The 115343-nt window shown below is 40.6% G+C and carries 96 protein-coding genes, 4 pseudogenes and 1 riboswitch (1 of these 101 only partly in view); of the genes and pseudogenes, 55 read left to right on the forward strand and 45 right to left on the reverse strand.

From position 1 onward, the window contains the following. Positions 1-147 precede the first annotated feature (147 nt). Positions 148-335, forward strand: a riboswitch (cobalamin riboswitch). A 36-nt stretch (positions 336-371) separates the two neighbouring features. Continuing rightward, the gene (locus MTN97_RS00290; RefSeq protein ID WP_248473284.1) at positions 372-2198 is read left to right on the forward strand and encodes a TonB-dependent receptor domain-containing protein; all 1827 of its coding nucleotides are present in this window, start codon (positions 372-374) and stop codon (positions 2196-2198) included. A gap of 56 nt (positions 2199-2254) precedes the next feature. On the opposite strand, the gene msrA is transcribed toward MTN97_RS00290, so the two are convergent. The 3 genes from msrA to MTN97_RS00305 form a co-directional block, all read right to left on the reverse strand. Next, positions 2255-2791, reverse strand: coding sequence for a peptide-methionine (S)-S-oxide reductase MsrA (gene msrA / locus MTN97_RS00295; protein WP_248473287.1), 537 nt, complete (start codon positions 2789-2791; stop codon positions 2255-2257). A gap of 76 nt (positions 2792-2867) precedes the next feature. After that, on the reverse strand, positions 2868-5966 hold the full coding sequence (locus MTN97_RS00300; RefSeq protein ID WP_248473288.1) for an efflux RND transporter permease subunit: 3099 nt from the start codon (positions 5964-5966) through the stop codon (positions 2868-2870). Positions 5967-5969: 3 nt separating this feature from the next. Continuing rightward, positions 5970-7022 carry an efflux RND transporter periplasmic adaptor subunit gene (locus tag MTN97_RS00305; protein WP_069438550.1) on the reverse strand — a complete coding sequence of 351 codons (1053 nt, stop codon included), beginning with the start codon at positions 7020-7022 and terminating at the stop codon, positions 5970-5972. A gap of 248 nt (positions 7023-7270) precedes the next feature. On the opposite strand from MTN97_RS00305, the gene MTN97_RS00310 reads away from it, so the two are divergent. The 6 genes from MTN97_RS00310 to MTN97_RS00335 all read left to right on the forward strand — a co-directional run bounded on the left by MTN97_RS00310 (position 7271) and on the right by MTN97_RS00335 (position 12672). After that, positions 7271-7975 carry a DUF2982 domain-containing protein gene (locus MTN97_RS00310; protein ID WP_248473290.1) on the forward strand — a complete coding sequence of 235 codons (705 nt, stop codon included), beginning with the start codon at positions 7271-7273 and terminating at the stop codon, positions 7973-7975. A gap of 35 nt (positions 7976-8010) precedes the next feature. Next, complete coding sequence (locus MTN97_RS00315) at positions 8011-8343, forward strand: hypothetical protein (protein ID WP_069438552.1); 333 nt, start codon at positions 8011-8013, stop codon at positions 8341-8343. A 66-nt stretch (positions 8344-8409) separates the two neighbouring features. Then, positions 8410-10056, forward strand: a complete 1647-nt coding sequence (locus MTN97_RS00320) for a DUF1566 domain-containing protein (RefSeq protein WP_036979711.1) — start codon at positions 8410-8412, stop codon at positions 10054-10056. 10 nt (positions 10057-10066) lie between these two features. Next, positions 10067-10582, forward strand: a complete 516-nt coding sequence (locus MTN97_RS00325) for a DUF1566 domain-containing protein (RefSeq protein ID WP_016899354.1) — start codon at positions 10067-10069, stop codon at positions 10580-10582. Positions 10583-10735: 153 nt separating this feature from the next. Beyond that, a complete protein-coding gene (locus MTN97_RS00330; RefSeq protein ID WP_248473291.1) occupies positions 10736-11653 on the forward strand; it encodes an ExeA family protein in 918 nt (305 codons plus the stop codon). Positions 11654-11664: 11 nt separating this feature from the next. Further along, positions 11665-12672, forward strand: coding sequence for a general secretion pathway protein GspB (locus tag MTN97_RS00335; protein ID WP_248473293.1), 1008 nt, complete (start codon positions 11665-11667; stop codon positions 12670-12672). A gap of 7 nt (positions 12673-12679) precedes the next feature. On the opposite strand, the gene MTN97_RS00340 is transcribed toward MTN97_RS00335, so the two are convergent. Then, a complete protein-coding gene (locus MTN97_RS00340) occupies positions 12680-13876 on the reverse strand; it encodes an HD-GYP domain-containing protein (RefSeq protein ID WP_248473295.1) in 1197 nt (398 codons plus the stop codon). Between the two features lie 110 nt (positions 13877-13986). Continuing rightward, positions 13987-17790 carry a bifunctional proline dehydrogenase/L-glutamate gamma-semialdehyde dehydrogenase PutA gene (putA, locus tag MTN97_RS00345; RefSeq protein WP_248473297.1) on the reverse strand — a complete coding sequence of 1268 codons (3804 nt, stop codon included), beginning with the start codon at positions 17788-17790 and terminating at the stop codon, positions 13987-13989. Positions 17791-17959: 169 nt separating this feature from the next. Here putA and MTN97_RS00350 point away from each other — a divergent pair, with 169 nt between their 5' ends. Further along, positions 17960-18442 (forward strand): winged helix-turn-helix transcriptional regulator, encoded by a 483-nt coding sequence (locus tag MTN97_RS00350; protein WP_069440341.1) that lies wholly within the window; start codon positions 17960-17962, stop codon positions 18440-18442. A 92-nt stretch (positions 18443-18534) separates the two neighbouring features. Here the strand turns inward: MTN97_RS00350 and MTN97_RS00355 are convergent, their stop codons facing one another. After that, complete coding sequence (locus MTN97_RS00355) at positions 18535-19140, reverse strand: TIGR04211 family SH3 domain-containing protein (protein ID WP_036979699.1); 606 nt, start codon at positions 19138-19140, stop codon at positions 18535-18537. A 212-nt stretch (positions 19141-19352) separates the two neighbouring features. Here MTN97_RS00355 and MTN97_RS00360 point away from each other — a divergent pair, with 212 nt between their 5' ends. Continuing rightward, complete coding sequence (locus tag MTN97_RS00360) at positions 19353-20873, forward strand: CYTH and CHAD domain-containing protein (RefSeq protein WP_248473299.1); 1521 nt, start codon at positions 19353-19355, stop codon at positions 20871-20873. Positions 20874-21103: 230 nt separating this feature from the next. Here the strand turns inward: MTN97_RS00360 and MTN97_RS00365 are convergent, their stop codons facing one another. Continuing rightward, entirely contained in the window at positions 21104-22621 is a 1518-nt protein-coding gene (locus tag MTN97_RS00365; protein ID WP_248473301.1) for a S10 family peptidase, read from the reverse strand. Positions 22622-22972: 351 nt separating this feature from the next. Between MTN97_RS00365 and MTN97_RS00370 the strand changes: the two genes are divergently transcribed. The 3 genes from MTN97_RS00370 to mrcB all read left to right on the forward strand — a co-directional run bounded on the left by MTN97_RS00370 (position 22973) and on the right by mrcB (position 27022). Beyond that, positions 22973-23311: a P-II family nitrogen regulator gene (locus tag MTN97_RS00370; protein WP_010391070.1), complete on the forward strand. Its 339-nt coding sequence runs from the start codon at positions 22973-22975 to the stop codon at positions 23309-23311. Positions 23312-23320: 9 nt separating this feature from the next. Beyond that, positions 23321-24550 (forward strand): ammonium transporter, encoded by a 1230-nt coding sequence (locus MTN97_RS00375; RefSeq protein ID WP_016899363.1) that lies wholly within the window; start codon positions 23321-23323, stop codon positions 24548-24550. A 138-nt stretch (positions 24551-24688) separates the two neighbouring features. Beyond that, positions 24689-27022, forward strand: a complete 2334-nt coding sequence (gene mrcB, locus MTN97_RS00380) for a penicillin-binding protein 1B (protein ID WP_248473303.1) — start codon at positions 24689-24691, stop codon at positions 27020-27022. A 65-nt stretch (positions 27023-27087) separates the two neighbouring features. On the opposite strand, the gene hemL is transcribed toward mrcB, so the two are convergent. From hemL to MTN97_RS00400, 4 genes are all read right to left on the reverse strand, one after another. Beyond that, positions 27088-28368 carry a glutamate-1-semialdehyde 2,1-aminomutase gene (gene hemL / locus MTN97_RS00385; protein WP_013464335.1) on the reverse strand — a complete coding sequence of 427 codons (1281 nt, stop codon included), beginning with the start codon at positions 28366-28368 and terminating at the stop codon, positions 27088-27090. A 38-nt stretch (positions 28369-28406) separates the two neighbouring features. Further along, positions 28407-29423, reverse strand: coding sequence for an aspartate carbamoyltransferase (locus tag MTN97_RS00390; protein WP_036979688.1), 1017 nt, complete (start codon positions 29421-29423; stop codon positions 28407-28409). Positions 29424-29534: 111 nt separating this feature from the next. Next, the gene (locus MTN97_RS00395; protein WP_036979685.1) at positions 29535-29969 is read right to left on the reverse strand and encodes a CopD family protein; all 435 of its coding nucleotides are present in this window, start codon (positions 29967-29969) and stop codon (positions 29535-29537) included. Positions 29970-29985: 16 nt separating this feature from the next. Then, positions 29986-31668 (reverse strand): chloride channel protein, encoded by a 1683-nt coding sequence (locus tag MTN97_RS00400; protein WP_036979682.1) that lies wholly within the window; start codon positions 31666-31668, stop codon positions 29986-29988. Between the two features lie 238 nt (positions 31669-31906). On the opposite strand from MTN97_RS00400, the gene erpA reads away from it, so the two are divergent. Beyond that, positions 31907-32245, forward strand: coding sequence for an iron-sulfur cluster insertion protein ErpA (gene erpA, locus MTN97_RS00405; RefSeq protein WP_002958911.1), 339 nt, complete (start codon positions 31907-31909; stop codon positions 32243-32245). 57 nt (positions 32246-32302) lie between these two features. On the opposite strand, the gene MTN97_RS00410 is transcribed toward erpA, so the two are convergent. Then, positions 32303-32491 (reverse strand): hypothetical protein, encoded by a 189-nt coding sequence (locus MTN97_RS00410; RefSeq protein ID WP_036979680.1) that lies wholly within the window; start codon positions 32489-32491, stop codon positions 32303-32305. A 362-nt stretch (positions 32492-32853) separates the two neighbouring features. On the opposite strand from MTN97_RS00410, the gene MTN97_RS00415 reads away from it, so the two are divergent. Next, on the forward strand, positions 32854-33093 hold the full coding sequence (locus MTN97_RS00415; RefSeq protein ID WP_008111877.1) for a helix-turn-helix domain-containing protein: 240 nt from the start codon (positions 32854-32856) through the stop codon (positions 33091-33093). Between the two features lie 68 nt (positions 33094-33161). On the opposite strand, the gene MTN97_RS00420 is transcribed toward MTN97_RS00415, so the two are convergent. From MTN97_RS00420 to MTN97_RS00435, 4 genes are read right to left on the reverse strand one after another with little or no spacing between them, the layout of a single operon-like run. After that, complete coding sequence (locus MTN97_RS00420) at positions 33162-34541, reverse strand: AmpG family muropeptide MFS transporter (RefSeq protein ID WP_248473305.1); 1380 nt, start codon at positions 34539-34541, stop codon at positions 33162-33164. Positions 34542-34594: 53 nt separating this feature from the next. Next, positions 34595-35215, reverse strand: a complete 621-nt coding sequence (locus tag MTN97_RS00425; protein ID WP_008111880.1) for a peptidylprolyl isomerase — start codon at positions 35213-35215, stop codon at positions 34595-34597. 2 nt (positions 35216-35217) lie between these two features. Beyond that, positions 35218-35778, reverse strand: a complete 561-nt coding sequence (locus tag MTN97_RS00430; RefSeq protein ID WP_248473306.1) for a YajG family lipoprotein — start codon at positions 35776-35778, stop codon at positions 35218-35220. Beyond that, entirely contained in the window at positions 35779-36927 is a 1149-nt protein-coding gene (locus tag MTN97_RS00435; RefSeq protein WP_248473308.1) for a methyltransferase, read from the reverse strand. It abuts the gene before it with no gap. 43 nt (positions 36928-36970) lie between these two features. Between MTN97_RS00435 and MTN97_RS00440 the strand changes: the two genes are divergently transcribed. The 17 genes from MTN97_RS00440 (at position 36971) to cyoE (ending at position 53122) form a co-directional block, all read left to right on the forward strand. Beyond that, the gene (locus MTN97_RS00440; protein WP_248473310.1) at positions 36971-37564 is read left to right on the forward strand and encodes an alpha-ketoglutarate-dependent dioxygenase AlkB; all 594 of its coding nucleotides are present in this window, start codon (positions 36971-36973) and stop codon (positions 37562-37564) included. A 409-nt stretch (positions 37565-37973) separates the two neighbouring features. Beyond that, positions 37974-38285, forward strand: coding sequence for a BolA family transcriptional regulator (locus MTN97_RS00445; RefSeq protein ID WP_213607643.1), 312 nt, complete (start codon positions 37974-37976; stop codon positions 38283-38285). A gap of 108 nt (positions 38286-38393) precedes the next feature. Next, a complete protein-coding gene (gene fabV, locus MTN97_RS00450) occupies positions 38394-39587 on the forward strand; it encodes an enoyl-ACP reductase FabV (protein WP_248473312.1) in 1194 nt (397 codons plus the stop codon). Between the two features lie 355 nt (positions 39588-39942). Then, a complete protein-coding gene (locus MTN97_RS00455) occupies positions 39943-41286 on the forward strand; it encodes a Na(+)-translocating NADH-quinone reductase subunit A (protein ID WP_036983299.1) in 1344 nt (447 codons plus the stop codon). Between the two features lies 1 nt (position 41287). Further along, positions 41288-42502, forward strand: coding sequence for an NADH:ubiquinone reductase (Na(+)-transporting) subunit B (locus MTN97_RS00460; protein ID WP_096038264.1), 1215 nt, complete (start codon positions 41288-41290; stop codon positions 42500-42502). Next, the gene (locus MTN97_RS00465; RefSeq protein WP_024601889.1) at positions 42495-43244 is read left to right on the forward strand and encodes a Na(+)-translocating NADH-quinone reductase subunit C; all 750 of its coding nucleotides are present in this window, start codon (positions 42495-42497) and stop codon (positions 43242-43244) included. Before MTN97_RS00460 ends, MTN97_RS00465 begins: the two co-directional genes overlap by 8 nt. Next, complete coding sequence (locus MTN97_RS00470; protein WP_036979663.1) at positions 43244-43876, forward strand: NADH:ubiquinone reductase (Na(+)-transporting) subunit D; 633 nt, start codon at positions 43244-43246, stop codon at positions 43874-43876. The genes MTN97_RS00465 and MTN97_RS00470 overlap by 1 nt, the downstream gene beginning before the upstream one ends. Positions 43877-43886: 10 nt before the next feature. Next, a complete protein-coding gene (gene nqrE, locus MTN97_RS00475; RefSeq protein ID WP_036979660.1) occupies positions 43887-44495 on the forward strand; it encodes an NADH:ubiquinone reductase (Na(+)-transporting) subunit E in 609 nt (202 codons plus the stop codon). A 17-nt stretch (positions 44496-44512) separates the two neighbouring features. Then, positions 44513-45736: an NADH:ubiquinone reductase (Na(+)-transporting) subunit F gene (gene nqrF, locus MTN97_RS00480; RefSeq protein WP_036979658.1), complete on the forward strand. Its 1224-nt coding sequence runs from the start codon at positions 44513-44515 to the stop codon at positions 45734-45736. 140 nt (positions 45737-45876) lie between these two features. Further along, entirely contained in the window at positions 45877-46902 is a 1026-nt protein-coding gene (locus MTN97_RS00485) for an FAD:protein FMN transferase (RefSeq protein ID WP_248473313.1), read from the forward strand. A gap of 97 nt (positions 46903-46999) precedes the next feature. Continuing rightward, the gene (gene nqrM, locus MTN97_RS00490) at positions 47000-47212 is read left to right on the forward strand and encodes a (Na+)-NQR maturation NqrM (protein WP_010391098.1); all 213 of its coding nucleotides are present in this window, start codon (positions 47000-47002) and stop codon (positions 47210-47212) included. 326 nt (positions 47213-47538) lie between these two features. Then, a complete protein-coding gene (locus tag MTN97_RS00495) occupies positions 47539-47967 on the forward strand; it encodes a hypothetical protein (protein WP_248473315.1) in 429 nt (142 codons plus the stop codon). Between the two features lie 331 nt (positions 47968-48298). Further along, positions 48299-49252, forward strand: coding sequence for a ubiquinol oxidase subunit II (cyoA, locus tag MTN97_RS00500; protein ID WP_248473317.1), 954 nt, complete (start codon positions 48299-48301; stop codon positions 49250-49252). Between the two features lie 2 nt (positions 49253-49254). Then, entirely contained in the window at positions 49255-51243 is a 1989-nt protein-coding gene (gene cyoB / locus MTN97_RS00505) for a cytochrome o ubiquinol oxidase subunit I (protein WP_248473318.1), read from the forward strand. Next, positions 51240-51872 (forward strand): cytochrome o ubiquinol oxidase subunit III, encoded by a 633-nt coding sequence (gene cyoC / locus MTN97_RS00510; protein WP_248473320.1) that lies wholly within the window; start codon positions 51240-51242, stop codon positions 51870-51872. Before cyoB ends, cyoC begins: the two co-directional genes overlap by 4 nt. Further along, positions 51872-52228, forward strand: coding sequence for a cytochrome o ubiquinol oxidase subunit IV (cyoD, locus tag MTN97_RS00515; RefSeq protein ID WP_013464355.1), 357 nt, complete (start codon positions 51872-51874; stop codon positions 52226-52228). Before cyoC ends, cyoD begins: the two co-directional genes overlap by 1 nt. Before the next feature lie 9 nt (positions 52229-52237). Beyond that, positions 52238-53122, forward strand: a complete 885-nt coding sequence (gene cyoE / locus MTN97_RS00520) for a heme o synthase (RefSeq protein WP_036979644.1) — start codon at positions 52238-52240, stop codon at positions 53120-53122. A 95-nt stretch (positions 53123-53217) separates the two neighbouring features. Here cyoE and MTN97_RS00525 read toward each other — a convergent pair whose 3' ends face one another. The 4 genes from MTN97_RS00525 to MTN97_RS00540 all read right to left on the reverse strand — a co-directional run bounded on the left by MTN97_RS00525 (position 53218) and on the right by MTN97_RS00540 (position 59355). Beyond that, positions 53218-53895, reverse strand: a complete 678-nt coding sequence (locus MTN97_RS00525) for a hypothetical protein (RefSeq protein WP_214552340.1) — start codon at positions 53893-53895, stop codon at positions 53218-53220. A 135-nt stretch (positions 53896-54030) separates the two neighbouring features. Next, positions 54031-55998 (reverse strand): phytase, encoded by a 1968-nt coding sequence (locus MTN97_RS00530; protein ID WP_248473322.1) that lies wholly within the window; start codon positions 55996-55998, stop codon positions 54031-54033. Positions 55999-56009: 11 nt separating this feature from the next. Next, complete coding sequence (locus MTN97_RS00535) at positions 56010-56984, reverse strand: metallophosphoesterase (RefSeq protein WP_248473323.1); 975 nt, start codon at positions 56982-56984, stop codon at positions 56010-56012. A 64-nt stretch (positions 56985-57048) separates the two neighbouring features. Next, a complete protein-coding gene (locus MTN97_RS00540) occupies positions 57049-59355 on the reverse strand; it encodes a TonB-dependent siderophore receptor (RefSeq protein ID WP_248473325.1) in 2307 nt (768 codons plus the stop codon). A 285-nt stretch (positions 59356-59640) separates the two neighbouring features. Here MTN97_RS00540 and MTN97_RS00545 point away from each other — a divergent pair, with 285 nt between their 5' ends. Both MTN97_RS00545 and MTN97_RS00550 read left to right on the forward strand, forming a co-directional pair. Next, positions 59641-60549 (forward strand): GGDEF domain-containing protein, encoded by a 909-nt coding sequence (locus MTN97_RS00545; protein ID WP_248473327.1) that lies wholly within the window; start codon positions 59641-59643, stop codon positions 60547-60549. Next, a complete protein-coding gene (locus MTN97_RS00550) occupies positions 60533-61531 on the forward strand; it encodes an AraC family transcriptional regulator (RefSeq protein ID WP_248473329.1) in 999 nt (332 codons plus the stop codon). Before MTN97_RS00545 ends, MTN97_RS00550 begins: the two co-directional genes overlap by 17 nt. Here MTN97_RS00550 and MTN97_RS00555 read toward each other — a convergent pair whose 3' ends face one another. Next, positions 61532-62440 (reverse strand): histone deacetylase, encoded by a 909-nt coding sequence (locus tag MTN97_RS00555; protein WP_036979636.1) that lies wholly within the window; start codon positions 62438-62440, stop codon positions 61532-61534. It abuts the gene before it with no gap. Between the two features lie 57 nt (positions 62441-62497). Continuing rightward, the gene (locus MTN97_RS00560) at positions 62498-62860 is read right to left on the reverse strand and encodes a PilZ domain-containing protein (RefSeq protein ID WP_248473331.1); all 363 of its coding nucleotides are present in this window, start codon (positions 62858-62860) and stop codon (positions 62498-62500) included. Positions 62861-63164: 304 nt separating this feature from the next. On the opposite strand from MTN97_RS00560, the gene MTN97_RS00565 reads away from it, so the two are divergent. The 3 genes and pseudogenes from MTN97_RS00565 to MTN97_RS00575 all read left to right on the forward strand — a co-directional run bounded on the left by MTN97_RS00565 (position 63165) and on the right by MTN97_RS00575 (position 68106). Next, entirely contained in the window at positions 63165-65744 is a 2580-nt protein-coding gene (locus tag MTN97_RS00565; protein WP_248473333.1) for an exonuclease domain-containing protein, read from the forward strand. Then, a pseudogene (locus MTN97_RS00570) lies at positions 65740-65990 on the forward strand (IS3 family transposase); the annotation flags it as partial. The gene MTN97_RS00565 and the pseudogene MTN97_RS00570, both read left to right, overlap by 5 nt. 67 nt (positions 65991-66057) lie before the next feature. Continuing rightward, positions 66058-68106, forward strand: a complete 2049-nt coding sequence (locus MTN97_RS00575) for a UvrD-helicase domain-containing protein (protein ID WP_248473335.1) — start codon at positions 66058-66060, stop codon at positions 68104-68106. Positions 68107-68576: 470 nt separating this feature from the next. Here MTN97_RS00575 and ettA read toward each other — a convergent pair whose 3' ends face one another. Further along, positions 68577-70250: an energy-dependent translational throttle protein EttA gene (gene ettA, locus MTN97_RS00580; RefSeq protein ID WP_055252958.1), complete on the reverse strand. Its 1674-nt coding sequence runs from the start codon at positions 70248-70250 to the stop codon at positions 68577-68579. Between the two features lie 224 nt (positions 70251-70474). Here ettA and metA point away from each other — a divergent pair, with 224 nt between their 5' ends. From metA to MTN97_RS00600, 4 genes are all read left to right on the forward strand, one after another. Then, positions 70475-71422: a homoserine O-succinyltransferase gene (metA, locus tag MTN97_RS00585; protein WP_248473337.1), complete on the forward strand. Its 948-nt coding sequence runs from the start codon at positions 70475-70477 to the stop codon at positions 71420-71422. After that, a complete protein-coding gene (locus MTN97_RS00590; RefSeq protein WP_248473339.1) occupies positions 71412-72485 on the forward strand; it encodes a homocysteine S-methyltransferase family protein in 1074 nt (357 codons plus the stop codon). Before metA ends, MTN97_RS00590 begins: the two co-directional genes overlap by 11 nt. An 8-nt stretch (positions 72486-72493) precedes the next feature. Further along, positions 72494-75124: a methionine synthase gene (metH, locus tag MTN97_RS00595; protein ID WP_248473341.1), complete on the forward strand. Its 2631-nt coding sequence runs from the start codon at positions 72494-72496 to the stop codon at positions 75122-75124. 573 nt (positions 75125-75697) lie between these two features. After that, complete coding sequence (locus tag MTN97_RS00600) at positions 75698-76393, forward strand: aspartate/glutamate racemase family protein (protein ID WP_248473343.1); 696 nt, start codon at positions 75698-75700, stop codon at positions 76391-76393. Positions 76394-76467: 74 nt separating this feature from the next. On the opposite strand, the gene MTN97_RS00605 is transcribed toward MTN97_RS00600, so the two are convergent. Next, positions 76468-76665 (reverse strand): CsbD family protein, encoded by a 198-nt coding sequence (locus MTN97_RS00605; protein WP_010391132.1) that lies wholly within the window; start codon positions 76663-76665, stop codon positions 76468-76470. Between the two features lie 336 nt (positions 76666-77001). Beyond that, positions 77002-78519, reverse strand: a complete 1518-nt coding sequence (locus tag MTN97_RS00610; protein WP_248473345.1) for a DUF3360 family protein — start codon at positions 78517-78519, stop codon at positions 77002-77004. A 488-nt stretch (positions 78520-79007) separates the two neighbouring features. On the opposite strand from MTN97_RS00610, the gene MTN97_RS00615 reads away from it, so the two are divergent. The 4 genes and pseudogenes from MTN97_RS00615 (at position 79008) to MTN97_RS00630 (ending at position 82902) form a co-directional block, all read left to right on the forward strand. Then, entirely contained in the window at positions 79008-79232 is a 225-nt protein-coding gene (locus MTN97_RS00615) for a hypothetical protein (protein WP_248473347.1), read from the forward strand. Between the two features lie 92 nt (positions 79233-79324). Then, a complete protein-coding gene (gene hrpB, locus MTN97_RS00620) occupies positions 79325-81751 on the forward strand; it encodes an ATP-dependent helicase HrpB (protein ID WP_248473349.1) in 2427 nt (808 codons plus the stop codon). Between the two features lie 23 nt (positions 81752-81774). After that, positions 81775-82156 (forward strand): annotated as a pseudogene (locus MTN97_RS00625) (heme NO-binding domain-containing protein). After that, positions 82149-82902, forward strand: a pseudogene (locus MTN97_RS00630) (sensor histidine kinase). The pseudogenes MTN97_RS00625 and MTN97_RS00630 overlap by 8 nt, the downstream one beginning before the upstream one ends. A gap of 76 nt (positions 82903-82978) precedes the next feature. Here the strand turns inward: MTN97_RS00630 and MTN97_RS00635 are convergent. Then, positions 82979-83200 carry a hypothetical protein gene (locus MTN97_RS00635; protein ID WP_248473352.1) on the reverse strand — a complete coding sequence of 74 codons (222 nt, stop codon included), beginning with the start codon at positions 83198-83200 and terminating at the stop codon, positions 82979-82981. Between the two features lie 241 nt (positions 83201-83441). Between MTN97_RS00635 and MTN97_RS00640 the strand changes: the two are divergent. After that, positions 83442-83741, forward strand: a pseudogene (locus MTN97_RS00640) (DUF1499 domain-containing protein); the annotation flags it as partial. A gap of 120 nt (positions 83742-83861) precedes the next feature. Further along, complete coding sequence (locus MTN97_RS00645; protein ID WP_036983286.1) at positions 83862-84908, forward strand: NAD(P)-dependent alcohol dehydrogenase; 1047 nt, start codon at positions 83862-83864, stop codon at positions 84906-84908. Between the two features lie 54 nt (positions 84909-84962). Here the strand turns inward: MTN97_RS00645 and MTN97_RS00650 are convergent, their stop codons facing one another. Next, positions 84963-86168: an MFS transporter gene (locus tag MTN97_RS00650; RefSeq protein ID WP_036956818.1), complete on the reverse strand. Its 1206-nt coding sequence runs from the start codon at positions 86166-86168 to the stop codon at positions 84963-84965. A 339-nt stretch (positions 86169-86507) separates the two neighbouring features. On the opposite strand from MTN97_RS00650, the gene MTN97_RS00655 reads away from it, so the two are divergent. The 3 genes from MTN97_RS00655 to MTN97_RS00665 all read left to right on the forward strand — a co-directional run bounded on the left by MTN97_RS00655 (position 86508) and on the right by MTN97_RS00665 (position 89339). After that, positions 86508-86930 (forward strand): hypothetical protein, encoded by a 423-nt coding sequence (locus tag MTN97_RS00655; protein WP_028835426.1) that lies wholly within the window; start codon positions 86508-86510, stop codon positions 86928-86930. Then, a complete protein-coding gene (locus MTN97_RS00660; protein ID WP_013464415.1) occupies positions 86927-87124 on the forward strand; it encodes a helix-turn-helix transcriptional regulator in 198 nt (65 codons plus the stop codon). The genes MTN97_RS00655 and MTN97_RS00660 overlap by 4 nt, the downstream gene beginning before the upstream one ends. 88 nt (positions 87125-87212) lie before the next feature. Then, positions 87213-89339 (forward strand): TonB-dependent receptor plug domain-containing protein, encoded by a 2127-nt coding sequence (locus MTN97_RS00665; protein WP_248473353.1) that lies wholly within the window; start codon positions 87213-87215, stop codon positions 89337-89339. Between the two features lie 463 nt (positions 89340-89802). Here the strand turns inward: MTN97_RS00665 and MTN97_RS00670 are convergent, their stop codons facing one another. Continuing rightward, entirely contained in the window at positions 89803-90681 is an 879-nt protein-coding gene (locus MTN97_RS00670) for a LysR family transcriptional regulator (protein ID WP_248473355.1), read from the reverse strand. 108 nt (positions 90682-90789) lie between these two features. On the opposite strand from MTN97_RS00670, the gene MTN97_RS00675 reads away from it, so the two are divergent. After that, positions 90790-91770: a TDT family transporter gene (locus tag MTN97_RS00675; protein WP_248473357.1), complete on the forward strand. Its 981-nt coding sequence runs from the start codon at positions 90790-90792 to the stop codon at positions 91768-91770. A 3-nt stretch (positions 91771-91773) separates the two neighbouring features. On the opposite strand, the gene MTN97_RS00680 is transcribed toward MTN97_RS00675, so the two are convergent. After that, complete coding sequence (locus tag MTN97_RS00680) at positions 91774-91956, reverse strand: DUF2986 domain-containing protein (RefSeq protein WP_069440312.1); 183 nt, start codon at positions 91954-91956, stop codon at positions 91774-91776. 161 nt (positions 91957-92117) lie between these two features. Here MTN97_RS00680 and MTN97_RS00685 point away from each other — a divergent pair, with 161 nt between their 5' ends. After that, positions 92118-93605 carry a dipeptidase gene (locus MTN97_RS00685; RefSeq protein ID WP_248473358.1) on the forward strand — a complete coding sequence of 496 codons (1488 nt, stop codon included), beginning with the start codon at positions 92118-92120 and terminating at the stop codon, positions 93603-93605. Between the two features lie 70 nt (positions 93606-93675). Here the strand turns inward: MTN97_RS00685 and MTN97_RS00690 are convergent, their stop codons facing one another. The 4 genes from MTN97_RS00690 to MTN97_RS00705 form a co-directional block, all read right to left on the reverse strand. Next, positions 93676-94437, reverse strand: a complete 762-nt coding sequence (locus tag MTN97_RS00690; RefSeq protein ID WP_248473360.1) for an EAL domain-containing protein — start codon at positions 94435-94437, stop codon at positions 93676-93678. A gap of 256 nt (positions 94438-94693) precedes the next feature. Beyond that, positions 94694-95122 (reverse strand): OsmC family protein, encoded by a 429-nt coding sequence (locus MTN97_RS00695; protein ID WP_076921448.1) that lies wholly within the window; start codon positions 95120-95122, stop codon positions 94694-94696. 124 nt (positions 95123-95246) lie between these two features. Then, positions 95247-95381, reverse strand: coding sequence for a DUF2256 domain-containing protein (locus tag MTN97_RS00700; protein ID WP_076921450.1), 135 nt, complete (start codon positions 95379-95381; stop codon positions 95247-95249). A gap of 2 nt (positions 95382-95383) precedes the next feature. Beyond that, on the reverse strand, positions 95384-96892 hold the full coding sequence (locus tag MTN97_RS00705) for a cryptochrome/deoxyribodipyrimidine photo-lyase family protein (protein WP_248473362.1): 1509 nt from the start codon (positions 96890-96892) through the stop codon (positions 95384-95386). A gap of 102 nt (positions 96893-96994) precedes the next feature. Here MTN97_RS00705 and MTN97_RS00710 point away from each other — a divergent pair, with 102 nt between their 5' ends. After that, complete coding sequence (locus MTN97_RS00710; protein ID WP_248473364.1) at positions 96995-97603, forward strand: flavin reductase family protein; 609 nt, start codon at positions 96995-96997, stop codon at positions 97601-97603. An 18-nt stretch (positions 97604-97621) separates the two neighbouring features. Here the strand turns inward: MTN97_RS00710 and MTN97_RS00715 are convergent, their stop codons facing one another. The 8 genes from MTN97_RS00715 to MTN97_RS00750 all read right to left on the reverse strand — a co-directional run bounded on the left by MTN97_RS00715 (position 97622) and on the right by MTN97_RS00750 (position 105968). Then, positions 97622-98923, reverse strand: coding sequence for an MFS transporter (locus MTN97_RS00715; protein ID WP_248473366.1), 1302 nt, complete (start codon positions 98921-98923; stop codon positions 97622-97624). A 67-nt stretch (positions 98924-98990) separates the two neighbouring features. After that, a complete protein-coding gene (locus MTN97_RS00720) occupies positions 98991-101666 on the reverse strand; it encodes a PAS domain S-box protein (RefSeq protein WP_248473368.1) in 2676 nt (891 codons plus the stop codon). Next, positions 101645-102289: a hypothetical protein gene (locus tag MTN97_RS00725; RefSeq protein ID WP_248473370.1), complete on the reverse strand. Its 645-nt coding sequence runs from the start codon at positions 102287-102289 to the stop codon at positions 101645-101647. The genes MTN97_RS00720 and MTN97_RS00725 overlap by 22 nt, the downstream gene beginning before the upstream one ends. Further along, on the reverse strand, positions 102289-102711 hold the full coding sequence (locus tag MTN97_RS00730) for a hypothetical protein (RefSeq protein WP_248473371.1): 423 nt from the start codon (positions 102709-102711) through the stop codon (positions 102289-102291). Before MTN97_RS00730 ends, MTN97_RS00725 begins: the two co-directional genes overlap by 1 nt. A gap of 79 nt (positions 102712-102790) precedes the next feature. Further along, positions 102791-103372, reverse strand: a complete 582-nt coding sequence (locus MTN97_RS00735) for an ABC transporter substrate-binding protein (protein WP_248473373.1) — start codon at positions 103370-103372, stop codon at positions 102791-102793. 330 nt (positions 103373-103702) lie between these two features. Beyond that, positions 103703-104545, reverse strand: coding sequence for a glutathione-dependent disulfide-bond oxidoreductase (gene yghU / locus MTN97_RS00740; protein ID WP_248473375.1), 843 nt, complete (start codon positions 104543-104545; stop codon positions 103703-103705). Positions 104546-104563: 18 nt separating this feature from the next. Next, complete coding sequence (locus MTN97_RS00745) at positions 104564-105169, reverse strand: rhomboid family intramembrane serine protease (RefSeq protein ID WP_033103833.1); 606 nt, start codon at positions 105167-105169, stop codon at positions 104564-104566. Positions 105170-105284: 115 nt separating this feature from the next. Then, positions 105285-105968, reverse strand: coding sequence for a type 1 glutamine amidotransferase domain-containing protein (locus MTN97_RS00750; protein WP_248473377.1), 684 nt, complete (start codon positions 105966-105968; stop codon positions 105285-105287). 156 nt (positions 105969-106124) lie between these two features. Here MTN97_RS00750 and MTN97_RS00755 point away from each other — a divergent pair, with 156 nt between their 5' ends. After that, entirely contained in the window at positions 106125-107042 is a 918-nt protein-coding gene (locus tag MTN97_RS00755; RefSeq protein ID WP_033103835.1) for a LysR family transcriptional regulator, read from the forward strand. 6 nt (positions 107043-107048) lie between these two features. Here MTN97_RS00755 and MTN97_RS00760 read toward each other — a convergent pair whose 3' ends face one another. The 4 genes from MTN97_RS00760 to MTN97_RS00775 all read right to left on the reverse strand — a co-directional run bounded on the left by MTN97_RS00760 (position 107049) and on the right by MTN97_RS00775 (position 112335). After that, a complete protein-coding gene (locus MTN97_RS00760; RefSeq protein ID WP_033103836.1) occupies positions 107049-107783 on the reverse strand; it encodes a dienelactone hydrolase family protein in 735 nt (244 codons plus the stop codon). A gap of 71 nt (positions 107784-107854) precedes the next feature. Further along, a complete protein-coding gene (locus MTN97_RS00765) occupies positions 107855-109180 on the reverse strand; it encodes a glycerophosphodiester phosphodiesterase family protein (protein WP_248473379.1) in 1326 nt (441 codons plus the stop codon). Between the two features lie 68 nt (positions 109181-109248). Further along, on the reverse strand, positions 109249-110094 hold the full coding sequence (locus MTN97_RS00770; RefSeq protein WP_171034721.1) for a carboxylate/amino acid/amine transporter: 846 nt from the start codon (positions 110092-110094) through the stop codon (positions 109249-109251). Between the two features lie 105 nt (positions 110095-110199). Beyond that, a complete protein-coding gene (locus MTN97_RS00775) occupies positions 110200-112335 on the reverse strand; it encodes a M3 family metallopeptidase (RefSeq protein WP_036983266.1) in 2136 nt (711 codons plus the stop codon). A gap of 340 nt (positions 112336-112675) precedes the next feature. On the opposite strand from MTN97_RS00775, the gene MTN97_RS00780 reads away from it, so the two are divergent. Next, a complete protein-coding gene (locus MTN97_RS00780; RefSeq protein WP_013464439.1) occupies positions 112676-113548 on the forward strand; it encodes a mechanosensitive ion channel family protein in 873 nt (290 codons plus the stop codon). 349 nt (positions 113549-113897) lie between these two features. Continuing rightward, positions 113898-115343, forward strand: the 5' portion of a protein-coding gene (locus MTN97_RS00785; RefSeq protein WP_248473381.1) for a TonB-dependent receptor. Its footprint extends 843 nt past the window's final position; only the first 1446 of its 2289 coding nucleotides appear in the window; the start codon lies at positions 113898-113900; its stop codon lies beyond the right edge, outside the window.

Genomic DNA, 115343 nt, shown 5'->3' on the forward strand with positions numbered 1-115343 from the left:
ACCGAACACCGAACACCGAACACCGAACACCGAACACCGAACACCGAACACCGAACACCGAACACCGAACACCGAACACCGAACCCTGAATCCTTGGGTTTTTAGATGTTTAGACGTCCGTTGACTTTTTTTAGTAAACAGATAACAATAGCAGCCTATTTTCAAGGTGCTTGCTAAACACTTCAATGATGTGATTTTTTTAGTAGGATAATCGGGAAGTTGGTGCGTTTTCATTGATGAAGTCAATCCCAACACTGCCCCCGCAACGGTAAAGTTATGCTGTATTAAATTATGGTAACTGAGTCCGGAGACCGGCCTTGATTTAATCTTACTTACTAACATCTTTGCGGTGGGCAGAGATAGGGAACATCATGATAAATAAAACTGCATTGGGTGTGGCTATTTCGGCTGCGCTGTCTTTTTCTGCATCTGCAGAACAAACCATTGAAAGAATAACCGTTACTGCAAATAAATTTGAACAATCAATCAATAATGTACTTGCCAGTGTTAATGTTATTGAACGCATAGATATTGAGCAAGGTAATTACCGAGATTTACCCACACTTCTAAGTACTCAGGTAGGCTTTCAAATAAACTCAAATGGCGGCTTTGGTCAAAACGCTGGTGTGTCCTTGCGTGGTACAGGCTCTGGTGATACGTTAATTTTGATTGATGGTGTTCGTACCGGTTCTGCAACGCTTGGCCAAAAAGCATTGAGTAACGTGCCTTTAAATAGTATTGAACGCATTGAAATAATTAAAGGGTCACGTGCCGCTGTCTATGGCTCTGATGCACTTGCTGGTGTTATTAGCATTATTACGCGTGAGTCAGATAACCTTTCTGTTAGTGCAACATTTGGTTCAGACGCTTACCAAGATTATCAAATGGCAGGCTCTGTAAAGTCAGGCGATATGAGGAGTGCATTTAATGCAGGTTTTGAAAAAACAGATGGTTTTGATGTATTGCAAGGTGTAGCGCCAGATGAAGATGGTTATGAGAACAAAAACCTCGGTTTTAAAGTAAATTATAATGATGCACAGTACGGTGATTTTAAGTTATTAGGTCAATACAGCGAAGGCTTTGCTGATTACGATAGTCGCTTTAGTCCTGCCGATAGCACGATTGAACGCAATGACTTTGAAAATTATCAATTGTCTGCTGGTTGGAATAAAAACTATAAAAATCAGTCTCACGGTGTTGATATTGCACTTGTAACTGATGACTCAGATAACACTTATGTTAATTTTTCCACTGGTCTGCCAGTCACAAGTACGTTTATAACTCAGCGTACTCAAATTGATTACAATGGCCAATATCGTTTAGATGATACTTTAAATATTAGTGGCGGTATTAACTGGTATAAAGACGATGTGTCGCGCAGCTCTCAAGTATTTATTGAAGATAGTCGTGACGTGCTTGCAGTATTTGTAGGTGCCTATTACGATACAGATAAGGTACTTGCTAATCTAACTGTTCGCCAAGATGATGATGAACAGTTTGGTGATGAAACAACGTATACCGCGGCAGCGGGATATCATTTATCGAGTAATGCAACATTCCGTTTAAGCCAGAGCACAGGGTTTAAAGCGCCTACCTTTAACGATTTATATTACCCTGATTTTGGTAACCCTAATTTACAACCAGAAAAGTCCGTTAACCGTGAGCTTGGCTTAAATGTAGACTTTGATATTGCGCAAGTTGATGTCGCTATTTTTAGAAACGACATTGAGGATAAAATTGATTATGATGCAAACTTTGCATTAGCTAATATTGACGAGGCTCGCTTTGAAGGGGTTGAATTTAGTCTTTCTCAGCAGGTTTTTGGTTTTGATAGTCACCTTAATTTTGCATATTTAAGTGCGCAGAACAAAGAAACAGGCGCAGAGTTGCGTAATGTTGCTAAGCGTACATTTAATTGGGAGCTTAAAAAACAGTTTGGTGACTTTGATGCGCGTATCGATATGCAGTATCGCAGCGATCGTCAAGGTGCACAAACCCACTTAGGCTCTTACACACTATGGAATTTAGCGGGTAATTATCAAGTTAATCAAAATATTGAAGTATCGCTTCGCGTAGAAAACCTGTTCGATAAACAGTACAACGCCGTTGATTCACATCTAAGTTCTACAACAGCTCAAGCGTATTACTATAATACACCAGAACGTCGCTTGTTTGCTGGTATAAGCTATGAGTTTTAATTACTGAATTAGCACATATAATAAATGCCCGAATTTAAATCGGGCTTTTTAATGTGTTATTCCGTTAAAAACTCGCTAAATTCGGTTTCAAACTTGTGCAATTTTTGCGCAATTAAAATACTACAGTAGCCTTGTTCTGGGTTTTCATTGTAGTAGTCTTGGTGAAAACTTTCAGCAGGGTAAAAAGTGGTTGCTGGGCTCACCTCAGTTACTATAGGTTCGCTAACATGACTTTGCAGCTCTGCAATAACTGCCTGTGTTTGTACTTGTTGTTGCTCATTATGATAATACACAACGCTGCGGTATTGAGTGCCTATATCGTTACCTTGGCGATTTAGTTGTGTGGCATCGTGTAGGGTAAAAAACATCGCGAGTAAGGTTTCAAAGCCGATAACACTGGCATCAAATTCAACCTTAATTACCTCTGCATGGCCACTGTTGCCAGTGCAAATAGTTTTGTATGTTGGGTTATCGGTATGTCCACCAGTATAACCAGAGCAAACACTGAGTACACCTTTTACACGCCTAAATGCTGCATCAATACACCAAAAACAGCCGCCGCCGAGTGTTGCTACTTGTGTGGTCGAACTCATAAGTACTTCCTCAATTGTTAGGGATATGTGCACTGAATAAAGCGCCGTAACAGCTAGTTACGACGCTCTAAGTGACTTAGATCTCTTTAAGCGGTTTTTCAGCGGCTTGCTTATCAAGTTTTTGTTGTAAAAACTCAGGTGATTGTGTGTTTCGCGCTAGTGCGTAATAGGCCGCTGGCACTACAAACAGAGTAAGTATGGTGGCAACCGTTACGCCAGTAAATACCACCACACCAATTACCATTCTACTTTCCGAGCCAGGCCCTGAGGCGAGTACCAAAGGTACGGCACTCATAACCGTTGTTAGGGAAGTCATAATAATAGGGCGCAAACGCTGTGTAGCCGCTTGTAAAATAGCCTCACTAAATTCTACGCCTTTATCACGTAACTGGTTGATAAATTCAACAATCAGTATACCGTTTTTAGCACTTAACCCAATGAGCATAACAATGCCTATTTGGCTGTATATATTAAGTGTTAAGCCCATACTCCACAGGCCAAACATAGCGCCCATTAACCCAAGTGGAACGGTGAGCATAATAACAAGCGGATGCATAAAGCTTTCAAACTGAGCAGCGAGCACTAAAAAGGTCACGGTCAATGCCAGCACAAACACATAGGTCATGGCTGAGGCACCTTCATAAAACAATTGCGACTCACCTTTATAGTCAATGGCACCATCAATGTCGTTTTCCTCTGTGGCAACCTTGTTTAAAAAGTTTAGTGCTTGTTCTAGCGTGTAACCATCAGCGAGGTTGGCACTTAAAGTAATTGCACGCATTCGGTTATAGCGGTTTAAACGCGAGGCGGTGGCTTCTTCTTTTAAGCTAATAAGGCTATCAAGAGGAATAAGTTCTCCGCTACGTGATTTTAGGTATATATTTGAAATATCAGTCGGGTTGGCAAAGTCTTGTTTTGTGCCCTTTAAAATTACATCGTATTCTTCACCGCGGTCAATAAAGGTGGTTACACGGCGTTGGCCAAGCATGGTTTCAAGTGTACGACCCACATCAGAGACTGATACGCCTAAATCAGCGGCTTTATTTTTATCAATACTGACTAAAAACTGAGGGAAGGTTTCTTTATAATCATGATCAATACGCACTAATCCAGGGTTTTTCTCAGCGCGTTTAATAATTCTATCTCGCCAATCTGCAAGTTGGGCATAATCATTACCTTGCAAAACAAATTCAATAGGGCGAGATGAACCACCTCCGCCAATACCACGGCGCATAATAGCAAATGCACGGACATCGGTGACCTCTTGCATTTTGCCGCTTATTTCATCCATGACTTCCCATGTTGAGCGTTTGCGTTTATCCCAATCAGCCATGCCAACAATAGCCACGCCGCCACTGCCACCCCAACCAGGGACTCGTACAAGCACTCGACTTAGTTCGCCAGATTCAGAATAAGGCATTAAGCGCTCTTCAATTTTTGCCATATTGGCGGCATTATTCTCATAACTAGCGCCTTCAGGGCCATTCATAAGCACAAAGAAAGTGCCACGGTCTTCTTTTGGCGTGAGCTCTGAGGGTATTTGTAAAAATAATGAATAACTAACAAACCCAGCCAAAACTAAGCTCAGCATTAAGCCCCATTTACGGGTCATGTTTGACGCTAAAGCGTTACGGTATCCATTTTCTAATTTAGTAAAAAAACGGTCCATAACTTGGCTAAACTTACTTTCTTTTTCAGATGCTTTTAACACTTTTGAACACAGCGCCGGAGAGAGTGTTAATGCAGTAATGCTGGAGAAAAACACGGCAGCACTTACCGCCATAGCAAACTCTGTAAATAGTGCGCCAATTCGTCCTTCCATAAACACTAATGGTACAAACACGGATATAAGCACTAAGGTGGTGGCTATAATTGCAAAGCCCACCTCACGTGCGCCGCGATAAGCTGCCAATAAAGGCGGCTCCCCAAGTTCTATGCGGCGGTGAATGTTCTCTAGCATTACAATGGCATCATCGACCACTAAGCCTATTGCTAACACCAGTGCTAGTAGCGTTAATAAGTTAATTGAATAACCCATTGCTAATAAAAACATAAAACTACTGACTAGAGCGACCGGTACTGTGACCGCGGGAATAAGAGTGGCGCGAATGTTACCTAAAAATATAAAGATAATAAGCACGACTAACCCCATAGAAATTGCTAAAGTTTTATAAACCTCATTAATTGACTCTTTAATAAATACCGAAGAATCATAACTGTCTTCTATGGTGGTGCCTTCAGGTAAATTACGTTTTATTTTTTCCAGTTCACTGCGGGCGTTATCAACCACAGTTAGGGTATTGGCTTTGGCTTGTTTAACAATACCCATACCAATCATATTACGGCCATTACCTCGGAATAAACTTTCATCATCGGCGGCTTCTAGTTTTACGTCAGCCACTTCGCCTAGACGCACTAAATAACCATCTTCACCTCGTTTAATAACTAGGTTTTGAAAATCACGTTGGTTTTTATAGCTGCGGGCAGTGCGAACGGTAAAATCACGATCAACTGATTCAATTTCACCGGCCGGAAGTTCTACATTTTCACTACGCAGTGTTTGCTCAATATCACTGGAGGTAATACCACGGGCGGCCATCGCTTGGCGGTTAAGCCATACTTTCATGGCATACTTTCGCTCCCCCCCAATGCGCACATTCGATACGCCATCAACAACGGCTAATCGGTCTACAATAAAACGCTGTGCATAATCAGAAAGTTGCAATGAATCCATGGTTTCGCTGTTAAGTACAAACCACGCGATAGGGCTTTCGTCACTATTTGATTTTGATACTTCAGGAGGACGTACTTGTTCGGGTAGGCTATCAAGTGCACGCGCAACACGTTCACGCACATCGTTGGAGGCATCATCTATGTCGCGGCTAATATTAAACTCAATGGTAATGTTTGAGCGGCCATTACGACTCGATGAGTTAATACTTTTAATACCTTCAATACCCGAAATACGGTTTTCGATAACTTGGGTTATTTTTGTTTCAATAATTTCGGCAGATGCACCGGTATATTCAGTACTAATATTGACAATCGGTGTTTCAATATCTGGATACTCACGCAAAGGCAACATGCTAAAAGCAACTAAGCCAAAAGTGAGTAACAGTAAGTTAATAACAATCGCAAAAACGGGGCGTTTGACGCTAGTATCGGTAATTTTCACGTGTTACCCCTTAACGCTTACTTTACTACCAGAGCGGATTTTGATTATTCCCTCGGTAACAATCTGCTCGCCATTACTTAACCCTTTGTCTATCGCTACCCAGCCATTGTTTCTACTTGCAACATGTACTTCTTTACGATTTGCTATGCCATCTTCAATTTGAAAAACGTAATGTTTATCTTGCAGAGGAATAATGGCCTTTTCAGGGACCATCAGCGCTTGATTGCTGCTTAGCTCTAGTGCTGTTTTAAGTAGCATACCAGGGCGAAGTAAACCCGATTTATTAGCAAAACTTGCTGTTACTTCTACACTGCGAGTGATTGAGTCGATACGTGAGCTTATATGGGTTACTTTACCGCTGAAGGTTTGATCAGGGTAAGCATCGTTTTGAGTGCGAACAATCATTCCGTTTTTCAATTGAGCTAAATACTTTTCAGGCACTTTAAAATCAACTTTTATAATACTAATGTCATCGAGGGTTGTGATCACGGTACTGTTATTGACATAAGCACCCACCGATATTTCGCGCTTCCCCAGTAACCCAGAAAAAGGCGCGGTGATGGCCATTTCATTGAGTTTGGTTTTAGCACTTTCAAGTTGTGCTTCGCTGGCATCAACGCGAGCGAGTTGTTCTTCAAGCAATGACTTGGCCGTCGCTTGCGAGCGAGAAAGCTCGGTTAGTCTGGCTAATTGACGTTTTTCTTCTTGTAAATTAATGCTAAGTTCTTTTACTGCAAATTGTTCTTGTTGGTTTTGCAGTTGTACTAATTTTTGTCCTTTGCTGACCAAGTCGCCATCTTCAAAGTAAATGCTAGTGACATAATCGTTTTGGGCGCTTTTAATGTAGATAGCCTGATTAGCACGAGCACTGCCAATGGCTTCAATCATAATTGCGTTTTCTTGCGATCTTACCGTGTGGGCAGAGACTTGCGTTGTCATTGCCGAGTAATTGGCTTGCTCGCCCTGTGATGCAGGAAAATACAAATAAACGCTAAAAATTATTAGTAACGAAATAATAAATGGAAATAAGGCTTTACCTGATTGTTTAGAGTGCATTGTTTTCATACCTGAAAATAGATTATAAGTATTGTACGAAATCAGGACAAAAAAAGGCGGTTATGTATCTCATTAATTTGTGCGTTAAGCGTAAAAATAACTGATACTTAGTCATTGCGCATATTTAACAGTAATAATGGGAGTTAATTGATGAGCTTTAAAACATCATGCAAACGCTGTTTAACGCTGAGAAAGTTAGTATTGTGGGCTATTATTATGTTTATATTTTATATGGCGTTTTTTTCAGTATGGCTAATATAAATAAACAAATACTAAAATACCGAGCGCAAGGCGCTAAAAATGGAATTGAAATATTAGTGGTCGGCAGCATTGGCTTGATTATTATCATGCTGTTTAATTTATTACGCCCAGGCGAAATAAGTATTATCGAAACTTTTTTAGTAAGTTTATGTATTGCTGCAATTTTAATTGGCTTTTTTAAAACACAAGAACCTTTTTATAGTATTATTTTAACTGAGCAGCAATTAATATATCAGCATAAGTATGGACAATGGCATTTACACCCAGAGAATTTGCACCATTGTGGTATACCTAATGTTGATAATGGCATTGATTACCTTGAGCTTAATGCGATTGGTATTAAGTTAAATGATATAGATTCATTCTTGTCTGCTTTAGCTCCAAGAATTGCGGGTAAATTGTTGATAGAGCAGCGACACTTCTTTATGCAAGTTGTTCAAAAAAATTGCAAAAATGGGCATTGCCCATCAGAATGGTTAGTTGAAGATAATAAATATAGGTCAAAAAAAGGAATTGACTATAATGGGCTCATAGCGATGTTTGCTAATAGGGCTAAGCATCTTCAGCTTTTAACAGGGTATGACTTACTGTTACCAGCGAGTGTAATAGAAAGTGATATTTGGGAATTTAGCGCAAATTTAAATAAATGGAAGCGCGATCCCTCTCAGTTTATAAAGTCGCAGTGTGAATAATAATATAAGCACTCACTGCGGGATTAGGAATAACTATGAGCCAAAACAGATCTTTCATTAAAAGTGGTCGAAACACCATAATACATAAAGACAGAAAACTAGATTTAGTGATTGTTAATGGTGAGACTCACCCTAAAATTAAAGTAACAAGCAATGGTCTTGAGCCATTTAAAGAAGAACTGCCAAAAAACCGCCGAGATGCAAAAGAGCGTTACCTCGATGTTGTTTATATTACAAGTGCTGATGTATTTAGCGAAGAAAAACAATTGTTGTTTATTCAATCCTTAGATGGCCGCGAATATAAAGTAGATTACAGTAAAGTTGGCACTAAATTATTTGTTCGTATTCATCAAGATAGTTATTTATAATTTATAATGGCATTTTTTTTGCTTAATAGTTTTATTAGATAATTTTAAGACAAAAAGGTGCTGAGTATGAAAGCAATTTCGTTAATACCACTTATGTCATGTTTGCTTTTGGCTGCATGCGGAGGGGGAGGCGGTGCTGATAACAGTGATATAAAAACATCAGTATTTGCAGGTAACGATCTTCAAGTTGTAGAAAAATCAGAGTTTACTATTTCTGCAAAAGGCTCTCCTGCAGATGGTACATTTACTTGGCAGCGTGTAAGTGGCCCTATTATAGATGTGTTTCCGCTTGAAGGGGCTGAACAAACCATTACTGCACCAGATGTAAAGTCTGACAGTGAACTGGTATTAAGAGTTAGCTATCAAACCTCAGATGGCAGCTTAGTGAATGACGACTTGAGTGTTTTCATTGCCTCTAATAATCAGCTTCCTCTTGCTGTTGTTACTCAAGTTGCTCCTGCAAACTTGCCCTCAGTTTATAAGGATACTGTAACTCTTAGTGGTTTAACTTCCACAGACCCAGATGAAAATGGCGAAATTAGCAGTTATTTGTGGCAATTATTGTCAGGGCCGGATTTAACAATTGATAGCTATACCAATCCAACGCTTAGTTTTTCTCATCCATTATTAGAAAATAACACCAACTTAAAATGGCAGCTCACCGTAACAGATGATGAGGGCGGAGTATCTGCATCACAATTTGATATGACCCTTAATAAAACAGCTCAAGTGATTATTGCCGATGCAGGCGCTAATCAAACAGTAGAAGAGTTTGATAAGGTTATTTTAGATGCCACTGCAAGCGAAGCGGCAACTCAATCTTATCAATGTATGTGGCAACAACTTACCGGTAATGCAGAAACCCTGATTGAATCACAGTCATGTACTGCCAGCTTTTTTGCCTCTGATATTGATTTAAATGCAACGCTTAGCTTTGAAGTACAAGTTATGGACTTAAAAGGGCGCACCGACACAGATACCGTATTTATTGATGTAACACCCAAAGCGCTTGGGTTAATAAATGATACAGGGGTAGGAGAGTGTTATAACAATACTCAGCGAATTAACTGTAATAATGATGAATTTCCAGCTCAAGATGCTGATCTTGGGCGCGATAGTTTTGCCAATCGTTTAGGTAAAGTGGGTAAAGGGAATCTGGCTTTTGATTACACCAAGCTTAATGAGTTTGCCGATGAGCTTCTCGATGATGCGCAAAACTTTAGCTGTATTCGTGATAATACTACCGGCCTTGTTTGGGAAGTGAAAAGCCCTTATTCCGGTGTGTTACCAAATACCACTTTACGAGATGGACAAAACCGCTATATTTGGCAAGGGACTGTCAATAGTGGCGATGTAGCGGGTAGTGATAATACCACATGTCCGAGCAATACTGATTGTGGCTTACAAACCTATATTGATGAAGTTAATGCGCTTGATTTTTGTGGCGGCAGTAATTGGCGTTTACCTACTTATACTGAGTTGTTAGGCTTAATTGATTACGGTAAACAAGGGCAAAATGTATTGATAGATACTGCATTTTTTCCTAATACACCATCGACTAACAGTGTAGGGCATTTACGTTACTGGACCTCACAGACCGCGGTTGATGGTGCCAGTTTATCTCAGGCTTACACTATCGATATGATGGATGGCAATGATTTAGCCTATCCAAAAGATAATACCGCTTACGTGCGCTTAGTTAGAAATCGTTAAGGTGATTATTATGAAATTAATTAAAGTCTCTATGTTATTAGCCTTGGGATTATGCCAGTCACTTGCAGCGCAGCAGTGTTATGAAGAGGTAGCGACTAGCGATGATACCGACCGATTTGTGATTAATATTGATGGCACTGTGTCAGATACTAAAACAGGGCTAATGTGGCAGCGCTGTAACTATGGTCAAGTTTATAATAGCGAAACAACTAGCTGCGATGGTGATACTCAACCATTAAACTGGCAGGCCTCACTTAAAGGCGCACTGAATGACACCACGGCAAATTATAACGACTGGCAAGTGCCGAGTATTAAAGAGTTAGCTAGTATAGTAGATCACCGTTGTACCGATCCAAGTATTAATGCGGGTATTTTTTTAGCAACGCAGTCGCAAAATTATTGGTCTAATACCTCGGGTATTAGCAATATAAATTCGGCATGGGTTTATCAATTTTCCAGTGGTTTAAATAGCTTACATGCTAAAACAAGTAACGTATATTTACGCCTAGTACGCTATGAGAAGTAGTTAATTAATATATTAGCGAATCTAAAAATGCTCTTTTATTTACGGTTAGCCTTTTTATTTACACTATTTTAATAATAAAGCCTGGTTGTAGTTGTCACCTAGGCTATTTTTTTGCCATTATAGGCCGTGAATTAACGACCAAGGACTATAAAGGTGTATTTAAGCTATTTTGGTTTACAAGAAAAGCCATTCTCAATTTCGCCTAATCCCCACTACTTATTTTTAAGTGAACGCCACAAAGAAGCATTAGCACACCTTACCTATGGACTAGGTGAAGACGGTGGCTTTGTGCTGTTAACTGGTGAAGTGGGTACGGGTAAAACCACCATAACACGTAGTATGTTAGAGCGACTGCCTGAAAATACCCAAGTAGCCATGATCTATAATCCTGCCTTATCAGAACTTGAACTGTTAGCCAGTATTTGCGATGAATTACAAATAACTTACGACGCCAAAAATGCCACGCTGAAGAGTCTAACGGATGTGATTAAAAAGCACCTCGAGTTTAATAATAAAGCGGGGGGGCATACTATTTTAATTATTGATGAAGCACAGCTACTTGCCCCCGATGTGCTTGAACAACTTCGCTTATTAACCAATATCGAAACCGACCATAAAAAGTTATTACAAATAGTATTAGTAGGGCAGCCTGAGTTACAGGTACTTCTAAAGCGAAATGAGTTAAGACAGCTGGCACAGCGTATTACTGCTAGGTATCACTTGTTAGCGCTAACACCAGGGCAAACCATTGCTTATATTCAACATCGGCTACATATTGCAGGTTGTGACAAGAAAATATTTTCAATGGAAGCGATGCAAATGGTGCATCAGCTCACAGGCGGCGTGCCACGATTAATGAACCTGGTGTGTGAACGCGCATTAGTAGGGGCATTTTCCAAACAGCAAGAAATTGTTGGCAGTGATATTGTTAAGCAAGCGGCGAGTGAATCTTTACCTATCGACTTTATTGTTACAAATAATAAGGAGAGTAAAACAGGTTCTATTTGGCCTTATAGTGCTGCTGCGTTAATGCTTTTTGGTGCAGGAATTGGCCTGTCATTTATTCTTTAGTTAGGTGATTCATGTCTTATTTATTAGATGCGTTAAAGCAGTCAAAGCACGATACCATGAGCGCAGAGCAATATGACTTGCAAGCGCAACAATTAAAACAGCAACGCCAGTTGATGGCCTATCGTCGAATTAGTTTTTTACTCGCAGGAAGTTTATTGGCAACGGGTATATTGACCAGTGGCTTTTTTGTCGGTAAGTGGCTGCAACAAGAAAATGTAGCCGTAAAAAATGAGGTTGTTCAAAATGACCTTAGTCAAAAAGACTCAGCAGTAGTAGAAAAACCAACAAGCCCAGAGGAAGTAAAAAAAACGGTTGCTCAAGCAGTAACAACCCCTCAAACGCCCCTTGTTACAACTGCGCCTAACAATTCTGTGCCACTGGCAGGGCAATTGGTTTATGTACAAACCCCAACGGGTGTACAGCAAATGTTGCTTACGCCACAAGGGCAATATTTACCTATGAGCGTTAATCAAGCGTCTCAAGGGCAAACGCAAAATTTCTCGGCGCAGAGTAACGTTTCATCTAGTTTTCAATCACCGAGCAACCAACCGCAAAGTGTACCAACTCAATCAACGAAAAGAACACTCAGTGCCGATGAGTTGAGTAAATACAAAGTGTTAGGTAAACCACTTAATCAAAATGTGCCTGCCCAGCCAGAATCAACCGCTGAACTAGATACGGTTCCCGACACGCTGAAAAATGCGTTTGCGCAAGCCGTTAATGACACAGAAACAACAGCCGACTACGAAGTAACTCAAGGCTCTCGTCATTCATCACGAGTACAACCCGTTGAGCTACTTCCTGATGGCCTACAAAGTATGTTGCCAAGCATTAAATATCAGGCGCACATTTATTCTTCAGCGGCGGATAAACGCTGGATAAAGCTCAATGGCAGAGAGCTATATGAGGGGGAGTCTATTGGTGCGTTGAAGGTGTTAGAAATAGCGCCGGATCAGAGCGTACTTGATTTTGATGGCTATGAGTTTAGCTTAAAAGCCCTGCAAGATTGGCCACAATAGTGGCCAATTAACTAAAGATAGAGTGCTTATAAAAGCCCTCTAAATCTATATTATACTCTTTGGGTTTTATTGCTGACTCAAGCGTGTCTTGTGTTCTTTTGCTTGATAAGTCAATATCTTGAACTTCAGTGTAACGCCCATGTTTGGCATTAAAAAACGTTTTTACGACTGGTTTTAATGGTGTTGCAGGGTTACTTTGGGTCACCAGCCCCACTTTTTGGCTGGAAAGTTTTACCAGCGTGCCCACAGGGTGAATACCAATGCATTGAATAAACTTATTCAGCAGCACGCCATCAAAGCTATCTGGGCAACCTTGTTTTAATATTTTAAACGCCTTAATTGGCTCCATACCCGCTTTATAAACGCGTTCAGCGGTTAATGCATCATATACATCAACAATAGAGGCCATACGAACGTATTTGCTTATTTCATCGCCTTTCTTACCAAAGGGGTAGCCTTTACCATCTAAGCGCTCATGGTGCATACCTGCGATATCAACAGCAATCCCCGTTAATCCTGCGTCTTCTAGTATTTTTTTGCTAAAGCGCGCATGGTTTTGCATCACTTTAAATTCTTCGTCACTATAGCGACCTGGTTTGTTGAGAATCGCGTCAGGTATTTTTATTTTTCCCATATCATGCAATAGGGCACCTGTTGCAAGTTCTTCAATGATTGGTTTTTCAATATTGAGATGTTTTGCAAAAATACTCATTAAAATAGACACATTTATCGAGTGCTCTAATAAATAGGCATCTTTTTGGCGCATTTGCGTAATGCACGCCAGCGCATCTTGATTTCTAAAGACGGAGTCAATAAACCCGCTAGCCAGCTCCCTAAAAGGAGCAACATCAACAGTGCGGCCAGATTCTATATCGCCAAATGCTTTGGTTTGTAAGTTTTTTGCTTCATCGTAAAGCTTTTTAGCTTTATTCATTTCTTGCTCAGCGCTGTGGGTTATTAACCATGGATCGCGCTTTTTGATTTCGTGCTTAGTTGCAGGCGTTGGTTGTGTTTCAGGTTCTTCAGAGGTGAGCATTTTATCAGGATCGATTTCAACCTTTAAAATGCCAGATTTTATTAATTTATCAATTCCACTTTGAGTTTTAACCCAGCCTTGGTTTTTTATTCTAATATTGCCAGTTTGCTTAACAACTTTTTGTACAAACATACCAGGTTTTAGCTGTGTAGTCGGAATGGTTTTCAAAGTGAACTCTAATTAACAAATATGATTAGTGAAAGTAACAAATAAATTCACATTTAGAAATAAAAAAAGGCATCAAATTGATGCCTTTTTAATTAAATGATGACTATTATCTATTCATCATCTTCAACAAGCGTCATCAACGAGGTGTTACCGCCTGATGCCGTTGTATCGATACTGATTGTTTTTTCAGTAATAAGGCGCTTAATTAGCGTGTCGTAATACTCTGAGCTGATCACTGGCAGTATTGCGCCTTTACGTTGTGCAAGCTGTTGGCTGAAGTAGCCTAAGCGAGAAGAACGTGCAGCAACTACCGCACCCGCTAGGTGAGGGTGTGCCAATATAGCTTGTAACTGGTTTGGTTTAGCTACTTGGAAAACACCTTCAGCAACGCCGGTTGCAATAAACTTATCTCTAAAGGCAACCGCTTCGTCGTAAAATATTTCAGATGCAACAGTAATTACCGTATTACCAGCCGCTAGTGCGGTAATAATAGACAGTGCCCAAAAGTTAAATGAGGTGCTTTTATCTGCGTAACAAACCACACAACCACGAGCTTCAAGGTGAAGTGTATTCGACTCACCTGTTGGCCCTGGCAATGTTGTATATTTACGCATGTGCTTTTCTAAGCGGTTTAACTGAGCGCGAGCATCGGCAAGTGTTAACGCTAAATCGTCCGCGAGGTCGTCAATAATTTCAACAGTCGCTACTTTCGCTAATAACTGACGTACCGCAGAAACACGGTCATTCAGTGGCGTTGCACGCCAGATTTTTTCATCGCGCATAGAGTTAACCATTAGCTTTTCTACTTGCTCATTTGCGCCACTGTAGTGGTGTAAATCAAGCTCATCTGGCGTTAGGTTAGTCATTTGTACGTTATCTGGTGAAGCTTTTTCTTTTATTAGACGTTGTAGGTAGTTTGGTCCACCGGCTTTAGGGCCAGTACCAGAGAGTCCACGGCCACCAAACGGTTGCACGCCAACAATGGCACCAATCATATTACGGTTGATGTATACGTTACCTGCGCGCGACATTTTCGCTAAATGTTCACAACGTTCTTCAATGCGAGAGTGAATACCCATTGTTAAGCCGTAACCCGTGTTGTTGATTTGGTCGACAACATTATCAAGCTCACTCGATTTAAAGCGGATAACATGCACACAAGGGCCAAATACTTCACGTTTTAATACCGATAAGTCTTTAATTTCGTATAAACGTGGTGCAAAGAAAAATGCGCCATTTTCGCTGTTATCAGGAATTTTACACTCATAGTGAAGTGTTGCATTACCCTTTAGGTATTCAACATGGTCGTTGAGTGTTTTAAGCGCTTTTTCATCTATTACTGGGCCTACGTCTGTAGAGAGTAATGATGGGTCGCCAATATGCAACTCAGCAAGTGCGCCTTTAAGCATATCGATAATGCCATCAGCTACGTCTTCTTGGATAAAGAGTACGCGTAATGCTGAACAACGTTGACCCGCACTTTGGAAACCAGAACTGATAACATCATCAACAACTTGCTCAGGAAGCGCTGTTGAGTCAACAATCATACAGTTTTGGCCGCCAGTTTCTGCAATTAAAGGCACCTGAATATCGTTACGTGCCGCTAATGTTTGCGAGATAAGCGTGCCCGTTTCAGTTGAACCTGTAAACATAACAGCTTGAATACGCTCATCAGGAACAATGGTTTTACCCACTTCGCTACCGCGAGCAATGACAGGTTGTACAACGTGCTCAGGTAAACCAACTGATAGCATTAATTCAATAGCACGAAGTGCGATTAAGCTGGTTTGCTCTGCTGGTTTTGCAATAACCGTGTTACCGGTAACAATGGCCGCTGCAACTTGACCCAAGAAAATAGCGAGCGGGAAGTTCCATGGGCTAATACATAAAATAACACCACGGGCTTCAAAGCGCTCATCTTGCGCAAGCTCTTCAGCACGGGCTGCGTAGTAACGACAAAAATCAACGGCTTCACGTACTTCATCAATACCATCTTGTGCTACTTTACCTGCTTCTTTAATACAGATAGCTACAAGCTCATCGTGATGGCGCTCTAAAATATCAGCAACGCGACGTAATAAATTGGCGCGCTCTTTTACCGGTGTTTGTGACCATGATTCAAATGCGGTTTCAGCGTTGGCTAGCAACACTTTCATTTCATCGCTATTTTGTAATTTTATATGGCCAATAATTTCTTTATGGTTTGCAGGGTTTTTAACTGCCAACGCGCCTTCTGGTACTTGGCTTTCATCAATTAAGTGCTCTTCAAACCAAGTGTCTAAATTTTCTTTAAACGGGGTGATCACGTTAATATCAGTTAAGTCCATACCTTTTGAATTGGCACGTTCTTCACCGTATAAATCAATTGGCATTTTTATTTGCGTGTTGTATTTATTACGTAAACCTTGCAGTGTTTCAACAGGATCTGGTAATAACGCTTCAACCGGTTTTGTGGTATCCACAATGGCATTTACAAATGATGAGTTAGCGCCATTTTCTAGTAAACGACGTACAAGGTAAGCAAGTAGGTCTTCGTGTTGGCCTACCGGTGCGTATACACGGCACTGAATTTTTTCTTCATTAACGATTTGGTCAAATAAAGATTCACCCATACCGTGAAGACGTTGGAATTCAAAACCTTGGTTATCACCTTTGGCCACTTCTAAAATAGTCGCTGCAGTGTAGGCGTTGTGAGTTGCAAATTGCGGGTAAAGTACATCACGTGCTTCAAGCATTTTAATCGCACACGCTTTATATGATACATCCGTGGTTGCTTTACGCGTAAACACCGGGAAGTGATCTAAACCATCTTGTTGTGTGGTTTTGATTTCTGTATCCCAGTATGCGCCTTTTACTAAACGCACCATCATTTTGCGACCCACACGGGTTGCTAGGTCGGTTAGCCATTCAATAACAAAAATAGCGCGTTTTTGATAAGCCTGAACCGCTAAACCAAAACCTTGCCAATCGCCTAAATCGTTATCGCTAAATACTGCCTCAATAACATCAAGAGAAATATCTAAACGGTCAGCTTCTTCTGCATCAACAGTAAAGCCGATATCGTATTTTTTAGCAGCAAGGGCTAGCTCTTTTAGTTTTGGAACGATTTCTTCCATTACACGCTCTCTATGAGTAAACTCATATCGAGGATGAATAGCCGATAACTTTACAGAAATACCTGGGCTTTTTATTGGGCCACGGCCATTTGCGGCTTTACCTATAGCATGAATCGCATTCATGTAGCTTTCAAAGTAACGCTTGGCGTCTTTCATTGTGCGAGCACCTTCGCCTAGCATATCGTAAGAATATACATAGCCTTTTTGCTCTTTTTCAGCAGCACGCTCAATCGCTTCGTTAATGGTACGGCCCATTACGAACTGTTTGCCCATTATCTTCATAGCAAAGTTAACAGACTTACGTATAACTGGCTCGCCTAAACGACCAATGATTTTTTTGAGTATGCCAAACTGTTGCTCTTTAGTCTTATCGTTATAGTTAACCATTTTACCGGTTACTAATAATCCCCAAGACGAGGCATTAACGAATAAAGAGTCGCTACTACCTAAGTGAGAGCTCCAATCGCCGTTTGCTAATTTATCACGTATTAATGTTTCTTGAGTTGCTTTATCAGGAACACGAAGCAGCGCTTCGGCTAAACACATTAATACCACACCCTCTTCACTCGATAGTGAAAATTCATTTAATAGCGCATCAACACCGCTTTGACCGTCTTGGTCTTTACGAATGTTTAAAACTATTTGGCGAGCTCTTTCCCATGCACGGCTTCGTGCTTTAACACCGACTTCTGCAAGTGGTAAAATGTGATCAATAACCGCATTTTCATCTATACGGTAAAAGTCACGGATCTTTTGTCTGATCGGACAAGTCGTTGTTAAATCGCCATTGAATAACATAAGCAACCCTCAGGAGTGTTAAGACTTAGGGTAATTGTTAATTACCGCTAAATGTTGTTGGTGTAAAGCGTGCATTCTAATTAAAATCCAGCAGAATATGCTGGTTAATTTTGTCGTTTTACGATAATTTACAGGGCATATTATTAACTTATCCATATAAAATACTGATATGACTAATCCGAATAGATTACGCCTGCTTGATCGTATCGATATATCAATTTTAGACGTTTTGCAGCGCAATGGTAGAATTTCAAATGTTAACCTCGCAAAACAAGTGAATTTAAGTCCTAGTCCTTGTTTAGATAGAGTTAAACGTCTGGAGCAAGAAGGCTACATTGAGGGATATTTTGCAAAGTTAAGCGAAGAAAAGCTCAATCAAAGCTTAGTGGCGCATGTGCAGGTATCGTTAGTCACCTCAAATACAGCGGTATTTAAAGTGTTTCGCGAACACATTCTTAAAATTAAGCAGGTTGTTGAATGTGACATGGTAGCGGGTGGTTACGACTATTTATTAAAAATTCGCGTCTCTAATATGGATGAATACAGAGAAGTATTAGGTGATTTGGTCGATATTCCGGGAGTGGGTACACACCACACTTACATGGTAATAGAAAAAATAAAACAAGATTCTGGACTGCGTTTAGAGATGTAACCTTTGAGTACATTATTGCAGGTATAAAAAATTGCAGGCATAAAAAAAGCATCTTTTTGATGTTTTTTTTATGCCTGCAATATAGGTGGCGCTTACGCCCAACCTTCATAGCGTTTTCTGCGCGATAACACGATGGTTAAAATAATTCCTAAGAACAAGCCTAAAAATGCAATAGCACCGCCATAAGTGAGTAGCTGACGCTTTTCTTTAGCACTGGTTGCTTGCTTTAATTGTTGTTCTTGAGTAAGCGAGTCTTGTAATTGACTTATTTGTGCTAACAGCTGAGCATTTTGTTCGGTTAGCTGTGAGTTTTGTTCTTGTAGTTCAGGTAATTCTACTTGCGCTTGACGTAATTTATTTTGCATAGCGCTAATTTCGCTGTTAAGCGCTTGATATTGCTGCTTTAAACCAGCTGATTCGCTGATGAATTTAGCCTCTACCCAGCCTTCACGGTCTTTATCATCTTTAACTTTTATAAAACCGTTTTGTTCATCAGATAATAAAGTCAGTTGCGTACCTGCATCTATAGAACCGAGTAAGCGATAGTCTTTACTGGCGCCTGAACGCATAAAAGTATACAAGTTATCGATTATATAAGCTGTTTTAGCATTAGTAGGCGGCGTTGATTGAGCTTCCTCTGCTTGGCTCATAAACGGGGCGGCTGTTAAAAGCAGCCATAGTAAACAGTGTTTTAGCATTTATCTACCTTGTTAATCTAGCAGTGTCCGTTGTGAACGTGATTTTTATTTCGCATAAGTATATAGATAGTATGGATTTAATAGTTTAATAGCAAGATAGATATTGTAACCAAAGCATTTTGCTTGCGTGTTTATGACTAAAAAATTTGCAATATAGGTCTGCTTTGTTTATTTTGAGCACTTATTAATTTTAAGGGTAATCCGCAAGCCTAATGGATACTGAGATAGAACTGAAGTTTTTGGTATCAGATGACGTCATTCCACTGATCCCCTCGTTAATTACTCAATTTGCAAAAACAGTCACAAACAAGCCTTCTAAAAGTTTGCAAAATGCTTATTTTGATACGCCAAGCAGAGAGCTGAGAGCACTCGATATTGGTTTTAGAACGCGTTGTACAGACGAGCGCTGTGAGCAAACAATTAAGCTTGCAGGAGACGTGGTGGGGGGATTACATCAACGTCCAGAATATAACCTACCCATAGAAACAAATCGGCCTAATTTAATGGCGTTTGATTCATCAATTTGGCCACACGGCATGCAAATTGATGTTATATCACAAAACCTCTACCCTATATTTAGTACTAATTTTATCCGCCGTACGTGGTTAATTGAAACGCAAAATGGTGCCAAAATTGAAGTGGTATTAGATAAAGGTGAAGTGGCCGCTTCGGGTAAAGTGGAGATTATTAGCGAGCTTGAAATAGAGCTCGTCGAAGGTAGCCGAGACGAGCTATTTGCTTTAGCAGATAAATTAATAAGTCAAAACAGTGTGCGCTTGGGGCTTTATTCAAAAGCAGCAAGAGGCTACCGCCTAGCGGATAACACACCGTTACAACCGAGTAAATCTATCGGTTTTGTTAAACTTACTAAGCAAGCCACTCAAGAGCAAGCACTTATTGAAGCCATGGGCTTTGGTATTCGCTTTGTGCAAAAACATGAGCAATGCTATTTTGATAAGCCAAGTTTAAAAACATTAAAACGTGTGACTGACGGTATTAGTTTAATTCGTCATAACTTTTGGTTATTTGATGATATTGTCAGTAAAGACAGCACCGAGCATCTCAGAACGGAGCTAAAGTGGTTATTGAGTGAATTAGCATGGGTTGAAAATGCCATTCAGTTAAAAACTTACACTTCTAAGCGTCATGCTTTTTATAAAAAAATAAACAGTGCGCCCGCCTTAGCTCAAGTTATTAACGATTTAAAAGAGTTACAACCGAGTATTGATGATGTTTTTGCGCTTTTTCATAGTGCGCGCTACAACCGTTTATTGCTGAGCTTAACAACGTGGCTGATAAATAAGCAGTGGCGTAAAGACTGGAGCCAAGCAGAGCTTCAAAACGCTGAGCAGCCCGTTATTGATATTGCTCATCGTTTATTTGATAAAGATTGGAAAAATTTACACCGCTTATTGCCTAAAGAGCAAAGTTTATCGGGCAATGATTATTTAAATTTTCGTACTCAGTTAGAAAATAGCTTACTCAGTGGTAACTGTTTAGGTGCACTGTTTGATAAAGATGAACGATTAGAATTTAGGCTCCCTTGGCTCGATATTTCTCATGGCATGTATGAGCTAAGTACGCTTGATTATTTAAAACAGCTGTGTGGCGGACAAGAAGATGCTCAACTAGCAAAAATACAACTATGGTTGGAACAAAAGTCTGACTTTTTAGTCAGTGCCATGGAGCAAAGTCGACACGCTTCATTTGATACAGAACCGTATTGGCTTTGATGGCTAAGCACTTTTGCACGCTTAACTTGTTGCAAAAGTGCATTATTCTATCGCTTTTGTGTTTTGTTACAAATGTGTAAAATCAAGCTGAAATACTCACGACAAAGCAGTACACAGCAAAGCCAACCGTCATTCGCACCGGTAATTGCACGCATAGCTAGTGACCTCAGTTATATACAAAAAAAGTGACCTGAGTGGTCACTTTTTTAATTGTTATAAGCGCATAATCGTTAGTATTTAGCGGATTGACCGTCTTTAGGTATAGACTGTTTTATAAACTCGCGTAAATCGTTGTTAGAGCTTTCTAAATCTGCATGACGTAGGTACATCATATGACCACTACGGTAGCCTTTAAAGCTTAATCTATTTTGCATTTTGCCACTTGGATCTAGTTGCCACATTGTGTATTTAGCATCAAAGTAGTTTGTTGCGCCATCAAAATAGCCAGCTTGAACCATCACATTTAAATACGGATTTTGAGCCATAGCTAAACGCAAGTTTTCACCTGTATTGTTTCCGCTTCTATCCCATGGGTGAACGTTACCAAATAAGTTATATTTGATATCGGTTTTGTAATTAAGCTCTTCACGCAGGTAGTAGTTAATTGCAGGGGTAAAAGAGTGCAGCCACGATGTAAGCTCTGCCCAGTAATCCGGTGATTCACCGGCATCGCGTTTATCAATTCCTAAATAACGAGAATCCAGACGACCAACCATTTTTCCGCGTTCACGTAATAGTTCTTTCCAAAAAAATTGTGTCGGGATGTCTAAGTTATTTTGGCTAACAAATGTTTCAGATAGACCTGCATATTCGGCCATTTTTTTAATAATACGACGTTTTTCATCTGGGGCAATAAAACCGCCTTTTGCAAGCGCTGGAATAAGCTCATCAACAGTAAACTGTTCAACTTCTGGTAATAGCTCGTCTAAGTCTTTTGCTTGTAAATCGGCGTTTAGTGCTTTGTGATACCACGCTGTAGCTGCAAAGTAAGGTAGGCGATTAGCGGCTTTTACAGGACCATCGCGCTTAATGCCAATATCGGTAGGTGAAACGAGTACAACACCGTTAATGTACATCCACTGACTATTTTGTAGCTCATGCGCTAAGCCTGATACACGCGTTGTACCATAGCTTTCACCAATTAAAAATTTTGGAGAGCGCCAGCGTTCATTTCGAGATACAAAAGTATTAAGCCATTCTGCTAGGTATTTTATATCGGCATTCACACCAAAAAATAACTCTTTTTGTTTATCCTTTGGTAGAAGGTTACCATCTTTATCTTCAACGACACGCGAATAACCCGTGTTTACAGGGTTTACGTAAACGATGTCGGCTACGTCTAAAACCGAATAAGGGTTATCTTTAACACCGTAAGGCTGAATAGGGTAGCCTTCGTCGTCAATTTTTAAAACGCGTGGGCCGGTGTATGCTAAATGCATCCAAACTGACGCTGAGCCTGGGCCACCATTAAATGAAATAAGTAATGGGCGCTTTGTTCTATCATCGACCTTATCGCGCGTGTAGTAAGTGTATTGAAGGGTTGCGATGGCGTCTCCCTTGTCATCCCATACCGGTTGTGTGCCAGTTGCTACTGTGTAAGAAAATCGTTCATTATTTATTTTTGCTTTGTGCTGGGTAACCACTTTACTGTCAATATCAATACGACGTTGATTATCGGCAAACGAGGCGCTACTTAGGGTGAGCGCAATAGCGGCAATGGGTAAAAATAGACTTCGACTAAATTTCATAAGTGACCCTTTTTATTTTATGTACTGCAGTTATAGCGATATTTGAGTAAAAAACAAAAGTATTGAGACTAGCTGCCGATAATAATCGTTGAGTTAGCGAGTAACCACCTCTGTTAAGAATAAACTTTGTTTAATAGTTAGACTTTTTTTAAACGCCTTCTTTGTATTTCATTGATATCGCACCAATCCTGCATTTTGCATAAAAAAAGCGCACCTAAATGGTGCGCTTTTTTGTTTTATATATTATTTATTTTTTTAAGTTTATGTTTTTATTATTAATTTAAAAATGGCACAAAGGTTGGATTGTATAGAGGAAATACAATAACAAGCTAGCGTCCTAAGGGGGCCTTTGTGAAAATGATCAGTGCAATAATAAAGCCATTCAAACTAGATGATGTGCGTGAAGCACTCGCTGATTTAGGCATCGAAGGAATGACAGTGGTTGACGTTAAGGGATTTGGACGTCAAAGAGGGCATACTGAGTTATACCGTGGTGCTGAATATCAGGTTGACTTTATACCTAAAATTAAACTTGAAATTGCTACTCGTAGTGAAAATTGCCAACGCGTTGTAGAAACCATTACCAAAGTCGCTGGAACGGGCAAAATTGGTGACGGCAAAATTTTTGTTTACGACCTAGACCAAATCGTCCGTATTCGTACTGGCGAGCTTGATGATGATGCAATTTAAGGGGGCAACATGGAAAATACAATTATAGAGCTGAAGTTTTCGCTCGATACGTTTTACTTTTTAATGTCTGGCATCTTAGTCATGTGGATGGCAGCCGGTTTTGCAATGTTAGAAGCGGGTTTAGTGCGCTCTAAAAATACCACAGAAATTCTAACTAAAAATATCGCGCTTTATTCTATCGCGTGTACTATGTTTTTGTTGATAGGCTACAACATTATGTACGTAGATAATGTTGAAGGCGGCGTTATTCCTTCGTTTGGTGGGCTAATAGGTAGCCAAGCGGCAGATGCTAATCATTCACTAGAATCTGACTTTTTCTTCCAAGTAGTGTTTGTTGCAACGGCCATGTCTATTGTATCTGGCGCCGTAGCAGAGCGTATGAAGTTATGGGCTTTCTTAGTGTTTACAGTAGTACTTACAGGATTAATTTACCCAATTGAAGGTTACTGGACATGGGGTGGCGGCTTCTTATCTGAATTAGGCTTTGTTGATTTTGCAGGCTCTGCAATTGTCCATGCAACGGGTGCGGCTGCAGCGCTTGCGGGTGTAATACTACTGGGTGCACGTAAAGGTAAATATGGTAAAAATGGTGAAATTTACCCAATTCCAGGTTCAAACTTGCCACTTGCTACATTGGGTACGTTTATTTTATGGATGGGTTGGTTTGGCTTTAACGGCGGATCACAGTTATTAATTTCAGATAAAGAAAACGCAACAGCGGTAGGTCAAATATTACTTAATACCAATGCTGCTGCAGCTATGGGGGCAATTTCAGCCTTGTTCTTATGTAAACTTTTATGGGGCAAAGCCGATTTAACCATGGTACTTAATGGTGCACTTGCAGGCTTAGTGGTTATTACTGCAGACCCATTATCACCATCACCACTAATGGCGTGTTTATTTGGCTTACTAGGTGGCTCATTAGTGATACTTAGTATTGTCGCACTGGACAAAGCGAAGATAGATGATCCCGTGGGTGCTATTTCTGTTCATGGTGTGTGTGGCATCCTAGGTATCGTGCTAGTACCTGTTACTAATGCTGAGGCCAGCATTGTTAATCAGTTGATTGGCCTACTATGTATTATTGGTTTTGTGTTTATTGCTTCATTCATTGTATGGGCAATTCTCAAGCAAACTATGGGTATTCGTGTTACCGAAGAAGAAGAGTTAAACGGTATGGATCAACACGATTGTGGTATTGATGCTTATCCAGAGTTTGTATCAGTTAGAAGTAATTAATTAAAAGTATTGTGTGTTCAATCAAAGCCCTACTCTGTTAGGGCTTTTTTGATTTCAGGGGAGGTTAATTTTTCAGGTGCTAAGGTAATGTGATAAGCTCCTCGCGTTAAATTAACCTTCGGAATATATTACACTTAAATGGCTGAAAAAAAGAAAACATCGACCAGTAAACCCTCGACTAAGCGCGCTACTAAGTCTACGAAATCATCGGCGCGAAAAAGTGCGACCAAAAAAACTTCAAGCACCGCAAAACGGCCACTTTTTAAAACGTTGTTTTCTATTTTTTGGAAACTGAGTCTGGCGATTTTTATCGCCATTGCACTTTATTTTATTTACCTTGATGCAAAAATAACTCGCCAGTTTGAAGGCAATAAATGGCAACTTCCGGCACAAGTATATGCCCGCTCAATGACTTTTTTTCCAGGCCAGTTTTTATCAGAGCAAGAGGTTTTATGGGAGCTTAAGCGCTTAAACTACACGCCAGTTAATCGCTTAAGTCGCACTGGGCAGTATATTAAAACAGCCAATAGTATTAAGATTTTTCGCCGTGACTTTGAATTTTATGATGGTTTAGAGAGCGCTCATGTTATTGAATTGCGTTTCTCTGGAGAGAAGGTAGCCAGTATTAAAGATAAGTTTGGCCGTCGCTTAAACACTGCCAGATTAGAGCCTGTACAAATAGCCCGTATTGGTAATGACTCAAAACAAGACCGTGAATTTGTGCCATTAGATAAATTTCCTGACATGCTTAAAAATACCTTATTAGTAGTTGAAGACCGCGATTTTTATGATCATCACGGTGTATCGGTATTTTCAATTTTACGCGCTTTGTATACCAATATTCGCGCAGGGCGCACCGTACAAGGGGGGAGTACATTAACCCAGCAGCTGGCTAAAAATATTTACCTTACCCGTGAGCGTTCGTTAGTACGTAAAATTAATGAAGCCTTTATTGCGCTTATTCTTGATTACCGTTACTCAAAAGATCAGATTCTCGAAGCCTATTTAAACGAAGTGTACTTAGGTCAGTCATACAACCAAGGGGTACATGGAATGGGGCTGGCCGCCGAGTTTTACTTTGCCAAACCTGTTGATGAACTAGAGTACGACCAAATTGCCTTGCTGGTGGCTATGGTTAAAGGCCCATCTTATTACAATCCTAGACGTTACAAAGAACGTGCTATGGAGCGTCGTGACCTAGTGCTGCGTTTAATGGTCGATAACAAACTTATTTCTACTAAAGAGTATAGAGCCTCGTTAAAGCGCGCAATTGATATTGCACCAATGAAAGCCAGCTTGCAAAAGTCTTACCCAGGTTACTTAGAGTTGGTTAATCGCGAGCTGAAACAGCTGCTACCTGATCAAGAAGTGTTAGATGCAGGGGTGCGCGTATTTACCTACTTCGACTTGCAAAAACAAACCGCAATGGAAGAGTCGATTCAGGCCAGTTTACCTTATTTGGAAAGGCGCCCAAATACCAAAGAATTAGAAGCGGCAATGATCTCCGTTAATGTTGAAAAAGCCGGTGTATCAGCGTTAGTCTCTGGACGCGATGTGCGTTACTCAGGGTTTAACCGGGTGCTTGATACCAAGCGCAATATTGGCTCATTAGTTAAACCGGCAGTGTATTTAAGTGCACTGCAGCTTCCTCATTATAACTTAGCGACGTTACTTGATGACTCGCCTGTTCAAGTCACCAACGAAGAGGGAAAAGTATGGCAGCCAGAAAACTTTGATCATCAATACCGTGGTGCCATGCCTCTTTATAAAGCATTTAGCCACAGTATTAATATACCGGCAGTTAACTTAGGGCTTGATGTAGGCGTCGATAAAGTGGCTAACACGCTCAGGGGCTTAGGAGCTAAAGGCTATATTAATGAATACCCATCGCTGCTATTAGGGGCTATTGAAATGTCGAGCTTTGAAGTGGCACAGCTTTATACCACGATTGCAGCAGACGGTGAATACAGAGAGCTGACGTCTATTTCTGCGTTAACCGACTCTGTTGGTAAAGTACTTTATAAGCACAAAGTAATTAACGAGCAACGCTTTGATAAAGATGCCATGTACATGACCAAATATGCTATGAAGCGAGTAACTAAAGATGGCACCGCTAAGCGCTTAAACTTACATTTTCCGTCGATTCAGTTGGCAGGTAAAACAGGTACCAGTAATGAATTACGCGACAGCTGGTTTGCTGGATTTGATCAAAATACAGTGACGGTTGCATGGATAGGCCGTGACGATAATAAAAGCACCGGCTTAACCGGCAGTGTTGGCGCGCTTGAAACCTATATTCGTTATTTAAAACCGCTAAACCCCCAAGCAATTGCCGATACCCGTCCGCCTTCAATTAGGTGGGCATTTGTAAACGAGCAAACCGGTAAGCAAGCACCACCGGGCTGTGGCAAAGTGATTCAGCTACCGCTTAGAGCCAGTGAGTTTAAACCAAGACCCCAATGTATTCGTTAAATAGTAAAAACAAAAAAAGCCCGAAAGGGCTTTTTTTATGGGTAAGCGATCTTATGAGCTAAACGTTATAGCTTGGCAAAAGCGCGCTCTGCCGCTTCAATCGTTGCCTGAACTTCTTGCTCTGTGTGCGCAGCACAAACAAAACCCGCCTCAAACGCTGAAGGCGCTAAATAAACCCCTTCTTCAAGCATTAAGTGGAAGAACTTTTTAAAGCGCTCTAAATCACATTCAGTAGCTTGTTGGTAAGTAGTTACTTTTTCTGCATCGGTGAAGAAAAAGCCATACATACCGCCAGCGTAGTTAGTCGTTAAGGCAATACCTGCTTTTTTAGCTGCGGCTTCAAAGCCTTCACAAATCGCCTTACTAATGGCTTCTAACTTATCATGCACGCCAGGAGCGCTTAGTAGTTCAAGTGATTTTAAGCCTGCTGCCATCGCAATTGGGTTACCTGAAAGTGTACCCGCTTGATAAACAGGGCCTACAGGGGCTATGTAATCCATTATTTCTGTTTTACCACCAAATGCGCCAACTGGCATGCCACCACCAATTACTTTACCTAAACAGGTTAGGTCTGGCTTGATGTTGTAATACGCTTGAGCGCCACCAAGGGCGACACGAAAACCTGTCATTACTTCATCAAAAATAAGCACAGATTGGTACTGATCACATACTTCACGCAGACCTTCTAAAAAGCCGGGTACTGGTGGGATACAGTTCATGTTACCGGCAACTGGCTCAACAATAATACACGCGATTTCATCGGCGTACTTGGCAAAAATCGCTTTCACTTCTTCAATATTGTTAAACGAAACGGTGAGTGTGTGCTTAGCTAAATCTTCAGGAATGCCTGGAGAGTTAGGTACACCCATAGTTAATGCGCCAGAGCCGGCTTTTACTAGCAGTGAATCTGCATGGCCGTGGTAACACCCTTCAAATTTTAAGATTTTGTCACGACCAGTAAAGCCACGGGCTAAGCGAATTGCGCTCATTGTTGCTTCAGTACCTGAGCTTACCATACGTACTTTTTCGATAGATGGGACTAGCTCTTTTACTTTTTCAGCCATTAAAATTTCAGCTTCAGTAGGTGCACCGTAGCTTAAACCATTTTCTACCGCGTCATGCACTGCTTGTTTTATTTCAGGGTGATTGTGGCCCATAATCATTGGACCCCAAGAGCCTACATAATCGATGTAACGGTTGCCATCAGCATCAAATGTAAACGCGCCCTGTGCTTTAGTAATAAACAGCGGAGTACCACCTACACCATTAAATGCACGCACTGGTGAATTTACGCCACCAGGAATAGAGTCTTGAGCTCGTTTAAATAAGTCTTGGCTAATTGTCATGAAAAATCCTATTGTTTTATCACTTTAAAATTAAAAGCTTAGCTATCGCGTTTGCGGCTAAACCAAGGAACGTCTACTTCATACTGCTCGACTTTGTTTTCTACGCCGAGGGTTAAAGCAAACAGTGCCATACGAATAAGTACGCCATTTTGTACTTGGCGGAATATCGCTAGATTGTCGTTAGCATTTAAGTCGTTATCAAGTTCGTTTGCCTCTAAACGGCTATCGCGAGGAAGCGGGTGCATTAATACTGAATTAGGTTTGCAATGGCTATTGTAAATAGACTGGCTAATTCTAAATCCACCACGGTACTTGTTGGCTTCTTCTTGCGACGGAAAGCGCTCTTCTTGGATTCGTGTTTGATAAACGATATCGGCTGCTAAGTTACCTTCCATTTTATCTACCAGTTCAATTTTATGACCGGCATTTTCAACCGCAGATAAAATCGAGTCAGGCATTTGCAAGCCATTAGGGGCAACCATCGAAAACTTAATGTCTTTGTAATGACATAGTAGCTTTGATAGCGAGTGAACAGTACGGCCATATTTTAAATCGCCGACTAGCGCAATGTGCATACCATCGATATTTTGATCGAAGCGGTTAAGTTCACGCTCAATAGTTAATAAATCAAGCAATGCTTGGGTAGGGTGCTCATTGGGTCCGTCACCACCGTTTATTACTGGTACGCTGCAACCTGTTGCAAATTCAGCTACCGAGCCTGAGTCAGGATGGCGCATAGCAACCGCATCAGCATACGCTGAAATAACGCGTGCGGTATCATAAAGTGATTCGCCCTTAGCAAGCGCAGAGCTTTGCATGCCGGTGGTTTCACGAACCAGTCCACCGAGTAAGTTAAACGCAGTGCCAAAACTAACACGAGTACGAGTGCTGGGTTCAAAAAATAGATTTGCTAAAATAGCGCCTTCAAGCACGTTGGTCCGCTTTTGTTTTTTAGCATATGGCTCCATTTTTTTTGCCACAGCAAATATGCGTTCAATACAGTCTCGGTCGAGTTGATTAACAGAGAGTATATTTTCACCTTGGAAACTGAACATGGGGTTATTCCTAGTTATTCAAAAAGGCGCGATAATCCACAAAGGAGCACGCAATCGCGCGTATTATACAAACTTAGTATGCGACTTGGCAGCGTAATTTATAAGCCTTTGCTAAAAGTTTGGCTTAATAATCGCCAAAGCGACAATAACGAGTAGCGCTAAAACAGGTAGCTCGTTGAAAATGCGATAAAACCGATCGCTTTTAGTATTTCTATCGTGTTTAAAATCAGCTAACAATTTGAAACAGTAGCCATGATAAATATATAAAATAATCACCAGCACGAGTTTGTAATGCAGCCACATGCTGTAACGAAACCATTCTCGGCCATATTCAACAATAGTCAATACGCCAAATACTGCGGTAAGCACCGCAAAGGGTGTAACAAAATAAAGTAGCCGACGTTCCATTACTTTTAGCATTGAGTTACACGATTTTTCTTCACTCATAGCGTGATAAACAAAAAGTCGAGGTAGGTAAAAAATACCGGCAAACCAAGCAATCATAAAAAATACGTGCAAGGTTTTGTAAATTAATAATGCGCTCATATTGTTCTCATTATTGTTAAAGTAAACTGTTACGTATGGTTAAAATATGGTGGATTTGATCCCACCTTAGTAATCCCATAATTTGTTGATTATCTAGCAAGTTATATACATAAAGTGCACCACTGCGTTTATCATTCAAAATTTCAAATGCATCTGCAAGGGTGGCTTGGCTGCTAATACCTTGTAAGCTAATGTATTTTATATTGACCGCCTGATCAGACATTAAACTTAAGTCATATTCAGCTAGGCGATAACCATTTTCTTCATCAAATACAATTAATGGTGTTTGGCTGTCCATGGCATCTAGACTGTTTTTTATTTGCTCTTTATCGTCGGAGTAGAGCAGTTTAAAGTCTTCATCCATGTCATCCATCACTCCTACTTTTTGTAAGGCTTCAGTGGCGGGAGAGACATGATAGGGAAGCCCTTGAAAGTCTAATTGCTGTAAAAATATGGAGCGGTTACCAAATACCTGTAAAGCTGTAACGTAGGCGGTAGTAATGACGATCATCGCTGGCACAATAATTTCTGGTGACGAGGTCAGCTCCATTACGGTGGTCAGTGCCGCTAAGGGGGAGTGTAGTGTGGCCGCTAATAATCCTGCCATGCCCAGCACCCCGTAAGTGCCGGCTATATCGGTGCCGGGGCTAATAAATTGAGCAAAAAATGCCATTAAAGTACCGGTTAAAACGCCCAGCCCAATAACCGGACCTATCAACCCACCAGGAATACCTAAGCCAATAGCAAATAAGGTGGCTAATAACTTAGCAATTAAAATAGTGGTGAGTAGTTGCATGTTTTCTGGTGACTCAACCGCAATAGTTATCGCACTCATACCCGAGCCCATTGCTTGTGGAACTGCGTAAGCAATTAAACTGGCAATACACCCTGCAATTATTAAACGTGGAAACATACTAAGTGGTTTAAAGGTTTTAATAATCAGCATTAAGTTTTGATTAAAAGCATAAGCCACCGCGCCCAATCCCATGCCGCACAAAACTAAATAGGGGTAATGCCAACCACTTAAAGGCGCAATGCTTATTAGCGCAAGTTCTGAGCCTTCACCAAATACAAATTGAGTAGCTAATGCACCTGTAACGGCTGCGAGCATTATCGGCACAAAAATATGCACTTTGTATTCTCTGAGCACGACTTCCATTACAAAAATAACCGCAGCAAGAGGAGTATTGAACGACGCAGCAATGCCCGCAGCAACGCCACAACCACTGAGGGTACGCATAGCGTTGTGGGGTAAGTGTAGTTTATTTGCTAATATGCTTGCCCCTGCTGCTCCCATGTGAACTGAGGGGCCTTCGCGGCCAACAGAAAAACCGCTGATCAGTGCAAGCGCGCCGCCTACAAACTGGTTAACCGTATTATAAAGTGGCATTTGCCCGTAATGACGTTTTATTCTGTGTATTACAAAGGGGATACCCAAGCGGTAATGTTTAAAGCCGGTAAAAGCCGCAAATGTGGCTATCAGAAGTGCAGCAATCAAAGGCATTAATACCCGTTCTAGGGTAGGGAGAGTAGTAAAGTCGTCAGGGGTTTCTAAAAATAAACTTTGAAAAAATAAAATGGTTAGGCGAAACAGTATAATGAAAAATGCAGCAATTAGTCCGGCACTTACGCCCAATAAGCATAATTGTACGGATGTTTTTGGTTTTGCTAATCGACGTCTCAGTCGCTCAAGCCACATGCTTTATTTCCCCGTAGCATTTTTAGGCGTCAAGTTTATCAAAATAGTCTAGGGAAGTCCTTGAGATTTTTAACAACCGATTAATTTAAATTAAATTTATAGTATATTGATTCACTGAACAGATTAAACGCGCATTGTTTTAATTAAAGCTTATAAACGCGAGCTTACTATACTTGATTAAAACACTCAGGTATTAGATAATCTGGTGCATTAGTATAAAGGTATTGAGGGTTATAAAATGTCTGAAGAATTACCCATTAAGTTTAGCGACGCAGCCGCTGTGCGTGTTAAACAGTTAATCGACGAAGAAGAAAACCCAGATCTAAAACTGCGTGTTTATGTCACAGGCGGTGGTTGTTCAGGTTTTCAATACGGTTTTACTTTTGATGAAAAAGCGAATCCTGGCGATTTAGAAATTGTTAAAAACGGGGTTACCTTAGTCATTGACCCTATGAGTATCCAATATTTAGTTGATGGTGAAGTTGACTACACCGAGGGATTAGAAGGGGCACGCTTTTTTGTCTCTAATCCTAATGCGACCACTACATGTGGTTGTGGTGCTAGTTTTAGCGTATAAAAATATCGTTATCCAAAAAAACCGCTTAATCAGCGGTTTTTTTATGTGCTTAAAAAATCATAACTCAGTTGGGCTGTATTCTGTTATTTGCATCATTAACACAAAAAAGCCAAGCACAAACGCAGAGAAGACTAAAATATAGATAAAGCCTTTTTTACCCTGTTTGATTGGAATTGCATAATGGCGCAAAAAAAAGTACCAGCCCAAGCATAAAATAATAGGCAGTAAAAAAAGTAGTCTAAACATGATTTAGCCTTTTTAAGCAAATAATAAGTTAATAATAAACGGCTTATATTTAAATGAAACAAAAAAGTTATAAAATATTTAACCTTATTCAGACTTAGTAAATATTTGTTGTTAAACTTTAATCGCATAATTACTAATTAATCATTCAGATCAACGGTGAATGGTATATAATGTATCCAAGAGTGAAACGGGCAAGGTTTCATTTTTCACAATAATAAAGTGTTAATACATATTTGAGCGTTTTTTATTGGTTGAATTGTAAGCGTTTACACTGCGCTTTAGTGAGTGGTTGTAGTTTTACAGTGTTGGCGATTTTAAGCGCTTAGCTATATGTATATTTAAACAACGAGTAGGAGTTGTATATGATGGGTAAAACCGTATCTTCGGAAGAAAATGCAAAATTAACAAAGTGGCTTAAAACTAAACGCCATGAAAAAGGCTACACCATGCGCAGCTTAGCGCAAATCTTGGGTACGCCACATTCTTTTATTGGCAAAATTGAAAATCAGGAACGTCGTTTAGATGTAATTGAGTTTGTTCGCTACTGTAATGCATTAGAAGTCGACCCGTATGAAGCATTAAGCTTAATTAAAGCTGACTAACGCTTTCTTTTTGGTTCTAATCGTAAAGTTAAATTAGCGTCTACAGCCAATACTAGTGCAGGGATGCATTAGGTATTTTTATGATAATTTTGCTCTAGTGAATATAGTTTGTGCCTAATTAGAAATAAAAACACTAATGAGGGTAAAACCATAAGTGCAGTTAATACAAAGAACAATGACCAATTCCCCATTAGCCAATCATCAATAACCACACCGCTGTAACTCGATAATAACGTACGGCCTAAATTACCCAGAGATGCTAGTAGTGCGTAATGAGTAGCGCTAAACGCTCTGTCACACAGCATAGATATAAAAGCAACCATTGCCACTAAAGACCAAGCTTGGGTAAAGCCATCAACTACAATTGCCATTGCATATAAGTGCTCTTGTGGACCAGCTAAGGCTATCCAAGAAAACATTAAGTTAGATGCTGCCATGGCTACGCCACTAATAAATAAGCCTTTCACAATGCCATATTTATGATTAAAAATACTGCCCAAAAAGGCAAATAAAATGGTGATTAACCCCGTGCCGAGTTTTGAGTAATTTGCTATTTGCGTATTACTGAAGCCAACTTCTTTATAAAATACAATCGACATCCGCGCTAAAAATGCTTCACCAATCTTAAATAAGAAAATAAACGCCAGCAGCGCCAACGCGGTTTTAACGCCATTTTTAGCAAAAAAGGTTTTAAACGGATCAACCACGGTAACGCCTAGCCATGCGAGCGTTTTTGTTAGTGGTGTTTGTTTAGTTGCGGCGAGTTTTTCAAGATAAACACGTTCTAGTTCGGCATGTACGGCTTCGCGATTTGATTGTGGCTCTTTAGCCCAAAATACACAGCTAATTAATAACAGCATAATCGCGGATAAAAAATAATACACCTGTGGCCAGTCAATATTTGGCATATCAGCCATGTAAAAAGGCACAGCTCCTAATAAAGCATAGCCAGTCCACCAACCAGAGGTGGCCATTGCAGCTGCCGCAGTGGCTTTGTGAGATTCATTTTCACTAAGGGTGTCTATTCGAAAGGCGTCAATTGCAATATCTTGCGTTGCAGAGGCTATGGCGATTAACAAGCAAAGTGCGGCGGCAACCGCTAGGTTTGCTTTCAAATCAAGTCCTGCAAGTAGCAATGTGCCAAGCAAAATAAAGCTTTGGCAAAACAGGATCCAACTACGGCGCTGACCAAGCCAATTATATAAAAAGGGCAGTTTAGTGCGGTCTATTAAAGGTGACCATAAAAAGTTGATACTGTAGGCACCAAACACAATGCCAAATAGGCCAATCATGCTGCGGCTCAAGCCCTCATCTTTAAGCCATGCCGACATTACTGAGCCAATTAATACCCACGGAAAGCCACTGCTCATTCCAAATATAAAAACATTAATCAAACGTTTATCTTTAAAATAAGAAAAGTATTCGCTAATAGAAAGTGTGCTATTCATAGAGGCTCATTGGCTTATACAAAGAGCAGCTAAGGCTGCTCTTATTAAAAAAATTATAAAGGAACTTGCTCAAGCACCTTAATATTTAATATAACGACCGGTTTTTCGGGTACAAAGTTGTAGCCAATTTTGTCATTAAATCCGGTTTTTACAGCCATGATTTTATCGAGTGTTTCATAGCCTTCCATCACACTGCCAAACACGGCAAATCCCCAATCACGGCCAGGGTTTAAATGATCGTTATCATCCATATTAAAAAAAAACTGACGCGTTCCTGAGTGTGGTTCACGGTCTTGATAAGCCATCGCAATGCTATACATATCGTTTGTTAAGCCGTTACCGCTTTCATTAAAAATAGGGTCGTTTTCATGTAGGCCATCGTAATCTTTATCATAACCACCGCCTTGAATTACAAAGTCACGATCATTTTCTACATCGCGTTCTACACGATGAAACACGCTGCCTTGATAGCTTTTATCAGACACGTACGTCAAAAAGTTATTGACCGTAATAGGGGCTCTTGAGCGGTCTAGCTCAACCACAATGCTGCCCAACGATGTCACAATTTCTACTCGAGGGAAAATATTATCTTTTTGCACAAAGCGGCCTTCTTGTGCCGCTAAACTATTTACGCTAAAAAATAAGCTTACGCAGATTAAAAAAAGTTGCTTCATTATTAACCTTCTAAAAATGCAATTAATTCAGGGTCAGATACAATGCGGGTAATTAACTGCTCAGTCAACTTATTGAGCTGACCTTCAATTTTTGCTCTATCATGACCAAGTGGTCCAGATAAATTAGCATTACCGCTATAACGCTTACTGAAATTACTGGTAGGGCGAATCACCCGCACTTCAAATTCAATCTTGGCAGCACTGGTATGGCTCATTAGCTTTTCTGTAACTACCGCTTGCAGCGTGTGAATATCTAACTCAAAGCGCAATTGCGCTAAATTAGAAATGCTGGCGCCATTGCGACTAAGCGCACTGTCTAGTGCACTTTTAACTGACTCAGTAATACCCGTGCTGGCAATGGTTTTTGTTTTGCTCGATTCAATCAACTTTAAGGTTGCACTGTCACCACGTAAATCAATCACGCTGGTGTTTAAGCTGTTATTGATTGAGCTTATTTGTCCACTTTTATAGACGGGATTGAGAATAAGCTGATTAGGCTGATTGGCACATCCCGAAAAAACCACTAAAGTACAACAGCTCAATAATATCTTTATGAGTTTCATTTATAACGTCCCACTATTTTTAGTTGCGCTGAGTACCACAAACTTTTTATTAGAGCCTAATAAAGTACAGTTACCAAACATACGATTTAGTTTGCCATGATAATCTAAATGACGATTGCCAATAATACGCAACTCGCCACCTTCTTTTAATGTGTCTTTTGCTTGTTTAAACATTTGCCATGCTATGTGGTCGGTAACCGCTTGTGCTTGGTGAAATGGCGGATTACACAATACAATATCAGCACTTTTACGTTCAAAGTCAGTTAAACAATCATTCTCTATAAAAGTACATTGTTCAAACTTGTCTTCCATGTTGAGCTCAATGTTGAGTCGAGCTGATTCAACCGCCATATATGATTCATCAACAAAGCTAATATGAGCATTAGGACAGCGCGCTAATGTCATTAAACCAACCACGCCATTACCACAGCCTAAATCTATAATATTTTTGGCTTTATTTGTTTGTGGCAAATAATTAAAAAAGAAGCGCGCACCTATATCAAGTGAATCACGTGAAAACACATTGGCATGATTGCTTATTGTAAAATCAGTGCCTTCGAGTGGCCAGCTCACTGGGAAATCTGCGCCTTTATAACCGCCAGCGGCTTGGCTAATAATTAAGCGTGATTTTTTTACTGCGAGGCTTGTTTTCGTCTCACCAATAAAATCTTCAAATGCTTTTATAGTAGAGTTATGCACGTCTTTAGTTTTTGCTGCGCCAATAACCGGTGTATCGGGCGCCAGTACTTCGCTTAATTCAGATAACTGATATTGTAAAAAAGCCAATGTGCGTGGTACTTTTACCAACACTAGGTCTACTTGTTCGGGCAAAGCCGATAAACTATCAAGCTGGCTAAACGCAGTTGTTGCAATTTTGTTTTGCGCTAAGTTATGAGCCGCCGCCTGATGGCTAATATAAGAGTCGTTTACTGAACAAACAGTTAATTGTTGTTTGCTAAAATAACAGCTAAGTGCACCAAAGCTGTCGTTTAAGATCAGTAACGAGCGACAATCAGGGTAGTGTTCATTAACATAGTCAATGAGGTATTCGTCTGCTGAATCCCACGCTTGTAAGCTGCGGTTTTTTTGATCCAAAGGAAAGCGTTCAAGAGTAAAGGTGTTATCGCCGAGCGTAGCTTGCGTAGTCATAATAGTTTAATGATCGGTAATCAAATGATAGGTAAATTCTAACATGCAACCGCCAAACGCCAACCCCCAACTGTTACCAAATGGCTTTTCTTATCAAAGTAGGGTGCTTAGTGCGCAAAAAAGCCTCGGTTTATTTTATTATTTGCAGCAAAACTTAAATTGGCAACAACCAAATATCACGGTGTTTGGCAAAACGGGGCCAATACCAAGGTTGCAATGTTTTATCAGCGAAGAGAATCTTGAGTACGGCTATTCTGGGCATAAACTCGATTTAGAGCCTTGGCCAGACGTATTACTTGCTATGCGAACACGTTTAGAAAATTACCTACAGCAACCGTTTAATTCAATTTTGGTTAATTACTATCGAGATGGCCACGATAGTATGGGCTGGCATAGCGATGATGAGGCGCAACTAGGGTTGGAGCCTACCATAGCCTGTGTATCGCTTGGCGCAGAGCGATTATTTAAACTTAAACACAAAGTAAGTAACAGCATTACTAACATTAAATTACAAAGTGGTAGCTGTTTAATAATGAGCGGCCAAAGCCAACAAAATTACCAACATGCATTGCCCAAACAAACAACGCTTAAACACCCTCGAATAAGTTTAACGTTTCGCTATATCAGGGTCTGTTGATCTTTGCGGATTATAATTTGTTCAAACTAGGAGCGGTTTAATCGCGGCGCGAGGTTTGTAACCTAGTCGGCTCGATAACTGCTCCTGCGTTATTCTACTGGCTTACATCCATGTAAGAATAAGTAAAAGCCGAGCAAAGCTTACGCGTCCTGCTCACGCCCCTTACCTACATCCATGTAGGCAACAAAAGAGTAAATCGCCCCTAGGCAGAACCCGAAGGGCAGCGCCTATTTATGGGGAATAACCACACCACATAGGCTCTGCCCTGCCTAAATACTAAACAGGTTGCTGCAGATTTAATCTTGAAAGGTCAACAGACTCTAATAATAGTTTCAGTTAAATAGCATTAGCCATGGTATAGCCGCAGTTGTTATAGTAAGCACATAACTGAATTTTGAGGATGGTTTTTATGTCAATGCAACAACAAATACGTAACAAGCTAGCCGATGCGATTGCGTGCAAGCATTTAAATGTGATCAACGAAAGCCATATGCACAGTGCAGGCACTGAATCACACTTTAAAGTGATTGTAGTCAGTGAGGAATTTGCTGGTAAGCGATTATTGCAGCGTCATCGTGAAATTAATGAAATTTTAAAAGATGAGCTGGCAAATCATATTCATGCGCTTGCGATGCACACTTATACCCCTGAGGAATTTACAGAGCACGACGGCGAAGCGCCGCAGTCACCTAATTGCATGGGCGGCTCAAAAGTTGGATAACAGGTATAGTGAATTGGTTTGAGCAGTGAGTAACTGATCAGATCAGTTTTTTTTGTTTTAGCCTTTAAACTAGCGCTAATTTTTATTGTAAAAGATATAGGATGATCAATGGTCATTAAGCCTAAAATTCGCGGATTTATCTGCACCAATGCACACCCAGTAGGCTGTGCAGAGCATGTACAAGAACAAATTAATTATGTTAAGCAGCAAGGGGCGTTAAAAAATGCACCTAAAAATGTATTAGTTATTGGTGCGTCTACAGGTTATGGCCTAGCGTCTCGCATTACCGCTGCATTTGGTGGTGGCGCTAAAACATTAGGTGTGTTCTTTGAAAAAGAAGGCACTGAGCGTAAAACAGGCTCTGCGGGTTGGTATAATACGGCGGCGTTTCAAGCAGCCGCTGAAGCTGAAGGTTTATGGTCAAAAAATATTAATGGTGATGCGTTTTCTAACGAAATTAAACAAAAAGCAATCGACACCATTAAAGCTGAATTAGGTAAAGTTGACTGTATTATTTACAGCTTAGCGTCACCTCGTCGTACTGATCCAAATACCGGCGAAGTGTTTTCTTCAACGCTTAAGCCAATTGGTAATGCGGTAACCACTAAAAACTTGAATACGTCAAAGCGTGAAATTGATGAAGTAACTGTTGAAGCGGCAAACCAAGACGATATCGACAACACCATTAAAGTAATGGGTGGCGAAGATTGGGAAATGTGGATTGACGCACTTAAGGACGCTGATGTATTAGCAGATAACTTTAAAACCACGGCTTACACTTATATTGGTAAAGAACTAACGTGGCCAATTTACGGTCATGCAACAATTGGTAAAGCCAAAGAAGATTTAGACCGTGCCACTGCTGCTATTAAAGCTGCTACCCAAGATTTAAATGGTGAAGCCTACGTTTCATCGCTTAATGCGGTTGTTACTCAAGCAAGCTCTGCAATTCCAATCATGCCACTTTATATTTCTGCCTTATTTAAAGTGATGAAGGCTGATGGCACGTATGAAGGCACCATTGAGCAAATTCATGCGCTATTTAGTGAGAACTTATATGGTGATTCACCTCGCTTTGATGATGGCGGGCATTTATTCCAAAACTATAAAGAACTGGAAGATGATGTTCAATCTCGCGTTCAAGCCATTTGGGATAGTGTAGATACAAACTCAATTGATGAGTTAACCGATTATATTGGTTACCATAATGAATTTTTACGCTTGTTTGGTTTTGGTATTGACGCGGTTGATTATGAACAAGATGTAAATCCTGTTGCACCTATTGCTAATATGATTGACTAACTTGTCGCTGATAACGCATTTTTGAAAAAGTCGCCTTGTGCGGCTTTTTTGTTTTTTAGCTTTGATTTAAAAAAATATTTGCTAATTGTTGGCTAATATACCACTTTGGTCTAGCTTGTATTTTATTAATTGTTAATTACAAAACTAAATAAACGTTTCTCTCGTATAATTTTCATAAATACACTCGCATAGTCAGCCACAATAATGTTAAAATCAAAGTAATATGTGAGGAGTTTTACTGCGCTGCTTGTTTGGTATTTTTAGCGAGTCATTTTATATAGCTTGCAATAATACAAATAGCGGCGTGGTTAGTACGATTTTTCAGTTTCTTTCCGTTAATGTAGTGCAAGTGCGTATGATCAATATAAAAAAAGGTCTGGATTTACCCTTAGAGGGCGCACCTCAGCAAGTTATTCATGATGGTTCTGCCGTCAAACGTGTAGCTGTGCTAGGTGAAGAGTTTATCGGTATGCGTCCAACCATGCATGTTCGTGTGGATGACCAAGTCAAAAAAGGCCAGGTACTTTTTGAAGATAAAAAGAACCCAGGCGTATTATTTACTGCACCAGCTTCTGGTACAGTAAAAGAAATTAATCGCGGTGCTAAACGTGTTCTGCAATCTGTTGTTATTGAAGTAAACGGCAGTGAGCAAATCACCTTTGGTTCTTTCTCGGAAACTGAGCTTAACAGCTTAGATCGTGAAAAAGCTAAAGAAGTACTAGTCCAATCGGGTCAATGGGTAGCACTTCGTGCTCGTCCATTTAGTAAAGTAGCAGCGTTGGATGCAAATCCGAGCTCTATTTTTGTGACAGCTATCGATACCAATCCACTTGCTGCAGATCCTGCAGTAATTATTGCTGAAAATGCGAAAGCATTTGAAGCAGGTTTGGCTGTTGTGTCACGTTTAACCGATGGCAAAGTATTTGTTTGTAAGCAAGCAGGTAGTCAAGTTCCTAGTTCACCTATTGCTCAAGTAGAAGTACATGAGTTTGGTGGCGTGCATCCGGCTGGCCTTGTTGGCACTCATATCCATTACCTTGACCCAGTATCTGCTAGTAAGCAAGTTTGGCACATTGGTTACCAAGACGTTATTGCGTATGGTCACCTTTTCCTTACTGGTGAAATTTACACAGACCGTGTTGTTTCTCTCGCAGGTCCACGCGTTAAAAATCCTCGTTTAGTGAAAACACAATTAGGTGCTTCACTTGATGACTTAGTTGCAGGCGAATTAGAAGACGGTGATAACCGTGTTATTTCTGGTTCTGTACTTGCCGGTGCTACGTCGTCTGGTGTTCATGCATTCTTAGGTCGTTACCATGTTCAAGTATCTGTTTTACTTGAAGGTCGCGAAAAAGAATTTTTTGGCTGGATTGCACCAGGTAGTGATAAATTCTCTGTAACGCGTACATTCTTGTCTCACCTTACACCGAGTCGTTTATTTAAAATGACAACGTCTACGGGCGGTTCAAAACGTGCCATGGTTCCACTTGGAAGCTATGAGCGTGTTATGCCACTTGATATTTTGCCAACGCTTTTATTACGTGACTTATTGTCTCGTGATTTAGATAGTGCAATTTCATTAGGTGCGCTTGAATTAGATGAAGAAGATTTAGCGTTATGCACCTTCGTTTGTCCTGGCAAATACGAGTACGGCGCAGCCCTACGCGATTGCTTAACTACGATCGAGAAGGAAGGCTAAAATGGGCTTAAAAACTTTCTTAGAAGATATCGAACCGCATTTTGAACCAGGTGGTAAGCATGAGAAATGGTACGCGCTGTATGAAGCCGCTGCGACTATTTTTTACACGCCAGGTTACGTAAACAAAGGTTCAACTCACGTTCGTGATAACATTGACCTAAAACGCATGATGATTTTAGTGTGGATGGCGACGTTCCCTGCCATGTTCTTTGGTATGTTCAATATTGGTCATCAAGCTGCAATCGCGCTTGGTAATGGTTTTGAACTAGCTAACATTTGGCAAGTAGGTTTATTCCAGTTATTAGGCGGTGAGTTAACCGTGGATGCTGGTTGGGGCGCAAAAATGTTCTACGGAGCATGTTTTTTCCTTCCTATTTATGCAACAACCTTTATTGTCGGTGGTTTTTGGGAAGTATTGTTTGCTTCTGTGCGTAAGCATGAAGTAAATGAAGGTTTCTTCGTAACCTCAGTATTATTTGCATTAATCCTGCCTGCAACGATTCCTTTATGGCAAGTTGCGCTAGGTATTACTTTTGGTGTAGTTATCGCAAAAGAAATATTTGGTGGTACAGGTCGTAACTTCTTAAACCCTGCGCTTGCTGGTCGTGCGTTTTTATTCTTCGCATACCCTGCACAAATTTCAGGTGACACAGTATGGACTGCCGTAGATTCATTCTCTGGCGCGACTATGCTTGGTCAAGCGTTTGCTGGTACGTTAGGTGGTGACTTAGGTTACGCTAACATGCAAATGTGGTGGAATGCGTTCTACGGCTTCATTCAAGGTTCTATGGGCGAAACGTCTACACTAGCAGTGCTTATTGGTGGTTTATTCCTAATTTATGTACGTATCGCGTCTTGGCGTATCGTGCTAGGTGTATTCCTAGGTATGGTAGTAACCTCATCAATATTAAATACTATTGGTTCTGAAACCAATGCTATGTTTGCTATGCCTTGGTACTGGCATATGGTATTAGGTGGTTTTGCATTCGGTATGTTCTTTATGGCAACTGACCCTGTATCAGCTGCATTTACCGATAAAGGTAAATTAGCATACGGCGCGCTTATTGGCTTTATGGTAGTTATGATCCGTGTAGTAAACCCTGCATACCCAGAGGGCATCATGCTAGCAATCTTGTTTGCTAACTTGTTTGCACCTTTATTCGATCACTTTGTAGTGCAAGCTAATATCAAGCGGAGGTTGGCACGTAATGTCTAGTAATAACGAATCAATTGGCAAAACGCTAGCTGTTGTTGTCTCATTATGTTTAGTGTGTGCAGTTATTGTGTCGCTAACGTCTGTGCAACTTCGCCCTCTGCAAAAAGCAAATAAAGCAAAAGATATTCAAAGTAATATCTTAGCTGCTGCTGGTATTGGTAAAGTTGATAACGTTGCCGAAACGTTTGAAGCTAAAATCGAAACTCGCTTTGTTGATATGCAAAGTGGTGAGTTTGCTGAGCCGGTAGAAGATTTCGACTTTGAAAAAAGCAAATACGATGCTGATTTAAGTAAATCTTTAAAAGAGAATGGGATTAAGGACATCGCAGGTATTCAACGTATTACCAAACGTGCGCCTGTTTACATCTCTAAAAAAGACGATGGCTCTACTGATGCAATCATCCTTCCTATTCAGGGTTATGGTTTATGGGGTTTAATGTACGGTTTTATCTCGCTTGAAAGCGATGGCGAAACTATTAAAGACATTATTTTCTACAAACATAACGAAACACCTGGTTTAGGTGGTGAAATTCAAAACCCACAGTGGACTGCAACGTGGGAAGGTAAAGAGTTACCAATCCAAATCGTTAAAGGGACTGCAGCCGGTGATGAGCACAAGATCGACGGTCTTTCAGGTGCTACATTAACGTCTAATGGTGTTGACCATGCAGTTGACTTTTGGACTGGCGAAAATGGCTTTGGCCCTTTCCTTGCGAAAGTACGTAAAGGAGCATTGAACTAATGGCTGATACTAAAGAAATGAAGGCGGTCCTATTCGGTCCAGTTTTCGCTAACAACCCAATCGCATTACAAGTACTTGGTATTTGTTCTGCGCTAGCGGTAACGTCTAGCTTAAAAAATGCATTAATCATGTCAATCGCATTGACCTTGGTAACTGCATTCTCTAGCCTTTTTATCTCGACTATTCGTAACCATATCCCATCATCAGTACGTATCATCGTACAGATGACGATTATTGCATCATTAGTAATCGTGGTTGACCAAGTACTACAAGCTTTCTCTTACGCTACGGCAAAAGAGTTATCAGTATTCGTTGGTCTAATCATTACTAACTGTATTGTAATGGGTCGTGCTGAAGCGTACGCAATGAAGTCGCCACCACTTATGTCATTCTTAGATGGTATTGGTAATGGTTTAGGCTACTCAGTGGTATTACTTACTGTTGGTTTCATTCGTGAGCTATTTGGTAAGGGAACACTATTCGGTGTTGATATTATTCCATTAGTACAAAATGGTGGTTGGTACCAGCCTATGGGTCTATTGATCTTACCACCGAGTGCATTCTTCATTATTGGTTTATTCATTTGGGTACTTCGTACTTATAAGAAAGATCAAGTAGAAGCTAAAGCGTAAGGGGCGATAAGTGGAACATTATATTAGTTTATTTGTAAAAGCCGTTTTTATTGAAAACTTAGCGTTAGCTTTCTTCCTAGGTATGTGTACTTTCTTAGCCGTGTCTAAAAAAGTAACTACATCAATTGGTCTAGGGGTAGCGGTTATTGTTGTATTAGGTATTTCAGTACCGGTTAATAACTTGGTTTACCATGCGGTACTTGCACCGGGTGCATTAGAGTGGCTTGGTTACCCTGAAGCGGATCTTAGCTTTTTACGTTTCTTAACGTTCATTGGTGTTATTGCTGCACTGGTGCAAATTCTTGAAATGGCATTAGATAAGTTCTTCCCACCGCTGTACAACGCATTAGGTATTTTCCTACCACTAATCACAGTTAACTGTGCAATTTTTGGTGCGGTATCATTCATGGTTGAGCGTAACTATAACTTCGGCGAGTCTGTTGTTTATGGTATTGGCGCTGGTGTGGGTTGGGCGCTTGCAATTACATTACTTGCAGGTATCCGTGAGAAAATGAAGTATTCAGACGTACCAGATGGTTTACGTGGTCTAGGTATTACCTTTATCACTGTTGGCTTGATGGGTCTTGGCTTTATGTCATTCTCTGGTATTTCACTGTAATAATAGCGAGGTCAATCATGGATATTTTCTTAGGCGTTGGTGTTTTCATCGCTATCGTTGTAATACTAGTTTTAATCATCATTGGTGCTAAATCTAAGCTAGTTGCAAGCGGTGACATCATCATCGGTATTAATGGCGATCCAGACAAAGCCATTAAAACATCAGCGGGTAGTAAGCTTTTAGGTGCACTATCTGAATCAGGTATTTTCGTATCTTCTGCATGTGGTGGCGGTGGCTCTTGTGGTCAGTGTCGCGTTCACATTAAAGAAGGTGGCGGTGATATTCTGCCAACTGAACTTGACCACATCTCTAAAGGTGAGGCACGTGAAGGTTGTCGTTTAGCGTGTCAGGTTAATGTTAAAAATGACATGGAAATTGAACTTGAAGAGTCAATTTTCGGTGTTAAAAAATGGGATTGTGAAGTTATCTCTAACGATAACAAAGCAACGTTCATCAAAGAACTTAAGCTACAAATTCCAGATGGCGAGTCAGTGCCGTTCCGTGCGGGTGGTTACATCCAAATCGAAGCGCCAGCTCACCATGTTAAATACGCTGATTTCGATATTCCTGAAGAGTATCGTGGCGATTGGAACCATTTTGGTTTCTTCGACCTGGAGTCAAAAGTAGACGAAGAAACAATTCGTGCTTACTCAATGGCTAACTACCCAGAAGAAGAAGGCATTATTATGCTTAACGTGCGTATCGCTACGCCGCCGCCAAGAAACTTGAGCCTACCATGTGGTAAAATGTCTTCGTATATTTGGTCACTTAAAGAAGGCGATAAAGTAACTATTTCTGGTCCATTTGGTGAGTTCTTCGCTAAAGACACAGACGCTGAAATGGTATTCGTAGGTGGTGGTGCAGGTATGGCACCAATGCGTTCACATATCTTTGACCAACTTAAGCGTTTAAACTCTAAGCGTAAAATTAGTTTCTGGTATGGTGCGCGTTCTAAGCGTGAAATGTTCTATGTTGAAGATTTTGACGGCCTAGCTGAGCAAAACGAAAACTTCGTTTGGCACACAGCGCTTTCAGATCCGCAACCAGAAGATAACTGGGAAGGCTACACAGGCTTTATCCATAACGTGTTATTTGAGAACTATCTTAAAGATCACGAAGCGCCTGAAGATTGTGAGTTCTACATGTGTGGTCCTCCAATGATGAATGCGGCAGTTATCTCTATGCTTAAAGATTTAGGTGTAGAAGACGAAAACATCTTATTAGATGATTTCGGTGGCTAATACCCAAACTAAATAAATTTAGTTAAAATACCAGCCTCATAGCACTAAGTGTTATGAGGCTTTTTTATATCAACTGACTGAGTTTGGCTTTACCGCTGATTTTAGTTGATACTCTATTTAACCTTTATAAGTAGGCTATTATGAATCGATTAAGCACAGTTAAAGGCGTGGTAGCCTTATTTTTAATCATATCCACGTTACTTATTACCGGTTGTGGCAATTCACAACACAACGAAGAAGCTTACCTTGAAGGTAAAACGATGGGGACAACTTACCACATCAAGTTTTACGCTGATCAAGTGGACCCTCAAGCAGTACAAGCAGAAATAGATGCGGTTTTAGTTGATATTAACCAGTCTATGTCGACCTATATTGAGGATTCAGAAATAAACATCTTTAACCGTTTAGGTGCTAATCAAGTAATGCCAATTAGTGATGATTTTAGAGCGGTTATTGCAGAATCTATACGAATTGGTGATTCAACTAAAACACTCGATGTGACTATGGGACCGCTAATTGATTTATGGGGGTTTGGTCCTGATAAAAAACCAACAAAGCGCCCAACGGATGAAGCACTGGCAAATATGGTCAGTAACATTGGTATAGATAAGCTGGTCCTTAATGAGCAAGGGTTAGCTAAAACAGTTGCTGATTTAGAGTTGTCGTTTTCAGCTACAGCAAAAGGCTACGGTATTGATAAAGTGGCTGAGCTATTGCAAAGCAAAGGCATTACAGATTACATGGTTGAGATTGGCGGGGAGCTACGTATTGCTGGTACAAAACCAGACAATCAAGCATGGCGAATAGCAATCGAACAACCTGATGCAAATCCGGGCGAGCGCAAAGTACACCGCGTATTAACACCGGGTAATAATGGCATTGCCACCTCAGGCGACTATAGAATATTTTATACTATGGATGGCGAAACCTATACGCATCTCATTGATCCAATGTCAGGCATGCCGATTAAGCACGACTTAGTCTCTGTTACAGTTTTACACCCAAGCGCAATGACGGCGGACGGTTTAGCGACTGCTTTAACGGTAATGGGCATGGAAAAGGCACAACGTTATGCGCAGCAGCATGATTTACCTGTGTATCTAATTGCGAAATCGGCACAGGGGTTAGTCACCTATTCAAGCCCTGCGTTTAAGCCTTATTTATAGTCTTTAGGTTTATATCCTTATCATGAGGGTATATAATGCAATGAGCTCAGATATGATGTTTGGGCTCATTTTATTGCTGAACAATAGGGGCTAAGCAATGTCACTTTTTTTTCTAACCTTTGGCTTACTTATTTTAATTGTCGCTGCAATGGCGATAGGCATGATAGTACAAAGAAAATCGATGGCGAGTAGCTGCGGAGGCCTAGGCTCTGTAGGTATTGATAAAGCATGTGATTGCGATGATCCATGTGATAAACGCAAAAAGCGTCTAGCCAAAGAGCAAGTATGGAAAGAAAACCAAATTCTTTAAATAGATTTATTTCTGTTTAAACAAAAAACCTCTCGTAGCTCACTACGGGAGGTTTTTTATTTATATCGCCATAAATAAATCTTCAGGCAATAAAATAATCGTGTTTTTATCTTGAACAGAAAATTCTCTTTGTTATACTCATGCCCGAACTTTCAGTAAGTTTTGAAAGTTCTATTGATGCGGATCAAATCTAGCTTAGCAAAATAGTGCTAATGCGTTGAGACTGTATTTCATGTCACTGTATAAGGCTTTACGGCTGCAACTTGTTTTTGTTGCCACGGTGTATACCTAATTTTGTTATTAGTCATTTTAATAGGTTAATGTTTTTGAACTCATTTTCTTTGTTTCATACCAGCACTTTGCTTACCTTAGGTAAGTCAGTGTTGCATGAGCGCTTTAATAAAGCGAAAAGAGGCGTGAGTGTGGCTGTAACATTATTAGTTTTTAATGCCGTTATGTTGCTTAGTGGCGCTATCGAGGATGCCTTTAGGCTTGAAGCATTGGTCAGTGATGGCTTTTTTATAGAGCCATTATTACTGACAATTGCCGAATTTTTAGCTCATCCTATCTTATCGTGTCAGTTACTTATTGGCCTTTGTTGGCTATTGTTCCACATGTTTCCAGCGCGTCGTGCTGGAATAATCCTCCGTAAAGCAGCCTTTGCTTTTAGCGAGGCTAAAGTTCAGCAACCCGTGCAAGCTGCACATGGTTGTCGTGCTCCACCTAGCTTTACAGGTTGTCTGTTTACTCATTAATTTTTATGGGTATAGGTTACACCTGTGGTATCTAATTATTTATTCTTGCTGTAAATAACGATTACTTTCATTGTAGCTTAGTGTTTTTACACACTCTCAGCCAACCACACCTCACCCAAGTTAATTTTTTATTGCGTTATATTAATGTGTTTAAAAAAAGCTGGGTTGGTTCTGCTAGGTGTTTTTTATTAAGCCAGTGGTCAATACTTCATGCTTGCATTCGCTCTGCATTATTTGTAATTCAATCTTAATTAACTTGGGTTTTTATCAAATATCGTTGCTAAATATTTTTGGCAGCTAATAAAAACTCTTTAGGTTTTAGGATAGTCCCTTGTTAATTCGTAACCTTTTTAATATTGCTTTAGCTAGTATGGCGCTGATTTTATCAGGCTGTAATGGCGGGGTACTCGACCCAAAAGGGCAGATAGGTATTGATGAGAAAAATCTGATCATCATCGCCACTGTGCTTATGTTGTTAGTTGTGATCCCCGTTATTGTGATGACTTTATATTTTGCTTGGAAATACAGAGACACACAAAACCATGAAATTTACGCACCAAAATGGGCTCACTCTAATAAGATTGAGGCTGTTGTATGGGCGGTTCCTATTGTTATTGTTGTTATTTTAGGTGTGATCACCTGGCAGTCAACGCAAGAGCTTGACCCTTATAAACCGATAGAGGGTAAAGGTGAACACTTAACTGTTGAAGTGGTGTCACTTAATTGGAAGTGGCTATTTATTTATCCTGATCAAGGTATTGCTACGGTAAACGAATTGGTATTTCCTGCTAATGTTCCGGTTGAATACAAAATCACATCAGAAAGTACCATGAACTCGTTTTTCATTCCTCAACTAGGTAGCCAAATTTACTCAATGGCGGGCATGGAAACTAAGCTGCATTTAATTGCTAATGAGCCAGGCACGTTTAAAGGCTTTTCGGCTAATTACAGTGGTGCGGGTTTTACTGGTATGAAATTTAATGCCATCGCAACGCCAACAAAAGCTGACTTTAACCAGTGGGTTGAACAGGTTAAAACCAACGCTAATAGCCTTACTCATGCCAATTATGTTGAGCTTGCAAAAGCAAGTGAAAACAATCCCGTCGCTTACTATGGCAAGGTTGATGACGGTTTATTCCATACCATAGTGATGAAATACATGCAGGCGCATGGCGATATGAATAAAAAACATCATGTCATGGGTAAACATCAGCAGATGAGTAATGAGCATCAAGCAATGGGTAATCATTCAATGCCATCATCACACAGCCAAGGCGAGGAATAATCATGTCGTTTTTAGGTAAATTATCTATAGATGCAATTCCGTTTCATGAACCTATTATCATGGTTACCATGGCGGTGATTGCTGTTGTCGGGCTTATTATAGCTGGACTCATAACAAAATATAAAAAATGGGGGGTGCTTTGGCGTGACTGGATCACCTCGGTTGATCATAAACGCTTAGGCGTTATGTACATTTTATTAGCGCTAATCATGCTGTTTCGTGGTTTTTCTGATGCCATTATGATGCGTGCGCAGTTAGCGCTTGCTACCAGTGGGGCGCCAGGTTATCTGCCGCCAGAACATTACGACCAAATATTCACCGCCCATGGCGTTATTATGATCATCTTTATGGCAATGCCATTTATGATTGGTTTAATGAATATTGTTGTACCACTGCAAATTGGTGCTCGCGATGTGGCTTTTCCATTTTTAAATAATTTAAGTTTTTGGTTTACTGCCAGTGGCGCCATTTTAATAAATTTATCACTTATATTTGGTGAGTTTGCTAAAACAGGCTGGGTTGCTTACCCACCATTGTCGGAGTTGACCTTTAGCCCTGGGGTGGGGGTCGATTATTATATTTGGGCCTTGCAAATATCGGGGCTCGGTACGCTATTAACCGCTGTTAACTTCCTAGTGACAGTATTTAAAATGCGTGCCTCTGGTATGACACTGATGAAAATGCCAATTTTCACATGGGCATGTACGTGGGCAAATATCTTAATTGCGGCATCATTTCCAATTTTAACCGCAGTGCTTGCCATGCTAACGCTAGACCGTTATTTAGATTTCCACTTCTTCACTAATGAAGCAGGCGGTAACGCCATGATGTATATCAACCTGTTTTGGGCATGGGGTCACCCAGAGGTATACATTTTAGTATTACCAGCTTTTGGTATCTTCTCTGAAATAGTGTCGACCTTCACTGGTAAACGTTTATTTGGTTATAAATCGATGGTATATGCCAGCGGTGCCATTTCTATTCTTGGCTTTATTGTATGGTTACACCACTTCTTTACTATGGGTTCAAGCGCCAATGTAAATGCCTTTTTTGGAGTAATGACCATGGTCATAGCTGTGCCTACTGGGGTTAAGTTATTTAGTTGGTTGTTTACTATTTACCGTGGCCGTTTGCGCATTACAGTGCCCGTACTGTGGACGCTTGGTTTTATGGTTACCTTCAGTATTGGTGGTATGACGGGGGTATTACTAGCAATCCCTGGTGCCGATTATGTATTGCATAACAGCTTATTCTTAATCGCTCATTTTCATAACACCATTATTGGTGGCGCAGTATTTGGCTACTTAGCTGGCTTTGTTTTTTGGTTTCCAAAAGCAATGGGCTTTAAGCTCGATGAGCGTTGGGGTAAAGCATCATTTTGGTGTTGGTTAATCGGTTTCTTCGTAGCCTTTATGCCATTGTATGTACTCGGTTTTTTAGGTATGACACGTCGCTTAAATCACTCTAATAATCCTGATTGGAATATCTGGCTTTATATTGCTGCAGTGGGTGCCGTGATTATTATGTTCGGTATTATTTGCCAAGTTATTCAGCTTTATGTGAGCTTTAAAAACCGCGAAGCGCTTGATGATACCACCGGCGATCCTTGGAACGGTCACACCCTTGAATGGTCAACGTCATCACCGCCGCAGTACTATAACTTTGCTGAAATCCCGCATGTTGATGATATTGATACATGGACTGATATGAAAGAAAAAGGCCTAGCTTATCAAGGTAAATCTAGCTATAGCCCAATTCATATGCCAAAAAATACGGCATCGGGTGTGCTTATTGCAGCGAGTTTAACGGCGTTTTGTTTTGCCATGATCTGGCATATTTGGTGGCTAGCAGGGCTTGGTTTTATTGGTGCAATTGCGCTATTTATTAACCGCGCTTACACCAGCGATGTAGATTACTACGTGCAAAACGATGAAATATTACAAATTGAAGGCGCGCATATTGCCAGTAATACGAAGGAGGTAAGCGCATGAGTACGTTATCTGCAACTAAAGGCCATGTAAATTTAGAGCCTCATAGCGTAAGTCATACGCATGAGCATCACGATACCTCTGACGATACAATCTTTGGCTTTTGGCTTTATTTAATGACCGATTGCCTTTTATTTGCCTCATTTTTTGCAACCTACGCAGTGCTTTATATGAACACCGCAGGTGGTGTATCGGGCAAAGATATTTTTGAGCTTGATTTTGTTGCCGTAGAAACTGCGGCGCTACTTATTAGTAGTATCACTTTTGGTTTTGCCATGATTGCCGCTCAAGGGCAAAAAAAGACGCTGACGCTTGGTTGGCTCGCGGTTACTTTTTGTTTAGGCGCGGTGTTTATTGGCATGGAAATTTATGAGTTCCATCATTTAATTATTCATGGCAATGGCCCACAGCAAAGTGCTTTTTTAACATCGTTTTTCTCATTAGTGGGTTTGCATGGTTTACATGTAACTGCAGGCCTTATTTGGATGAGCATAATGATGATAGAAGTGATCAAGCGCGGTTTAGGTAAACAAACCGTCACGCGCTTAAGTTGCTTAAGCTTATTTTGGCACTTTTTAGATATTGTGTGGATTTGTGTATTTACCGTTGTTTATTTAATGGGAGCAATGTAATGAGCCATAGCGAAACGCATGCTTTAGCGCAAATGCAAAGCCAACATCATGATCAGTCGCATGGCAGTGTTAAAACCTATCTTATTGGTTTTGTCTTGTCAGTGATTTTAACGGCCATTCCATTTTGGATGGTGATGGAGGGCGATTTTTCAAAAGTCACCACGCTTTGGAGTATCGTTACTTTTGCAATCGTGCAAATTTGGGTGCATTTAAAATACTTTTTACACCTTAATTTCACCACTGATGAAGGCAAAGCGAATACCTTTACCTTCTTGTTTAGCGCGTTGATCATCGTCATGGTGGTTGGACTGTCTGTTTGGATCATTTATGAATCAAACGCAATGATGATGTATTAGAGGTTTCAGATGTTTCGCCGTTATTTAGCTGTTACTAAGCCAGGTATTATTATGGGGAATTTGATCAGCGTTGCCGGTGGTTTTTTACTTGCCGCCCGCGGTGATATAGACCCATGGTTAATGTTGGTTACCTTGGTTGGTTTATCGCTTGTTGTTGCATCGGGATGTGCCATAAACAATGTTATAGATAGAGACATTGATGTTGCTATGGCGCGTACTCGCTCACGTGTAACTGTAACGGGCGAAATGTCTGCAAAAGCCGCTTTAAGCCATGGCGTGTTATTAGGGCTAATTGGCTTTGGCTTATTAATCGGCTTTACCACTCAAGCAGCGGTATTTTTTGCCGCCTTTGGCTATGTGATTTATGTCGGCGTGTACAGCCTCTACATGAAACGCAACTCTGTTTACGGCACCTTTATTGGTAGTCTGTCGGGCGCAGTTCCTCCTGTTGTTGGCTATTGCGCCGTTACGGGTGTGTTCGATATGGGTGCATTAATACTGCTGGTGATGTTTAGTTTGTGGCAAATGCCGCACTCATATGCGATTGCTATTTTTCGCTTTAAAGATTACCAAGCCGCTAATATTCCAGTATTGCCCGTGGCGCAAGGTGTTAATAAAGCTAAGCGCCATATTGTGCTTTATATTGCGGTATATGCTTTAGTGGTGATGCTATTGCCAATTAGTGGTTATACCGGTGCTGCCTTTATGGCCGTTGCCTGTATTACGAGTTTTTGGTGGTTACTCATGGCACTTAGAGGATACCGCTACAACATAGATACTACCCGTTGGGCACGCCAAGTGTTTGCGTTTTCTATTATTAATATTACCGCTTTGAGTATTGCGATGGCGGTAGATTATCAAACAATTGCGCCACAATTAGTGGCGCTAAACTGATCTTATCTGATCAGTGAACCGAGTTAATTCCCAAAGTTAACCAAAGGCTCTGAGCATTGCGAGGAGCCTTTTTTCGTCCCTAAAACAAAGCTAAATTATTTACTTAAGCTTTCAGCATCATAAAACATGGGTTTCAATGTGCCACAATTTATAAACTTATAATTGAGCTCATCAGCAGAGGGCACTTCAGTTGAGGTGCGAAACTTTTGTAAACAGGCACCACTTAAATTAACAAACATTATATGATGATAGCTTGGTGGCTGAGTTATTTGGTGAATATAAATACGCTCGTTATTTTTTAGCGTAACCATATCGTACTGTTGCCATTTTGATGCTGGGCTTAAATCAGTTAACTCACGAGTAAATAACTGCTCGCTAAGCTCTATTAATTTATCACTGTAAACTAAGCTACCTCCTTGTCTAAAATCTCCAAGATACACATCTGCGGTAATCGCGACTTCTTCGCCTCGCATTAAGCGTTGAATATTAAACGGCTTTGATTTTACTGTAACTAACTCAGCATCGCGTACTAAATTTAAAAATGGAATATCAGATACATCTACCTTGTACATAACATGCACATCATAAGGAAGCTCAAAGCTTGGAATGTTAATCGCGTATACACTTGAACCTTTATTAACCAACACCATAGCATGCTCTGCTTCATACTTGGGGTTCAATGGCGGAAGTTCTGGTGGCTCTTCGGCATTAACAAGCGAGCTGGTACAAAATATAATGCTGATAAATAAATATACGAAGTAGGGTAGCCGCATAATAACCTCAATTAATTTATAGATATAAAGTGTAGTATACATTTATACATAATTATCTTCATTCATATTTTAGTAAAGCTTAAACGTGATACACACTAAAGCTTTAGTGTGTATCAGTACATTTTGGGTTAGCTATTATCTAATTGCTTTTTTCACTTCGCGCCAGTCAATAATTTTAAAGTTTTGTGGTTGTAGAGGCATGCGATTGTAGCCATCTTGTACTATAAGCATGCCTTCGGGGTAACCTGGCAAAGCCGTTGCTGTAACGGTTAAACCGTCAGTTTCACCTACGCCATCAATGCCTTTATCTAGGTTTGCAATTACATTAAACTTACCTGCAAAGCTTAGACTAGGCTCTTTGTCATCTGAGATTTTATAAAGCACATAGCTATTATCGCCTTGGCTTGATACTACTAAATAGCGAGCATCATTAGCATGATAAATTTCCATACCTTCAACATCTGCCACCAGTTGCTCATTAACACTTTGTAGCTTTATTGCTTTGTTACCAGCGGTAGGCTCTGCACCGATATACCAAATGCCTGCATCTTCTTCACCTGCAAATAGTTGGCCTAGATTATCATCAGCACTACAGCCTTCAGGTTGGCTTGGTAGAGTAAACTCTCTAACCAGTTCACCACTTAAATTACTTTGCTCACCGGTGAGTTTATACTGCTGAAATAAACCTGATTTATCATTAACAAACACGTAATAGCCAGACTCAGAGGAATACATACACATACCGTAAATCTCAGGTAGGTTAGTCGCTATTTCTGTTACATGGTTTACTTGGTTATCACTATCGACAGTAAATACGCTAATGCTATTAAGAGTACGGTTACTGGCTGTGATCCAAGTGTGAGTTTCGTTGTTTATACCTTGATGTTGACGCACATCAACATTATTTAAACGCCCTATATTTAGCGATTGTACTTTGTTGCCAGCAAGGTCATAAACCATCAAGCCGCGACGTTTATCAGTGCCTAAAATTAAGCTGTTTTTAGCGTCTTGCTCATTTATCCAAATAGCCGGATCATCTGCTGCATCACCAAATGCTGCAACCGGTGTTGTTTGTGCGCTGGCATGAAGGTGAGTCATCGCGACATTGTTTTGTGAAGTCGCTGTTTGCGCTGTGTAGTTAATGTTTGCTTGAATGTAAGCGCCTGTTTCATCATCAATTAAAACCAGCTGGGCTTGATTGTCATTAATAAAGCTCGCTGCAACAGACTCTATTGTGGGCTCACCTGCCAGTGACCATTGGCTTAGCTTGTCTGTTTGAGCTTGGTAAGCATAAACCACATTACCATCAGTGGCACTGAGCCATAATGTACCGTCTTGTGATACCGATAGGGCCCCAATTTCACTGTTTAATTCGCCGTAGGGTTGTACCAAAGCCACAGGCTGCTTATTGGCATCAGATTCTGCATCCGCGTTAATGGCCCACACACCTAACTTTGCCTCACCCACATACAGGGTTTTTGTGTCGTCATTTACTGCACAACCTGAAGCCTCTGTGACTGCAGAGAACTCACGTACTGCGATATTTTTAGCTTGGTTAGTGGCTAAATCATATATAACCGTTTCGCTGATCAGGCCGCGAACATCTGGCACAAACGCTGATACAGTCTCGGTATTGCTGTTTTTAAATAAACACACGGCATTAGGCTGAGCTTGAGGCGGACTAATACGAGTGAGTTCATTTAGCTGCCAAGTTTGGCCATTTTTTATAAGCTTAAAAATAACCACATTATCTTGGTTGTTATCTAGAGTTGCCAATAAAAATTGCTGCGCTGCTATTTTTTTCAGTGAAATTGACTCAAAGTTACCGGCGAGCAGCACACTGCTTTTTTCGTTATCGGCAAGTAATAAGCCTTGGCTTTCGCTCGCCATTAGCCATTGATTATTACCAAGTGCAGCAGCTTGTGAGCCTTGCATGTTTTGTTGTGGGCCGAATAATTTGGTTTCAATGTCTGTTTTTTCAATATATGGTTTTGTAACTGCTGCATTATTTTGGGTATCGTTATTACGTGTACAGCCGCTTATAGTAGTCAATAGAAGTGCACTGCCAAGCACAGCTGAAATTGTATTTAGTTTAAAGTTCATTATTTTATCCTTTACTTATCTAGGTGCTTTTCAGTGCTAAAACGTACTTCACCAAGGTGATTTATCGCGCTTACACTGAGAGTTTCGCCATTGATAGAGATACTTAAAAAGCCCGGTGTTGCTTCTGCGTAGCGGGTAAATTCACGTTGTTTTACAAACCGTGCTTCACTGCCACCACCAGAGACAAAGTGAGCCACCTTGCTATTTTTTGGTTGATTGTATTGCAAGTCGTGCTCGTGCCCTGCGATATAAGCGTGCACGTTATGGCGTTCTAAAATAGGTTCTAAAATGTCGCGAAGACCTTGGTTGCGGCCAAAGCGTTTACCACTTGAATAAAGCGGGTGATGGCCAACAACAATTTTCCATTTTGCGTTACTGCCAGCTAGTTGGGTTTCAAGCCATGCCAATTGTGTTTGATAGCTTTGACCTTGGGTTGAGCGGTATTTTTCACGGGTTTTATATTCAGGCTGAATCGGGTTGGTATCTAAAAAAACCATTAACACTTGCTCGTTGTTTTCAAGCGCAAATGTTTTACTGTAGTACCTTGCTGGTAATTGCCAGCGCTGACTTTTTGCTGTGTAGTCAATTTGTGCTTGAGCATTACCCAAGTAATCGTGATTACCTAACACAACATACCAATCTTCAAATGTGTGCGGGCCGTGGTATATATTCTCATAGGCTGATTGCCAAAGAGGATCGTTCACACTTGCCACACCATTTGGGTAAAAGTTATCGCCGGTCGAGACAACAAAATCTGCATCGGTTTGGTACATGGCAATTTCTAGCTGATGGGCCACTTCTTTTTGATAAAAGTGGCCGTTGTGTCCCCAATCACCAATAACCATAAAGTTAAGGCTATTAGGCAACGTAGTTAACTTGGCTATTTTTTGTTGCTGGTATAGCGCATCTTTATAAATAACAGGCTCTTTTGCACTAAGCGATGATGAGCACAGTAGCGCGGCCATTATGAAAGACAATTTAAACATGTTCTAACTCCAAAAAAGCACGCGATGGTTTGCCATTACGTGCTTAAAATGACAATACGTGTGATTAAAATGCGTAACGTAGCATTACTTGAATCACAGGACCTGCTTCTTCAGATTCAAGCTCGTACTCATCAAAGTCACGATTATTTTGATCATCAAGCGAGTCAAACTTGTTGAAAACTTCATCTTTACTGGCATCAAGTAGGTTTGAACCAACTAGGCGAAGTGTTACGTCTTCCCAGCGTTTTTCAACGAAAAGCTCTAAATCAGCACCGTAAGAGGTTGTCACTTCTTCACCGATAAAGCGTCCGTATGCATCACCTTGATTACGGTACGTTGCACCAAATGATGCACGAAGGGTTGGTAAATCTTGGATAAAGCCTACGTTATAAACATAATCTGATTGGTCGTTAAATTTGCGCTTGCCAAAACTGTCTTCAACTTCACTGTCGAGCCAAGAGTAATTTAAGAAGATTCCAGTATTAGGCATGTTCAAGGCGCTTAGAGGAGTTGATAAATCAAACTCAACACCTTGAACTGTGCCATCACCAGTATTTTGTGGTTGCAGTACAAATGTGCCTTCACCTTCAGAGCCTTCAACACCGGTACTGGCAATTTCAATCAGGTCGCTAACGTTACGGTAAAATACGTTTACACCAACAACACCACTTTTACCTAAACGGTATTCATAACCCAAATCGATACCCCAAGAAGATTCTGGCTTAAGGTTTGGGTTACCTAAAAAGTCATTATCAGCGAGCTCTTCTTCAAGTAGGGCGGGGGTCATGTAGTCAAAGTCAGGGCGACGTAAGCTGCGAGCAACAGAGGCGCTGACTCGTCCGTTATCACTGATGCTGTAACGAAAGTGAGCCGACGGTAAGAAAAAGTCATATTCATTTTTGGCTGTAACGCCTTCATTGGTATCGGTAATACTTGAGTCAGTTGACTCCCAGCGCACACCCATCTCCCATGAGAACACATCAGCTTTGTGTTTGATTAATGCAAATAAGTCAAAGCGGTCTTCTTCAAGCGTATTAACGCCTCCGTCTACTGCTTCAAATTCATTGTTAAATTGCGCTAACGACATTGGCGTCTGGCTAAATTGATCCCAGCCAGTACGTGTTTGCTCACTTTCATCTTCAGCGACAAAAATAGCTGTGTCGCGTTCTTTGCCTTGCACAAAAGCACCAAACTGAACTTCTTTCGAGTCACCTAGCAGTAAGCTGTGCTGCCATTGTAATGACCATTCTTTATCGTCAATATCAACGGTTTCTTCTGCTTCCTCAAAAACCATTGGGAGCTCAGATGTATCAAGCTCAACTTCTTGCTCGTAAACTGACTCTTCAAAGCTGGCATAGCCTACTTTAAATTTGCTGGTACCGCCTAATAACGGTAATTCATAACCTGAGTTAATGTTGTAGTTTGTTTGATCAATATAAGCGACGTTTGCGTTATCTGAGAGCAAGTTGCCCCCTTCAACAAGCAATCCTGAGGTTGTAGATGCATCATCATATTCAAAAGAACGCTCGTCTTCGGTGCGGTCGGTATCAACCCACATAGCACTAATATCAAACTTGCCGCCGTTATCAAATACCTTTTCAAAGCTGGCATTTAATGAGGTGTCATCGCCATCTCGGGTATCAGATTGATCTTCACGGTTATCAAAATCGTCTGTTGCGTAATTAGGGTTATTTTCAGGGCTATCGCCATAACGTCTGCTTGATTTTTGTTTTGGGTTATAACGACCTTGTAAATTGGCACCTACGAGTAAACGCCCACCTGCAAACTCAGTACCGTAAACGCCCGCAAAGCTTTCTTTTAGTTCGCCATCATCATAGCGTAAACCACCAGCGCGAATGTAACCGCCGTCTATGCTGTAGCCATCACGAAGTACAATGTTAAGTGTGCCTGCTATGGCATCGGCAGAGCGGTTGGCACTTGATGAACGAATTATTTCTACGCGCTCGATTAATTCTGCTGGAATACGGTCAACAAAAAATGAGCGATCAGCACCTGCGCCCGGAACTTCCTCACCATTAATAAGTACTTTTGTGTAAGCAGGGCTTAAGCCGCGCATACGTGCGCCGTCAGATTCCAGTACGTCAGATAAAAAAGTCACACTAGGAACACGCTTTAGTGCATCACCGGCGGTGAGTGGTTCAAAACGTTGAAAGTATTCTTGTGAGTATTCAAGCGTGGGCGCTAGTTCTTGCGAGCGGTTGCGATAACCAATCTCGCCGTATACCACAAGCTCTTCAGAAACCTTTACTTCAGGTTCTCTTGGCGATGTTTGTTCCTCTGCATTCACGCTAACACTAAATTGGCTCAGTGCTAATGCCGCTACAACAGCATTTAACTTAAATTGTTTCATTGATTTGCTCCGGTTGTCCTTGGTTTGGTGAGCAAACTAAAAAAAGTTAATGACGCTAATGTGACAGTTTTACCGTTAATTCCTGACAAAACGCCAACTTAGTACTTTTCAAACAGACATTTGAGCTGTTTAAACACGGCTTCAGCGCACTAAAAATGGTTATTACTAGGTTAAATACCTATAAATTTTAATCTCAATGTCATATCAATGAGCCAATATGACCCTGACAAACACAGCATGACTAAGCTAGCATGCAGACCAACATAGACTAAAGAAGCCACCCTAATGCGATATAACCCATTTACCAACCATGCAAAATTAACCAACACCATCATTTTATTGTTAGTTATTGCTGTAGCAATATGCGCTTACTTTGGCGAACTTAAGCAATGGCAAGAAATTGCGTGGCTCGATATTGTTGGTGAAGGCGGTATTGTGTTGATGACACTCAGCTGGATAGTTGCGTTACTTATTTCACGCCCGCCAGGCAAAGTAACTACCTTATTAGTGTTAGGTTTAGGTTTGTTTATGTTCTCAGCCACACTCGATTTACTCGATGAGTGGTTAAAGCAACCTTCACAATTATGGCTCACCTGGTTTGAGTCACTACCAGCGCCGCTTGGTATGTCGCTTACCAGCGCAGGGCTTTATTATTGGCATCAAGAGCAATTTGTTTTAAATCGTCAATTGCGTCGTCGTGAAGCGCATCTGCGAGAGCATGAAAAAGTCTGTCCGGTAACAGGGTTATACCGAGTTAACTACTTACATTCACTCATGCAGCAACAACAAACAGAGCAGCAAGGCGGCACTTTAGGTGTTATTGATATTCGTGATTTTGCAAAGTTTAATGCGCAGTTTGGTTTTAGTGAAGGTGATAGGTTACTAAGAGAAATTAGTGATTTACTAGTAATGAATTGCCGTTTGAATGATGTGCTTTGTCGCTATGCTGGCGATTGTTTTATTGTGCTTATGCCGAATACCAGCCAAAGCCAAGCCAAAGAATTACTAGCGCAAATGAAAGCGGCGCTTAACCATTGTGCTTTTAAAGTCGCAAAAAGCAAAGGCGCACAGTTTCAGCATATTTTAACCGCCACCATGGCAATGGATTTAGCGCAAGATCCAGTGCAGCAAACCAGTCAGTTACATCAACAATTACAAAAAGAAAAGGCCCTTGTAGGTGCAGCAGTATATTAGCCTAGATGATAAATACCTCAGCGCGGAGGGAATGATCACTGCGCTGGTGGAGCTTGCTCAAGGACGAGGGATCCCGCTGCATAAATTGCTGCGTGGTACGGGTATTTTTGAGCAAGATTTATATGATCTATCACAGCGCTTTAGTTTATTGCAGTTATTGGCTTTAATTAGCCAGTTTAAAGCCTTAATGAAGAGTAATGATAGTGGCTTTTTACTGGGTCATCAATTGGTTAATGACTTTAGCCCAGCAATGCAAAGTGTGCGTTTAGGCCCCACACTAGGTGCCTCTTTAAAGCAATTACATAAAATACAAGCGATGCTTGCCCCCTTATTTTTTACTCGTAAGCATATTTTCCAAAATGATTTCTATCTGTACTTGCAACCGAATGTAGGTATGGACGAGCCTTTAAAAAATTATTGTTTTGAAATATACAGCGCTGCGCTAATGAGCTTACTAAAAAGAGTGAGAGATCACTACCCGCACTGTTATTTTGATTTTACTTGTAAACGCCCGCGGCATATTCAAGAGTATGAGCAGCATTTAGGTTTACGGGTACGATTTGAACAACCCTATACCCGTTGGCATTTTGATAAACAACTGCTTAAGTGCCCAAACCGAGAGTCGAGTCCATTGCGCTGGCAGCAGTGCATAGCGCAAAGTGAGTTAAATAAGAATGTATCACAGTCTTTTGTTGAGGCTGTGTGCCAGCGCATTTACCGTGATAAAAACAACAGCCTTGCTAACAGTGCTGAGCACTTTGCTATGAGCCCTGCTACGTTTAAACGTAAGTTAAAACAACATGGTGTTAGCTATTCGCAATTACAAGATGAGCAAAATAAACTTAAAGCACTGCATTTACTGGGGGTGTGCCAGCAAGGCAATGAACAAGTCGCGATGCGATTAGCATTTTATGATATTCCTAATTTTCGCCGCGCTTTTAAGCGTTGGACCGGCATTACGCCGAGTCAGTTAAAAATATAATTAAAAACTAGCCGCTTGCTCAATAACAATGCCGTGGCGCTGTGCTAGTCGCTGATGATCTCTGTCATAACCACCGCCAATTACAGTGGCCACCGGGGTATTATTTGCAAGGCAGCGTTTAAGCACTATGTGGTCGCGCTTTTCTATTCCTTGCCAACTAATATCCAGTTTACCTAAGCCATCTTCTTGCCAAATATCAACGCCAGCATCGTATAAAACCAGATCTGGGTTAAGCTCGTGTAATAAAAATTGCAGGGTATCGTCAACAATACCTATGTATTCAGCGTCTTGCATATTATTGGCTAAACCAATATCTAAATCGCTAGGGGACTTTCTAAACGGGAAGTTTTTCTCACAGTGTATTGAACAGGTAAACGCATAAGGTTGATGAGCCAGCATGGCTGCCGTGCCATCACCTTGGTGAACATCTAAATCAAAAATCAGTACGTTGGTTACTTCACGGTTTTGAATTAACGTTTGTGCGGTAAAAGCTAAATCGTTCACCATGCAAAAACCCGAACCAAAATCACTATGGGCATGGTGAGTGCCGCCCGCTAAATGACACGCAAGCCCATTTTTAAGTGCTAAACGCGCGGTTTGCAGTGTCCCTAATGGTGCGGTAAATGTGCGGTTCATTAGTGCTTGTGACCAAGGTAGGCCTATACGGCGCATGGCTTTTTCATCTAGGCGGTTATGCCATAAATCGTGAATATAGTTTTCACAGTGCACTATTTCTAACTCTTCAACACGACCATGTGGTGGCTCTATGATATTGCTGCCAGCAAGCCCAAGGGTTTTAACATGCTGGTATAGCAGCGCAAATTTACTCATTACAAAGCGGTGTTTGGGATCAAAACTAAACGAGTAATTAGGATGATAAACTAAAGGTAGATTGGGATTTAAACTCATATCTGCGTCGTTTAATTATTTTTGGTTATGGTAATCAACTTCACGCAGTGCGTCTATTTATGTTTGGTAAATAAGCGTTTCAAGCTCACGGTGTAATAATGTTTCATCAGCAAGGTTTAGTTCAACCAAGCGCTTTAAATGCGTAATGCTGTTTATATCAATGTTATGACATTTAAGACCAATATGATTTTCTTCGATATGACGAATAACCACCGGCATTTTTATTTCAATATCGCTTTGTGGCAAGGTAAAACGTAATATTGCTTCGTCATTTTTGTTGCCTGTAAAGGCATCGCTTTTAGTAATAAGCGCACCATGTAAAGAAATATCCAAAAGGGTGCATGCATAATGGGAGGTAGCCGTTTCCAATTGCGCCGCTGTAGAGAACATAATACGAGAAAATTGCCGACGGTTTTGCATAATAATCTTATAAAGTTGTTATTTATAATAAGCATAGCTGGTAATGCTTAACACGCCAATTTGCTCAAAGCTAAAAATAGCTTGCATAAAAAAGCCCCGCATAAAATGAGGGCTACTGAATGAACTTGGAGCCACTGGTGTAATATCAGTGACTTTTGTTTTTAACTTCTATTATAAAACAATAAGTTACAATCCATCCTTACCATTTTCGCATAAAAATCGTTACAATTAGTCATTATTTTTCAGTTAGATAGTATAAAGTTTAGCTAAATGCCCTATAATTTTAAAAATAGGGGTAGCGAACATGACAAGATTTGTCTTCTTAGACACGGAAACAACAGGCTTAAATCCACATTTAGGTGGACACCGAATTATTGACCTAGCCTGCGTAGAATATAGGGATGGCAAAAGTACAGGTAATGTCTTTAATAACAAAATTAATCCTGAGGGAAAAAAATCTACCAAGGGAGCTTTTAATACTCACAAAATTTCTGATGAAGAATTAAAGGCCGCACCGACCTTTAAAGAGGTGTCTGAGGACTTCATAAATTTCATAACTGGCTCTCACCTCGTCATTTACAATGCTAAATTCGACACTCAGTTTTTAAATAGTGAGCTGAATCGCATCAATTATCCCAATTTGATTAATGAAATATGCTCTGAAGTTACATGTGCTATGGAGTTGGCGAAGCAAAAATTCAAATTAGATAAATTTATCAGCCAAGATAACGCGTGCAGGCGGTACGGTATTGATATCAGTCAACGTATAGTCCACGCTGCGTTGATTGATGCCAATTTGTGTGCAGAGTTGTTTTTCAAACTGGTGGATGACACCGCAATCCCACTAAAGCGGACCCCACAAACTAAAAAGCACAGAGAACCAAAATTACTGACTATACCAAGGGCGTATAAGTGTGCAGTTGATGAACAGTACATACAGCTTAACTTTTGTAAAAACAGTGAGTGTGAAAATTTTGGTGTTCCAGCAAAGAATCCCGCTAAGTACGAGAATGGCAAGCCCAAAAAAGGATTAAGGGGAGAATATAAGCTTACTACAAGAAAGCGCGGTGAGAACGAATATCTGTTGACCTGTAAGTTATGCGGAAAAAGCTCAGTCATGATCAACAACCAGAGTTTAGGAAAAGAAATCGAGCGACTGTCATCCGTTGGCAAATATGTTGAACCTTCTTGTAACAATACTGGCGATAAAAACACGCCTTTCGGTGAGCGAAAATACTATATCCCGCTATCAGCAGAAGAAAGGCGAGGAACGGCCATTGTTAAGGGACGATGTGAAAATGTCGGAAAAGGTGTATTTAGTTACCCAGAACTATACACAATGTCGGGCAAGACAAGGAAAAATGAGGTCGTCATTAAGGAAGTCAGAAAACCATTAAATGAAGGCGGTAAGCCCGTTTTTCAGCAAACAGAAGAACTGCGACTGGGTTCAAAGCGTGTTAAATGTGAAACGTGCAATTCTCGATTCTATATTAAACTTGATCCTCAGCAGCGCCATTATATGAGGGATAGAAATGAGGCGCTATTTCTCAATTTAATGAATAAAGGGATCATCAATCGTGAAGAAGATAAGTTAGATATTACTGCCAAAGCAATTTATCACAAGATTGATTTTTTCTATGAGCAAGCGTTAGCATTTGATGCATACCATTCGCAAAAAATGGATATGGCTGTAATAGGGAAAACATTGAATTTAAGTACAGATAGATTGCACCACTCTTCAAACTGGACTAATCACAATGAGCCGCGTCCTACACCGTTGATGGTCACCTCCACTGTAGATAATGATACAGGTTATGTTTTTGCGTCTACACTCAATTTCGACTTCGAAAGTGATTCAGAGAACATAAAGCGGGAACATAAAGACAAAAAAGAAAACGAAAAAGATAGCTATTACCGCAGATACGCACAGTACATTTTAAACGATATTGACGTAAAAGAGCTTGTTGAGGACACCAACGCCAATGTCCCTATGCAAATCCCCTCAAAAGGTCTTTTAGTTAACCAGACGTACAGCATGTTAAGTCACTTTGCATTGCTAAAAGAAATACTGACTTTTGCAACTCAGATTAACTTATATGCCGATAATGATTCTGGCTTCAAAACATCCATATGCGGTATTTTTAAGGACTGGCTTGAAAAAGGTAAGTTGAACGCCTTTCAAGTCTATACGGAACGATCTGGTAATAATCAGCTACTAGATAAATCGACTTCAGAACAAATTAAACAACGAGATATAGAGCTTCAGAAAGAATACCCTGAATTATCAGCAGATGAACGCTTGAAACTACTATGGAAGCAGCAATACAACAATCGTGTGACAATGGAAGGAAGTAAGTCGGAATGGATTGTCAGCCCGAATATGCGCTCTCGATTTAGCGGTTTTCATTCATTAGGTAATATTCAAGCTATCGATTCTAACTATGCCACCGAATTACTCGATTCAGCGTCATTACATGGTGTTGATAACTGGTTTCAAATACTACGCAGGCATATCAACTATTACGAGCGACCAGTAACCAGTGGGACTAACTCAAAACGATGGAATGTATATGCTGGATACAATCCTAAGTGGATGATGAAACTAATGGAAATCAAAAGGGTTTATCATAACTACTGCTCAACCAATGCCGATACAATAAAGAAAGATTTTAAAGGAAAGATAAATAAGCCGACACCAACTAGTCCTGCAATGCGATTAAGCCTTGCACGCAAAGTCTACAAGGCACATGATATCTTATCTTTTAGTTATGACTATGAAATGCTAAAAAACGCTGGTAAAGATGAGCGAAAAAGAGGTTTGCCTGACTATGTGAGAGCAGAGTTTAGAAAACTTAAGAATAAAAAGTTAAAGAACTCCTCGTGACTTGATTAGGCAGAATGGTTTAGTCCGAAGTATGAGTCGTAAAGGCAACTGCTAGGACAATGCTTGTGTGAAAGTTTCTTCCACTCAATGAAAGTTGAAGCCGTTCAGTATGAGCCAATTAGGACCGTGAAACCATGCGTCAGCACATATTTGAGTACATTGAAATCTTATTATAACAAGAAGGTAAGGCTTAATGCCTTGGGCAATTTAAGTCTAGTAAGATTTGAACCATTAAACGTAGCTTAAAGCAGTTTCCATTATTAATTGTTCAAATTATGTCACAATTAGCCTCGACTAATACAAGGAGTTGTAAATGAAACAAGAATTAGCCGTAGATTTTGAAACCTTTTCACAAAAAAGTGATACGCCTGTATTCCATAAAATAAAATTTGATGAAACCAGTATTTATCTAACCAAATCATTTTTCTATGAAAGCGGTATACCTAATACGGGCAAGAATCATTTTGGGAACTATAGACTTTTTTCTTGGGCAGATGCTAGAGCAAAAGCGTTTCTTGGTTTTGAACTAGGACAAGAAAGCCCAGCCTTGGGGATTGCAAGTGTAATAGGTAGTTTCACGCCATTGGAAGACGATTTAAGAGATGTTAAGTATGTTTCTGGTGAGGGTAAAGCATACTTTAAAAGTGCGCTCGCTGAGCTAGAAGGCAAGAATATTGAAGAAGAAAGCTCTGTAAAAGTTGACGCTGAAAACTTCATGAAAATGAAGGAAATAATACCAACGGGAGCGCAAGGTAAAGCTATTTATGGCGATGGCGACTACATTATAGATGGGCCAGCGGGGACTGGTAAATCAACTACTGTACTACAAAAAATCAAGTTACTAGAGGTTCAAGAAAAGATAAATCCTACAAGAATACAAGTGATTGTGAAAAACTCTAAAGTGGTGCCTCGATTCAAAGAGTTATTAGCTGCAATTGATATTTTCGATATTTCTATATTTCCAGTTGGTGATTTTATTGCAAGAAACTATTCAAATACACCAAGTGTGGGCGTTAATGAATTATCTTCTCTTAATAAATTAGCTGTTAACGCTTCCGACATTTTCAATTTCGTTTTTGATACGAAGGCTCTTTTTACTTTAGGTTATCAACTTAACCAAAACAATTGGGATCAACTGTGTAATGTTACGAAAAATGACACATCCTTTATTTCTGCTGCTAAGAGCTTTCTGGAAAAAGCCGAAGAAGTAAGAGAAAGTAAAAAAGTTAATTTGAAAAGTATTGCTGACAAGCAGGCTGAGCTTAAAAGAAATACAGATATTGAAAAAGAAAAACTTACCAGAGCCATAATTAAAAAAAACGAAAAGTCTTTGTTAAGAAGGTTGGGTAAAAGAATTGGTTTTAATGCAACAAGTAATGAATCCGTTTTGTCATTAGGTGATGAGGCTAATATTAGAGAGCAACTTAGTAAATATAAAAACAGGCATCAGGAAGCTATAGAAAAATTTAAGTTACGTTTCGATGAGCAGATTCATTTGGCAGAACAGTCTTTAGTCAATGAACTTGAGAGTATCAAAGAAGTATTCGTTAAAGCTGTTGTCAAAACCACAAGAGAGCGAAATGAAGCGGAAATATTAAGACGTTACTTTAATAAAAATCTTTTCCGAAATTATCCATTCCACACAATTATTGTTGATGAAGCTCAGGATGTTTCATCTGTTGATATTGAGTTAATAAGGCTTTGCACGCAAAACACTATTTTGGCTGGAGACGAGTCTCAAACTGAAAATCCTGATGGTATTGGTTTGTGGAGCAACCTTGCAATTGAAAATACTTTTACTAAAAACGACAACCTGAATATTTATCAACTTAGGCATAACTTCAGACAAACCTATGAGCTAGGGAATGTCAGTTATAATTATCGTCAACTTATACTTGGGCGAGGCATTGAAGACATAAAGTCAGATTATTTCGAGGATCAAATGGGCTTTAATAAGCCAAGCTTAAGACTTATATCAGCGGAAGAAGACTTTGTTCACTTGGTAAAGGCCCGAATTAATTACATTAAGGTGACGTTTTCCAGTTCGTTTCCTTTAGTTATTTTTTATGAGAACTCGTCGAGCCTTCAGCGATTCAAAACACTACTAAAAGGGGAAAAATTCACCATATGCAATGATGAAAACTTGGAGTATGCAAGCGATATTTTATTTGTAAATATCTGGGAAATCGCTGGGCGAGAGTTCCCAGTTGTTCTTGCCCCTCTGACTGAATCCACTAGCGCTAACACAATTTATATTATGTTGAGTCGAGCTAAATTTGATTTGACGTTTTTCACAGGTGCGGGAAAAACAATAGACCCATACATATTGCTGCTGTGCCAACATGGCTTAATTAGCAAATGAATTTAAAACAAATAAAACAAGACATTTTAGCCAAATTTGAAAAGTGCCGATTAGTCTTTTGGCAAGATGAATCAATAGTGTGATAGCAACTATAAATTGGAAATAGAAGTTGCTGGACAACATGTTTTTTAGAAAAGGACAGGGAGTTTTTTACTTCCTTTCAATTGTTAACTCATTACTTCATTGAGCCAAATAATACACTAGTATGAGCCAAAATATTGCATGTTTGATTAACAGAGATAATTTAGATACCACGATTTAAAGCTAAAAAGGCAACTAACAATCATAACATATTGATAAATATAGTCTAATTGTAATGGAAACAAAGTAGCCAAGTGATACGTTTATATATTTTTCAAATACTTAAGAGAACGAAAAAACAAAAAAGCCACCAGTTATAAACTGGTAGCTCCAAGTTCATTCAATAGCCCGTTGATTCAAGCGGGCTTTTAACTTATTAACGGTGGCTGTTAGCCAATTTTTTTGTACTTAATACGCTTAGGCTGTGCAGCTTCTGCGCCAAGGGTCTTTTTAAGCCACTCTTCGTACTCAGTGTAGTTACCATCAAAGAAGTTAATTTGTCCTTCGTCGCGGTAATCTAAAATGTGCGTTGCAATACGGTCAAGGAACCAACGGTCATGCGATATACACATTACACAGCCTGGGAACTCTAAAATAGCGTTCTCAAGGGCGCGAAGTGTTTCAACATCAAGGTCATTGGTTGGTTCATCCAGTAGTACTACGTTACCACCGGCTTTTAAAAGCTTAGCAAGGTGTAAACGGTTACGCTCACCACCAGATAAGTCTTTAACAAATTTTTGCTGATCGTTACCTTTAAAGTTAAAACGGCTAACGTAAGCACGGCTTGGGAACTCAAAGTTACCAATTTTTAGCACGTCTTGGCCGTCAGAAATCTCTTCAAATACAGTTTTGCTTTCGTCCATGTTGCCACGGAACTGATCAACGGTTGCAAGCTCTACAGTTTCACCTACGCTAATGCTGCCGCTATCTGGTTGTTCTTCGCCACTTAGCATTTTAAATAGGGTTGATTTACCCGCGCCATTGGCACCAATAATACCCACAATAGCGCCTTTAGGCATGCTAAAGCTTAAATCATCAATTAAAACACGGTCGCCAAAGCTTTTACGTAAGTTGTTTACTTCTAATACTTGGTCACCTAAACGTGGGCCAGGTGGAATAAACAATTCGTTGGTTTCGTTACGTTTTTGGTAATCAGACTGCTGTAGCTCGCTAAACTGTGCCATACGCGCTTTTGACTTAGCTTGGCGACCTTTAGGGTTTGAACGCACCCATTCAAGTTCTTGTGCAATTGATTTTTGACGTGCTTTTTCAGATTTTTGCTCTTGCTGTAAGCGGGCATCTTTTTGCTCAAGCCAAGAAGAGTAGTTACCTTCCCACGGAATACCTTCACCACGGTCAAGCTCTAAAATCCAGCCAGCCACATTATCAAGGAAGTAACGGTCATGCGTTACCGCCACAACGGTGCCTTCGTAGTCATGTAAGAAGCGCTCAAGCCAAGCAACCGACTCAGCATCTAAGTGGTTAGTTGGCTCATCGAGAATAAGCATATCTGGTTTTTCAAGTAATAAACGACAAATAGCAACACGGCGGCGCTCACCACCTGAAAGGTGCTCAATTTTAGCGTCCCACTCAGGTAAACGAAGTGCATCGGCAGCACGCTCTAAAACGTTATCGATATTATGACCATCGTGCGCTTGAATAATTGCTTCAAGCTCACCTTGCTCTTTTGCAAGGGCGTCAAAGTCTGCGTCTTCCATTGCGTACTCGTTGTACACTTCGTCAAGGCGGTTTAGTGCGTGTTTTACTTCACCAACAGCTTCTTCAACTATTTCGCGTACTGTTTTGCTTTCATCCAGTACTGGCTCTTGCGGTAAGTAACCAATTTTAGTACCCGGTTGAGGGCGAGCTTCACCTTCAAAGTCTTGGTCAACACCGGCCATAATGCGAAGTAATGTAGATTTACCAGCACCATTTAAACCTAGTACACCAATTTTAGCGCCAGGGAAAAAGTGCAACGAAATATCTTTTAAAATTGTGCGCTTAGGTGGCACAACCTTAGATACTCGACTCATCGAGAATATAAACTTATCAGGTAAAACCATGGAGGAAAGCCTTCAAATAATAATAAAAATTTCAATGCTGTATTGTAGTTGTTGAGGGGTTAAACAGTCAACGAATGGGGCTGTTTTAAAGTACATATTCAATTTGTACAAACCGGGTGAATAATTTTCATTTGGACATCTATACATCTAGAGGTTGATATTTTTAGCATTCTGTTCATAATGAGAGCGTATAAATTCTCGGTTTTTATGAGTAGGAGTAAAATATGCCAATCACAGTGAAAGACGAGCTACCGGCTATTGCCCGTTTGCGTGAAGAAAACGTGTTTGTAATGCCAAAAAGCCGTGCAAAAACGCAAGAAATTCGCCCAATGCGTTTGGCTATTTTAAATTTAATGCCTAATAAAGTAGAAACCGAAGTACAGTTTATTCGTTTGCTTGCTAATTCTCCTTTGCAAGTAAATGTAGAGCTATTGCGCTTAGATACGCACCGCAGCAGTAGCAACTCAGAAGAGCACTTAGATACCTTTTACCGTTATTTCTCTGAGGTAAAAGATAATAACTACGATGCGTTAATTGTTACCGGCGCGCCACTAGCACACCTTGAATACGGCGATGTAGCCTACTGGGATGAGCTAAAAGTGATTATTGACTGGGCAGAGCAACACGTTACCTCCACACTTTACTCATGCTGGGCGGCGCATGCGGCGTTGTATCATCGTTACAATTTAAAACGTGATTTAAAAAAAGATAAACTCTGTGGCGTATTTACCCACCAGTGTTATTTTGATCACGGAGCACTTACTCGTGGCTTCGACGACACCTTTTTAGTGCCGCACTCACGTTATGGCCACGTTGATATAAATAAAATTAATGCCTGCGACGATATAGTGGTATTGGCAGGCTCTGAAAAAGTAGGCGCTTACTTAATGAAAAATAAGTCGGGCAGCCAAGTGTTTATAACCGGCCACCCAGAATACGATGCCGATACATTAAAAGCAGAGTACGAACGCGATTTACAAAAAAGCCCAGACGCGCCAAAACCCGAAAACTATTTTCCAGATAACGATGCAAGTAAAAAGCCGTCTAAAACGTGGCAAAGCCACGCCTTTTTACTGTTTTCAAACTGGTTAAATTACTACGTGTACCAAACTACACCTTATGATATTAATTTAGTTAGCCAAGATGTGAGGACTAACAACTATGCCGAATAACGTGCCAAACAAAAATAAGCAAAGCGAATTAAGCGCTGCACTAAAACAGCGTATTTTAATTTTAGATGGTGCAATGGGCACTATGATCCAAGCGCATAAGCTTGAAGAAGAAGACTACCGGGGTGAGCGCTTTAAAGACTGGCACGTGCTAATAAAAGGCAATAACGATTTATTAAGCCTTACCAAGCCCGAGTTAATTGCTGATATACACCGCAGCTTTTTAGCCGCCGGTGCGGATATTATTGAAACCAATACTTTTAATTCGACCACCATTTCGATGGAAGATTACGACATGGCAAGCATAAGCCGTGAGGTAAACCTAGAGTCGGCTAAATTAGCACGCGCAATATGTGACGAGTTCACTGCTAAAAACCTAGAAAAGCCACGCTATGTAGCCGGTGTGTTAGGGCCAACCCCTAAAACCTGTTCTATCTCGCCAGATGTGAACGACCCAGGCTATCGTAATATTACCTTTGATAAGATGGTTACTGCTTATGTTGAGTCTACTCTTGCATTAATGGAAGGCGGCGCTGATTTAATACTTATTGAAACCATTTTCGACACCCTCAATGCAAAAGCCGCCTCATTCGCGGTAGAAGAAGCGTTTGAACAAGCCGGGCGCACATTACCAGTGATGATCTCGGGCACCATTACCGATGCCTCAGGGCGAACGCTTTCAGGGCAAACAACTGAGGCATTTTATAACTCTATTCGCCATATTAAGCCTATTTCAATTGGCCTCAATTGCGCCCTTGGGCCAGACTTACTTCGCCAATACGTAGAAGAGCTTTCGCGCGTGTGCGAAACCTTTGTCTCTGTTCATCCTAACGCGGGCTTACCCAATGAGTTTGGAGAATACGACTTAGAAGCAGACGACATGGCTGCCGAGATTATCGATTGGGGTAAATCGGGCTTTATAAATATTGTTGGTGGTTGCTGTGGCACTACGCCTGCGCATATTCGTGCGTTTGCCAAAGGGCTTGAAGGGGTTAAACCTCGCCCATTACCAGAGCTTGATGTACGCATGCGTTTGTCAGGCCTTGAAGCCTGTAACTTAAACTAGGAGCCAACATGACACAGCAAATTGCAGTATTTACCAATGTTGGTGAGCGTACCAACGTAACTGGCTCGGCCATGTTTAAACGTTTGATCATGGAAGAAGATTATGAAACAGCCCTTAATGTTGCTCGCGAACAAGTAGAAAATGGCGCCCAAGTTATTGATATAAACATGGACGAAGCCATGCTGGACTCAAAAGCGGCCATGGTGAAGTTTTTAAACTTAATTGCCTCAGAGCCTGATATATCTAAAGTGCCTATAATGGTCGACTCCTCTAAATGGGATGTAATAGAGGCAGGACTTAAATGTATTCAAGGCAAGGGCATTGTTAATTCCATTTCACTCAAAGAGGGCGAAGAGCCATTTAAGCGCCAAGCTAAAATTATTAAACGCTTTGGTGCCGCCGCTGTTGTAATGGCATTTGATACCGACGGCCAAGCCGATACTGCCGATCGTAAGTTTGAAATTTGTGAGCGCAGCTACCGTATTTTGGTCGACGAAATTGGCTTTCCGCCAGAAGACATTATATTCGATCCCAATATATTTGCCGTAGCCACCGGTATAGAAGAGCACGACAACTACGCTGTGGAATTTATTGAAGGCACACGCCGTATTAAGCAAAACTTACCGCACTGTAAAGTGTCGGGCGGGGTGTCAAATGTATCGTTTTCGTTTAGAGGTAATAACCCGGTACGCGAAGCGATTCACTCGGTATTTTTATACCACGCGATAAAAGCGGGGATGGATATGGGGATTGTAAACGCAGGGCAACTTGCGGTTTACGACGACATCCCCGAAGAACTTCGCAAAGCCGTAGAAGACGTAATTCTTAATACCGATTCAGGTGCAGGTGAGCGCCTTGTAGAACTTGCGCCTAAATATTCAGGCATGGCACAAGCCGAACGCGTAGAAGATTTAGAATGGCGCACATGGCCTGTTGAAAAACGTCTAGAACACGCGCTTGTTAAAGGTATAACCACCTTTATAGATGAAGACACGGAAGCGTGCCGCGCTGCCGCCGATAAACCTATTCACGTGATTGAAGGGCCATTGATGGATGGCATGAACGTGGTAGGGGATTTATTTGGCGCAGGTAAAATGTTTTTACCCCAAGTTGTTAAATCAGCCCGTGTAATGAAGCGCGCAGTGGCCTACCTAGACCCATTTATTGAAGCCGAAAAAGAAGAAGGCGCCACTAATGGTAAAGTGGTTATGGCCACCGTAAAAGGTGACGTGCACGACATAGGTAAAAATATTGTAGGCGTGGTACTGCAATGTAATAACTACGAAGTAATCGACTTAGGCGTAATGGTACCTGCCGAAAAAATACTGCAAACAGCTATCGACGAAAAAGCCGATATTATAGGCCTTTCTGGTTTAATTACCCCATCGCTTGACGAAATGGTACACGTAGCCAAAGAAATGACCCGCCGAGGTTTTGAATTACCACTTATGATTGGCGGCGCAACCACCTCAAAAGCGCATACCGCAGTAAAAATAGAGCCGCAGTACGACAAAGGCGTGGTGTATGTAAATAACGCCAGCCGCGCGGTGGGTGTGGTATCGAGCTTGTTATCTAAAGAGCTAAAACCCGCCTTTTTAGAAAAAACCAAAGCCGAATACGACAAAGTACGCGAACAACAAGCGCGCAAAAAGCCGCGCTCAAAACCGGTTACCATACAGCGCGCCCGCGATAATGCTGCAAAGCTCGATTGGGATAACTACACCCCACCCGTGCCGAAAAAGCTGGGTGTGACCGAATTTAAAAATGTATCAATTTCGACTTTACGTAAATACATAGACTGGACCCCGTACTTTATGACCTGGTCAATCGCCGGTAAATATCCGCGCATAATGGACGATGAAGTCGTTGGTGAGCAAGCACGTAGCTTATTTAAAGACGCTAACGATATGCTCGACGACCTTGAAAAGTCAGGTGCTTTGCAACCTTTAGGTGTCATTGGTTTATTCCCTGCAAACCGCGTGGGGGATGATATAGAAATTTACACCGACGAAACTCGCAAAGAGTTGTTAGCCACCTCGTGCCATTTACGCCAGCAAACCGAAAAAACCGACTTTGCTAATTACTGTTTAGCCGACTACATTGCGCCAAAAGGCATACCTGATTACTTTGGTGCGTTTGCGGTAACGGGCGGCCTAGAAGAGGACGACCTCGCCAATGCGTTCGATGCCAAGCAAGACGACTACAATAAAATAATGGTTAAAGCAGTTGCCGACAGGCTCGCCGAAGCCTTTGCAGAATACCTACACGAGCAAGTGCGTAAAGAGTATTGGGGATATGCACCAGATGAAAACCTGCCTAACGATGAACTCATTCGCGAAAACTACCAAGGTATTCGCCCAGCACCGGGTTACCCAGCGTGCCCAGAGCACACCGAGAAAAAGAAAATTTGGCAACTACTCGATACCGAAAAGCGCATTGGTATGCAGCTCACCAGCTCCTACGCCATGTGGCCAGGTGCTGCTGTTTCGGGCTGGTATTTCTCACACCCAGAGGCAAAATACTACGCCGTAGCCGCGGTGCAAAAGGATCAGGTAGAAGATTACGCCAAGCGAACTAATATGACACTCGCAGAGGCTGAAAGATGGCTATCGCCTAACTTGGGGTATGAGCCTGATTAGAAGAGCAGCGGTCAAAAGTTGAAGCGGTCAGTTTTTAGCTGTCAGCTATCAGTAAAACAAAAACGAGCCAAGTTAGGCTCGTTTTTTATTTTAAGAACTAGGTTGTTTACAAAGAGTTTATTTAGTGGAATGATTAATCAATATATAAATTCCCGTTTTAGGGGGCACTAACTAAGATAATGGGTAATGTTAAGCTATTGGCTTTTTTAAAAGGATTTACATGAATAAAAAAACTTCAAACTTAGTCATTATATTTTTATCTGCATTCATTACATCGTTTGTTAGCCGCTATTTAACTGATTCAATAATAAACCTAAAAGATCTACCTTTCTATATGGAGTTTTTACTTTTCCTAGCTATTTATTTGGTAATTTATTTCCCACTAAATTGTGTATTCGAAAAATTCGTTGTTAAGTCAACATCTGATAGTTAGAAAAACAGTAAGGCAGAATGAAGCATAATGAGTCAGAGGGTTCGCTATACAAGGCTTTTCAGGTATTTTTGCTTATTGTTTTGTCGCATATCTGTGTAGCAATCGGCTTGCTTTTAACCACTTTTAAACAAGGCAATTTTATGAAAACGATTGGTATATTGGGTGGTATGAGTTGGGAGTCAACAGCCAGCTATTACAAAGCTTTAAACGAAGGCGTTAAACACTCATTGGGTGGGCTACATAGTGCTAAAATTTGTATGGTGAGTGTTGATTTTTCGGAAATTGAAGCGCTACAGTATCAAGGCGATTGGCAACAAACAGCTAAGTTACTCACCAAGGCAGCTAAATCGGTAGAGGTTGGTGGTGCCGACTTTTTACTTATTTGTACCAACACTATGCATAAAGTGGCCGATGAGATTGCCAGTAATATTACCATTCCCATTTTACATATTGCCGATGCCACCGCTGAGCAACTAAAGCTCGATAACATTACGCGAGTAGGGTTGTTGGGCACGCAATTTACAATGGAGCAAAACTTTTACAAAGAGCGTTTAACCAATAAGCATAACATTGAGGTATTAATACCTGAACCTAATGAGCGAAAGCGAGTGCACGGGGTTATTTATTCGCAGTTATGCCAAGGTATTATTGATGACGATTCGCGAGCTGATTATGTGCGCATTATAGAGCGCTTATTTGCACAAGGCGCGCAGGCCATTATTTTAGGTTGTACTGAAATCGCCTTGTTGGTAAAGCCACAACATACGCGGGTTCCGCTTTACGATACCACCAAAATACATGCCGAAGCAGCAGTGAAGTTAGCGCTGGCAAAATAGTTAAGCTTGAGATAACAAAAAAACCGCCAATTGGCGGTTTTTGTTAGCAAGTAAAGCTGTTAACACGCTTTATTTTAATGACCTTTCTCAAAGTCATTTACTTCGCGCTCGGCTTCCTCTTTCGATTTACCGTATTTTTGCTGAATTTTACCAACAAGCTCGGTACGGCTACCTTCAATTTTATCTAAATCATCGTTAGTAAGATCGCCCCATTTTTGTTGCGCTTTACCTTTAAGTTCTTTCCAGTTTCCTTCGATACGATCGCTATTCATAATTAGCTCCTTATTAAGAGTGATGATTTTTCATTTTAAAAGCGTTACTAATAAAATGATTTTTAACGTTCACTTATAAAATTGCAAAGGCTATACCAGAAAGTAAAATGTTTAATTTTATTTATATATCAATTGTTTATGGTTTTTTGATGCGTAAAGTTTTTTTGCTGGTGGGGAGCTTTATAAAAATTCTGCAGGGTGGCTTGTAATTATTGCAGGGACTGTGACTTCAGGGGCTGTTACTTCAAGGGGGATTATTGCAAGTACACTGTGCTAGATTTTATAAGAACAAAAAAAGCGAGCTATTAAAGCTCGCTTTGCTGTTTAATAAAGGAATTAATGTCTAAAGCTTGGCATTAGCGCAGGAATGCCTGGCAGCATACCTACCAGTGCCATTACACTGGTTAATAACACAAACATAATAAGCGGGATGACCCAGCGACTCATTCGCGATAAATCAGCACTTCTTTCTTTACAGCCAATAAGGCCTAAGTTATCCAAAAGCATAGTCAGTGACCAACCAAATGCAGGGTTTACTAAGCTTGAGGCAAACACCACAATAGCGGCTGATTGCGTGGTTTTACCTTCACGGGTCATTTCCATACCCGCTTCAAGTAGTGGAATAAACACCCCTACAATTAAGGCAACACACAATACTGGCTGCCAAATAGCTAAGTCCATTGGATAGCCCCAAACACCCGCGATAGTACAAAATAACGCAGTTAAAATTGCGCCTGCAGGAATAGGGCGTTTTGCAATAGCAGCAGGAACAATGTAAGTGCCCCAAGATGACGCAAAGTTAGCTCCGCCTAATAGCGAGCCAAAGGTTTGTCTTGTTGATGCGCTAAGCATGGTATCGTCAATATTCATTTGTACTTTTTCAGTACGCTCTGGGTAACTAATTTTTTGAAATACTTGATGGCCTAAAAAGTCAGGCGACCACATAGCAACTGCTAAAACTGCAAAAGGAAGTACAACTACAAAGCTTTCAGCGGTTGGTAAACCAAGCATCCAACCAGTGTTTTCCCCCCACCAGTACATAGGGTTCATGTTTGGTAAGCCCGGTGCGGTATGAAACTCAAACGGTGCGCCCAATGCAAAAGCAGTAAAACCACCAATTAAACAGCTCAGTGGTACGGCTAACCAGCGTTTTTTGTAATGCTCCAACAAAGCATAAAGTAAAATTGTGGCTAAGATTACGATAAAGGCAATATGGGTCATTTGAATTTCTTCAGCCCATGCAAACAGCTTTTTAACTTGTGAGATGGTACCCACAAAGCCTAAATAGAGGAGTAGGCCACCACACACCCCTTTACTGGTGAGCTTGGCCATGAGGCTGCCGCCTTTACTAAATGCTAATATCAATCCAAAGGCACCTATGAGTAAACCAAAGGCCATAGGGTGTCCGCCTGCGGCAACTACAATAGGAATTAATGGAATGAGTGGGCCATGAGTACCCGCTAAGTTAGCGGTCGGTAAAATAAAGCCCGAAAATAGTAAAATAAATAGCGAAACAATTAAAAGTTCGTAGCGTACGTTTTCAAGTACAAAGCCATCACTTAAACCCAAAGGGCCTGCAAACGTAGCAGCAATGGCTGCAACCATGACTATTTTACCTATAGTAGCGGCCATCGCTGGAATGGTGTCTTCAAATTCAAAGCGATAATCTCTAAATGGTAAATTTGGACGCCAGCGTTTTGGCTGCATAATTTGCAGCTCGTGCTCTAGGTAAGCGTCGCGGCTTTCAAACTCAGAGCTGGGCTTATGAAGATTTTCATAGCTATCGGACACGGTTTGAGTATCCGCTCTTGGTATAGCATCAGATGAATTATCATCTAGCGGCTTGGTGGTCATGACTTCTCCTGCAACTTAGTTGCTAACTCAAAATAAAAATACAGCTTTTACAAAGCAAATGAACATTGAGTGCGCAGGGTAAAACAGCTTGCTACAGATTGTAATTAGGCAAAAGGTCGTGCATAGCCCAGTTTAACGCTTTGTAAGTGTTAACAAAAATAGCAAAGGGATGTGTTGTAAATGGCTTGTTAAATCTAAAAGATATTTAAATTCAATGTCTTATGTTTTTGTTTTTACAGTGTGCTCTTGCCATGCATAATAGCAAAAAGGTCATAAAATCAGCAGATTCAGCAGCAATCATTCTTTAGTCTAATAAAGGTGGCGTTAGCCGCTATTTGCTTATTATAAATACAATTAGCCGCAAAGTTGCACAAAAGCTAACAATACTAAGCTTTAACGGAACGACTATTTTTGGACTCAAGATAGGGTTTTGAAAGGTAATAATAGGAGTAAAGTAAAAATATAGCGCAAAGTGACTAAATAAGAAAATGAGCTCGGCGATAAGCTTACAAAATTTATCAGGGATGAAACGCATTTTATTTGGTTTGTCAGCGCAGCAACAAGCGCGGATTAATGATTCACAGCAAGATGAATTACGTCAACAGCAAGCTTGTTTTAAGCAAATGAGCTTTACCAAAGGCATAGAAGGAATAGTGAGTAATAGGCATCGTGCTGATCAAAATAAGCGCAGCAGCAAGAGACTAAAACGTTAGACGAAATGATCAGCCAAGCACATAGTTGTACCCTACATAAATAACTGCTAATTTTTGCTACAATGGCGGCAAAGTAATTTAGGGTAAATAGCGTGCTGCCGGTTCAAGAAATATATAACTCACTTATTGATGCATTAAAAGCCAACCCAATCACCTTACTGCAAGCGCCGCCTGGTGCTGGTAAATCAACGTGGTTGCCATTACAGCTTATGCGCGATGGGCATTATAAACACATAGTGATGTTGGAGCCTCGACGCTTAGCTGCACGTAATATTGCCAATTACCTAGCCCAATGCCAAAACGAAACGCTGGGGCAAAGTGTCGGTTTACGGGTCCGAGGTGAGAGTAAAGTAAGTGCGAACACGCGCCTTGAAATAGTCACCGAAGGCATGCTTACGCGCATGTTACAAAATGACCCTGAGCTCAGTGATGTTGATTTACTGATTTTTGATGAGTTTCATGAGCGTTCCATCACAGCAGATACCGCGCTGGCTTTTGCTTTAGAATCGCAAGCGGCACTGCGTGAAGATTTAACTATTATGCTGATGTCGGCCACCCTTGATAGCGAACGCTACACTGGGTTTTTTAATTGCCCAGTAATTGAGTCAAGCGGGCGAAGTTACCCCATTGACGAAATATATTGCCCAATAAAAGATGAAAGCCGCTGGCTTGATGCCATCCCCGCTATTATAAAACAAGCACTCAATGAGCAAACCGGCAGTGCGCTGGTATTTTTACCCGGTCAACGAGAAATACTGCGCGTGCAACAAGCATTGAGCGACTTACCTAGTAACTGCCTAGTCGCCACTTTATTTGGTGAGCAAGATAAAGCCAATCAACAAGCTGCAATAGCACCTGCGCCTCAAGGGATGCGAAAAGTAGTACTGACCACCAATGTTGCCGAAACCAGCTTAACCATTGAAGGTATTCGAATTGTGATTGATAGCGGCAAGCGCCGTGCAGCCAGCTTTAATTTAAAAACCGGTGTAACTGAGCTGACGACTCAAAGTATATCTCGTTCATCGGCAGTACAACGCGCAGGGCGTGCAGGACGAATAGAACCAGGGGTTGTGTATCGTTTAGGTTCAAAACAAACTTTTGAGCGACGAAACAGCCACGATAACCCTGATATTTTGACCTCAGATATTAGCCAACTGATGCTTGAGGCAAAGCAATGGGGCGCAAGCATTAGTGAACTCACCTTACTTGACCCGCCGAGTGAGCAACAATGCAACCAAGCTACCAATTTATTATCTATGCTTGAAGCGATAGATAGCCACGGTAAGCTCACCGCACTGGGGAGTAAAATGTTGGGCTTTGGTGCCGATATTCGCCTAGCGCACATGTTATTAAAAGCGCAAATGCTAGAACCACAGTTAAGCGGAATTTATCGTTTAGCTATTTATTTAGTCGCCTTACTAGAAAGCCGAGTTAGCACTGCCAATGAGCTCAACCTAGCACTGCATAGTCAACAGCAGCGTCCGCATCCTGTGTTTAAGCAACAATTAAATTATTGGTTAAAACGCTTAAAATTTACCGACAGCAAAACAGACTTAAACACCGATCATTTAAGCTTATTAGTTTCGCTTGGCTATCCAGATCGCATCGCTAAAAAACGCGGCAATGGATACTTATTAGCAAATGGCGCAGGGGCCGAGCTAAACCCTGACTACTGGCATAATGACGAATATATAGCTATTGCCAGTATGGGCGGACACAAAGGCGAGCGTATTTTTTCTGCCACGGCGCTAAATCCATTAGCGCTTAAAGAGCATTTACCGCATTTATTCACTGAGTTGACCCGCTGCGAGTTTGATGAAAAAGCTGCTCGGTTTATTCATCAAGATGAAGTAAAACTTGGAGAAATCACCCTTAGCAGCCAACCAAGTAAACATAAGCTTGATAAAACAGAGCGTGCCAAGGCATGGCTTAGTGTGTTTGCCAAACAGGGCTTTTCACTGTTTAACGAGCAAAAAGAAAGTGAGCAGTTACTTATTAGAATGTGCCTAGCCAGCAAATTGATGCCAGAACAATTTCCTGTTATTAATCAGCAGCAGCTCATTGAAACAGCAGGTGATTGGTTAGGGGTATACCTTGAAGATATTAAAACCCTTGAGCAACTTAAAAAGTTTAATTATTTTGAGGCACTACAAAACTGTTTTAATTGGCAACAGCAAAGCGAGCTAAAATCTTTACTCCCACTGCGACTAATAGTACCAAGTGGCTCTAACATAAAAATTGAATACCAACTTGATGGCCCCGCCAAGCTTAGTGTGCGCATGCAAGAAGTATATGGTTTAACCAGTACACCTATGCTAGCTAATGGTAAATTAGCATTGCTAATAGAGTTGTTATCGCCAGGCAAGCGTTCACTACAGTTAACCCAAGACTTAGCACATTTTTGGAATAGTAGTTACCGCGAGGTACAAAAAGAGATGAAAGGGCGCTACCCCAAACATTTTTGGCCAGACGATCCTGCCAATAGCGTTGCCACTAATAGAGTAAAAAGCAGAATGTGATCACGCTTTGTTAATTTTACTTAGTGTTAAATGTTGACCATGCAAATGATGTAGCAATTGCACTTTCTATGTTTATGCCAGAGGTATTGAAGGCCTTTGGAGAGTATTTATTTTCTCACTTAAAGGCACGTCATCCAAGCATTGTTGCTAACTTTAATTGTTTTGCTGATCTCATTATTGGTATTGATAAAGTAATTCATGTTGAAGTAGCTAAGCTTTTTCATGAGCCTAATTTACCTGAAATTGACGCCCAAATTATTGAAGACGGGTTTGTGCGCCGAAGGGCTTATTTTTGGTGCTGCGGCTCATTATGGGGTTGATGCTAAACTTAACCATGCCCAGTGTATGCATGATGGGTTTGATTCGTGTTTAATTGAAATAAAATATGAGACTCCCCATGGCTGAAGACGACTACAATTATAAAAAAGCGCATCTGCGCGAAAAATCAGCCAGAGATCAATTAGAAACCCTACTAGAAGACAAAACACGGGCATTGTTTATTGTTAATTAAGAGCTAAAAGAAAAGCTTGAAACGGTCAACAACCAACAAATAACCTTAATGCAAAGTGAAAAAATGGCCACGCTAGGGACACTCTCAGCTGGGATGCCCACGAAATAAATAACCCGCTAGCTTACATAACCAGTAATGTAGAAAGTATAAAATTTATAAAGCCCGTCCTGGTTTCGTTAATAACGGCGGCTCAACAATTTGTAGATAAATCAATTTCACTATCGCAGTTAGAGTCTATTTTAGTTCAGCTCAATCAAGAGAACGATTTAAGCTTTATTGTGGACGATATTGATGACTTAGTTGATGATACCCAAGAGGGATTAGAGCGCATAGCTCATTAATTAATGCCAAACACGCCTGTGATAACTTGCGCGATCAGCAAGGAAAAATAAGGGTTAAGCTGTTTGCCAATGAAAATAATATTTACATTGAAGTGGCAGATAACGGCTGTGGAATGGACGCTGATACACTTAAACAAATGTTCGATCCCTTCTTTACCACTAAACCCGTAGGCCAAGGCACAGGTATGGGAATGGCTATAGTTTACAACATACTCAAAGAGCACAACGGCACTATAGAGGCAGAAAGTGAAGTGGGCAAGGGGTCTTTAATACGTAGTGTAATACCTATTGCTACATAACTTTGTAAGCTTAAAGTTTACAATGTAGGCATGGCTACAAAGTGTGTTGTGGCTATTGAGCGTAGGTATAAGTATTTTACCTCGATACTTCTTGTCCGCCGTGTTGCTCGGCTAAATCATCAAGTTCGGCAACGGTATAATCAAACCCGCTTTCATCATATTCGTAGCTTACTTTAACGCTGTCGCCGCCATTAAAAAGGCGTGTTTTTACGGTATTGACTGGCCAATCTTTTAATTCGTGTAAAAAGCGGTTTGCCACTTGCGATGACTCAAACCGGTAGCTAATCTCTGTTTTCATAAATAATAATACCCTGATAATTTTACCCCCGTAGTTTGTTGATTTTTACCAAGGAGTCAAGTTATCTACTTTAAAAGGGCAATAAATTATGACTTTATTGATACTTATCGGTCATAGTAATCTAAATTTGAGTGTTAACAGTATAAAGCTGTTTAAAAAACAATAACCATATAACAATAACGGAGTAGGCAATGAAACATTTAGTGAGCTTAGTTGGGCTTATCGCATTTTTAATGGTGGTATAAAACCGCTCGAGTACAACCAAACCCAAACAGAGTTGGTGGCAGCAATTACTAAAGCCATGGAAAACTTAGGCTGGGAACTGGTTAATAGTGATGTTAATAACGGAATTGTTGAAGCGACAGACACCACAACATGGTTTGGCTTTAAAGACGATGTTGTGGTTCGTATTAACGATAAAGGCAGTAAGCGTGTGGTCGACATACGCAGTAAATCACGTATTGGTAAAAGTCATTTAGGTAAAAATGCTCAGCGTATTAAAACACTGATTGAAGAGTTAAATGCTGTTGTTGTGGAATAATTGAATACTAATAAACAGCCCTTGCGTTTTGCAGGGCTATTTGCAGTTGCACATGATCAGCTTATGTTCATAGCTGACAATGCATACTGTTGATAATTTTTAATAAACTATGGAGTTATTATGAAAACAGTCGGATATGCAGCAAAAAGTCAAGGTTCTTTGCTTACAGAGTTTTCTTTTGAGCGCCGCGATTTACGAAATAACGATGTAGCAATAGAAATTTTATATTGTGGTGTGTGCCATTCAGACTTACACGCAGTGCGTAACGACTGGGGGGGTAGTAATTACCCATTAGTTCCTGGGCACGAAATTGTAGGTAAAGTAATATCAGTCGGTAGTGATGTAAAAAAATACAAACAAGGCGATACCGTTGCCGTAGGGTGTATGGTTGACTCGTGTCAAAGCTGTGACCAATGTGATAATCACCAAGAGCAATTTTGTCGTGAAGGCATGGTCGGTACTTACAGCGGGACCGATAGAGTTAACGGCGAAATGACTCAAGGTGGTTACTCTAAACACGTTGTAGTACGCGAAGAGTTTGTATTATCAGTGCCTGAAAACTTAGAATTATCGCGCGTGGCGCCGTTACTTTGCGCCGGTATTACTACTTATTCACCGTTACATAAATGGGGTGTAAAAACAGGTAGCCGAGTTGCTGTGGTAGGCCTTGGTGGATTAGGTCATATGGCGGTTAAAAATGCAGTAGCAATGGGTGCAACCGTTACTGTTATTGGTCGTACTGAGTCTAAAAAAGAAGATGCAATTAAGCTCGGCGCACAGCATTATTTAGTATCAAACAATGATGATGAAATGAAAAATGCGCAGTCAGCGTTTGATGTCATTATTGATACCGTGCCTGTAAAGCATGACTTATCAATTTACACACCGCTACTTGATATCGATGGTACCTTGGTTATTGTTGGCCAAGTAGGCCCAGTAGATGAGCTAAACACAGTTCCTCTTTTAATGGGTCGTCGTCGTGTGGCTGGCTCTTTAATTGGCGGCATTGCAGAAACACAGCAAATGCTTGATTTTTGTGGTGAACACAACGTACTGCCAGAGTGTGAAATGATCAACATAGACGAAATTAACACCGCTTATGAGCGTATGGAACGCTCTGATGTGCGATACCGTTTTGTTATTGATATGTCATCTATTAGCGTTTAATACGCTAAAGAGTAAAATGTAAAAAGAGCCGCTTAGCGGCTCTTTTTGTTTTTATTAACAAGGCTGTGCCTGTTTAGTTTTGTTGCCGCTAATTTGTATGTAACTAAGCAGCCACATTAACAGCCCACCTAAAAATAAAGCCGCAGCAACATAGCCTGTTTGATTTGGCGCAGCCCCTTTTGCAATAGCAATGCCGCCAACCCAAGGGCCAATAGCATTTGCAATATTAAACGCACACTGCACTAATGCCCCAATCATGGCGTGGCCGTCAGGTGATACATCCATTAATAGCGTTTGCACTAAGGTTGATAGCCCTAAGCTGCAGCCAATAAAAAATATAACCGCATACAGCAGATAAATATTATAGCTGGCACTGACATATGCAAATGCAAAAACAATAGTAGAGGCAAGCGTAAATCCGGTGGTTTTTATCGCTGATTTATCGGCAGCTTTACCTAGTACGTAATTACCGAGCGTAGAGCCAATACCAAACATCACCATAGCAATTGAAATTGTATAGGGCGCGCTCTGAGTGACCTCTAAGATCGTATCGGCCACATAGGTATAAATACAAAATACGCCACCAAAGCCAATAATAACAATCCCTAATATTGACCAAACCAGTTTGTTTTTTAGCACCCCTAATTCGTTGAGTATATTAGAGGTATGGGTGTTTTTAACATTAGGCACCACGTTATACACAAAAATAAAGGCAATAAACGCCAACACCCCAGCCGCAGCGAGGCAATAACGCCAACTAAGATTTTGCCCAACCAATGTCACCACCGGCACACCAACGATAGTGGCTATGGTTAAGCCCATAAACACTTTTGACATAAAGCTAGCGCGTTTTCCTTGCGGTGCTATATCAGAGGCCAGTAATAACGCGGCACCAAAATAAGCGCCATGGGGAAGGCCACTTAAAAACCTAAACAGCACCAGTTGTTCTAACGAGGTCGCTAATGCACTTAAACTGTTTGAAATACACATTAAGCTTAAAAATAATAATAGCGCTCGTCGTTTTCGCATATTTGCCGTTGCCAACATTAAAATGGGTGCGCCAACCACCACCCCAAGAGCATAAGCACTAATAGCATAACCACTTTGTGACGGGGTACTGCCAAAAGCCTCACTAATTAATGGCAACATAGGCATCATAGAAAATTCAGATAACCCCAAAATAAAAGTACCCAACGCCAGCACAATTAAAATAGCGGTTCTATTGGGCTGACCCGACGGCGATGTAGTATCAACGGCCATATAAATCCTTGAAGATAATAAATAAAATTTAATAACAAACTAAACGCCAGTGCGCTTAAAAATAAAGCACACACGCTTATTAGTTGAATGTGGAAATGAGGAGTAAAGAGGCGTGCATTTTAAATTAAAAGCTCTCTTTCGTCATGGACTAAACCATAATTTAAGATGAATAAAATTTAACTTAAGCCAACCAAAGGATGGTTAAGTAAGTTCAGCAAAGTATTAACGCAATCAAAAATAAGCAGTGTTAAATTTAAAATGTAATGTTAACTTGACTTTTTGTAATGCATGAATGACATTTGTAAAGTAAACATTACTTTTAAAAACAGGATAAAGGCAATGAAAGCAGAATTAAATTTAAAACAACGCCAAATTAAAAATACCAGTTACCTAGCTAAATGGACCTTAATATGGCTTTTTACTTTAGCTATTTGCAGCTTTGGCCCCACTTTAATCTGGGATCGTTCAGCGCTAATTAGTGGCTTTTTTATTATTATAAATTTGGCTGCTGGCGTAGGGATGATTTTAGCCAACAAGCGCTATTTGCAAGGCATGGATGAATTAATGCAAAAAATACATCTCAGTGCCATGGGGTTTACCTTAGGTGCAGTGTTAGTAGGCGGGCTGGCATACACCAATTTACAATTGAGTGGTTTAATTGATTTTAAAGCGCAAATACCCGACTTAATGTTTTTAATGGGGGCGGTGTATTTAATTAGTGTGTATGTGCTTAATAAACACTATTGCGCAGGTGATGAATGAAAAATAGATTAAAAGTGTTAAGAGCCGAGCATAATTTCACTCAAGCAAAGTTGGCCGAGCTGTTGGATGTATCGCGCCAAACGATTAATGCCATTGAAAAGGGCAAGTTCGATCCCAGCTTGCCACTGGCTTTTAAGGCCGCAAGGTTGTTTAAACTTAAAATAGAAGATATTTTTGATGACGAACAGGGTTAAAAATTAACAAAGTGCGACAATATGTCGCGCTTTTTAACTTGCCGCAGCACGTATAATTTACCCACAAAATTTTTGTGGTAAATCAATAATGACTGATAAAAAAAATCCTTTAACCTCCTATTTATTATCGCCTTTGGCACTTGTTATAAGTGGCGTACTATCGCCTGTTGCCTTTGCAGATGACGCCTCAATTGAAATTATTGAAGTACACGGTCAAGCACAAAACAAACACCTATCGTTAGGTTCATCTGAATCGTTATTAACTGATTTAGGTGTGGACTTTTCAGCCGCCGGTGGCATGGCTAACTTACCTGTTTTAAATGGTTTAATGGGCGATAGAGTGGCGGTACTGGTTGATGGTGCGCAAATCACAGCCGCCTGTGCCAATCAAATGAACCCGCCACTGTCGTATATTTCAGCCAATCAAATTAGTAGCTACAAAGTGGTTGCGGGTATTTCTCCGGTAAGCGCGGGAGGCGATAATATTGCAGGGGTGATCGCGGTTAATTCTATTTCACCTCAGTACAGTGAAAGCAAGCAACTTGGCTGGCACTCTGGCTACGTATCAGCCCAATACAATACGCTAGATAACGGCAAAAAGGTAGGCGCGGGCATGCGCATTGCCAGCGACGTATTCAGTTTTAATTATCAAGGTGCGTTTAGCGATGCTAACAGTTATGAAGATGGTAACGGCGATTTAGTGCTTGACACCCTATACCGCGCGCAAAACCATAGTTTAAGTGCTGCCATGCGCGATGATAAGCAACAATTAGTGGTTAAGCTAAGCCATCAAAAAATACCCTATCAAGGCTTTGCTAACCAATATATGGATATGACAGATAACACCAGCTATGGCGCTGTTGCCCAGTATAAGCGTGCTTTTACAAACAGTGAGCTTGAAGCGCAGTTAAATTGGCATAGCGTAAAGCATGAAATGGGCTTTTTCAGCGCAGAAAAAACCGGAAAAATGCCAATGAAAACCGACGCCGAAGATATAAGCACTCAGTTAAAATGGCAATTAGCACTTGATAACAACAGCCAGTTATTACTCGCCCAAGAGTACCATTATATGAATATTGATGATTGGTGGCCTGCGGTTGAAGGCTCAATGATGATGGGGCCAAATGACTACAACAATATTAATAACGGCCGGCGTCAGCGTATTGCCCTGCTTGCTGAATATGAAAGCCAACTAAATACTCGCTGGTGGTTAAATGCAGGCGTTCGATTTGAAAATGTAATAACCAATACCGACGATGTACAAGCATACAACGCAGGTATGGCCGCTATGAGTGCGATGGCCATGGCGATGCCAAGCGATGCAATGGCCGCTAAAGAGTTTAATGATCAGAATAAAAAACAAACAGACAACCTAGTCGATGCAAACGTGCTGATTAACTATCAACTAAGCAATAATGACGAGTTACAAATTGGTTTAGCTCGTAAAAATCGCGCACCTAATTTATACGAACGTTACAGTTGGGGGGTGGGCAATATGGCCACCACCATGATAGGTTGGTACGGCGATGGTAATGGTTATATTGGTAACATTGCTCTTAAACCTGAAACCGCGCACACGCTAAGTACCACTTACACCACTATGGCAAAAGACGATAGCTGGCGCATGAGTGCCAATGCGTGGGTGAGCGATGTAAATGATTATATTGATGCCAACAGAGTAAGAAGCTTTAACCGCACAGTGCTTGCTGCCAATACTCGTAATGTACTTATGTTTAATAACCTAGATGCCACGCTTTATGGCGTAAAGCTAGATGCGGTTGCTACTCTGCACGAGTCTAAGCAGTATGGTAGTTGGTCGTTAAAAGCTAACATTACCAACACCCGTGGTAAGCGCGACGATACCAATCAGCCGCTTTATCAAATTAAGCCGTTGCAAACCCAATTTGCTATTAACCAGCAAATTGGCCGCTTTGAAAACGCACTCATGTGGCAGTGGGTCGATAGTAAAACCCGCATAGATAACAACCGCCTAGAAAACCAAACCGAGCAGTATCATTTACTAAACCTAAGCTCTAAAGCCAGTTGGGATGCATTGACCGTGAGTGTTGATATTACCAACCTGCTTGATGAGTATTATGAATTACCACTGGGCGGCGTAAGTATTGCTGAGTTTAAACAAGATTCAACGCAGGGATTCAATCAATTAGCAGGGCAGGGTCGCTCTATTAATTTGGCTATGAGTTACGCGTTTTAAAGTGAGAGAGTAAGTTAGTATCAGCCGTCAGATCCGATTTTAGGTTAATCGAGTCTGACGGTTTAAGTTGAGAAAGTTATTTTTTTATTAGAGCTTGAGGGGCTCTCCATTTTAATAGACTTCAATGTAAATAATGTCCTTTTTCATCTGTAGCGTCATATTTGTTAATGTATTTGCCTATTTTTTCGTAGTCTACATTCGAAAGTTCAAATTTGGGTGCTCTTTCACACTTGGTTTAGCCATTTTAACTCAAATATTTTTTTTGCGTTTTGTTTGTTTAATAATGACACTTAAAACGGAAAGTCAATTTATCCTTTTTGAAGTTAAGGAGGTGAAAAAGATAAATGTAGCCTTTATCTGGAAGGCACTATCCGATGATTTCAATCCCCATTATTAATAGACTTTCTCCCAGAAAGTGGTATTTGATTTAAGATAAAAACTATAACACACGCAAAAGAGTAGATTAATTGTGAACGCAAAAATCAATAAACTGCGTTAACAGCGGATTTTTGTATTTGTCTTTATGCATCACTAACCAAAACTGTCTTTGCATGGGGTGGTTTAAGTTAAGCTGCGTAACGCGGCCATCGTTTAAAGCGTACTGTGCCGCGAGTGACGATAAGCATCCCAGCCCTAACCCTTCTGCAACGCTGTTGATCAATGCCTCTGTGGTATTGAGTTCAAAACTTTGGCTCCAATTATCGATATGCGTAGCAAGGTTTTGTAAAAAGAATGAGCGTGAACCAGAGCCAGCTTCCCTTAATACCCATTGACTGTTTGCCAAGTCATTAAAACTAAGCTGTGGTTTTTTAGCTAAAGGATGGGATAGCGGTGCAATAATACACATGGTGTCTTGGCTAAACACGGTTGAGATTAAGTCGCTTTGCTGGGCGTGGCCTTCTATTAATGCAATGTCGAGTTCAAAGTCGCGCAGTTTTTGACAAATAAGCTCAGAATTTGAAATAAAAACCTGCTGAGAATAATGCTGCTGTTGTTGGCGAAACCCACTGAGTATTGAGGGCAAAACATGATTGCCAATGGTATCGCTAGCACCTATTTTTAACGTGCCACTGGCTTTTGCGTGGGACGAAAAAAGCGTATTAATATCATTTGCTCTGTGCAGTAATTCATCGGCCAAGGGCAGTAACTTTTGCCCTTCTTGATTTAAAATTAAGCGATGATTTACCCGGTCAAACAGTGGATGGCCTAATTGTTTTTCAAGCTCGCTAAGCGCCATACTCACCGCCGCTTTAGATAGAAACAATGATTCAGACGCTGCTGTAAGGGTGTTGTGCTGGGTTATGCCTACAAATACTTTAAGTTGCTTAAGTGAAATATTCATTATGCTATGTTTAGTTTTTTTGAACGTGTGTTCTATATAATTATATTTAACTTAACAAGGTGCAAGCGTAAACTTCTCTGTAAGTTACAACCACAGGGTGGAATAGAGATGTTTAAACATATAAAAACAAAAGTATCAGGTGCACCAACACCAATGGGTGGTTTGGCATTAGGTATTGCCAGCCTAGGTTGGGCTTGGGAGAGTATGGCTAACCTAAATGGCGTAGCACAATATATCGGTGCCGCTATTGCGAGCGTATTATTGCTATTATTAACACTTAAGTTTTTATTACATCCTCAACTGCTTAAAGCCGATTTAGCCCACCCAGTTGTGGGAAGTGTGATGCCTACTTTTGCTATGGCTACCTTAGTGGTGTCTAATTCTTTAGGGCAGTTTTACTCCCTTGCGGGAGATGTGCTTTGGGTAGGTGCATTTTTATTGCATGTAGTGTTTTTAATCAGCTTTATTGCTCATCGCGTGATTGAATTTAAAATTGAGCATATGGTGCCAAGCTGGTTTGTACCGCCGGTTGGGATCATTGTTGCCGATGTCGCGTTTTCAGGGAATCCGGCACTGCTGTTTTTAGCGCAAGGGGCGCTTTATTTTGGCATGCTGATGTATGCAGTTATGTTGCCTATGATGATTTACCGGATCATTTTTGCAGCGCACATTCCTGATGCTGCACAGCCTACATTGGCTATTTTAGCTGCGCCAGCAAGTTTATCGCTAGCTGGTTACTTTACAGTGAACAGCGAGCCGTCACCGGTTATTATTGGCTTGTTATTTGGAATTGCAGTATTGATGACCTTTATAATTTATGTCGCATTTTTTAAATTATTGCGCCGTCCATTTTGCCCAGGTTACGCTGCGTTTACTTTCCCTGTGGTCATTGGTGCTACCGCGTTATTTAAACTTGCCGCATGGATGCATACAGTGGGAATTGATTTGCAGTTTATTAAGCAAATACAGTATTTAGCAACGTTTGAATTGATTGTGGCCAGTGGGGTAGTTTGCTATGTGGCGGTTCGTTATTTGGCTCATTTTAAGTTTTTTAACACTCAATTTAAGCCTCTCACCCTATCACAATAACGATTAAACGCTTGTTTGCACTACCTCGTTAGCCCCGTGCTCAATTGCTTGTTCGGCATCTTGCTCAGCAAGCTTGGCGCGCTCTGCTTTTGAAACATAAGCCGGTTTGTTGCTTTTATGCAGCTTGGCATTAGCACGCTTATCTTTGTTATTAAACTTTGTAATGATCTTTTTTCTGCGATTCATGATTAACCCCGTAATTTTAAGGTGCGCATTATACAGGCATCTTTAGTAAAGCTGTTAGATAAATATAGTGGCGGTTTTACGCTCTGTCGCAAAGCGTTGTTTGTTATTACACAAGGGCGTTATAATTATGGCTCTTGGTTGTTAATTAAATGGGATTTGTTTTGAAAAAGTTAGCTTTAGCTAGTATCGCTTTATTGGCCTTTAATACTCATGCACAATTAAATAAAATTAATGACAGCGTGGCTGATTACGCTGTAAATACCTACCAAAGTGCGCAAGTACATACACTCACAAATTTGGTGTCTTTTCCAACGGTCAATAAAAGTGATGTTAGCGCACCACAAAATCCCGACTTTATTGGCTTTAAAGCGCTACTAAAAATGAAAGCGGCTGAGCTTGGTTTTGATTATCAAGATTTAGGTTACACCGTACTTATTAGTATGGGGCAACAAACTGAAAAGGTAACCATAGTAACCCATGGCGATGTGCAACCCGCTAATGCCAGCAAATGGAAACAAAGCCCATTTATTATTGACACCTCAGAGCCGGATAAATTAATTGGCCGTGGTACCGAAGACGACAAAGGCGCTATTGCGACTGCAATGTACGCCATGAAGGCGATAAAAGATAAAGGCATAGCGCTTGATAACCGTATTGAATTAATGATTTACCTAGCGGAGGAGTCTGACTGGGGGCCGTTAACTGAGTTTATGAAAACTTATCAGCAACCAAAGTATGCGGTAACCATCGATGCCTCTTACCCTGTAGTGGTTGCTGAAAAAGGCTGGAGCTTAATTGCGCCAACATTTGATGCAATATCACCACAAACCGGTGTGTATGTCAGTGATGTAACCGGCGGCGCATTTGCCAGTCAAATCCCTGAAGATGCCAGCCTATTACTACATAACGCCAACGAAACATTAATTAATCAATTAAAAGCAAAAGCTAACACACTTAAGCAAGTTGAATTTAATTTTACAGAGCAAAATAACGCGCTGGCCATAAGTGTTAAAGGCATGTCGGCTCACTCATCTGAACCGGAATCAGGCGTTAACGCCATTGCTTATTTAGCTGAAATATTTAAAGGCGTTGAGCTTGAAAACAACAGTGATGGCCAGCTCATTGATTTTGTTAATCAGCTTATTGGTTTAGATATTTACGGTAAACAGTTTGGCGAAATTGCTTATGAACATGACTTTATGGGGCCAATGAGCGTAGCGCCTACGGTTATTGAACGTGAGGGTAATGCGCTTACTTTAGCGGTCAATGCTCGCCGTCCGGTTGGTAAAGATGAGACGTTACTTAAACAACAAATTGATACTGCGCTTGCTAATTGGCAAACGGCTAATCAGGTTACGTTAGCTAACATTAAAACCACCATTGGTACGCCCATGCTTTTAGATAGCGCACCCCATGCGCAAAAGCTACTTGATATTTTTAAGCATTATACGGGTGATAAAAACGCTGATTTTGTTTCAATAGGGGGCGGTACAAATGCCAAGCTATTTGATAATGCCGTGTCGTTTGGCCCATCTATGCCGGGCAAACGCTACACCGGGCACTCAGAACATGAGTTTATTACCCTTGAGCAATTAGCACTTAATTTACGTATGTACACCGCAATGATGATAGAGCTGGGGAATATGTGATTTTGGATATATAACCTATATCTAATACGAAAAAACCGCCGTAACGGCGGTTTTTTATAGCAACGGTGTGCTATTGAAAATCAACTTCTGGCAAGCATTCAAATCCAGGTTTTGCAAATAAATAACCTTGCATTAGCTCAATACCTGCGTGTTTTAACCACTGATATTCTTCAACGGTTTCAATGCCTTCAGCCAGAGCTGTAACATTTAGCGCGCTAAACATGTTTAAACAGTGAGTTACGATTGCCTGGCGATTTTTATCTTTGTCGATATTTCTGATCAGCGCCATATCAAGCTTGATAATATCAGTTTGAAAATCGGCTAATAGGTTTAATCCAGAATAGCCTGAACCAAAGTCATCGATGGCTGTTTTAAAGCCTAATTCTTGGTAATAGCTCACAACACGTTTTACATGTGCGCTGTCTTCTATTTTTTCGACTTCTGTAAATTCAAACATAATATTTGCTGTAGGGAAGTTATACTTTTTAGCGGCTTCTAGGGTGGTACGAATACAGCGCTCAGGCTTATAAATAGCGTTGGGTAAAAAGTTAATGCTTAGCATGGTGTTTATGCCTAGCTTAGAGGCAAGTGCAATCGCTTTAATTCTACATAGTTGGTCAAAGGTATAGCGGTTGTCGTCGTTTACTTGGGAAATAATAGAATAAGCCGACTCATTATTTAAACCACGGACAAGTGCTTCATATCCAAAAATAGTATTATTTTGACAATTTACAATAGGCTGAAATGCCATGGTAAAGTCAAAATCTAGTTCATTCGAATCAGCGCAATTGCTACAAGAAACTTTTTTGCAATTTAGTGATTTATCATTCATTCATCGTACCCTTTGTTTTAACCTACAAAATAAGGTGTGGTTAAGCCTGCCCTTAATCCTAACAAAGTATTGATATTTTACATAATCTATTTAACTGTTTTTGTTTAACCTTTTTGTAACTCACTGTGATTAAACAGTGCCTTTATTTCTATGATTAATGAAAAAGTAGCAATAAGGTTATGGCTTTTTTACATGCGCATAACCTTACTTTTCATGAGCTTTAAGCGCTTTGCGCCTAGCTTAATACACTCGGTATTTACTTAAGTGTGGCGTTAAGCGAAATCTCAGTATTTAATAATTTTGAGATAGGGCAGCCTTTTTTGGTTTGTTCGCACAATGCTTGAAATTGCTCATTTGAAATATCTGCAATGGTTGCATTTACTTCAAGGGCAATGTGCGTCACGGCAAAGCCATCATCCACTTCATTTAAACTAACCACTGCTTCGGTGTTTATGTTCTCAGCGGTAAAGCCCGCTTCACCAAGTGCCAGCGATAAAGCCATACCAAAACAGGCACTATGTGCTGCACCCACTAACTCCTCTGGGTTTGAGCCTGGCTTATCTTCAAAGCGGGTATTAAACCCATACGGCTGGTTATCGAGAGCACCACTTTGAGTTGATATAGTGCCTTTACCACTTTTAATATCGCCAGACCAATTTGAGCTTGCCGTTTTTTTAATTGTCATCATGTTCTCCTTGTTGCGATTAATGTAAATTTTTCAGCATTGATATCAGTTGTATGTAAAATAATCCGATAATTGCTTAAAAATGTACGTAGTAACATGGAGGCTGCAAGATAAACGCCAATCTCTATTTGCTACGTTTACATCGCTCAGAACAATAAATAACGTTATCCCAGTCTCGTTGCCATTTTTTACGCCACGCAAACGGTTTATTACACACAGGGCATATTTTTTCAGGTAGGGTTAGTTTTTTATGTGCCATAGTTATTTGCCTGACTGCTTTTTGGATTTACGTACCGAGGGAGTGATGGCTACATGTTTTTTTAGTATGGCATGAATAGCACGTTTTACATCGGGCCGCTCTCGGTATTGCCATAGCCGTTCGCGGGCTTCTTTTGAGGCGGTGGTTAAATCAAGCATCGGCTCAGGGTAGTCTTCACCTAGTTTAAAGTCGTTAAATAGCGCTTCCATGGGCGTTTGCTCCCAAGGTTGATGTAAATATTCAATGGGGAGCTTTTCAAGTTCAGGGCACCATTTTTTTATAAACGCACCGGTTGGGTCTTGATCCTCCGATTGCTTAATTGGGTTGTAATGACGAATGGTATTAATACCGGTGACAGAGGCTTGCATTTGAATTTGTGGGTAATGAATTCCCGGTTCAAAGTCTAAAAAGTAATTAGCCAGCGGAAAACTTGCCTGTTGCCAGCTAATGTTTAAATGATGCGTTACAAAGCTAACTAGCATAGCGCGCATTCTAAAATTAATATAACCGGTGGCTTTTAAACAGCGCATGCAGGCATCAATAATAGGAATACCAGTTTGCCCCTGTGCCCAGCGTTCAATATCGCTAGTAACCTGGGCGTCATCACGATACGGAAATGCATGGTAACCCGGATTTAGCGCTTTAAATTCCATGGTGCATTCGCTTTCAAACTTTTGCATAAAATGGCAATGCCAATGCAAGCGCGATACAAACGCGGCAAGTGGGCGCTTCCACCCTTTTTTATCAGCAGAAGTGCTATGGTATGCGTCAATCGCCATTTGATACACTTGCCTCAGGCTGATATTCCCCCACGCTAAATAGGGCGATAACCTAGAGCAATGCCTACGGCTTAAGCTTGGGCTGGATATTCCTTTTTGATAACCCTTACCGCGTTCAGCAAAAAAGCTTTGCATTACTTCACGGGCAAGTCGAGGGCCCCCGTGCTGAAAATGTTCATTATCTTGCGTGTAGGCGCTCGGCAGTATAGGTGTTTGATAATCAGTAAGAGTAAGTGGTTTTATTTGCTTCCAATTAGGTATAGCAATAGGTGCTTGCATGGTTTGTTGCCAGCGCTCGTTCCAATTACTGCGATTTCTTTTGCCACGTATCACAGCCCCCGTTGGCGACTCTAACCAGTTAATATGATGGTGTTGGCACCAGGCTTTAATTGCTATGTCACGTTCAAAGGTGTTGTTTAGCCCTATTTCTTGGTGGCTAAAGAGGTTTGTGATTTCAAACTGCGAGTGAAGCGATTCAAGTAGGGTTTGCATATCTTCATTAAATATATACACGCGGCTGTTAAATCGAGCCAACTGAGTGTTTAAGTCGCAAATAGATTGATATACAAAGCGCCAATGCCGCTCGTTGTAATGCACATCGTCAAGTAGTAAAGGTTCGAAATTATAAATTAAGAGGGTAGGCAGGCCGTTACTAAACGCATTTTTTAAAGGCTGATGATCGCTTAGGCGTAAGTCACGTTTAAACCAGACTATGTTTATTTTTATGCGCATGGATTCAATGTATTATTTAAAAATGCTATGAAGTAATTATTTAACTTGTACGCAGCGTAGCGATTTTCCGATTTAGTTTTTTAAGATTAAAAGTGAGAAACCATGTTTTTAGATTTAACCGATAATAGCAATCACTCTGTTTATAGCTACTTAGTGGGCGGTATAAGCCCAAGACCGATTGCGTGGGTAAGCACGTTAAGTGAAGAGGGGGTTGCTAATATTGCGCCTTATTCGTTTTTTACTGTTGCTAGTTGTAACCCGCCGGTTTTAAGCGTAACGCAGGTAAACCCTCGCGATAATGCAAATAAAGATACGTTAAATAATTTACTCGCTACCAAAGAGTGCGTAGTTAATATTGTTAGCCATTCGCTTGTTGATAAAATGAACCAAAGCTGCGCTAACTATCCACGTGACGTGAGTGAATTTGATGCTGCAAATATACAGCGTACCCCCAGCCAATTAGTCAGTGTACCAAGTGTTGCTGCGTCAAAAGTGCGCTATGAATGTAAGTTGCGAGAGGTGATTACTATTTCAGATGAGCCAAGCGGTGGGCAAATGATGCTGTTAGATGTGGTGGGTATTTTCCTCGACGACACCGTTTTAGTGAACGGATATATTGATCCAACGCGTTTAGATGCGGTGGGTAAAATGGGCGGCGATTATTTTAGTACCACGAAAGACAAATTTGCACTAAAGCGCCCACAGTTATAAAGCAATGTGAGTAACCTATTATTCGGTTTGTGGTAAAAAGAATGCACTTATAGCACCTAAAAAACCAAGGGTGCTGTAAAGTAAAATTAGCTCAGCGGTTGATAAAAAAGCCTCGAGTAAACCTATACTACCCAGAAGTAGTAATAACACCCCAATTACCGTGTTACTTACCGATACATAATCGGTGCGTTTATTGCCCTCAGCCATATCAACAAGGTAAGTTTTTCGCCCTAAACGCACGCCTTGGTGTGCAACTGAGTGTAAAAAATACAATATAGGCATAACCCACCAATTTAGCAGTAGTGCGCTATACCAAGTGGCAATAACAAATACGGCTAAGCCATTAAATGTGACTAATATAGCGCTAAGCACTAAAACACGCTGGCTAGATAAATCACTGAGCCTGCCCCAAATAGGCGCCGAGACTAAACTAGCAAAGCCAGAAACGGCAATAAAAGTGGCAAGCAGAGAAAATTCAAAAGACTGTTTACTGGCTAAAACTATATAAAAAGGGGCGCTCAGAGCTGAGCATAAAAGTAGCGCACGGGTAACAACAAAATGGGCAAATTGTTTATCTTTATAAAGCAACTTAAGTTTAGAAAATGCATGCAGCAAGCCATTTTCACCGCCATCGGTTGCCCCCTTATATTCATTTATTTGGCTGTAAAAAAAAGCCGCGATCACCCACATTATTGCACCGAGTGCTAAGGCTATAATGACGGTGTTTTGATCTTTTTGTTGTGAAAAAAACCACATGAGCAAGCCAAACGTTAAGGTGGCAAAACCGGCAATACTGGCAGCTAAGCCACTAATATTACCGCGCTGTTGCTTAGGAATAACTTTTCCAAGCACATCTTTTGCGGCCACCGAGTTAAACCCTCTAGCTAAGCTAAATAAAATTAATAAACCAATAATGGCGTAACCCGCAAGCTTGCCCTCAAGTGTAAACGCGACACCAACCATAGCCAAAATACATAAAGACTGCACAATAGCGCCAATAACCCACACCCATTTACGAATAGGCAATTGGCGGATAAAGCCAGCAATGGCCAACTGCGGCAGTAGTGAACCCGACTCTCTAATAGGTACTAGCCAAGCAATAAAACTCGCTGGCACGTTTAAGCTTTGCATTAACCACGGCAGCGTTATTTTGGGGTTGAGTAGCGCATCAGCAAACTTACTAAACAGTTGGCTTAGCAGTAAAGTAATAAAATTACCGGGGACTTCTTGGCATGCGTTTTCGTCAATGGCCTTACACGCGCGAGCATCTTCTTCGTTATTTAAGCGTTTATAAATTTGCTCTTTTGTTGTTTTTTTCACTCTATTTTACCGCTGTATAAGTACAAATATTTATATATATTAAGATGATATGATTAACATATCTACTTTACCCATTGTTTTTAAGCTCATATGGCAACCATTTTAGGAGTTTTTTAAATAATATGTCTTGCGCAATAGGCTTAGAAATATAATCGTTCATTCCAACCTGTAAGCACTTAGCTTTATCGCCCACCATTGCGTTTGCTGTCATAGCAATAATAGTAATCGGAGGGTTTTTACTTCCAGCTTCATTCACTCTTATATGGGTTGTGGCTTGGTAACCATCCATCACCGGCATTTGGCAATCCATTAAAATGAGTGAGTACGGGTTATGGGAAGTTGTTTGTTTTAAATATTCGAGCGCGTGTTGGCCATTTTCTGCAATATCAATGCTGTTAATTCCTATCTTTTTAAGCGTGGTAGAGGCGACGATTTGATTAATGTTGTTATCTTCAAACAGTAAAATACGAATACTTTTGTCCCACACAATATCATTACTAGACAAAGGCTGAGTGTCAGATAAATCCTCAGTAATGAGGCTGCTATTACTATGCTGTTTATCGCTAAAGCAGGTCGATAGCATCTTAAAAAGATTTTGTGTGATTACGGGCTTTGTAACAATGGCTGAAAACCGAGACGCTTGATATAAATCGCGCTGTTTATTTAGCTCACCCGTGGTCATTAAAACAACATGCGCAGCCATAAGATTTACCTCTTTATCAAGGGTTTTACTTAAGGTTAAAGCATCGCCGTCACTTAGCTGCATATCAATCATAATTAAATCAAAGCAGAGGTTTTGTTTTTCGATATATTGTTGACATGTTTTCACAGCCTGCTTTGCGGGTGGGCTGATTACGGCTGTTGCTCCCCATTTAGTAAACTGCTTGTGTAAAATAGAAGATTGAGTTTGATTGCTGCACACAATTAAAATATTTAACGATGACATATCTACAGTGGGGAATACTTTTTGTGGGTTTTTACTGCGTTTTAGAACAACATTAAAGTTACTGCCCTTATTTTCTTTAGATTGTACCTGTATATCACCTTCCATTAGGTGGCATAACTTTTTAACAATCGCTAAGCCTAAGCCCGTGCCACCATATTTTCGTGTTGTTGAAGAGTCAACTTGAGAGAATGATTTAAATAGCTTGGCTTGTTGAGCTGCAGAAATACCAATTCCAGAGTCTATTACTTGGCAGCTAAAACGCATTTGATTGTTGTTAATCGGTGTGAGTTTAGCAATAACTTGCACTTCGCCTTCATGGGTAAATTTAAGCGCATTATTTACTAAGTTTGTTAAAATTTGTTTGAGGCGTCCGGCGTCACCAATGACAAAAGCGTATTCAAGGTGCTCTATATCTAGCATTAACGGAATATTTTTACTGTGAGCATGAATTGCTATTGTTTCGATAAAATCGTCGAGCATGTTACAAAGGTTAAACTCTAACTCCTCAAGCTCAAGCTTACCGGCATCTACTTTTGAAAAGTCTAAAATATCGTTAATAATATTTAATAAGGAGTTTGCACTATTGAGTGCAATGCTTACCTGATGATGTTGTTTTTCATTTAATGAACTATCTAAAATCAAATTAAGCATGCCTAATACGCCATTCATAGGCGTGCGAATTTCATGACTCATTGCTGCTAAAAACTCGCTTTTAGCAATATTAGCCTGCTCAGCCGCCGCTTTTGCTTCAATTAATGATTGATTTGCTGCTTTTTGCTCAGTGATATCTTGCTGAATACCCACATAAGCAGTGAGCTGTTGCTGCTCGTTAAAAACAGGTGAGATTTGTAGGCTATTCCAAAATTCCGTGCCATCTTTTTTATAATTTAGTATCTCTATACGTTGAGTTTTTAATGTTTTTATTGCATTAGTAATAATATCTATTGCGTTCTTATCGGTGTTTGGCCCTTGAAGTAAGCTGCAATTTATTTCTAGCATTTCCTCTTTACTATAGCCTGTTATTTTTTCAAATTCAGAGTTTAAAAAGACTAAAGGAAAGCCTTGCACACTCGCATCGGCTATAGAAATACCCACATTACACGATTCGATTGCCTGCGCTAATAAATCATTTTGCTCTTTTGCTTGTTTTAATGCTTTTTGAGAACGTTTTTGCTCAGTAATGTCAGTTACAGAGCCTGCCATTCTAATTGCTTTATTATGCTCATTGCGCAGTGCCATCCCTTTTACTGTAAAATAACAATAAGCGCCTGATTTAGTTTTTAATCTATAATCGTAATTGAAGGGAGTGTTGCTAATTAAGTGATTTGCTATTTGCTTTTTATGCTTGGTTATATCATCAGGGTGAAGTAACTTATAAAGTGCATCAGCACAGTGAGGCAAAGCGTTTTTATCGTTTTCGTCGTAGCCAAGCAATACGCTAATACGGGGAGAAAAATATACTTCATTTGTAACAATATCCCAATCCCAAATACCATCATTACTGCCCTTAACCGCCAGTTCGTAACGCGTTTCATTTTGCTTTATAGCTTCTCTTGAGGATTCTAAAAGCTTAAACGGGTTTAGTAGTAAGTGCCGACCAAATACAAACAGGAATAACGACGATAAAGCCATACTTACAATAATTGATATAGCAATATCGATTATGAAGCGAGTAGTTTTAGCAGCAATTAAATTGCTAGTAATGTAGTAGTTTAATGTTATATCTGTATTGCCAATGAGGTTTTGGCCAATACTGACATACTCGTCATCTTGAGTTAAATTAGAATAAAAACCCATGGGCCTGCTAAAGTCAGTCCATGACTTTCACGGTCAAAGTCGGTCGGTAGTAACTGGGTCATTGGCGTATTAAATTGCACCATAAGCACGCCCTCAGTAAAGTTATTATATTTTATAGGCACCGCAATGGTGAATAGGTCAGTATTGGTTGGCTTATTTAATATCACCGCGTTTTCTGTTTGCTCTTCAAGTAAGCTATTTATCCATGGTTGCTCAATTATGCTCAGCTCGTTAAGCGAAGGGTCGTTACTAAAAACCACCTCTTTTAGTACGTTTATAATCGTTATTTTTTCGGTGCTCCCCATTATTTTATATTGAAAAAGGTAATCTTGGAGTAGCGCTTTCGAGGTATCTGACCCCATTATGGCGTTAGATAAAATAGGTTGACGAGCAAAGCCATTAAGAATTTGTGTTCTTGTTTCTAAAAATAGTGTGAGGTAGCTGGTGGTGAGTTTAGATTCAATCTCAAGACTTTTACTTTGCAAATCATAGATAGCTGTATTTGCACGATGACCAACAAACAGTAAAGAAATAGTTACTGATAATATTAAGCTCAATGCTAAAAAAGTATAAAAATCATTATTTGTTGAGAGCTTAAATTTTTTATTTATTAATGCTCGCATTACTCAACATTGCCTATTGGGTTTTCGATAATGTGTATTTTTCCATCTGGCTGATAATTTGCCATGCATAAATCGTCAAAACCAAGTGCTTCGTGGGCATCAATATTATTAGCTGACCACACAGCAAAAGGACGTTGGTATTGTTTTATTAAGCCATTAACTGGCATGGTTAAGTTTTCAAGTGCATGTTTAATTTTTGCTCTGTTGTGCTCTGTATTATCGGTTAAAGTTATTTGTGATATGCCCTGTAATAATAGTTTTGTTAAGTCGTAGGCATGAATAAATCCAGCCGGAGAAATTAACTCAGTGGGTGCTACAGGGGTAGGCTTGAGGGATAAGCTTTGTGCTATAACATTTTTAGTTAAAGCGGTTTGCGGCGTTTTTAAAAATGAAAAACAGCTTTGTATAAAATGTAAGCTCAAGTTTGATTTTATGGCTTACTCAACGTTGGCAAAAAAATCCCCACCCGTTATTCCCCAATGACTAACAATAGGAAGGCGTTCATTTTTGGCAAAACTTGCCATCGCATTTATAAATACAGCCCCCCTCAATGGCATTTCCAACAAATAAAATACACTCTGCAGGTGTATTTTTTATTTGATGCAGCATTAATTTGGCGTTATTTATTTTTATGTTCCAGTTAAACCATTCTACTTGTGGTTTTATATCACCAAAGGCCTCAAGCATGGTGTTGTTGTTTGTTTTTCCCCATGGCGTGTCTTCTAAAAGTAAGAGCGGATTTTTGCAATTTAGAGTTTGCGTTGCAAATTGGGCCATTCTATAACCGGCTTTTGTATCATCTACCGATAGCCTAAATACCCAGTTATCATCACTAGGGTAGCGCGTAATAGACCCTCCGGCAGCCCAAGGCAGTAGTAATAGTTTGTTTTTATTGATGAACTCTCTGTTTTTTATATAGGGCGGGGAGTGCAATCCACCAATAAAAACCAGTGCATTGGGGTCTTTTAGAAACTGCTGCATGTGCAATAAGCTGCGATTCGAATTACCTCGGTTGTCTTTTTCAATCAGTGTCAGCTGATAATCTTGTACGTTATTATTAATCTCAGCTAAAGCAGTCAGCACCCCCATCTTCATTGCATAGGCCGATTAGTAATGGTTTGAATAATCTGAGTCATGGTAGAGCGTTAATGTTTTTACATCTTCGCTGCGTGCACTTAAAGGAAATGCTGCAATATAAAGTACACTTAAGAGGAGTACACAAACCAAAGATCGCATAATAAACTTTATGTTAGTAATTTTTAATAAAGTTAGTCCATTTTGGCGTGTTTTCCTGTTTTAAAAGGAAATTATTTAATTTTTTATAAAATATAAAACTGAAATATGATTCATATTTTTTATTAATGGACATAAAAAAGCCAGCTAAGCAGCTGGCTTATTGAACTTTTTTGACTTTTATTTAAAGTCTTGGGCCGTGTGGCGCTCTGCCATTTGCTCTTCTTCCGGGCCCCACGTACGATTAACGCGACGACCTCGTTTTACGCCTGGGCGTGCAGCCACTTGTTTAGCCCAACGAACCACATGGGTATAAGATGCAACATCTAAAAACTCTGCCGCGTCGTATAGGTCACCTAAAACCAGTGAGCCATACCACGGCCAAATAGCAATGTCGGCAATTGAATATTCACTGCCTGCCATGTATTCATTGTCACTTAAATGGCGGTTTAGTACATCAAGCTGGCGCTTAGTTTCCATGGTAAAGCGGTCAATCGGGTATTGCATTTTACTCGGTGCATAACTGTAAAAGTGGCCAAACCCACCGCCTAAGTAAGGTGCTGAGCCCATTTGCCAAAATAGCCAGTTACGACACTCTGTTTTGGCTTTGAGATCATTAGGAATAAAGGCATCAAATTTTTCGCCTAAGTATTGTAAAATAGCACCTGACTCAAATAAGCGTGTTGGCGGTGTGGTTGAATGATCCATCAGCGCGGGTATTTTTGAGTTCGGGTTGATATCAACAAAGTCAGAGCCAAACTGATCGCCTTCACCAATATTAATTAAATACGCATCGTATTCGGCATCGGTTAAGCCAAGCTCTAAAAGCTCTTCAAACATAATACTAACTTTTTGGCCATTGGGTGTTGCCAGCGAATAAAGCTGAAATGGATGTTCGCCAATCGGTAATGTTTTGTCATGAGTAGCGCCTGCAATGGGGCGATTTATACTAGCAAATTTGCCACCACTTTCACTGTCCCATGTCCATACTTTAGGCGGGGTGTATTCGTTGTTTTCACTCATAAATAACCTCTATCTTTATTAAACGCGTGTTTTAGTTGTTGCTTGCTGATCTTTTAATTTATCTGCTTTTGCTAGTTTATAGCCTAAAAACAATCCACTTAATGCACCAAACAAATGGCTCTCAAACGAGATATGAAAACGCTGCGGTAATACGCCCCAGATAAAGCCACTGTATAAAAATGCTACGATAACAGCGATGAAAATCGATTTAAATGAACGCCTTACAATGCCATAGCATAAAATAAAGCCCCACAAACCATAGATGACACCGCTTAGACCCACATGAATATTACTGCGGGCAAACATCCAAACTAATAAGCCACCTACTAAAGCGGTGAATATAAATACACTATAAAAGCGCTGTACGCTGTACTGGCAAATTAACCAGCTTAATACAGCAAATGGCAACATATTACTGGCAAAATGCCACCAGCTACCGTGTAAAAAGGGAGCACAAAGAATACCAACCAACCCTTGAATACTTCTTGGATAAATACCTAAACCGTTTAAATTAATGCCAGGTAGGCTATTAATAAGCTGCAATACAAAACAAATAATAATAATGCTAAAAATAGCAAAGCGGGTACTGGTAATAAGTGAAAGCGTGTTTGGTTTAGTGGCCATAGTGTGATCCTAATTTACCTAAAGTGTTGCCAGTATAGGAATTGTATAAGGTAATGAAAAGCAATTAAAAAAGCACAGCATAAAATGCTGTGCTGATTTGAGTTGTTGGCTGCTATTAACCTAGTTTAGTTAATAGCTTTTTAGCCGTAAGTTCTGAGCTTGCTGGGTTTTGACCGGTGATCAATAAACCATCTTCTAGAGCAAGTACGCCCCAGTCATCGGTTTTTTGGTAATCGCCACCTTTTTTGATAAGTTCGTCTTCAACTAAAAATGGAACAATGTCAGTAAGTTGTACAGCAGCTTCTTCGCTGTTAGTAAAGCCCGTTACTTTTTTACCGGCGACTAATGCATTGCCATCAGCGTCTTTAGCATTTAAAAATACCGCACTTGCATGACAGACGCCAGCGACTGGTTTTTGCTCTTTAATAAAGCTTTCAATGAGCGATACAGAATCGGTGTTATCGACTAAATCCCATAAAGGGCCGTGACCACCAGGGTAGAATACGGCGTCATAATCAGAAGAGTTTACTTCGCTTAAAACTTTAGTATTTGCCATCAGTGTTTGTGCACCACTGTCTGCATCGTAACGTTTGGTTGCCTCAGTTTGAAAATCAGCAAGTGTACTGGTTGGGTCAATCGGTGGCTGACCGCCGTTTGGAGAAGCCAATGTTACTTCAATACCTGCATCAACAAATGCGTAATAAGGGGCTGCAAATTCTTCTACCCAAAAACCAGTTTTTTCGCCTGTGTTACCAAGCTCTGCATGTGATGTAAGAACCATTAGTATTTTTTTAGCCATGTAAGGTATTCCTTATGATGATTTAAATTAATTAATCTTGCTTGATAAACACTATATGCACTAAGAGAGCTTTAAACAACGATGATAAATTTAACTTAATTGATTCAATAATTGATACAATAAGAGGGTTGAAGTTAAAACCGCATTGGAGCACCTATGAAAGTCTCGTTTGAACAGTTAAAAAGTATGGTGGTATTTGCACAAATTGTAGAGCAGGGCAGCTTAACTGCAGCGGCAAAACAATTAGGGCTGACCCGTGCCGTAGCGAGTTATCACTTAAAAAAATTAGAAACACAGCTTGAAGTGACGCTACTTAACCGTTCTACCCGCACCATGGCGTTAACCGAAGCCGGAATGGCCTATTATGAGCGTTGCCGTGTTATTACAGAGCAAGCTAATGCCGCTAATCAGCAAATAGAAAATATAAAAAGTGAACCTCAAGGGCTATTAAAAATAAGTTGCCCAGTAAATGTAGGGATGCAGTTAATTGTACCGGCAATAAATACCTTTAAACGTCAGTACCCTAAAATTGATATAGATTTACAGCTAACTGATGATGTGGTGGATATTATTAAGCACGGGTTTGATTTTGCAATTAGAGGGGTTGCACTGCGCGATTCGAACTTACAAGCCACTAAGCTCACCACTATGAGTACCTGTATTTGTGGTGCGCCCGATTATTTTGCGCATTTTGGTAAACCCACCACACCCGATGAGTTGGCAAAGCATCAGTGGGTGGTTTATCAATTAGGCAGTAAAACGCTGACCTTACAAAAAGAAGGCAAAAAGGTCGATATTACAATGCAAGGTAGTTTAAGCACCAATAACGCTGCTGCACGCACTGCGTTTGTAGAGGCGGGGCATGGTATTGGTCGTATTCCACTTTATGATGCATGGCCAAAAGTACAAGCGGGTTTGCTGCAAATTATACTCGATGATTATAAAAGCAAAGACATTGAGCTTTATGGGGTGTTCCCGCCTGGGGCGGCGGGTTCTAAAAAACTGCGTTTGTTTATTGATTATTTAAAAGCGTATTTTGTAAAGCAACATACCGCATTAGGTATGCTTAAATAATAGCGCTTAAAGCACTCGGTTAAACAAAGCAACGGCTTGCTGATACATGGTGATAGCAAGTGCTGCGTCGTACCGCTCGCCTTCATCACGCATAAAGGCATGTTGCGCGTTCACTTCTTGCCATTGGTAATTAATACCCGTACTAACCGCTTGTTGATAAATTTTGTCGCGACCTTGTTGTGGCACATGGGGGTCTTGTTTTCCCCAAATAAAGTGGATTTCACCTTGTATATCGGCCATACGTTCAAATGAATTATTCCCTTTTTGTGCGGGAAGAGTATCGCTATGAATATCAGTGGGATATAAGCAAAAAGCAGCTTTTATTGCGGGGTTTAATGCGGCCCTATACGCTAAATGCCCACCAATACAAACACCCATTGCACCCACAGAGCCAGTACAATAATCGTGTGTTTGTACAAAGTCGATTAACGCTTGGGTATCGCTGTCGTGAGATTCAAGCGGTTTTGCCCATTTATCGTTATTGCCTTTATCTTTACCTTCGTCATCATAAGCAAGCACTGTCCCGATAGGGTTAAGCTCATGAAATACTTCTGGCACAAGTACCACAAAACCATGACTTGCCAAAATAGCGGCGCTGCGAGCAATAGGCGCGGTTTGCTGAAAAATCTCAGAGTAAAAAATAATGGCTGGGAATTGCCCGTGAGCGTGTGGGCGATAAACCGTAGTGCGCATTAACCCCGTTGGGGTAGGCAAGTCAGCATGGTGGTGCTGGATGATCATAAAAGTGCTCAGTTAAATAATATATAAAATATATGGTAACTGAGCGCGATAAAATAAACACGCCTTAAAGTTTAAATACTTGCAGGCATGTTATTACAACTAGCATAGTAGCTTACGGTTGCAGGCCAATCGGAAAAGATACCCATTACACCTACGTCTTGCGCTAACACATCAACCACAGTGAACATATCGCCATCGTTATCTATAACATCACTAATTGACTGATAATAATAACCGCCACCTTGATTTAGAGGGCCTGAGCGCTCAAGACTCCATGCAATGATATTAAGCCCCGCGGCTTTAGCGTCAATGGCATACTGTGAGGGGACAATGTTACTGTTGTTATCTATGCTTAATAGCATCCATATGGGTGGCGCAATAATTTTAACGCCGTCGTTTACGAGCTCTGCCATAGATGGCTGCCATGTTACAGCGTTGTTTGGATCAAACCCTGCATTGCTGTCGCGCCCATCTAAATAGACACTCTGCGCTGCAAATTCAGGATTAGTATTAATCCAATATTCTACGTCGGCTAAATTAAATGATTGCGGATACACTCGCGAAGCGGGTACATCCATTTGCGTGTATTCATCCAGCATTTTTTGTGCGTATTGCGTTTGGGTCATACCGTTAAAAGGCATACTTACTTGAGGGGATTTAAGCTCTGGGGTCATTTTTACTCCCAGCTCTTTAAAGAGTGCAATACTTTGTTTGTGGGTCATGAGTGTACCAGAGGTGGCGTATAAGTCAGTGCGCCAACTGGGTGTACCTTTCATGTAATCGCTAACATTGGTGGCACTGGTGTTCGCGCCATCCATCTTGCCCTCAAGGGTTAAAAATTCTGCCAAACTAATATCACTGGTACAACATTTAGCTGAAGCAGGCGTGCCACTGTTAGAGTTTGCTGGGGCAAATGGTTCACTGCATTTAGCAGCCAATGTTGGAATGGCTAAAATATTGGTGGTGGTGTGCAAGTCGCACTGAGAATGACGACATACTAGCTCTTTATCATTGGTAAAGGTTACATCGCATTCGACAACACCTGCTCCCATGCGAGCGGCTGCAATATAAGATTCTTTAGTGTGTTCTGGGTATTGCATTGGAGCACCGCGGTGACCAATTGAAAAATCAGTACGATAAAAAGGACCTTCCTTGCACGATTCTAATTTTGTTTTTAGTGCGCTGCTAGCCATATCGTCAACTAGGTAGTCTGGGCGAGTACCTAGTTGAACATTAGTGCCTTGAGCTACTTCAACAATAACCGGGGTAGGTACTTCAACAATTTCAACCTCAGTGTTGGTAACAACCACTTCTTTTTCGACTATTTTTACATCGTCATCACAGCCAGTAAGTGAGCTTAATAATAAAAAAGTTGTTAGAAAAGGTATGCGCTTCATTATTTATCCTTAAAATAAAAGTGGACGCTACCTTACTAATTATTAATGACAATTTCACTACAGAGTGATTAATTTGCTGATTTAGCCATTATTTGGTTTACCACTAAGGCAACCAGCATCACTCCCGCGCCAATGCTTAATCTAAGTAGGTCAGCGTCTCGATTCCAAATAAGCACATTAACAATTATACCGGCAGGAATAAGCAAGTTGTTCATCACCGCCAGCGCGCCAACATTGACAAGCGTCGCGCCTTTATTCCACATAAAGTAGCCTAAACCAGAGGCCACAATACCTAAATAAATAAGTATGCCCCATTGAGTTGAGGTACTTGGTAATTTGTTAAGATCGCCAAATAAGGCGTAACAGGCGCTTGCAACAATTAATGCGCCAATAAAAAACCAACCAAATACGGTTTTATCATCGAGTTGTTTATTAAGCATTAATCGTTTGTAGGTTACTTGGCCGATGGCAAAACTAATATTAGCGCCTTGAACCAGTAATAATCCGACTAAAAAGTTATTGTCTAAGTTTTCATAACGAATGGTAATAGCGCCTAATACGGCAATAAACGCAACGATAAAAAACTGCGGATTAAACTGTTTATTTAGCGCATCGTTTAAAAGCGTAATGTAAAGCGGGGTCATTACAGTAAATAACAGCACCTCTGGCACACTTAAAAACAAAAATGAGTGGTAATAAAAGCCATACATAACCCCCAGTTGCAGTGCGCCTATCAGCATGAGTTTACACGCAAGCGGGGTGGGGATTTTCTTTAAAAAAGGCAAAAATACTAACGCTGCTAAAGCAACACGAATTAACACACTAAACCATGCATCAACTTGGCCTGCTAAGTACACACCAATTAAACTAAACGAAAACGCCCAAAGAAGGGTAACTGCAAATAAATAGCCCATAACACTCATCTTGTCTTAAGTAATGGTGTCAGTTTATCTGTTATATATTGTTCTATAAACAATAAAAGCCCGCAAGCGGGCTTTTATATCAGTTGCTTAAAAATATTAATCAACTAAACCACGGCGCTTAAGCAGGGCGTCAGTGGTTGGTTTTTGGCCTCTAAACTCAATGTAGCTTTGCATTAAGTCACGGCTATTACCTTTTGATAGGATCTCTTTACGGAACTTATCGCCATTTTCGCGCGTTAAGCCACCGTTGTTTTCCATATGAGCAAAGGCATCGGCTGCAAATACTTCAGTCCACAGGTAGGCGTAGTAACCCGCTGAGTAACCACCTGCAAACGTATGGCTAAAGTAGTTTGATTTATAACGCGGTGGAACAGGGTAGTAATCAATACCATGTGCCTTTAATGCGTCACTTTCAAACTGCTGTACGTCAGTTATTTTCTTATCAGAACCAAATGAGTGCCATTCCATATCCAATAGTGCTGCTGCTAAATATTCAGTGGTACCAAAACCTTGGTTGAACTTTTGCGACTCAAGTACTTTATCAAGTAATGCTTGAGGAATTGGCTCACCTGTTTTGTAATGTTTAGCGTAGTTAGCGAGTACCGTTGGTTCAATCATCCAATCTTCGTGTGCTTGTGATGGAAATTCAACAAAGTCACGCGCTGTTGCAGTACCTGCTAGGCTTGGGTATTTAACGTCAGAGAATAACCCGTGTGCCGCATGACCAAACTCATGGAACATAGTTGATACTTCATCAAACGTCATGAGCGTTGGCTCGCCTTCAGCCGGCTTTGGAATGTTTTGTGCGTTGTAAATAACAGGTTTAGTGCCTTTTAAGCCGCTTTGGCTTACGTATGCACTCATCCATGCACCGCCACGTTTACCTTCACGTGCATATGGGTCCATGTAAAATAAACCAATGGCGCTGCCATCGGCGTTAAATACTTCAAATGCCATTACATCATCGTGGTAAACCGGCAGGTCTTTACGCTCTTTAAAGGTAATGCCGTAAAGTTTTTCCATAGCGAAGAACAGGCCGTTATGGATAACCGACTGCATTTCAAAATAAGGCTTAACCAATGCTGGATCTAGGTCGTATTTTTCAGCGCGTACTTTTTCTGCGTAGAAAGACCAATCCCATGGTTTAAGTTCAAAGTTTTCACCCGAATCATTAATTACTTTTTGAATTGCTTGTGCTTCTGCTTTCGCTTTTTCAACTGCTTTTGGCGCTAAGTCATCTAAAATGCCGTACACGTTATCAGTAGTTTGCGCCATGCGTGAAGTCATTACATAAGAAGCCCAATCTTTAAAGCCTAACAGTTCTGCTTTTTGTGCGCGCAGGTTAGTTTCTTTAATAATGATAGGGCCATTTGTTTTAGCAGCACGATTGGTTGATGCTTTAAAAATTTGCTCACGTAGTTCGCGATTTTCAAGGCTTGCTAAAATAGGTTGTTGCGTGGTGTTCACTAAGGTGATCATGTAACCATCTTTACCTGCTTTTTCAGCAGCGGCTGCAAGACCGGAAATTTCACCTTCAGATAAACCCGCTAATTTGCTTTTATCTGTTACTAAAATGACATCTTCTTTAAACGATTTTAATACGTTTTGAGAAAACTCAGTTGATAGTTTTGCAAGCTCAGCGTTGATTTCACGCATTTTTGCTTTTTCAGCATCGTTTAATTTTGCACCGGCTTTAACAAACTGTTTGTAGTAAAAATCGACTAGGCGTTGATCTTCAGCGCTTAACTTATCTTTATTGTCGTATACCGTTTGTACACGTTTAAATAATGCACCATTTAAATAAATGTCATCAGAGTGAGCCGAGAAAACTGGCGCCATTTTTTTATCAATACGTTGGTATTCATCGTTTGAAATAAGGCCTGATAGGTTATAAAACGCAGCTGATGCGCGGTTTAGTAGCTCGCCTGCCAGCTCCATTTCAACTAAGGTGTTTTCAAAAGTGGCTGGCGCTGGGTTGTTGGCAATTGCCAATATTTCTGCATTGTGCTGTGCAATACCTGCATCAAATGCGGCTTCGTATTCAGTCGTACCAAACTTATCAAACTCAGGTGCCATGTATTGAAGTGGACTTGGTTTGAACAATACATTGCTTGCGTTAATGTCTTGAACTTGCGCTGCGGTTTCTTGTGTTGTTTCTTTAGTGCTCTCAGAAGAGCAGGCAGATAATAAAAGTGCACTAGCAATCGTAGTGGCAATCAGTGTTTTACGCATAATAACTCCATAGAAAAAATAGCCGAAATAGGCTTAGTGAGTCGAAAACACAGTTAACTTACCAAATTTTGACTTATATACAACAAAGTTTATCTATTTAAAGCAGGATTTAAACGCAAATTAGATTGCAAAAACAGCTTTAGTAGATAAAAGCAGCAGTACACAGCCCAAATTACCCCAAGGTCAATGCAAGCATGTCGACACGAGGCAATCACGGTTGTTTTACCGTCATTATTTTAAACAGACTGTTACTTATTTAATTTAACCACATGCTAGACTCACTCAATTATTAGCATTTACTGATTTACTAACTGCTAGCTTATTTTTATATGGAATAATCATGAATATAGAACAAATTAACGACATACTAGGTTTTGTGCTGTTTAGTTATAACGACGTACATATTACGGTTGCTAAAGTCATTCAAGTCCCACTGATTTTATTTACTATGTGGTTTGTGGTTACACGTATTGGTAAATTGATTAAGAAGTCATTACTTGCTCGAAAAATGAGCCCAGATGCAGTGCATTTATTCACGCGTTTTTATTTTATTTTAAGTATTGCGATTTTACTTTTTACTTCCCTTGAGGTGCTCAACATTCCACTAACCGCATTTGCCTTTGTATCGGGTGCGATTGCCATTGGTGTGGGGTTCGGTGCACAAAATATTATTAATAACTTTATTAGCGGCTGGATATTAATGTGGGAGCGGCCAATCCGTATTGGCGATTTTCTAGAAGTTGGCACTGCAAAAGGGGTGGTTGAAACTATTAACACTCGCTCTACCCGCATTCGCAGAAACGACGGGGTGCATATGTTGATCCCTAATAGCCAGTTATTAGAAAACACAGTTACAAACTGGACGCTTATTGATGGCAATGCGCGCTCATCCGTGAGCGTAGGCGTAGCTTATGGCTCTGATGTATTACTGGTTAAAAAGTTAATTCAGCAAGTATTAGATGAACATGAAGCAATATTAACAACGCCCCAATCAACCGTGTTGTTTGATGACTTTGCCGACAGCTCGCTGGTCTTTAATGCTATTTTTTGGGTGTGCGCTGAATCTGAAACTCGCTTAAGACAAGTGCGCAGTGATATTCGCTTTAGTATTTATGAAGTGTTTGAACAACACGATGTGGTTATTGCGTTCCCGCAGCGAGATATTCATATTGATGGTGAAATTGCACTCACACGTTCATTAGTGAAAAAGTAGTATTTAAAAAAGTGCCGCGTTATTTTGCCACATTTTTTAACAATTCATTGTGAGGACATATGTCCGCTTTTTGGTTGTTTAGTTGCTAAAAGCACACTAAAAGTCGGGATAGTGCGCTTAAGTGTTAAAAATAAGTTTATATTTTTAACACTCAGCATGCGGTAAATTAATTACAGCATGGTATAATCTCGCGTATTCAGTCAGCCTTATTTATGCCGTTTTTGTACTCTCGGTAATAAGGTCCGCGCCGCATAGAGCAAGTCGCGAAAAATTGACTGAATCCGTAATTATTTAATTGCGCAACACATCAACCGTTGAACAAGAGTGCACTAAAAAGGTTAACCCCGACATGAAAGCAATGAAAAGATCTACGTTAGCAACCCTTATCAATGCAACGTTGTTCTCTGCCGTAGCAGGTACTTCAATTTCAGCCCTAGCTGCTGAGCAAGAAACTACTGCTAAGAAGAACCAACTAGAAGTTATTCAAGTTACTGCTCGTAAACGAGTAGAAAACGCTCAAGAAGTGCCTGTTGCTGTTTCAGCCCTGCAAGGCGATAGCTTAGATGCTTACAGCTCAGCTGGTATGGATATTCGTTTTATGAATGCGAAAATCCCAAGTTTATCTATTGAATCTTCATTTGGCCGTTCATTCCCACGCTTTTATGTACGTGGCCTTGGTAACACTGATTTCGATTTGAATGCTTCGCAACCAGTGTCGCTTGTGGTTGATGAAATTGTACAAGAAAACGCAATCTTAAAAGGTTTCCCTGTATTTGACGTAGCACGTGTTGAAGTGCTTCGTGGTCCTCAAGGTACATTATTTGGTCGTAATACACCGGCTGGTCTAGTTAAATTTGATACCGTAAAACCAAGTCAAGAATTTGAAGGTTATGGCTCTGTATCTTACGGTAGTCGTGGTGCTGTTGATTTTGAAGGCGCTGTTGGTGGTTCATTAACAGATCGTTTATCAACACGTGTTTCAGTACTTTGGCAAGATAAAGACGATTACATTGATAATCGTGCACCAGGTTTTGAGCAAAAAGATGCTTTAGGTGGTTACACTGAACAAGCAGCCCGTATTCAATTTTTATATGAAGGTGACGATTTCACTGGATTATTTAATTACCATGTTCGTGATTTAGATGGCTCTCCAATTGCCTTTCGTGCCAATACTATCAAGCCTGGTACTAACGATTTAGTTGATGGTTTTGAAAATGACGTGGTGTATCACGATGCCGCATCTCGTGCGACGCAGCAAGTGGAATCGCAAGGTGCAAGTCTTAAGCTTGAGTGGGACTTAGCTAACCATACAGTAACGTCAATCTCTGGTTGGGAAAGTGCAGAAATTTACTCTCGTGCTGACATCGATGGTGGCTACGGTGGGTTCTCTATCAATGATGTTCCAGTTGCAATGGGCCCTGGTTTTATTCCTTTCTCTTCAGAAAGTGCTGATGGTATTCCAGATCAAGACCAATACACGCAAGAACTTCGCTTATCAAGCAACTTTGCCGGTGACGTAAATTACCAGGTGGGTGTTTTTTACTTCGACGAAGCATTAACGATTGAAAACTTTAGCTATGATACAGCCAATAATGGCGTATTAAACGGTTTTGTTAGTCAGCAGCAAGATACTAAAGCATGGGCTGTATTCGGCTCAGTTGATTACACCATTACTGATGACTTGAAAGTAACCGCGGGCCTTCGTTATTCAGACGATGAGAAAGAATTCTCAGCAAATCGTACGCTTAGCCCTGTAGGTGGTGCTGCTACTTACATTGAAAAAAATGTTAGCGAT

The organism is Pseudoalteromonas sp. 2CM36K (genome assembly GCF_023161865.1).
GTDB classification, from domain to species: domain Bacteria; phylum Pseudomonadota; class Gammaproteobacteria; order Enterobacterales; family Alteromonadaceae; genus Pseudoalteromonas; species Pseudoalteromonas tetraodonis.

What these genes read in the sequence shown, in the direction of transcription:
- MTN97_RS00710 (WP_248473364.1), top strand. Translation starts at nt 96,995, where the DNA reads ATGTTTTTAGATTTAACCGATAATAGCAATCACTCTGTTTATAGCTAC.
- MTN97_RS00555 (WP_036979636.1), bottom strand. Translation starts at nt 62,440, where the DNA reads ATGAGTTTAAATCCCAATCTACCTTTAGTTTATCATCCTAATTACTCG.
- cyoE (WP_036979644.1), top strand. Translation starts at nt 52,238, where the DNA reads ATGTTTCGCCGTTATTTAGCTGTTACTAAGCCAGGTATTATTATGGGG.
- ettA (WP_055252958.1), bottom strand. Translation starts at nt 70,250, where the DNA reads ATGGTTTTACCTGATAAGTTTATATTCTCGATGAGTCGAGTATCTAAG.
- MTN97_RS00460 (WP_096038264.1), top strand. Translation starts at nt 41,288, where the DNA reads ATGGGCTTAAAAACTTTCTTAGAAGATATCGAACCGCATTTTGAACCA.
- MTN97_RS00290 (WP_248473284.1), top strand. Translation starts at nt 372, where the DNA reads ATGATAAATAAAACTGCATTGGGTGTGGCTATTTCGGCTGCGCTGTCT.
- MTN97_RS00420 (WP_248473305.1), bottom strand. Translation starts at nt 34,541, where the DNA reads ATGAATAGCACACTTTCTATTAGCGAATACTTTTCTTATTTTAAAGAT.
- MTN97_RS00660 (WP_013464415.1), top strand. Translation starts at nt 86,927, where the DNA reads ATGAAAAATAGATTAAAAGTGTTAAGAGCCGAGCATAATTTCACTCAA.
- MTN97_RS00560 (WP_248473331.1), bottom strand. Translation starts at nt 62,860, where the DNA reads ATGCAAAACCGTCGGCAATTTTCTCGTATTATGTTCTCTACAGCGGCG.
- MTN97_RS00590 (WP_248473339.1), top strand. Translation starts at nt 71,412, where the DNA reads ATGCCGAATAACGTGCCAAACAAAAATAAGCAAAGCGAATTAAGCGCT.
- MTN97_RS00485 (WP_248473313.1), top strand. Translation starts at nt 45,877, where the DNA reads ATGAATCGATTAAGCACAGTTAAAGGCGTGGTAGCCTTATTTTTAATC.
- MTN97_RS00435 (WP_248473308.1), bottom strand. Translation starts at nt 36,927, where the DNA reads ATGACTACGCAAGCTACGCTCGGCGATAACACCTTTACTCTTGAACGC.
- msrA (WP_248473287.1), bottom strand. Translation starts at nt 2,791, where the DNA reads ATGAGTTCGACCACACAAGTAGCAACACTCGGCGGCGGCTGTTTTTGG.
- MTN97_RS00700 (WP_076921450.1), bottom strand. Translation starts at nt 95,381, where the DNA reads ATGGCACATAAAAAACTAACCCTACCTGAAAAAATATGCCCTGTGTGT.
- MTN97_RS00775 (WP_036983266.1), bottom strand. Translation starts at nt 112,335, where the DNA reads ATGCGTAAAACACTGATTGCCACTACGATTGCTAGTGCACTTTTATTA.
- MTN97_RS00665 (WP_248473353.1), top strand. Translation starts at nt 87,213, where the DNA reads ATGACTGATAAAAAAAATCCTTTAACCTCCTATTTATTATCGCCTTTG.
- putA (WP_248473297.1), bottom strand. Translation starts at nt 17,790, where the DNA reads ATGTTATTCAATGGCGATTTAACAACGACTTGTCCGATCAGACAAAAG.
- MTN97_RS00645 (WP_036983286.1), top strand. Translation starts at nt 83,862, where the DNA reads ATGAAAACAGTCGGATATGCAGCAAAAAGTCAAGGTTCTTTGCTTACA.
- metH (WP_248473341.1), top strand. Translation starts at nt 72,494, where the DNA reads ATGACACAGCAAATTGCAGTATTTACCAATGTTGGTGAGCGTACCAAC.
- MTN97_RS00605 (WP_010391132.1), bottom strand. Translation starts at nt 76,665, where the DNA reads ATGAATAGCGATCGTATCGAAGGAAACTGGAAAGAACTTAAAGGTAAA.
- fabV (WP_248473312.1), top strand. Translation starts at nt 38,394, where the DNA reads ATGGTCATTAAGCCTAAAATTCGCGGATTTATCTGCACCAATGCACAC.
- MTN97_RS00325 (WP_016899354.1), top strand. Translation starts at nt 10,067, where the DNA reads ATGAAATTAATTAAAGTCTCTATGTTATTAGCCTTGGGATTATGCCAG.
- MTN97_RS00395 (WP_036979685.1), bottom strand. Translation starts at nt 29,969, where the DNA reads ATGAGCGCATTATTAATTTACAAAACCTTGCACGTATTTTTTATGATT.
- hemL (WP_013464335.1), bottom strand. Translation starts at nt 28,368, where the DNA reads ATGACAATTAGCCAAGACTTATTTAAACGAGCTCAAGACTCTATTCCT.
- MTN97_RS00540 (WP_248473325.1), bottom strand. Translation starts at nt 59,355, where the DNA reads ATGAAACAATTTAAGTTAAATGCTGTTGTAGCGGCATTAGCACTGAGC.
- MTN97_RS00430 (WP_248473306.1), bottom strand. Translation starts at nt 35,778, where the DNA reads ATGAAACTCATAAAGATATTATTGAGCTGTTGTACTTTAGTGGTTTTT.
- MTN97_RS00530 (WP_248473322.1), bottom strand. Translation starts at nt 55,998, where the DNA reads ATGAACTTTAAACTAAATACAATTTCAGCTGTGCTTGGCAGTGCACTT.
- MTN97_RS00545 (WP_248473327.1), top strand. Translation starts at nt 59,641, where the DNA reads ATGCGATATAACCCATTTACCAACCATGCAAAATTAACCAACACCATC.
- MTN97_RS00415 (WP_008111877.1), top strand. Translation starts at nt 32,854, where the DNA reads ATGATGGGTAAAACCGTATCTTCGGAAGAAAATGCAAAATTAACAAAG.
- MTN97_RS00375 (WP_016899363.1), top strand. Translation starts at nt 23,321, where the DNA reads ATGGAAAATACAATTATAGAGCTGAAGTTTTCGCTCGATACGTTTTAC.
- MTN97_RS00755 (WP_033103835.1), top strand. Translation starts at nt 106,125, where the DNA reads ATGAAAGTCTCGTTTGAACAGTTAAAAAGTATGGTGGTATTTGCACAA.
- nqrF (WP_036979658.1), top strand. Translation starts at nt 44,513, where the DNA reads ATGGATATTTTCTTAGGCGTTGGTGTTTTCATCGCTATCGTTGTAATA.
- MTN97_RS00465 (WP_024601889.1), top strand. Translation starts at nt 42,495, where the DNA reads ATGTCTAGTAATAACGAATCAATTGGCAAAACGCTAGCTGTTGTTGTC.
- MTN97_RS00320 (WP_036979711.1), top strand. Translation starts at nt 8,410, where the DNA reads ATGAAAGCAATTTCGTTAATACCACTTATGTCATGTTTGCTTTTGGCT.
- MTN97_RS00410 (WP_036979680.1), bottom strand. Translation starts at nt 32,491, where the DNA reads ATGTTTAGACTACTTTTTTTACTGCCTATTATTTTATGCTTGGGCTGG.
- MTN97_RS00650 (WP_036956818.1), bottom strand. Translation starts at nt 86,168, where the DNA reads ATGGCCGTTGATACTACATCGCCGTCGGGTCAGCCCAATAGAACCGCT.
- MTN97_RS00440 (WP_248473310.1), top strand. Translation starts at nt 36,971, where the DNA reads ATGCAACCGCCAAACGCCAACCCCCAACTGTTACCAAATGGCTTTTCT.
- MTN97_RS00695 (WP_076921448.1), bottom strand. Translation starts at nt 95,122, where the DNA reads ATGACAATTAAAAAAACGGCAAGCTCAAATTGGTCTGGCGATATTAAA.
- MTN97_RS00675 (WP_248473357.1), top strand. Translation starts at nt 90,790, where the DNA reads ATGTTTAAACATATAAAAACAAAAGTATCAGGTGCACCAACACCAATG.
- MTN97_RS00760 (WP_033103836.1), bottom strand. Translation starts at nt 107,783, where the DNA reads ATGATCATCCAGCACCACCATGCTGACTTGCCTACCCCAACGGGGTTA.
- MTN97_RS00670 (WP_248473355.1), bottom strand. Translation starts at nt 90,681, where the DNA reads ATGAATATTTCACTTAAGCAACTTAAAGTATTTGTAGGCATAACCCAG.
- MTN97_RS00750 (WP_248473377.1), bottom strand. Translation starts at nt 105,968, where the DNA reads ATGGCTAAAAAAATACTAATGGTTCTTACATCACATGCAGAGCTTGGT.
- MTN97_RS00390 (WP_036979688.1), bottom strand. Translation starts at nt 29,423, where the DNA reads ATGTTCAGTTTCCAAGGTGAAAATATACTCTCTGTTAATCAACTCGAC.
- MTN97_RS00470 (WP_036979663.1), top strand. Translation starts at nt 43,244, where the DNA reads ATGGCTGATACTAAAGAAATGAAGGCGGTCCTATTCGGTCCAGTTTTC.
- MTN97_RS00315 (WP_069438552.1), top strand. Translation starts at nt 8,011, where the DNA reads ATGAGCCAAAACAGATCTTTCATTAAAAGTGGTCGAAACACCATAATA.
- MTN97_RS00615 (WP_248473347.1), top strand. Translation starts at nt 79,008, where the DNA reads ATGAGCTCGGCGATAAGCTTACAAAATTTATCAGGGATGAAACGCATT.
- MTN97_RS00335 (WP_248473293.1), top strand. Translation starts at nt 11,665, where the DNA reads ATGTCTTATTTATTAGATGCGTTAAAGCAGTCAAAGCACGATACCATG.
- MTN97_RS00575 (WP_248473335.1), top strand. Translation starts at nt 66,058, where the DNA reads ATGAAACAAGAATTAGCCGTAGATTTTGAAACCTTTTCACAAAAAAGT.
- yghU (WP_248473375.1), bottom strand. Translation starts at nt 104,545, where the DNA reads ATGAGTGAAAACAACGAATACACCCCGCCTAAAGTATGGACATGGGAC.
- MTN97_RS00765 (WP_248473379.1), bottom strand. Translation starts at nt 109,180, where the DNA reads ATGAAGCGCATACCTTTTCTAACAACTTTTTTATTATTAAGCTCACTT.
- MTN97_RS00635 (WP_248473352.1), bottom strand. Translation starts at nt 83,200, where the DNA reads ATGAAAACAGAGATTAGCTACCGGTTTGAGTCATCGCAAGTGGCAAAC.
- MTN97_RS00780 (WP_013464439.1), top strand. Translation starts at nt 112,676, where the DNA reads ATGAATATAGAACAAATTAACGACATACTAGGTTTTGTGCTGTTTAGT.
- erpA (WP_002958911.1), top strand. Translation starts at nt 31,907, where the DNA reads ATGTCTGAAGAATTACCCATTAAGTTTAGCGACGCAGCCGCTGTGCGT.
- MTN97_RS00680 (WP_069440312.1), bottom strand. Translation starts at nt 91,956, where the DNA reads ATGAATCGCAGAAAAAAGATCATTACAAAGTTTAATAACAAAGATAAG.
- MTN97_RS00310 (WP_248473290.1), top strand. Translation starts at nt 7,271, where the DNA reads ATGGCTAATATAAATAAACAAATACTAAAATACCGAGCGCAAGGCGCT.
- cyoC (WP_248473320.1), top strand. Translation starts at nt 51,240, where the DNA reads ATGAGTACGTTATCTGCAACTAAAGGCCATGTAAATTTAGAGCCTCAT.
- MTN97_RS00455 (WP_036983299.1), top strand. Translation starts at nt 39,943, where the DNA reads ATGATCAATATAAAAAAAGGTCTGGATTTACCCTTAGAGGGCGCACCT.
- MTN97_RS00425 (WP_008111880.1), bottom strand. Translation starts at nt 35,215, where the DNA reads ATGAAGCAACTTTTTTTAATCTGCGTAAGCTTATTTTTTAGCGTAAAT.
- MTN97_RS00355 (WP_036979699.1), bottom strand. Translation starts at nt 19,140, where the DNA reads ATGCTAAAACACTGTTTACTATGGCTGCTTTTAACAGCCGCCCCGTTT.
- MTN97_RS00745 (WP_033103833.1), bottom strand. Translation starts at nt 105,169, where the DNA reads ATGGCCACTAAACCAAACACGCTTTCACTTATTACCAGTACCCGCTTT.
- MTN97_RS00350 (WP_069440341.1), top strand. Translation starts at nt 17,960, where the DNA reads ATGACTAATCCGAATAGATTACGCCTGCTTGATCGTATCGATATATCA.
- MTN97_RS00445 (WP_213607643.1), top strand. Translation starts at nt 37,974, where the DNA reads ATGTCAATGCAACAACAAATACGTAACAAGCTAGCCGATGCGATTGCG.
- nqrM (WP_010391098.1), top strand. Translation starts at nt 47,000, where the DNA reads ATGTCACTTTTTTTTCTAACCTTTGGCTTACTTATTTTAATTGTCGCT.
- cyoD (WP_013464355.1), top strand. Translation starts at nt 51,872, where the DNA reads ATGAGCCATAGCGAAACGCATGCTTTAGCGCAAATGCAAAGCCAACAT.
- MTN97_RS00305 (WP_069438550.1), bottom strand. Translation starts at nt 7,022, where the DNA reads ATGCACTCTAAACAATCAGGTAAAGCCTTATTTCCATTTATTATTTCG.
- MTN97_RS00565 (WP_248473333.1), top strand. Translation starts at nt 63,165, where the DNA reads ATGACAAGATTTGTCTTCTTAGACACGGAAACAACAGGCTTAAATCCA.
- MTN97_RS00655 (WP_028835426.1), top strand. Translation starts at nt 86,508, where the DNA reads ATGAAAGCAGAATTAAATTTAAAACAACGCCAAATTAAAAATACCAGT.
- MTN97_RS00705 (WP_248473362.1), bottom strand. Translation starts at nt 96,892, where the DNA reads ATGCGCATAAAAATAAACATAGTCTGGTTTAAACGTGACTTACGCCTA.
- MTN97_RS00360 (WP_248473299.1), top strand. Translation starts at nt 19,353, where the DNA reads ATGGATACTGAGATAGAACTGAAGTTTTTGGTATCAGATGACGTCATT.
- MTN97_RS00770 (WP_171034721.1), bottom strand. Translation starts at nt 110,094, where the DNA reads ATGGGCTATTTATTTGCAGTTACCCTTCTTTGGGCGTTTTCGTTTAGT.
- MTN97_RS00720 (WP_248473368.1), bottom strand. Translation starts at nt 101,666, where the DNA reads ATGGGTTTTTATTCTAATTTAACTCAAGATGACGAGTATGTCAGTATT.
- MTN97_RS00600 (WP_248473343.1), top strand. Translation starts at nt 75,698, where the DNA reads ATGAAAACGATTGGTATATTGGGTGGTATGAGTTGGGAGTCAACAGCC.
- MTN97_RS00610 (WP_248473345.1), bottom strand. Translation starts at nt 78,519, where the DNA reads ATGACCACCAAGCCGCTAGATGATAATTCATCTGATGCTATACCAAGA.
- MTN97_RS00365 (WP_248473301.1), bottom strand. Translation starts at nt 22,621, where the DNA reads ATGAAATTTAGTCGAAGTCTATTTTTACCCATTGCCGCTATTGCGCTC.
- MTN97_RS00725 (WP_248473370.1), bottom strand. Translation starts at nt 102,289, where the DNA reads ATGCGAGCATTAATAAATAAAAAATTTAAGCTCTCAACAAATAATGAT.
- MTN97_RS00690 (WP_248473360.1), bottom strand. Translation starts at nt 94,437, where the DNA reads ATGAATGATAAATCACTAAATTGCAAAAAAGTTTCTTGTAGCAATTGC.
- cyoB (WP_248473318.1), top strand. Translation starts at nt 49,255, where the DNA reads ATGTCGTTTTTAGGTAAATTATCTATAGATGCAATTCCGTTTCATGAA.
- mrcB (WP_248473303.1), top strand. Translation starts at nt 24,689, where the DNA reads ATGGCTGAAAAAAAGAAAACATCGACCAGTAAACCCTCGACTAAGCGC.
- MTN97_RS00535 (WP_248473323.1), bottom strand. Translation starts at nt 56,984, where the DNA reads ATGTTTAAATTGTCTTTCATAATGGCCGCGCTACTGTGCTCATCATCG.
- MTN97_RS00400 (WP_036979682.1), bottom strand. Translation starts at nt 31,668, where the DNA reads ATGTGGCTTGAGCGACTGAGACGTCGATTAGCAAAACCAAAAACATCC.
- metA (WP_248473337.1), top strand. Translation starts at nt 70,475, where the DNA reads ATGCCAATCACAGTGAAAGACGAGCTACCGGCTATTGCCCGTTTGCGT.
- MTN97_RS00525 (WP_214552340.1), bottom strand. Translation starts at nt 53,895, where the DNA reads ATGCGGCTACCCTACTTCGTATATTTATTTATCAGCATTATATTTTGT.